The organism is Vibrio sp., assembly GCF_050299255.1.
In the GTDB taxonomy this organism is placed as follows: Bacteria; Pseudomonadota; Gammaproteobacteria; order Enterobacterales; family Vibrionaceae; genus Vibrio.
The window spans coordinates 115,343-210,360 of the sequence record NZ_JBNKVP010000001.1 but is presented as its reverse complement, the minus strand read 5'-3'; the positions used below and the strand labels follow the sequence as shown (position 1 = coordinate 210,360).

At 52.7% G+C, this 95,018-nt stretch carries 82 protein-coding genes (1 of these 82 cut by a window edge); 43 read left to right on the top strand and 39 right to left on the bottom strand.

Going from position 1 to position 95,018, the window contains the following annotated elements; translation table 11 throughout:
* The 3 genes from dnaG to rpsU form a co-directional block, all read right to left on the bottom strand.
* The coding region (gene dnaG / locus ACQY6F_RS00895) for a DNA primase (protein WP_428771510.1) at positions 1 to 1,679 on the bottom strand (1,679 nt) is incomplete at its 3' end.
* Positions 1,680 to 1,771: 92 nt separating this feature from the next.
* Positions 1,772 to 2,215: a GatB/YqeY domain-containing protein gene (locus tag ACQY6F_RS00890; protein WP_428771508.1), complete on the bottom strand. Its 444-nt coding sequence runs from the start codon at positions 2,213 to 2,215 to the stop codon at positions 1,772 to 1,774.
* 27 nt (positions 2,216 to 2,242) lie between these two features.
* Positions 2,243 to 2,458, bottom strand: a complete 216-nt coding sequence (rpsU, locus tag ACQY6F_RS00885) for a 30S ribosomal protein S21 (protein ID WP_001145625.1) — start codon at positions 2,456 to 2,458, stop codon at positions 2,243 to 2,245.
* A gap of 226 nt (positions 2,459 to 2,684) precedes the next feature.
* Between rpsU and tsaD the strand changes: the two genes are divergently transcribed.
* Positions 2,685 to 3,701: a tRNA (adenosine(37)-N6)-threonylcarbamoyltransferase complex transferase subunit TsaD gene (gene tsaD / locus ACQY6F_RS00880; RefSeq protein ID WP_428771506.1), complete on the top strand. Its 1,017-nt coding sequence runs from the start codon at positions 2,685 to 2,687 to the stop codon at positions 3,699 to 3,701.
* A 72-nt stretch (positions 3,702 to 3,773) separates the two neighbouring features.
* Positions 3,774 to 4,610: an alpha/beta fold hydrolase gene (locus tag ACQY6F_RS00875; RefSeq protein ID WP_428771504.1), complete on the top strand. Its 837-nt coding sequence runs from the start codon at positions 3,774 to 3,776 to the stop codon at positions 4,608 to 4,610.
* 27 nt (positions 4,611 to 4,637) lie between these two features.
* Here the strand turns inward: ACQY6F_RS00875 and plsY are convergent, their stop codons facing one another.
* Entirely contained in the window at positions 4,638 to 5,240 is a 603-nt protein-coding gene (gene plsY, locus ACQY6F_RS00870) for a glycerol-3-phosphate 1-O-acyltransferase PlsY (RefSeq protein WP_428771502.1), read from the bottom strand.
* A 126-nt stretch (positions 5,241 to 5,366) separates the two neighbouring features.
* Here plsY and folB point away from each other — a divergent pair, with 126 nt between their 5' ends.
* From folB to rpoS, 11 genes are all read left to right on the top strand, one after another.
* Positions 5,367 to 5,720, top strand: coding sequence for a dihydroneopterin aldolase (gene folB, locus ACQY6F_RS00865; protein ID WP_428771500.1), 354 nt, complete (start codon positions 5,367 to 5,369; stop codon positions 5,718 to 5,720).
* Positions 5,717 to 6,223, top strand: a complete 507-nt coding sequence (gene folK / locus ACQY6F_RS00860) for a 2-amino-4-hydroxy-6-hydroxymethyldihydropteridine diphosphokinase (protein WP_428771498.1) — start codon at positions 5,717 to 5,719, stop codon at positions 6,221 to 6,223. The genes folB and folK (ACQY6F_RS00860) overlap by 4 nt, the downstream gene beginning before the upstream one ends.
* Entirely contained in the window at positions 6,220 to 7,023 is an 804-nt protein-coding gene (locus tag ACQY6F_RS00855; protein WP_428771496.1) for an undecaprenyl-diphosphate phosphatase, read from the top strand. Before folK (ACQY6F_RS00860) ends, ACQY6F_RS00855 begins: the two co-directional genes overlap by 4 nt.
* A 93-nt stretch (positions 7,024 to 7,116) precedes the next feature.
* The gene (gene ftsB, locus ACQY6F_RS00850) at positions 7,117 to 7,398 is read left to right on the top strand and encodes a cell division protein FtsB (protein ID WP_428771494.1); all 282 of its coding nucleotides are present in this window, start codon (positions 7,117 to 7,119) and stop codon (positions 7,396 to 7,398) included.
* Positions 7,399 to 8,118 carry a 2-C-methyl-D-erythritol 4-phosphate cytidylyltransferase gene (gene ispD / locus ACQY6F_RS00845; RefSeq protein WP_428771492.1) on the top strand — a complete coding sequence of 240 codons (720 nt, stop codon included), beginning with the start codon at positions 7,399 to 7,401 and terminating at the stop codon, positions 8,116 to 8,118.
* Complete coding sequence (gene ispF / locus ACQY6F_RS00840) at positions 8,115 to 8,597, top strand: 2-C-methyl-D-erythritol 2,4-cyclodiphosphate synthase (protein ID WP_428771490.1); 483 nt, start codon at positions 8,115 to 8,117, stop codon at positions 8,595 to 8,597. The genes ispD and ispF overlap by 4 nt, the downstream gene beginning before the upstream one ends.
* A gap of 21 nt (positions 8,598 to 8,618) precedes the next feature.
* On the top strand, positions 8,619 to 9,668 hold the full coding sequence (gene truD, locus ACQY6F_RS00835; protein ID WP_428771488.1) for a tRNA pseudouridine(13) synthase TruD: 1,050 nt from the start codon (positions 8,619 to 8,621) through the stop codon (positions 9,666 to 9,668).
* A complete protein-coding gene (surE, locus tag ACQY6F_RS00830; protein ID WP_428771486.1) occupies positions 9,661 to 10,428 on the top strand; it encodes a 5'/3'-nucleotidase SurE in 768 nt (255 codons plus the stop codon). The genes truD and surE overlap by 8 nt, the downstream gene beginning before the upstream one ends.
* Positions 10,421 to 11,047, top strand: coding sequence for a protein-L-isoaspartate(D-aspartate) O-methyltransferase (locus tag ACQY6F_RS00825; RefSeq protein ID WP_428771484.1), 627 nt, complete (start codon positions 10,421 to 10,423; stop codon positions 11,045 to 11,047). The genes surE and ACQY6F_RS00825 overlap by 8 nt, the downstream gene beginning before the upstream one ends.
* On the top strand, positions 11,048 to 11,986 hold the full coding sequence (locus ACQY6F_RS00820) for a peptidoglycan DD-metalloendopeptidase family protein (RefSeq protein WP_428771482.1): 939 nt from the start codon (positions 11,048 to 11,050) through the stop codon (positions 11,984 to 11,986).
* A 70-nt stretch (positions 11,987 to 12,056) separates the two neighbouring features.
* Positions 12,057 to 13,049: an RNA polymerase sigma factor RpoS gene (rpoS, locus tag ACQY6F_RS00815; RefSeq protein ID WP_428771480.1), complete on the top strand. Its 993-nt coding sequence runs from the start codon at positions 12,057 to 12,059 to the stop codon at positions 13,047 to 13,049.
* Between the two features lie 145 nt (positions 13,050 to 13,194).
* On the opposite strand, the gene ACQY6F_RS00810 is transcribed toward rpoS, so the two are convergent.
* Both ACQY6F_RS00810 and ACQY6F_RS00805 read right to left on the bottom strand, forming a co-directional pair.
* Entirely contained in the window at positions 13,195 to 14,466 is a 1,272-nt protein-coding gene (locus ACQY6F_RS00810) for an HlyC/CorC family transporter (RefSeq protein WP_428771478.1), read from the bottom strand.
* 123 nt (positions 14,467 to 14,589) lie between these two features.
* A complete protein-coding gene (locus ACQY6F_RS00805; RefSeq protein WP_428771476.1) occupies positions 14,590 to 15,384 on the bottom strand; it encodes a cytochrome C assembly family protein in 795 nt (264 codons plus the stop codon).
* Between the two features lie 180 nt (positions 15,385 to 15,564).
* On the opposite strand from ACQY6F_RS00805, the gene ffh reads away from it, so the two are divergent.
* The 5 genes from ffh to rplS all read left to right on the top strand — a co-directional run bounded on the left by ffh (position 15,565) and on the right by rplS (position 19,204).
* Positions 15,565 to 16,947 carry a signal recognition particle protein gene (gene ffh, locus ACQY6F_RS00800; RefSeq protein WP_428771474.1) on the top strand — a complete coding sequence of 461 codons (1,383 nt, stop codon included), beginning with the start codon at positions 15,565 to 15,567 and terminating at the stop codon, positions 16,945 to 16,947.
* Positions 16,948 to 17,204: 257 nt separating this feature from the next.
* The gene (rpsP, locus tag ACQY6F_RS00795) at positions 17,205 to 17,453 is read left to right on the top strand and encodes a 30S ribosomal protein S16 (RefSeq protein WP_428771472.1); all 249 of its coding nucleotides are present in this window, start codon (positions 17,205 to 17,207) and stop codon (positions 17,451 to 17,453) included.
* A 13-nt stretch (positions 17,454 to 17,466) separates the two neighbouring features.
* Entirely contained in the window at positions 17,467 to 18,021 is a 555-nt protein-coding gene (gene rimM / locus ACQY6F_RS00790) for a ribosome maturation factor RimM (RefSeq protein WP_428771470.1), read from the top strand.
* Positions 18,022 to 18,066: 45 nt separating this feature from the next.
* Positions 18,067 to 18,810 carry a tRNA (guanosine(37)-N1)-methyltransferase TrmD gene (gene trmD, locus ACQY6F_RS00785; RefSeq protein ID WP_428771524.1) on the top strand — a complete coding sequence of 248 codons (744 nt, stop codon included), beginning with the start codon at positions 18,067 to 18,069 and terminating at the stop codon, positions 18,808 to 18,810.
* Between the two features lie 40 nt (positions 18,811 to 18,850).
* Positions 18,851 to 19,204, top strand: a complete 354-nt coding sequence (rplS, locus tag ACQY6F_RS00780) for a 50S ribosomal protein L19 (protein WP_428771468.1) — start codon at positions 18,851 to 18,853, stop codon at positions 19,202 to 19,204.
* Between the two features lie 116 nt (positions 19,205 to 19,320).
* Here the strand turns inward: rplS and yacG are convergent, their stop codons facing one another.
* From yacG to nadC, 8 genes are all read right to left on the bottom strand, one after another.
* On the bottom strand, positions 19,321 to 19,521 hold the full coding sequence (gene yacG, locus ACQY6F_RS00775) for a DNA gyrase inhibitor YacG (protein WP_428771466.1): 201 nt from the start codon (positions 19,519 to 19,521) through the stop codon (positions 19,321 to 19,323).
* A gap of 92 nt (positions 19,522 to 19,613) precedes the next feature.
* Positions 19,614 to 20,354 (bottom strand): cell division protein ZapD, encoded by a 741-nt coding sequence (gene zapD, locus ACQY6F_RS00770; RefSeq protein WP_428771464.1) that lies wholly within the window; start codon positions 20,352 to 20,354, stop codon positions 19,614 to 19,616.
* Positions 20,355 to 20,388: 34 nt separating this feature from the next.
* Entirely contained in the window at positions 20,389 to 20,997 is a 609-nt protein-coding gene (gene coaE, locus ACQY6F_RS00765) for a dephospho-CoA kinase (protein WP_428771462.1), read from the bottom strand.
* A 26-nt stretch (positions 20,998 to 21,023) separates the two neighbouring features.
* Entirely contained in the window at positions 21,024 to 21,884 is an 861-nt protein-coding gene (locus ACQY6F_RS00760; RefSeq protein WP_428771460.1) for a prepilin peptidase, read from the bottom strand.
* A gap of 60 nt (positions 21,885 to 21,944) precedes the next feature.
* Entirely contained in the window at positions 21,945 to 23,180 is a 1,236-nt protein-coding gene (locus ACQY6F_RS00755) for a type II secretion system F family protein (RefSeq protein ID WP_428771458.1), read from the bottom strand.
* Positions 23,177 to 24,862 carry a type IV-A pilus assembly ATPase PilB gene (gene pilB, locus ACQY6F_RS00750; protein ID WP_428771456.1) on the bottom strand — a complete coding sequence of 562 codons (1,686 nt, stop codon included), beginning with the start codon at positions 24,860 to 24,862 and terminating at the stop codon, positions 23,177 to 23,179. The genes ACQY6F_RS00755 and pilB overlap by 4 nt, the downstream gene beginning before the upstream one ends.
* Positions 24,862 to 25,281 carry a type IV pilin protein gene (locus ACQY6F_RS00745; protein ID WP_428771454.1) on the bottom strand — a complete coding sequence of 140 codons (420 nt, stop codon included), beginning with the start codon at positions 25,279 to 25,281 and terminating at the stop codon, positions 24,862 to 24,864. The genes pilB and ACQY6F_RS00745 overlap by 1 nt, the downstream gene beginning before the upstream one ends.
* A 194-nt stretch (positions 25,282 to 25,475) precedes the next feature.
* Positions 25,476 to 26,366: a carboxylating nicotinate-nucleotide diphosphorylase gene (nadC, locus tag ACQY6F_RS00740; protein WP_428771452.1), complete on the bottom strand. Its 891-nt coding sequence runs from the start codon at positions 26,364 to 26,366 to the stop codon at positions 25,476 to 25,478.
* A 133-nt stretch (positions 26,367 to 26,499) separates the two neighbouring features.
* Between nadC and ampD the strand changes: the two genes are divergently transcribed.
* Complete coding sequence (gene ampD, locus ACQY6F_RS00735; protein ID WP_428771450.1) at positions 26,500 to 27,045, top strand: 1,6-anhydro-N-acetylmuramyl-L-alanine amidase AmpD; 546 nt, start codon at positions 26,500 to 26,502, stop codon at positions 27,043 to 27,045.
* Positions 27,046 to 27,067: 22 nt separating this feature from the next.
* Here ampD and fldB read toward each other — a convergent pair whose 3' ends face one another.
* Complete coding sequence (fldB, locus tag ACQY6F_RS00730) at positions 27,068 to 27,586, bottom strand: flavodoxin FldB (RefSeq protein WP_428771448.1); 519 nt, start codon at positions 27,584 to 27,586, stop codon at positions 27,068 to 27,070.
* 165 nt (positions 27,587 to 27,751) lie between these two features.
* On the opposite strand from fldB, the gene xerD reads away from it, so the two are divergent.
* The 7 genes from xerD (at position 27,752) to lpdA (ending at position 38,726) form a co-directional block, all read left to right on the top strand.
* Entirely contained in the window at positions 27,752 to 28,651 is a 900-nt protein-coding gene (gene xerD / locus ACQY6F_RS00725; RefSeq protein WP_428771522.1) for a site-specific tyrosine recombinase XerD, read from the top strand.
* Positions 28,652 to 28,668: 17 nt separating this feature from the next.
* A complete protein-coding gene (locus ACQY6F_RS00720) occupies positions 28,669 to 29,451 on the top strand; it encodes a thioredoxin fold domain-containing protein (protein ID WP_428771446.1) in 783 nt (260 codons plus the stop codon).
* A 45-nt stretch (positions 29,452 to 29,496) separates the two neighbouring features.
* Positions 29,497 to 31,236 carry a single-stranded-DNA-specific exonuclease RecJ gene (recJ, locus tag ACQY6F_RS00715; protein ID WP_428771444.1) on the top strand — a complete coding sequence of 580 codons (1,740 nt, stop codon included), beginning with the start codon at positions 29,497 to 29,499 and terminating at the stop codon, positions 31,234 to 31,236.
* Positions 31,237 to 31,635: 399 nt separating this feature from the next.
* Entirely contained in the window at positions 31,636 to 32,403 is a 768-nt protein-coding gene (pdhR, locus tag ACQY6F_RS00710) for a pyruvate dehydrogenase complex transcriptional repressor PdhR (RefSeq protein WP_428771442.1), read from the top strand.
* A gap of 49 nt (positions 32,404 to 32,452) precedes the next feature.
* Positions 32,453 to 35,116 (top strand): pyruvate dehydrogenase (acetyl-transferring), homodimeric type, encoded by a 2,664-nt coding sequence (aceE, locus tag ACQY6F_RS00705; RefSeq protein WP_428771440.1) that lies wholly within the window; start codon positions 32,453 to 32,455, stop codon positions 35,114 to 35,116.
* Between the two features lie 19 nt (positions 35,117 to 35,135).
* Entirely contained in the window at positions 35,136 to 37,034 is a 1,899-nt protein-coding gene (gene aceF / locus ACQY6F_RS00700; RefSeq protein ID WP_428771438.1) for a pyruvate dehydrogenase complex dihydrolipoyllysine-residue acetyltransferase, read from the top strand.
* Positions 37,035 to 37,298: 264 nt separating this feature from the next.
* Positions 37,299 to 38,726: a dihydrolipoyl dehydrogenase gene (gene lpdA / locus ACQY6F_RS00695; RefSeq protein ID WP_428771437.1), complete on the top strand. Its 1,428-nt coding sequence runs from the start codon at positions 37,299 to 37,301 to the stop codon at positions 38,724 to 38,726.
* Positions 38,727 to 38,849: 123 nt separating this feature from the next.
* Here lpdA and ACQY6F_RS00690 read toward each other — a convergent pair whose 3' ends face one another.
* Positions 38,850 to 39,476, bottom strand: coding sequence for a LuxR/HapR/OpaR family quorum-sensing transcriptional regulator (locus tag ACQY6F_RS00690; RefSeq protein WP_428771435.1), 627 nt, complete (start codon positions 39,474 to 39,476; stop codon positions 38,850 to 38,852).
* Between the two features lie 300 nt (positions 39,477 to 39,776).
* Between ACQY6F_RS00690 and hpt the strand changes: the two genes are divergently transcribed.
* The gene (hpt, locus tag ACQY6F_RS00685) at positions 39,777 to 40,307 is read left to right on the top strand and encodes a hypoxanthine phosphoribosyltransferase (protein WP_428771433.1); all 531 of its coding nucleotides are present in this window, start codon (positions 39,777 to 39,779) and stop codon (positions 40,305 to 40,307) included.
* A 63-nt stretch (positions 40,308 to 40,370) separates the two neighbouring features.
* Here hpt and can read toward each other — a convergent pair whose 3' ends face one another.
* Positions 40,371 to 41,027 carry a carbonate dehydratase gene (can, locus tag ACQY6F_RS00680; protein ID WP_428771431.1) on the bottom strand — a complete coding sequence of 219 codons (657 nt, stop codon included), beginning with the start codon at positions 41,025 to 41,027 and terminating at the stop codon, positions 40,371 to 40,373.
* Positions 41,028 to 41,315: 288 nt separating this feature from the next.
* Between can and ACQY6F_RS00675 the strand changes: the two genes are divergently transcribed.
* Both ACQY6F_RS00675 and ACQY6F_RS00670 read left to right on the top strand, forming a co-directional pair.
* A complete protein-coding gene (locus ACQY6F_RS00675; RefSeq protein WP_428771429.1) occupies positions 41,316 to 42,236 on the top strand; it encodes an ABC transporter ATP-binding protein in 921 nt (306 codons plus the stop codon).
* Positions 42,237 to 42,241: 5 nt separating this feature from the next.
* Entirely contained in the window at positions 42,242 to 43,012 is a 771-nt protein-coding gene (locus ACQY6F_RS00670; protein WP_428771427.1) for an ABC transporter permease, read from the top strand.
* 88 nt (positions 43,013 to 43,100) lie between these two features.
* Here the strand turns inward: ACQY6F_RS00670 and panC are convergent, their stop codons facing one another.
* The 7 genes from panC to sfsA all read right to left on the bottom strand — a co-directional run bounded on the left by panC (position 43,101) and on the right by sfsA (position 49,058).
* Positions 43,101 to 43,997 (bottom strand): pantoate--beta-alanine ligase, encoded by an 897-nt coding sequence (panC, locus tag ACQY6F_RS00665; RefSeq protein ID WP_428771425.1) that lies wholly within the window; start codon positions 43,995 to 43,997, stop codon positions 43,101 to 43,103.
* 10 nt (positions 43,998 to 44,007) lie between these two features.
* On the bottom strand, positions 44,008 to 44,802 hold the full coding sequence (gene panB / locus ACQY6F_RS00660) for a 3-methyl-2-oxobutanoate hydroxymethyltransferase (RefSeq protein ID WP_428771423.1): 795 nt from the start codon (positions 44,800 to 44,802) through the stop codon (positions 44,008 to 44,010).
* Positions 44,803 to 44,827: 25 nt separating this feature from the next.
* Positions 44,828 to 45,310 (bottom strand): 2-amino-4-hydroxy-6-hydroxymethyldihydropteridine diphosphokinase, encoded by a 483-nt coding sequence (gene folK / locus ACQY6F_RS00655; protein ID WP_428771421.1) that lies wholly within the window; start codon positions 45,308 to 45,310, stop codon positions 44,828 to 44,830.
* Complete coding sequence (pcnB, locus tag ACQY6F_RS00650) at positions 45,307 to 46,668, bottom strand: polynucleotide adenylyltransferase PcnB (protein ID WP_428771419.1); 1,362 nt, start codon at positions 46,666 to 46,668, stop codon at positions 45,307 to 45,309. The genes folK (ACQY6F_RS00655) and pcnB overlap by 4 nt, the downstream gene beginning before the upstream one ends.
* 81 nt (positions 46,669 to 46,749) lie before the next feature.
* A complete protein-coding gene (gene gluQRS / locus ACQY6F_RS00645; protein WP_428771417.1) occupies positions 46,750 to 47,640 on the bottom strand; it encodes a tRNA glutamyl-Q(34) synthetase GluQRS in 891 nt (296 codons plus the stop codon).
* A 119-nt stretch (positions 47,641 to 47,759) separates the two neighbouring features.
* Positions 47,760 to 48,206, bottom strand: coding sequence for an RNA polymerase-binding protein DksA (gene dksA, locus ACQY6F_RS00640; protein ID WP_428771415.1), 447 nt, complete (start codon positions 48,204 to 48,206; stop codon positions 47,760 to 47,762).
* Positions 48,207 to 48,338: 132 nt separating this feature from the next.
* A complete protein-coding gene (gene sfsA, locus ACQY6F_RS00635; RefSeq protein WP_428771520.1) occupies positions 48,339 to 49,058 on the bottom strand; it encodes a DNA/RNA nuclease SfsA in 720 nt (239 codons plus the stop codon).
* 54 nt (positions 49,059 to 49,112) lie between these two features.
* On the opposite strand from sfsA, the gene hrpB reads away from it, so the two are divergent.
* The 10 genes from hrpB to ACQY6F_RS00585 all read left to right on the top strand — a co-directional run bounded on the left by hrpB (position 49,113) and on the right by ACQY6F_RS00585 (position 65,444).
* Positions 49,113 to 51,578 (top strand): ATP-dependent helicase HrpB, encoded by a 2,466-nt coding sequence (gene hrpB, locus ACQY6F_RS00630; RefSeq protein WP_428771413.1) that lies wholly within the window; start codon positions 49,113 to 49,115, stop codon positions 51,576 to 51,578.
* Positions 51,575 to 53,941, top strand: coding sequence for a penicillin-binding protein 1B (mrcB, locus tag ACQY6F_RS00625; RefSeq protein ID WP_428771411.1), 2,367 nt, complete (start codon positions 51,575 to 51,577; stop codon positions 53,939 to 53,941). The genes hrpB and mrcB overlap by 4 nt, the downstream gene beginning before the upstream one ends.
* A gap of 36 nt (positions 53,942 to 53,977) precedes the next feature.
* Complete coding sequence (locus tag ACQY6F_RS00620) at positions 53,978 to 56,269, top strand: patatin-like phospholipase family protein (RefSeq protein ID WP_428771518.1); 2,292 nt, start codon at positions 53,978 to 53,980, stop codon at positions 56,267 to 56,269.
* Between the two features lie 244 nt (positions 56,270 to 56,513).
* Positions 56,514 to 59,111 carry a bifunctional aconitate hydratase 2/2-methylisocitrate dehydratase gene (acnB, locus tag ACQY6F_RS00615; RefSeq protein ID WP_428771409.1) on the top strand — a complete coding sequence of 866 codons (2,598 nt, stop codon included), beginning with the start codon at positions 56,514 to 56,516 and terminating at the stop codon, positions 59,109 to 59,111.
* 142 nt (positions 59,112 to 59,253) lie between these two features.
* Positions 59,254 to 59,622, top strand: a complete 369-nt coding sequence (locus ACQY6F_RS00610) for a YacL family protein (RefSeq protein WP_428771407.1) — start codon at positions 59,254 to 59,256, stop codon at positions 59,620 to 59,622.
* 209 nt (positions 59,623 to 59,831) lie between these two features.
* Complete coding sequence (locus ACQY6F_RS00605; protein WP_428771405.1) at positions 59,832 to 60,170, top strand: P-II family nitrogen regulator; 339 nt, start codon at positions 59,832 to 59,834, stop codon at positions 60,168 to 60,170.
* A gap of 26 nt (positions 60,171 to 60,196) precedes the next feature.
* Complete coding sequence (locus ACQY6F_RS00600; RefSeq protein ID WP_428771403.1) at positions 60,197 to 61,426, top strand: ammonium transporter; 1,230 nt, start codon at positions 60,197 to 60,199, stop codon at positions 61,424 to 61,426.
* A 217-nt stretch (positions 61,427 to 61,643) separates the two neighbouring features.
* Positions 61,644 to 62,657, top strand: a complete 1,014-nt coding sequence (locus ACQY6F_RS00595; protein ID WP_428771401.1) for a Fe(3+) ABC transporter substrate-binding protein — start codon at positions 61,644 to 61,646, stop codon at positions 62,655 to 62,657.
* Between the two features lie 124 nt (positions 62,658 to 62,781).
* Positions 62,782 to 64,407, top strand: a complete 1,626-nt coding sequence (locus ACQY6F_RS00590; RefSeq protein WP_428771399.1) for an ABC transporter permease — start codon at positions 62,782 to 62,784, stop codon at positions 64,405 to 64,407.
* Positions 64,407 to 65,444 (top strand): ABC transporter ATP-binding protein, encoded by a 1,038-nt coding sequence (locus tag ACQY6F_RS00585; RefSeq protein WP_428771397.1) that lies wholly within the window; start codon positions 64,407 to 64,409, stop codon positions 65,442 to 65,444. Before ACQY6F_RS00590 ends, ACQY6F_RS00585 begins: the two co-directional genes overlap by 1 nt.
* Before the next feature lie 78 nt (positions 65,445 to 65,522).
* Here the strand turns inward: ACQY6F_RS00585 and ACQY6F_RS00580 are convergent, their stop codons facing one another.
* From ACQY6F_RS00580 to hemL, 14 genes are all read right to left on the bottom strand, one after another.
* Positions 65,523 to 66,935: a phosphoglucomutase/phosphomannomutase family protein gene (locus ACQY6F_RS00580; RefSeq protein WP_428771395.1), complete on the bottom strand. Its 1,413-nt coding sequence runs from the start codon at positions 66,933 to 66,935 to the stop codon at positions 65,523 to 65,525.
* Between the two features lie 43 nt (positions 66,936 to 66,978).
* Entirely contained in the window at positions 66,979 to 69,384 is a 2,406-nt protein-coding gene (locus ACQY6F_RS00575) for a GH36-type glycosyl hydrolase domain-containing protein (protein ID WP_428771393.1), read from the bottom strand.
* 74 nt (positions 69,385 to 69,458) lie between these two features.
* The gene (locus ACQY6F_RS00570) at positions 69,459 to 71,387 is read right to left on the bottom strand and encodes a beta-N-acetylhexosaminidase (protein ID WP_428771391.1); all 1,929 of its coding nucleotides are present in this window, start codon (positions 71,385 to 71,387) and stop codon (positions 69,459 to 69,461) included.
* 10 nt (positions 71,388 to 71,397) lie between these two features.
* Positions 71,398 to 72,273 carry a BadF/BadG/BcrA/BcrD ATPase family protein gene (locus ACQY6F_RS00565; RefSeq protein WP_428771389.1) on the bottom strand — a complete coding sequence of 292 codons (876 nt, stop codon included), beginning with the start codon at positions 72,271 to 72,273 and terminating at the stop codon, positions 71,398 to 71,400.
* Complete coding sequence (locus tag ACQY6F_RS00560) at positions 72,270 to 73,991, bottom strand: glycoside hydrolase family 9 protein (RefSeq protein ID WP_428771387.1); 1,722 nt, start codon at positions 73,989 to 73,991, stop codon at positions 72,270 to 72,272. The genes ACQY6F_RS00565 and ACQY6F_RS00560 overlap by 4 nt, the downstream gene beginning before the upstream one ends.
* A gap of 61 nt (positions 73,992 to 74,052) precedes the next feature.
* Positions 74,053 to 75,048 carry an ABC transporter ATP-binding protein gene (locus ACQY6F_RS00555; RefSeq protein ID WP_428771385.1) on the bottom strand — a complete coding sequence of 332 codons (996 nt, stop codon included), beginning with the start codon at positions 75,046 to 75,048 and terminating at the stop codon, positions 74,053 to 74,055.
* A gap of 31 nt (positions 75,049 to 75,079) precedes the next feature.
* Positions 75,080 to 76,063: an ABC transporter ATP-binding protein gene (locus tag ACQY6F_RS00550; RefSeq protein ID WP_428771383.1), complete on the bottom strand. Its 984-nt coding sequence runs from the start codon at positions 76,061 to 76,063 to the stop codon at positions 75,080 to 75,082.
* A 2-nt stretch (positions 76,064 to 76,065) separates the two neighbouring features.
* Complete coding sequence (locus ACQY6F_RS00545) at positions 76,066 to 77,091, bottom strand: ABC transporter permease (RefSeq protein ID WP_428771381.1); 1,026 nt, start codon at positions 77,089 to 77,091, stop codon at positions 76,066 to 76,068.
* A 2-nt stretch (positions 77,092 to 77,093) separates the two neighbouring features.
* Positions 77,094 to 78,083, bottom strand: coding sequence for an ABC transporter permease (locus tag ACQY6F_RS00540; RefSeq protein ID WP_428771379.1), 990 nt, complete (start codon positions 78,081 to 78,083; stop codon positions 77,094 to 77,096).
* Between the two features lie 171 nt (positions 78,084 to 78,254).
* Positions 78,255 to 79,925: an ABC transporter substrate-binding protein gene (locus ACQY6F_RS00535; RefSeq protein WP_428771377.1), complete on the bottom strand. Its 1,671-nt coding sequence runs from the start codon at positions 79,923 to 79,925 to the stop codon at positions 78,255 to 78,257.
* Between the two features lie 793 nt (positions 79,926 to 80,718).
* A complete protein-coding gene (locus tag ACQY6F_RS00530; RefSeq protein WP_428771375.1) occupies positions 80,719 to 84,102 on the bottom strand; it encodes a response regulator in 3,384 nt (1,127 codons plus the stop codon).
* A gap of 193 nt (positions 84,103 to 84,295) precedes the next feature.
* Entirely contained in the window at positions 84,296 to 85,321 is a 1,026-nt protein-coding gene (gene rsmC / locus ACQY6F_RS00525; RefSeq protein WP_428771373.1) for a 16S rRNA (guanine(1207)-N(2))-methyltransferase RsmC, read from the bottom strand.
* 75 nt (positions 85,322 to 85,396) lie between these two features.
* Positions 85,397 to 86,482 carry an AI-2E family transporter gene (locus ACQY6F_RS00520; protein WP_428771371.1) on the bottom strand — a complete coding sequence of 362 codons (1,086 nt, stop codon included), beginning with the start codon at positions 86,480 to 86,482 and terminating at the stop codon, positions 85,397 to 85,399.
* Positions 86,483 to 86,674: 192 nt separating this feature from the next.
* Positions 86,675 to 87,964 (bottom strand): glutamate-1-semialdehyde 2,1-aminomutase, encoded by a 1,290-nt coding sequence (gene hemL / locus ACQY6F_RS00515; RefSeq protein ID WP_428771369.1) that lies wholly within the window; start codon positions 87,962 to 87,964, stop codon positions 86,675 to 86,677.
* Between the two features lie 280 nt (positions 87,965 to 88,244).
* Here hemL and erpA point away from each other — a divergent pair, with 280 nt between their 5' ends.
* From erpA to ACQY6F_RS00500, 3 genes are all read left to right on the top strand, one after another.
* Positions 88,245 to 88,586: an iron-sulfur cluster insertion protein ErpA gene (erpA, locus tag ACQY6F_RS00510; protein WP_428771367.1), complete on the top strand. Its 342-nt coding sequence runs from the start codon at positions 88,245 to 88,247 to the stop codon at positions 88,584 to 88,586.
* An 89-nt stretch (positions 88,587 to 88,675) separates the two neighbouring features.
* Positions 88,676 to 89,770 carry an efflux RND transporter periplasmic adaptor subunit gene (locus ACQY6F_RS00505; protein ID WP_428771365.1) on the top strand — a complete coding sequence of 365 codons (1,095 nt, stop codon included), beginning with the start codon at positions 88,676 to 88,678 and terminating at the stop codon, positions 89,768 to 89,770.
* A gap of 9 nt (positions 89,771 to 89,779) precedes the next feature.
* Positions 89,780 to 92,977 carry an efflux RND transporter permease subunit gene (locus ACQY6F_RS00500; RefSeq protein WP_428771363.1) on the top strand — a complete coding sequence of 1,066 codons (3,198 nt, stop codon included), beginning with the start codon at positions 89,780 to 89,782 and terminating at the stop codon, positions 92,975 to 92,977.
* 114 nt (positions 92,978 to 93,091) lie between these two features.
* Here ACQY6F_RS00500 and ACQY6F_RS00495 read toward each other — a convergent pair whose 3' ends face one another.
* A complete protein-coding gene (locus ACQY6F_RS00495; protein WP_428771361.1) occupies positions 93,092 to 94,387 on the bottom strand; it encodes a peptidoglycan DD-metalloendopeptidase family protein in 1,296 nt (431 codons plus the stop codon).
* Positions 94,388 to 94,516: 129 nt separating this feature from the next.
* Here ACQY6F_RS00495 and tyrS point away from each other — a divergent pair, with 129 nt between their 5' ends.
* Positions 94,517 to 95,018: the start of a tyrosine--tRNA ligase gene (gene tyrS, locus ACQY6F_RS00490; protein ID WP_428771359.1), read on the top strand. The gene runs 686 nt beyond the window's last position; 502 of the gene's 1,188 nt are visible here — the first part of the coding sequence; its start codon is at positions 94,517 to 94,519; the stop codon falls past the right edge of the window.

The following is a 95,018-nucleotide window of genomic DNA, read 5'->3' as shown; positions in this document are numbered from 1 at the left end:
TGCAGGTTTTCAATTTGTTTTTCGACGCACTGGGCAATTATTTTATCCAGCGAGTCCAGAAATATATCTTCTTGATTCGCCTCATCAAGTGGGATATCCCAGCTGGCAAGGCGAGACATTAGGGTCTCATGTTTACTGTGTCGCCAGTGTTCCAGGCACTGGCCAGTGTTGATATGGGGATTGTTCTTACAATAATCAAGGACTTCCACCAATAAACTTAAGCCAGGTATTTCCAGCCCCTGAACGCTGGAAAGATCCGGTACCATTTCAGCATAGCTCGGATTCTGGATAAGCAAAGCAATTACTTCCCGCATCGGGGTGCGTTTTAGCTCGCGATGTGGCTGTGGCCGAGGGCTGGCTGAGGCGGTTCTGCGCTTCAGCTCGTGACCCATGAACCCGGTGAGTTTGTTCAGCTGTTCGTCCAGTTCCACCTGCATCCCGCTGTTGGGGATCTTGTCGATCAGTTCGCCGGCTAAGGTTCTTAAGGTCGATTTGCCCTCAATGGTCCCCAGGTTGATATTGTGGGTTTCAATCAGGTTGTGAAACAGGTAGCTCGACAGCGGTTTGGCGTCGGCAACCTGTTGCTCAAACGCCTCTTTGCCATGTTGGCGGATGTAGCTGTCCGGGTCTTCACTATTGGGTAAAAACAGAAATTTCAGGGTGTTTCCGGTTTTTAGGTATTCCAGCGCGTTTTCCAGCGCCCGCCAGGCCGCTTCTTTACCGGCCCGGTCACCGTCATAGCAGCAGATTACCGTACTGGTTTGGCGAAACAACTGCTGAATATGTTCACCTGTGGTTGACGTCCCCAGCGAGGCGACAGAGTAGTCGATACCGTACTGCGCCAGTGCCACCACGTCCATATAGCCTTCGGTGACCAGAATTTGCGGCGGCTCGCGGTAGGCCTGCAGGACTTCATACAGGCCATACAGCTCTTTGCCTTTATGGAAGATCGGGGTTTCCGGTGAGTTGAGGTATTTCGGCGTACCATCGCCCAGCACCCGGCCACCAAAGCCAATCACTCTGCCACGGCGATCGCGGATTGGAAACATGATCCGGCCGCGAAAACGGTCGTAGCGGTTGCCTTTGTCATTGCTGACCAGCATACCGGCAGCAGTGAGCATCTCTTCTGCTTGCTTATTGTGGGCAAAGTTACTGCGGACACTGTCCCAGGCGTCCGGTACAAAACCGATGCCAAATTTTTGCACGATCTCGCCTGACAGGCCGCGGCCTTTCAGGTAATCGACAGCGGGTTTTCCTGCCGCCAGACGCAGCTGATCGCGATAGAACTGACTGATGCTGGACATCAGATCGTACAGCGAGCGTTTTTGTTCGTTGTTGGCACGCGGTGCGTTGCTGGAGGAATGACTGCCCTGGCGCTGTTCACGAGGTACGTCCAGACCGAGTGAGGAGGCCAGCTCTTCAATCGCTTCAGGAAATTCCAGCCGTTCATACTCCATCATAAAATCGATGGCGTTGCCGTGGGCACCACAACCGAAACAGTGATAGAACTGTTTTTCCTGACTTACGCTAAAAGAAGGGGTCTTTTCGTTATGGAAAGGGCAGCAGGCACCGTAGTTTTTGCCTTGTTTCTTAAGTTTTACCCGTGCGTCAACGATATCGACGATATCGAGTCGAGCTAATAGATCATCGATGAAGCTACGAGGGATTATTCCAGCCATAAAACCTAACAAAGAAAACAAACATCAGCCAGATACGAACAAGCCGTGCATTCCAAAGGATAGCACGGCTTGCTGCAATTTTTGCGGGTAATTTAAGCCAGCTTAGCGCGAACTAAACCACTTACTTTACCCATATCTGCACGCCCTTGGATTTGCGGCTTTAACAGCCCCATTACCTTACCCATGTCCTGCATGCCTGCGGCACCGGAATCAACAATTGCAGCTTCAATCAGTGCAGTTACTTCTTCGTCGGTGAGCGGCTGAGGCATAAAATCCTCCAGCACGGCAATTTCGGCAGTTTCGGCATCAGCCAGATCTTGACGACCGGCAGATTCATACTGGGCGACAGAGTCGCGACGCTGCTTAACCATTTTTGTCAGTACAGCAAGGATATCGTCGTCGTTCAGAGTGATCCGCTCGTCGACTTCGCGTTGCTTGATGGCTGACAGGGCTAAACGTATAGTGCCAAGGCGCAGTTTGTCCTTGGCTTTCATCGCTAATTTTTGCTCTTCTTTGAGTTGTTCAATCAGAGCCATAACTATATTCCGTGTGGAAACTAGTTATTAGTACAGGCGAACGCGACGTGCGTTTTCGCGAGCTAGCTTCTTAGCGTGACGCTTTTGAGCTGCTGCTTTAGCGCGTTTGCGAACGGTAGTTGGTTTTTCATAGTGCTCACGACGACGCACTTCAGAAAGGATACCTGCTTTTTCGCAAGAGCGCTTGAAACGACGCAGTGCTACGTCGAACGGTTCGTTTTCACGTACTTTAACTACTGGCATATGCCTTTCACCTCAGGGGTTATTCGTTAATGCTGGTATTTCAAAACCGAACTCTTTGTTTGGCTAATACCCAGCTTGATCAAAAATGGTGCGGAATTTTAATCCGATCACATTGCCTTTGTAAAGGCTTTTATCGCCTAATACCTGTACAAAGTTTGTTTGCAATCGTCAGGCGCGGTAAGATTGCGCCAATTTTCTCATATTGGCAAATTCTGCAGAAATCATTATGCGCATTATCGGCATCGAAACCTCCTGTGATGAAACAGGAATCGCAATCTATGATGACCAACAAGGCTTGTTGGCGCATCAACTATATAGTCAGGTAAAATTGCACGCCGATTACGGCGGGGTGGTACCTGAACTGGCGTCCCGCGACCATGTGAAAAAGACCATTCCACTAATTAAGGCGGCGATGGCTGAAGCGAATTTAACCCCCCAGGATATCGACGGCATTGCTTATACCGCCGGCCCGGGTTTGGTTGGGGCGCTGCTGGTTGGCGCGACTATCGGCCGAAGCCTGGCTTACGCCTGGAATATCCCTGCGGTGCCGGTGCATCATATGGAAGGCCATTTGCTGGCGCCTATGCTGGAAGATAACCCACCGCCGTTCCCGTTTGTGGCGGTGCTGGTTTCCGGTGGCCATTCGATGATGGTGGAAGTGAAAGGGATTGGCGAATACCGGATCCTGGGTGAATCGATTGATGATGCCGCCGGCGAAGCATTTGATAAAACAGCTAAATTAATGGGGCTGGATTACCCAGGCGGCCCGCTATTGTCGAAACTGGCCGAAAAAGGCACTCCGGGGCGGTTTAAGTTCCCGCGGCCGATGACCGACCGACCAGGGCTGGACATGAGTTTTTCCGGCTTGAAAACTTTTACCGCTAACACTATCCACGCCAATGGTGACGATGAGCAGACCCGGGCGGATATCGCCTATGCATTTGAAGAAGCGGTGTGCGAAACGCTGGCGATCAAATGTCGCCGCGCTCTGGAACAAACCGGCATGAAGCGGATTGTTATCGCCGGTGGTGTGAGCGCCAACCGACGTTTGCGTGCTGAGCTGACTAAGCTGGCAGATAAAGTCGGCGGCGAAGTTTACTATCCGCGCACGGAATTCTGTACCGATAACGGCGCCATGATCGCCTATGCCGGGATGCAGCGGTTGAAAAACGGTGAAGTGGCGGATCTTTCGGTTCAGGCGACTCCGCGTTGGCCAATTGATCAGCTTGAACCAATCCAGTAATCCACCAGGCCGCAGTTTCTGCGGCCTTCTTTATAGTACCGCCGCAAAGGTGGCAGATAGGAAACAGATTTAATGGAAGCGAATACTAACCAATTTAGCATTGATGGCCGCAGCATGAGCTATCTGGATGTCGGCACCGGCCCGGTCATTCTGTTTGGCCACAGCTATCTGTGGGACTGCGAAATGTGGCGGCCACAAATTGAAGTCTTAAGCCGCCACTATCGCTGCATCGTACCGGATTTCTGGGCACATGGCCGCTCTGAAGCCATGCCGGAACAGACCCGAACGCTGAAAGATTATGCTGGGCAGATGCTGGCGCTGATGGATCACCTGGCCGTGGAGCGCTTTGCGCTGGTCGGGCTATCGGTTGGCGGCATGTGGGGCTGCGAACTGGTTTCGCTGGCGCCGCAGCGGGTGACGTCACTGGTGCTGATGGATACCTTTGTCGGTCTGGAACCAGAAGTAAACAACGCTAAGTATTTTGCCATGCTGGAAACCATCGCCATGGCGCGGCTGGTGCCTACGCCTATCATCGAAGCGGTGACGCCGCTGTTTTTTGCCAAGTCCACCCTGGCAGAAGACTCTGAGCTGGTGCGTGGCTTTACCGCTAAGCTGGCACAGGTCAAAGATCAACAGGCAGTGGAGCTGGCCCGCATCGGCCGGATGATATTTGGCCGCCGGGATCAGATGGAAGAAGTGGAACGTTTTGCGTTGCCGACCTTAATTGCTGTTGGCCAGCAGGATATGGCGCGTCCGGTGCTGGAATCTTACCTGATGCATGATGCGATCACTGGCAGCCAACTGGTGCAGATTGCCGATGCCGGCCACATCTCCAACCTGGAGCAACCGGAGCGAGTTACCCAATTGCTGGCCGATTTTCTGGCACAGTACCATCCGCTCCAGGCGTGAGAAGAGCAACCTGAATCATGCCGGCTGTTAATCCTGATGAGCTTTTTTCGCCCCGACTTTAGGTTCGCTGCCGTCAAACAGGCGGCGAATGTTCTGATGGTGGCGAAAAATTATCAGGCAGCAAAGCATTCCTACCGGTAAGGTGTACTGAGGTTTGATCATCCAGGTATAAAACGGCGCCAGCAGGACCGTTACTATCGCAGCCAGTGATGAATAGCGGAACACCACTACGACCGCAAGCCAGGTGGCCATGATAAGACCAGTTAAATCCCAGCCGATCGGCGCAATGGCCCCCAGTGCAGTTGCAACGCCTTTACCGCCTTTAAAGTGGAAGAACAGCGGGTACATATGGCCGAGACAGGCGGCGATACCGATCAAACCCAGTATGATGGCATCGATTCCCAACCAGTAGCCGGTCCAGACCGGCAGCGTGCCTTTCAGCATGTCGCACAGCAATACGGAAGCCGCGGCTTTCTTGCCTCCGATGCGTAACACGTTGGTTGCCCCAGGATTATGAGACCCTACAGAGCGGGGATCAGGCAGCCTGAGTAACCGACAGATCAACACTGCACTGGAGATCGAGCCCAGTAAATAGGCAGAGATGATCATGATAAGCGCAAGTGGTGACATAGGACTCTGACTCGTGGTTAATAGGTGCCGAATAAGCAAGTAATTGATATCATAACCCGCTTAGTTTGAATATTAAGAGTTTTTGCCCGGTTTGGGTATCCGACCTGTGAAGGATAGTGAATCACCATGGATAAAGTCTTTATTGAACAATTAGAAGTGATCACCACAATTGGGGTGTATGACTGGGAACAGCAGATCAAACAAAAGCTGCTGCTGGATATCGAAATGGCCCATGACAATCGCCCGGCAGGTAAAAGTGACGATGTCGCCGATGCGCTCGATTACTCTCAGGTGAGTCAGGCTATTCTGGACCATGTGCAAAACGGCCGTTTTTTGTTGGTTGAACGGGTGGCCGAAGAGTGTGCGGAATTGATCATCAACCAGTTCAATGTTCCCTGGGTGCGGATACGCCTGACCAAGCCACGTGCTGTGACTCAGGCTCAAGGAGTCGGCGTGATCATCGAGCGGGGCACGCTATGATCACCACCTATATAGGTGTGGGATCAAATATCGACCGGCGCAAGCACGTTGAAGCCGCGGTTGCCGAACTCAGTGCACTGGGCACAGTGCGCCTGTCGACCATCTATCAGTGTGAAAGTGTCGGCTTTGCCGGACAGCCGTTTTATAACCTGGTGGTAGAGCTGTGCACTGAGCTGGCCATGGAAGAGCTGCATTCAACCTTGCGCGACATCGAATTGCGCTGGGGGCGGGCGGCAGATGCGCGTAAGTTTCAGGATCGCACCCTGGATCTGGATTTGATCCTCTATGGCGAGCAGACCAACCCACAAGCTCCGCAGCTGCCGAGACCGGATATTTATAAATACGCTTTCGTCATCCAGCCTCTGTTTGAGTTATGCCCGCAGCTGGTGGTGCCCGGCGATGGCCGTACCATCCAAGAAATAAAAACTGGCTTTTCCCAGCCAGAGCCACTTGAACCCGTACCTCTCTGGTTCGATGTGTCCCATGCAGTGAGATTACCATGAGTTATTTTGAAGCCTTTTTCCTGGCCTTGATCCAGGGACTGACCGAGTTTTTGCCTATTTCCAGTTCTGCCCACTTAATCCTGCCTTCCGCGATTCTCGGTTGGGAAGATCAGGGGCTGGCGTTTGATGTGGCCGTACATGTGGGCACGCTGGCGGCGGTGGTGCTCTATTTCCGCACTGAAGTTGTCACCCTGCTGCGGGCATTTGTTGCCTCTATTTTTTCCGGTGACCGCAGTAAAGAAGCCAAGCTGGCCTGGATGATCGCGTTGGCGACAGTTCCTGCCTGTCTGTTCGGCTTGTTTATGAAAGATATCATCGAACTTTACCTGCGCAGCGCCTGGGTGATTGCCGCCACAACTATTCTGTTTGGCCTGTTGCTCTGGTATGTCGACCGTACCGCCGTTCAGCGCCAGGATGAGTATCACACTGGCACCAAGCAAGCGCTGTTTATCGGTATTGCCCAGGCCCTGGCGATGATTCCCGGTACTTCACGTTCGGGCGCCACCATTACCGCCGCCCTGTATCTTGGCTTCCATCGCCAGGCGGCAGCACGCTTTTCGTTTCTGATGTCGATCCCGATTATCCTGCTGGCAGGGGGGTATCTTGGTATGAAACTGGTAGTCAGCGGTGAGCCGATCCACATCGGTTTCCTGTTGACCGGCATCCTGACCTCTTTTGTCAGCGCCTACATCTGTATTCATTACTTTCTGAAACTGATCAGCCGAATGGGAATGACACCGTTTGTGATCTATCGTCTGTTGCTCGGTGTCGGTTTGATTGTCCTTATGCTGACCCGTTAATTCGGCGTAAGTCCTTCAGCAGTGCCCTCGCGAGCTTTGCGAGGGTGTGATATATATGTTTTTTGGCGTTTTCCCAAATTCGAGATGTGAATAATGCGAATTTTTGCACTGACACTCATCCTATTGTTTGGCTGGCTGCAATACTCGCTTTGGCTGGGCAAAAACGGAGTCACGGACCTGATGGCGGTTGAGGCCGAGATCGAAGTCCAGCAGCAAGTGAATCAGAATCTGACCCAGCGAAACAGTGAGATGTTTGCGGAAATTGACGATTTACGTCAGGGCTTGGATGCTATCGAAGAGCGGGCCCGGCATGAGCTGGGGCTGGTGAAAGAAGGGGAAACCTTTTATCGCCTGATAGAAGAGGATTCCAAATAAATGCAACAGGCTTCTATTGTCGCCGTAGTACCGGCTGCCGGTGTTGGCAGCCGTATGCGTGCTGATCGGCCAAAACAGTACCTCACCATCGCCGGTCAAACGGTACTGGAGCACACCCTGCAACGCTTACTTAGCCATCCGGTGATTGATCGGGTGGTGGTCGCGGTAAGCAAAGACGACCCTTATTACACCAACTTGGCTATGGCCAGCGATGCCAGAGTAAGCTGGGTAGCCGGAGGCAAAGAGCGGGCGGATTCGGTACTGGCCGCATTGCAATATGTCCAGCAGCATCAACTGGCGGAGTGGGTCATGGTGCATGATGCCGCCCGGCCCTGCGTTCGTCTGGCCGATATCGACCGCTTAATCGCAGCGGCACTGACGCATCCGGTAGGCGGTATCCTTGCTACGCCGGTCCGTGACACCATGAAAAGGGCGAATAGCAATGGTGATATCGAGCATACGGTGGAGCGCGCGGCCCTGTGGCATGCGCTGACGCCGCAAATGTTCCCGACCGCTTTACTCAGCGCCGCATTAGCGGATGCCCTGCAGCAGGGGGCTGTGATTACCGATGAAGCCTCTGCGCTGGAGTGGCGCGGCATGACCCCGGCACTGGTTCAAGGCCAGGCAGACAACATTAAAATAACCCAACCGGAAGATCTGGCGCTGGCGGCTTTTTATCTTAGCAACACAGATTCTGGCGTCGAAAAGGAGCAAGTATGATACGGATTGGCCACGGTTTTGACGTACACAAGTTTGGCGGAGAAGGGCCAGTGATTATTGGCGGTGTCGCCATACCTTACGAGCAGGGGCTGATTGCTCATTCCGATGGCGATGTGGCGCTGCACGCCCTGTCTGATGCATTACTGGGAGCGATTGCTGCCGGTGATATTGGTCGCCATTTCCCTGACACCGATGACAAGTGGAAGGGGGCAGACAGCCGGATGCTGCTGCGTGATGTTTACCGCCGGGTCAAATCTGCCGGTTACCAGTTGGGGAATGCGGACATCACCATTATTGCCCAGGCACCGAAAATGGCTCCTTACATCGAGGCGATGTGTGCCTGCATTGCTGAAGATCTGGAAACGGATCTGGCTAACATCAATGTGAAAGCCACCACGACTGAGCGACTCGGCTTTACGGGCCGAAAAGAAGGCATTGCGACTGAAGCCGTCGTACTATTGAACAAGGTAAGTGCGTAACGCACGCAAACAGGAAAAAATATGTCTGATATTCTCTCTTCGCTGGCTTATTTGCACGGCAAGCCGGCTGCCAGTGCCATTTTAAAAGCTCAGGTGGATCATTTTCAGGTAACAGAAAAGCTGGGTTTTGATTTCACCGGTCAGGGTGAACACCTGATGGTTCATATTCGCAAGAAGGGAGAAAACACCGCCTTTGTGGCCAATGAGCTGGCCAAAGCCTGTGGAGTGAAATCCAAAGATGTCAGCTGGGCTGGCCTGAAAGATCGCCACGCGGTAACTGAGCAGTGGCTGAGTATCCATTTACCCAAAGGGGACAATCCGGATTTTAGCCAGTTTCTGGCTCAGTACCCCCAGGTCGAGATCCTGGCGCAGGATCGGCACAATAAAAAACTGCGGCCGGGGGATCTGGTCGGCAATGATTTTGTCATTATCTTGAGCCAGGTGTCTGATCCTGATGAGGTGTTAGCGCGACTGGAAAAAATCGTCCACGCCGGTGTGCCGAACTATTTTGGTGCGCAGCGCTTTGGCCGCGAGGGCAACAATGTGTCAGAAGCCCGCCGCTGGGGACGCGATAACGTGCGCACACGTAATCAGAACAAACGCAGCCTGTATCTGTCTGCCGCCCGTTCCTGGATCTTCAATCAGATAGTTTCCGAGCGAATAGAAAAGGGCTGGTTTGGTCAGTTTGTCAGCGGCGATATCGCGCTGCAACACGATCAGCCACAGCTGGTGGAAGCGCAACAGCTGGCCGACTGGAATCAGCAACTGGCTCAGGGGGAAGCGGCAATTTCGGCGGCAATGGCGGGTGATAACGCCTTACCGACCCATGATCAAGCCCTGGCGCTGGAGCAGCCAAAGCTGGACGCGGAGCCAGATCTGATGGCGCTTATCCGTGGCAACCGCATGCGCCACGATCGTCGCCGAATCGATCTGCAGCCACAGGGATTAAGCTGGCAGCAGCAGGGTGACCAGATTATGGTGAAGTTTGCATTGCCGGCGGGTTGTTTTGCCACCTCAGTGATCCGTGAACTGGTGCAGGCCGAAGAAATGGAGCGAATCTACAGTGAGTAATAAACCGCTTAATATTTTGATCAGTAATGACGATGGTGTCCATGCGGTCGGTATCCGCACTATGGCCAATGTGCTGCAGGATATCGCCAATGTCACTATCGTCGCGCCGGATCGCAATCGTTCCGGTGCCTCGAATTCATTGACACTGGAGCAGCCACTGCGGGTCAACCAGATAGAGCCGCAGATCTATTCAGTACAGGGCACCCCAACCGATTGTGTCCACTTTGCCCTCAATGAACTGATGAAAAACGATCTGCCTGACCTGGTGCTGTCCGGTATCAACCACGGTGCCAACCTGGGTGACGATGTGCTCTATTCCGGAACGGTAGCCGCTGCCATGGAAGGGCATTTTCTCGGTGTCCAGGCGATGGCGTTTTCACTCAATGGTAAACAGCATTTTGATACTGCTGCAGCCATTTGTCGTCAATTGGTTGAGCAGCACCTTCGCCGGCCAGTTCCAACTAACCGATTGTTAAATATAAATATCCCAGATGTAAGCCAGCAACAGCTAGCCGGGATTCAGGTCACCCGATTGGGTGCTCGCCATCACGCTGAAGATATGATTCGGCAGAAAGACCCGCGCGGGCATGATATATATTGGTTAGGCCCTCCGGGCCGTGAGCAGGATGCGGGCGAGGGAACAGATTTTTGTGCTATCGAGCAGGGATATGTTTCTATCACACCATTGCAGGTTGATCTGACCGCACACGAGTCGATCATTACTATGGACCATTGGTTAAAGGACAAACAAGATGGCTAACCCTCAGGCAGACAGGTTAGTTCACTATCTGCAGGCAAGTGGTATTCAGGATCGAGCGGTTTTAGAAGCGATTCGCAGTTTACCGAGGGAGCGATTTGTTTCCCAGGCAATGATGCATCAGGCCTACGATAATAACGCGCTGCCAATCGGCCTGGGACAGACTATCTCCCAGCCTTATATCGTCGCTAAAATGACAGAAATGCTGGAACTGAAACATGACAGCAAAGTGTTGGAAGTGGGAACCGGCTCCGGGTATCAGACCGCGATCCTGGCTCAACTGGTTGATCACGTCTATTCGATCGAACGGATCAAGTCGTTGCAGTGGGAAGCGAAGCGGCGTCTGAAGCAGCTCGATATTTACAATATTTCCACTAAACATGGCGATGGATGGCAAGGATGGGCGGCTAAAGCCCCCTTTGATGCGATTATTGTCACCGCGGCGGCACAAAACCTACCGCCAGCCCTGCTGGAGCAGTTAAACGACGGTGGAATTATGGTCATCCCGGTCGGAGAAGAAGTACAACAATTGCTTAAAGTGACACGAAGAGGGGAACAGTTTGATACAGAGGTTGTCGAATTGGTTCGATTTGTACCTTTAATTGCCGGTGATTTAGCCTGAATGTTGGCAAACGGAATCAGAACTTTACTGCTGTTTATCCTGTCGTCCGTCCTTCTGCAAGGATGTGCGGCGCATCGTCCTGCGCCGGTGTCCAGCCTGAATAAAGATTACGGTTCCGTAGAGCGTGGTAGCTACCGCGGCAGTTTCTATCAGGTCGAAAAAGGCGATACCCTCTATTTTATCGCCTATATCGCCGACAAAGATGTCAAAGAGATCATCGCTTACAACAATCTCAAACCCCCTTACACCATTTACCCCGGCCAGAAACTCAACCTGTGGCGGCGTACTTATGTTGCTCCCTCTTACGGCGGTACAGGCGCCGGACCAGCGACGACTGTTTCCAAGCCGGCAAGCAGCACTGCCGGGGCTGTTCTGGCCGCCTCAACTCCCGCTACAGTGAGCAAAAGCTCTAGTCAAGGAATTAGCGCAAAAAAACCGCCAAATACTACTAAAGCAGTACGTAAAGATCCGGTAAAGAAGGTTGATCAAAGCAAATCAAAGGAGTATGTTGGGTCTAAAGGTAAACAAAATGTTAATACTGCTGTTAACGTTTCTTCACCTTCAAAAAGCAATATAACCAAGTGGATATGGCCGACCAAAGGGAGAGTAATTAAAAATTTCTCTGCAGGAGACCAAGGCAATAAGGGCATCGACATCGCAGGACAGCGGGGTCAGTCGATTGTCTCTACTGCGGGAGGCACCGTAGTTTATTCGGGTAATGCGCTTAGAGGGTACGGCAACTTGGTTATTATCAAGCACAACGATAATTACTTGAGTGCATATGCTCACAACGAACGGTTGTTAGTTAATGAAGGTCAGAGTGTCAAAGCGGGCCAAAAGATTGCCACTATGGGCAGTTCAGGTGCCAACAGTGTTCGCCTTCACTTTGAAATTCGCTATCAAGGTAAGTCAGTCAATCCAAAACGCTACTTACCATAAAAGGACCAGAGACGGTTATTAGCGACATTTAAAGCAGTAATGTCTTGCTAGCTCGCCAGGGGGAGGCACTATGAGTATCAGCAACACAGCAACTAAAATCCGTGAGTACAATTTGGCCGGTAAGCAAGCTACGGAAGAGCTTGATTCCAGCAATGAGTTACTCAATTCGAACGACACATCTGCCGATGATGTCCGGGAAGAGTTTGAAGTTTCAAACAAAAGCCTGGATGCGACCCAGCTTTACCTGGGAGAAATTGGCTTCTCTCCACTCCTGACTGCAGAAGAAGAAGTTCTGTATGCCCGCCGTGCACTGCGCGGTGACGAAGCGGCACGCCAGCGAATGATCGAAAGTAACTTGCGCTTGGTTGTCAAAATTTCAAGGCGTTACAGCAACCGAGGCCTGGCCCTGCTCGATTTGATCGAAGAAGGTAACCTGGGTTTGATCCGCGCGGTCGAAAAGTTTGACCCAGAACGCGGCTTCCGCTTCTCTACATATGCCACCTGGTGGATCCGACAGACCATTGAACGGGCTCTGATGAATCAAACCCGCACTATTCGTCTGCCTATTCACGTGGTGAAAGAACTCAATATCTACCTGCGTACGGCGCGCGAGTTGTCGCAAAAACTCGACCACGAGCCTACGGCAGAAGAGATCGCCACTCAGCTGGACAAACCGGTTGATGATGTCAGCAAAATGCTGCGCCTGAATGAACGGGTCAGCTCCGTTGATACGCCGATTGGCGGTGAAGGCGAAAAAGCGCTGCTGGATATCATTCCGGATATCAACAACTCAGATCCTGAAGTCTCGACCCAGGACGACGACATCCGCAGTTCCCTGATCCACTGGCTGGATGAGCTGAATCCAAAACAGAAAGAAGTTTTGGCGCGTCGATTCGGCTTGCTGGGTTATGAACCATCCACGCTCGAAGAAGTCGGCCGCGAGATCAATCTGACTCGCGAACGGGTACGGCAAATTCAGGTTGAGGGTCTGCGTCGACTGAGAGAAATCCTGCTGAAACAGGGGCTGAATATGGAAAACCTTTTCAGCGTCGACGACGATTAATCAACTGATTTAAAAGTAAAGCCCTGACATCTGTCAGGGCTTTTTTTGTTGGCTGCGAGTAGTGATGGCGAACTCGCGCATGGTGTTTACAGCCGCGGCAGACGCTCATTGCTCACGGTATGGTGAGCCGCGCCGCGCGGCTACGCTACTTTTTTACTTTGCGCGGGAAGACTCTCACCAGCTTGATGCGATTTTCTTCAAACTCGACGATTTCCATCGGATGGCCAGAAATGCGCAGGCTGAGGTGGCTTTCCGGAATATCTTCCAGGTGTTCCAGAATCAGACCGTTCAGTGTGCGAGGGCCGTCAGTGGGCAGTTTCCACTTCAGCCCTTTGTTGATATCACGGATATTGGCGCTGCCTTCAATAAGAAAACTGCCGTCCATCTGAGGGGTGATTTCATCGGACAGACTTGGCGCAATCGAGGTGGTGAACTCACCGACGATCTCTTCCAGAATGTCCTCCAGGGTGATCAGGCCGTTGATGTCACCATATTCATCCACAATCAGGCCAATGCGCTGTTTATTGCGCTGAAACTTGAGCAGCTGAACATTGAGTGGCGTCGATTCCGGAATAAAGTAGACCTCGTCTGCGGCGCGCAGCAGGGTCTCTTTATTGAACTCATTCTTCTCCAGCATCAGCCGGTACGCTTCCCGCAATCGCAGCATTCCTACGACTTCATCGATTTGATCTCGATACAGGACGATACGACCGTGCGGAGAGTGGGTCAGCTGACGGACGATGGATTTCCAGTCGTCATTGATGTCGATACCGGTAATCTCATTGCGCGGCACCATAATGTCATTGACGGTGACATGCTCCAGATCCAATATCGAGATCAGCATATCCTGGTGGCGACGTGGGATCAGTCCACCGGCTTCGTTAACCACAGTACGCAGTTCTTCCGAGCTAAGGTGGTGATCGCCGCCATTATCGGTGCTGACGCCCAGTAAGCGGATAAAGCCATTGGTGATAAAGTTGATCATCACTACCAACGGTGACAGCAGCTTCATCAGAAAACCCAGCAGCACGCTGGTGGCGTAGGAGACTCGCTCCGGGTACAGTGCCGCCAGGGTTTTGGGCGTGACTTCGGCAAACACCAGGATCACCATGGTTAAGGCTCCGGTTGCGATGGCCACACCAATATCACCATACAGGCGCATACCCAGAATTGTCGCGATAGCGGAAGCGAGGATATTAACCAGGTTGTTACCGATAAGAATAAGGCCAATCAGGCGGTCAGGACGACTGAGTAATTTTTCGACCCGTTTAGCACCTTTGTGACCACTGTTGGCCAGATGCTTCAAGCGGTAGCGGTTCAGCGCCATTAAGCCGGTTTCTGAACCTGAAAAATATCCTGAAATAACAATAAGACACGCGAGTAGCGCAAATAAGATACCCGTTGATATGTCGTCCAAAATGTAGTGATTCCTTGTGTAGTTCTGGTTAATTTATGACCGATGAAAGTAGTGATGTCAATTGGCAACTAAGACGCATGTGACTTGCAGTACCAAGCTCCTGGTTGCCAATGTAGAGTTGCATTAGTGCAATATGATCTCGCGAACAAAGCGGCTGCCGAAATAAGCCAGAGTTAATAGCGAGGCACCGGCGACGGCAAACCAGGTGACTTTACGTCCGCGCCAGCCCTGTCTGTAGTGGCCCCAAAGCAGCACGGAAAATACGATCCAGGCGATAAAGGAGAGGATCGCTTTGTGTGCTTTGCCTTCGGCAAACATGTCGCCTACAAATACAAAGCCGGTCAATAGCGTCCCGGTCAGTAACAGGGTGCCGATCAGAATAATTTTGAACAGTTGTCGTTCGACCATCAGCAGCGGCGGTAGATTCGGGTTAATCGCAGTGGCTTTCTTGGCTTTCAGCTTGTAATCGAGCCAGGCAAGCTGCAGTGCATATAAGGCGCCGATAGAGAGAGTTGCGTAAGCAAACAGTGCCAGTGAAATATGGATCAATAGCTTAGGATCGTTTTCCAGGTGGGTAATGAAATGGCTGGGCAGAAAAGCCGCCGCAAGCAGGTTCAGGGCGGCAAACCCGTAGACCACTGGCAACAGGAACCAAATCCGGGTTTTGACCATCGCAATGCTGAGTACCAGCGAAATAATAAAGCTAATCAGTGAGGCAACGTTCAGGATGCTCAGGTTTTGGCCACTACCTGAAAAGATCAAATCGCTCAGCAACCAGCCGTGGATGCCGAGCGCCAGAATTGCACTAACCAGTACTGTTTTGGCTCGAATACCGGTCTGATGAACCAGGCCGGGAACGATGGTGGCTATAGCCAGGACGTAAAAGAGTGCTGAAGCTATCGCGATAAAGTTATCCATTTATCTCACATATATGGTCTGTTATTAGGGGAATTATACCTTGCATCAAGCGCTTGGGCTATGTTCAATTCCACAGCAATTGTTACAGATGACTGCAAATATGCATCGGGCAGTGTCAAGCTAGCGGTGGCTAAGGTATACTCACAACAATTTATCGCCGATTTATGCGAAGAGAAAAAGATGTTTGAGAATTTAACCGACCGATTATCCCGTACGCTGAAGAACATCAGCGGCAAAGGTCGTCTGACCGAAGATAATATTAAAGAGACCCTACGTGAAGTCCGGATGGCGCTGTTGGAAGCCGATGTCGCCTTGCCGGTCGTGCGAGATTTTATCAAGCGTGTAAAAGAAGGCGCTGTAGGGGTTGAAGTTTCTAAATCGCTGACGCCAGGCCAGGAGTTCATCAAGATCGTCCAGTCTGAACTGGAAGCGGTGATGGGTGAATCCAACGAAGCGCTAAACCTGGCAGCTCAGCCGCCGGCCGTCGTGCTGATGGCGGGCCTGCAAGGTGCTGGTAAAACCACCAGTGTCGGTAAGCTGGCCAAGTTGCTGACAGAGCGGGATAAGAAGAAAGTCCTGGTTGTTTCCGCCGACGTTTACCGCCCTGCGGCGATCAAACAGCTGGAAACCTTAGCCGGCGATGTTGGCGTTGATTTCTTCCCGTCTTCTCCGGATCAGAAACCGGTGGATATCGCCAATGGCGCGATCGATCACGCCAAGAAGAAATTCTACGACGTGCTGCTGGTGGATACCGCCGGTCGACTGGCCATCGACGAATCTATGATGGCCGAGATTCAACAACTGCACAGTGCGATCAACCCTGTTGAAACCCTGTTTGTCGTTGATGCCATGACAGGTCAGGACGCAGCAAATACCGCCAAAGCGTTTGGTGATGCGCTGCCGCTGACCGGTGTAATCCTGACCAAAGTCGATGGTGATGCCCGTGGTGGTGCGGCGCTGTCGGTGCGTCATGTTACCGGCAAGCCGATCAAATTCCTCGGTGTGGGCGAAAAAACCGACGCGTTAGAACCGTTCCATCCGGATCGCGTCGCGTCGCGCATTCTAGGCATGGGCGACGTGCTGTCGCTGATCGAAGATCTGCAGCGTAACGTTGACCAGGACAAAGCCGAGAAACTGGCGAAGAAATTCAAAGAGAAAAAAGGTTTCGATCTGGAAGACTTCCGCGAACAGCTGGGTCAGATGCAGAACATGGGCGGCATGATGGGCATGATGGACAAGCTGCCTGGCATGTCACAACTGCCGGACAACGTCAAAGACAAAGTCGATGACAAGATGTTCAAGCAGATGGAAGCGATTATCAGCTCAATGACGATGAAAGAGCGCCTGCGCCCGGAAATCATCAAAGGCTCACGTAAAAAACGGATTGCTGCCGGTTCTGGTACCCAGGTACAGGACGTTAACCGTCTGCTGAAACAGTTCACTCAGATGCAGAAGATGATGAAAAAAATGCAGAAGGGTGGCATGAAAGGCATGATGCGCAACATGCAGGGCATGATGGGCGGCATGGGCGGCGGTGGCGGTTTTAATCCGTTTGGCCGCTAGTTAGCCCGGTAAGGCGGGCGCGTTCACACTCGTGATTTACGCTAACCCGCTTACCAACTGGAGAAATTTCGTTTCTGTTAATTTCATCACGGTAAATTTAATCGAAATAGAGTGGCTAAAAAGTAGCTAAACCCCTTGCAATGCGATGGAATAAGAGTAAAATTCCGGAGCTTTATTTTGGCACGAGACCCCAGACTGTTTAGTGAATAAATGGTTATTGGGGTTAATTTTATTTTTGAGAAAGCAAAGAGGACGACATGGTAACCATTCGTTTGGCACGTCACGGCGCTAAAAAGCGTCCATTTTATCAAATCGTAGTAGCGGACAGCCGCAACGCTGCAACTGGCCGTTTCATCGAGAAAGTAGGTTTCTTTAACCCTACTGCTCAAGGTCAGGAAGAAGGTCTGCGTCTGGATCTGGACCGTGTTAACCACTGGGTTAGCCAAGGTGCAGCTCTGTCTGACCGTGTAGCTAAGCTAGTTAAAGACGCTCAAAAAGCGGCTTAATTTAAACTAGTTAATGTCGATGAAAGGTGAAGAAACAGTGAGCAAGCAAGACGAAAAAGTTGTTGTTGGTAAGTTCGGTGGAACTTACGGCATTCGTGGCTGGCTGAAAGTTTTTTCCTATACAGACAACGCTGAAAGCCTGTTTGATTACAGCCCCTGGTTTGTAAACCAGAAGGGCGAGTGGGTTGAGTACAAAGTCGAAAGCTGGAAGCGCCATAACAAAGGTATGGTGGTGAAGCTGGAAGGTCTGGATATCCGCGAAGACGCGCATCTGTTGACCAACTTTGAAATTGCTATCGACCCGGCCGTCCTGCCAGAATTGTCAGAAGATGAATTCTACTGGCGCGAATTGTTTGGAATGCAAGTTGTAACCGACAAAGGTTATGACCTGGGTGTCGTGACCGACATGCTGGAGACAGGTTCCAACGATGTTTTGGTAGTGAAAGCCAATCTGAAAGATGCTTTTGGCCAAAAGGAACGATTAATTCCGTTCCTTGAAGAGCAAGTGATCAAACATATTGATCGCGAAGCTCGACGGATCGAAGTTGACTGGGATCCTGGATTTTAACTCCAAGTAACGGAGCGTTTGAGCTTGGCACTTACAACCAACGCTATGTGGGTCGGCGTAATTAGCCTGTTTCCCGAAATGTTCCGCAGTGTTACTGACTTTGGAGTAACAGGTCAAGCGGTTAAAAAAGGTCTCTTATCGGTTGAGACATGGAATCCTCGTGATTTCACTCATGATAAGCATCGAACAGTCGATGACCGACCTTACGGTGGTGGTCCTGGTATGTTGATGATGGTGCAGCCTTTGCGCGATGCCATTCACGCAGCCAAACAAGCCTCACCGGGTAAGACGAAAGTCATCTATCTCTCTCCTCAGGGTCGTAAACTCGACCAACGTGGAGTGGAAGAGCTGGCAACCAATCAGAATTTATTGCTGATTTGTGGCCGATATGAAGGGATAGATGAACGCATCATTGAATCTGAAGTTGACGAAGAATGGTCAATTGGAGATTTCGTGATGACGGGGGGAGAAATCCCGGCCATGACGTTAATTGATTCCGTATCGCGGTTTATCCCCGGGGTACTGGGTGACTTTGCGTCAGCAGAAGAAGACTCTTTTGCCAATGGCCTGTTGGATTGTCCTCACTATACTCGTCCTGAAGAGTTAGATGGAAAGCAGGTACCTGCGGTACTGAAATCCGGTAACCATCAGGATATTCGTCGCTGGCGATTAAAACAGTCGCTGGGCCGTACTTGGCTAAGAAGACCAGAGCTCCTGGAAAACCTAGCTCTGACTGACGAACAGGAACAATTACTTGCTGAATACATTAAAGAATTTCAGTCCAAGTAACCTAATTTATTGATATCAGTTTATTCTAGGAATTTTAAAAATGAGTAATATCATCAAAGCTCTTGAGCAAGAGCAAATGAAACAAGACCTGCCTAAATTTGCACCAGGTGACACTGTTGTTGTTCAAGTTAAGGTAAAAGAAGGTGAGCGTGAGCGTCTACAGGCTTTTGAAGGCGTTGTAATCGCAGTACGTAACCGTGGTCTGCACTCTGCTTTCACTGTACGTAAAATCTCTAACGGTGAAGGTGTTGAGCGTACGTTCCAAACACACTCTCCAATCGTTGATAGCATCGAAGTTAAACGCCGCGGTGCAGTACGTCGTGCCAAACTGTACTACCTACGTGAGCGTTCAGGTAAGTCTGCTCGTATCAAAGAGAAACTTGCTAAAAAGTAATGCTATAACTAGCGTTCTCATATTAAAAAGCGGAGCCAGTGAGCTCCGCTTTTTTTTTTGCTTTCTTTGTGAGCCAATGTCAGTAACAGTGGCTTAGACAAAGTGTCTGCTGGTGACTAATAGTTGTCTTCCGACCAGCCATCGCTGTCAGACATGTCTGGGGCGCCCGGAATGCTGTTCTCCTCATCGGCCCATTCACCAAAATCGATCATTTGGCATTTTTTGCTGCAGAAAGGGCGGTAAAGGCTCTGCTCATTCCAGACCACGTCGCTACCGCATTGCGGGCACTTAACTAGGGTCACTTTTTTATCGGACATGGGAAATTCCTGATTAACACACGTTGACCAATCATATCATATCGGCTTGGGCGTTAGGCATCGAGCTGGCTAATCCCGGGTTAGCCTGAAAACTAGCTGCACACCGCCAGTTCAAACTGGACATCTTCCGTGCAGGCCTGGCCGGTTTCGAAACAGATATACTTGATAGCAAAACGGTTCTTGTGACCGGAAATCATCGGATAGACACCGTATTCGAGCGGGATGTTTAAGCGCAGAATATTGGCACCTTCCGCATCGCTCTGGTAAAAGCCGGCAGTGGCTAATTTGGGTTGGAAGCGACCGGTTTCCCGGGCCAGCTGTAACCAGAGCTCTAATGCATCCGCTAACGGGAACAGGGAACTCATCCACTGATTGGCATCGTGAATTTTGCGCTCATTGTCGAGATGCAGCCAGTGATGCAGGGCTGGCAGGTCAAAGCAGCAGGCCCCGCCGGGTAAGTTAAAGCGCTGGCGAATTGCGGACAGGAAACGGTCTTCTTTTAGCGACTGGCCAAAGCGTTCTGCGCCCATCAGATTGGCGTGCACATTATCTATGTCGGCCAGCACTTTCTGTAACATTTGCTGATCGACACCGCTGACATTCAGCCAGTTTCGGTAAGTTAAGCGCTGTTTCTCGATGTCTTTCGCCAGTTCGCTTTTCAGCTGGATCTGATCGAATATTTCCAGCAGATCAAACAGAGAACGGAAAAACAGCAAGTGATGCGATGGGTCAGCAAATATTGCCGAGTTCTTGAGTTGATCGAGCAAGGCTTCAATCCGCAGGTAAATGCGGGTTTTCTCATTCAGCGGGTGTTCAAAGTGATGAGTGGTCATGTTGCTCTGGCTTTACTGATTACTGTTATTATTCTCACCCATTTGTCTGGCAAATAGCTAGGTACTTTTGATGTAATTCTGTGATTTGAGGCAAAAGTTTCTGGTTTTCTGTATCATTTTTAATCACATCGTCGGCAATGGCTAAACGTTGTTCACGCGACGCCTGGGATGCCAGAATCGCCTCAATCTGCTCGGCAGGTACTTGATCACGCTGACAGGCACGCTGGATCTGGGTCTGTTGGTCGACATCAACCACCAGTACCCGGTCCGCCAAAGACTGTAACTGATTTTCAACCAGTAAAGGGACTACCAACAACGCATAGGGAGAGCTCACCTGCTGCAGTTGGTCCTGCATTTCCCGGCGAATCATAGGGTGGAGCAGTGCGTTCAGCCACTGCTTTTGTTCCGGGTCTGAAAACACCAGTTGTCGCAAACGCGCGCGATCCAGCTGACCGTCAGCGAGTAGAATATCACTGCCAAAATGGTCACGGATGGCGGATAGCCCGGCACTGCCCGGCGCAACAACCTGACGCGCGACGACATCTGCATCGACGATATCGATGGCAAAATGCTGGTGAAACAGGTTGGCTACCGTGGTTTTGCCGCTGGCAATGCCGCCAGTCAGACCGATTACGAGTGTCATAGCGATTTCCTATCCCTTGTTGTTATTTATATTGTGCCAAGATACCAGTCCAGCATTGCCGGCCCCCAAATCAGGCTTATCCAGCCAGCAATGGCCAGATACGGGCCGAACGGGAAAGCGGCATCAATTCCTTGTTTCTGTAACCTGAGCTGAATCAGGCCAAATACCAGCCCCACCATCGATGAAAACAGAATGATCATCGGCAGATATTGCCAGCCGAGCCAGGCCCCCAGAGCGGCGAGCAACTTGAAATCGCCGTAACCCATACCTTCTTTGCCGGTCAGCAATTTGAAGCCCCAGTAAATACTCCATAGGAACAGGTAGCCGGCGATAGCACCATATACAGCTTCATGCAGTGATACAGGACCAATACCGGTAGCAGCCAGCATAATACCGGCCCAAAGTAAGGGCAGTGTCAGCTGATCCGGCAGTAACATGGTGTCCAGGTCAATAAAAGTGGCGGCAATCAAGGTGAAAGTGAAGGCTAATAAACACAAACTGTAGAAGCTGTAGCCAAACTTGATTACTACGACGGCGCACATTACGCCAGACAGCAGCTCTACCAGCGGATAGCGGATACTGATCGGCTGCTGGCAGTGATAGCAGCGTCCGCGCAGCATCAGCCAGCTAATCAGAGGGATATTATCGTACCAGCGTAACTGGCTGTGACAATGAGGGCAGCGAGAACGAGGCACGCTGATATTGAATTGCCCCTCGGGCGGCTCAATATGGTATTCAGGAAAACTTTCGGCACACTCCTGACGCCACGAACGCTCCATCATGATCGGTAGCCGATGGATGACGACGTTGAGAAAACTGCCGATGATCAGGCCGAATACACCGGCAAAACTGGCCAACAGCCAGGGGTGGTACTGCAATGCGTCCATATTTTACTCAATTGTGGCTTGAGGGAGTGCGAATGACTTTAAAAAAGTCGATGACTGATATTAACCTAACACACTCATTAAGTTAAAGATCGGCAGGTACATCGCGACAACTAATCCCCCCACCATGCCACCAAGCAGCACAATGATTATAGGTTCAATCATTTGGCCTAACTGTTCAACGGTACGATCAACTTCGGCTTCGTAAACATTGGCGATCTTATCCAGCATATCATCCAGCTTCCCGGACTCTTCTCCTATCATCATCATCTGGGTCAGCATATCGGGAAACGCGTCTGTCTGTTTTAGCGACAGCGACAAAGGCATACCGGCAGAAATATCCTGATAGGCGGCTTCCAGTGCTCGCTGGAAATAGAGGTTACCCACCGCCGATGTGGTATTGCGCAAGCTGTTTAAAATAGGGATACCCGCTTTACAACTGGTGGCCAGGCAGCGGCTGTATCTGGCCAGTGCCGCTTTGGTCTGGATTTGGCCGAATACCGGAATTTTAAGGCTCATTCGGGATACTGCCAATTGCATACGTGGAGAGTGGCCCCATAGCCAACGCAGTAACAAGGCGCTGAATACGCTAGTGCCGAGCAGCGTCAATGACCAATCTTGTAGCCAGTGCGATAGGTTGATCACCTGACGGGTAAACCAGGGCAGGTCCGCTCCAAAACCGCGAAACATGGATTCAAACTCCGGTATCACCCAGGTCAGCAGGATGTAGCTCACCGTTACAGCCACCAGTATGACCGAGGAGGGATAGATAAGCGCTTTAACCACTTTGGCTTTGATGGCGGCGCTTTTTTCCCGGTAGTGGGCTAACTGTTGCAGGGTCTCCGCCAGATTACCGGCCTGTTCTCCGGCCGACAGTAAATCGCAGTAGAGACTGTCAAACCAGTTCTGATGGGGACGAAATGAATCAGCGATCGGCACGCCGGCTTCAAGTGTGCGGCCCACTTCATACAGCAATGAGTGCATTTCTGCTTTGGCTTGGTTGGACCTGAGCAGCTTAATTGCCGGTAGCAAAGCTACGCCACTGCCAAGCAGAGTTGCGAGTTGTCGGGTAAACTGGGTAATGTCTTTAGCGCTGATGCTATGCAACAGCCGGGAGAAGATCGAAACTGCCTTTGGTTTAAGCTTTTTAACCTGGATGTGCTGTTTGGTCAGTTGCTCACGTACTTCCCGCTCACTGCGGGCCAGCTGTTGACCACGCACCGATTTACCACTGCGGCTGGTCCCCTGCCAATAGAAGCGTTTCAAGCGGATTTTACGCCGGGTTTGGTTTGATGTCATAGGCTGATTACCCGTTGCAGTTCCGCCAGGCTGGTCAACCCTTGCTGCAGTTTTTCCACCCCGGCCTGGTGTAAGCTCTGCATACCTTGCTGCATCGCGGTGGTGTGGATTTGCTGGCTGGAGGCACCGGACAAGATAGATTCCGCCAGTACCTGATTAAGTGACATCATCTCATACAAACCGGTGCGGCCGGCGTAGCCCTGATTACAGTGTGGACAGCCACTTGTGTTGGCCTGATAGATGGTTGACTGAGGCGACAGACCTAAGCTCTTGCACAGGCTTTCATTGAGTGGATGTGGCCGTTTGCAGTCGCACAGTTTGCGTACCAACCGCTGGGCAATAATCAGCGACAGCGACGCCGCCAGGTTGTAGCGGGCAATGCCCATGTTGGCCAGACGGATAATGGTATCGGCCGCGGAGTTAGTATGCAGTGTCGAGAGCACCAAGTGACCGGTCTGCGCCGCTTTAACCGCAATCTCCGCGGTTTCCAGATCGCGGATTTCACCGACCATCACCACATCCGGATCCTGGCGCAGAAAAGCCCGCAGCGCTTCGGCAAAGCCAAAGCCGATCTGCGGCGATACCTGAACCTGATTAACGCCATTAAGGCGGATTTCCACCGGGTCTTCCGCTGTGGCGATGTTAACGGCGGCCGTATTGAGTTGGCGCAAGCCACTGTAGAGCGAGACGGTCTTGCCGCTACCGGTGGGGCCGGTAAACAGGATCAGACCCTGAGGTTTATTGAGTGCGTGCAGGTAGCGTTTCTGTTGTTTGGCAGAGAAGCCAAGCTGGCTCAAATCCAGCGGCGTGGAGTCGCTGTCGAGTAAGCGCAGCACGATTTTTTCACCCCACAAGGTCGGTAAGGTAGACACCCGCATATCGGCTGAGAGGGTGTCATTAAGCTGGATTTTCAGTCGGCCATCTTGTGGCAAGCGCCGCTCGGCAATATCCAACTGAGCCAGAATTTTTAACCGCGCGGCCAGACGCCGGCTGAGCTGACTGGGAGGCTGGTGGGCTTCCAGCAGAATACCATCGCAGCGCAGCCGGATCCGGTATTCATGTTCAAAGGGCTCGAAATGAATATCGGACGCCCCTTTGCGGATCGCATCGAGCAACACTTGATTGATAAAGCGGCTGACCGGTGAGTCGTCCTGATATTGGTTGCTGGACTCTTGCAGCTCGTCGGCACTGATTTCAACCAGATCCGACAATTGATCCTGGTGGATATCGCGTACTGAGTTATCAGCGCTCTGCAGCGCCCGGCCATACAAGCGCCGTAATGCCGCTTGTAGCTGGTCTGACTCGGCGACCCTGAGCTCGATTTGTCGCCCGCTGGCAAAACGAAATTCCGCTTCCAGCTCACTGTCGCCGGGGTCTGCCACCGCCAGCAGCAGGCTGTTGTCATCGAGCCGCAGTGGCAACGCCTGGTGGCGCTGCAGCAGCTCACGCTGGCCGAGTTGCTTACATACGGCCGGGTAGTCAAACTGGTCGATCTGTACCCGTGGCACACAATAAAGCTGGCTGATCATCTCAGCCAGCTCACCGGCAGTAAACAGTCCCAGCGCCAAGATTACCTCGGCGCTGCTTTGCGGCTGCTGTTGCTGCCGTGCTAATAGCTGCTGTTGCTGAGCCGCTGTAATTCTCTCTGCCTGAGCCAGCAACTGCAGCAGATCACTAGGCATTAAGCGCAGGGATCTATTGAACTAGTGGTACTTGCTGCAGATACAAACTGACATTCCCAGCCAGAAGGACTTCGCTCATAGGATATTTTAGAACCGCTAAATACACTGCTGGAAACAAATGAAAACATAATAGTATCGTCTGCAGATATTGATAACGTGCCATATTTATTGGCATCACTATTGATACCAAGAGCGCTGCTTACCGCGGTATTTGCAGCGATTGTACCGTTTTCCTGGTAGTACAATTCAGCTGGAGTGATAATCGCCTTTAAAGTTGCTATTGCTGCTGTGGCCTGGCTTTTGGCGACATAGTCCTTATAGGCCGGAATCGCGATAGCAGACAGTATGCCAATAATGGCGACCACTATCATCAGTTCAATCAGGGTAAAGCCTCGGGCGGCGGAACGGGATGCAGACATAGATTTCTCCGGTAATAAAAATGTAATGTTTCCGGCAGAGTAAAAGTCGTTTAAGGGTGAACCAATGACAGGGTGTCGGGCTACCGAGTGGTAGAAAGAAAAGTCATGCTTGATTGCAGTAGGGTGCAGAAATGCTTCGAGCCAGCGCACAGCGCCGGCTCGAAGGCAGTATAGCTTGAGGTTATTGCCCCGGTTTAATCGCGAAAGCGCATCGACAAGTCCATGGCGCGGACATGTTTAGTCAGTGCACCGACTGAGATGTAATCGACACCGGTTTCAGCACACTGACGCAGCGTATCCAGGGTGATGTTGCCGGAGTTTTCCAGCGCAGCGCGTCCGGCGTTAATCGCGACCGCTTCACGCATCATCTCCAAGCTGAAGTTATCCAGCATAATAATATCGGCACCGGCATCGATCGCCTGCTGCAGCTCTTGCAGGCTCTCGGTTTCCACTTCCACCGGTTTACCCGGATTCAGCTGTTTGGCAGTCTCGATGGCCTGACGAATCCCACCACAGGCGATGATATGATTTTCTTTAATCAGGTAAGCGTCAAACACGCCAATACGGTGGTTGTAACCGCCGCCGCAGGCTACCGCATACTTGAGTGCACTGCGCAGTCCCGGCACAGTCTTACGGGTATCGAGCAGTTTGCAGTTGGTTCCTTCCAGTTTGGCGGCGTAACGGGCCGTTTCTGTCGCGCAGCCGGAAAGGGTCTGGATAAAGTTCATTGCATTTCGCTCACCGGTCAGCAGGATGCGTGACGGGCCGGATAAGGTACACAGTATCTGATTGGCGGTGACGTGATCGCCGTCTTGCACCTGCCAGTCGATGGTCACTTGACCACCGAGCTGACGAAACACTTCGTCTGCCCAGGCGCGGCCACAGAACACGCCGTCTTCACGGGTTATCAGAGTGGCGACATTGGTGGCATCCGCCGGGATCAGGCTGGCGGTAATGTCGGCGGCTGGATCCAGGGTTCCGCCCAGATCTTCGCGCAGAGTGTCGGCCACCATGCGGCGGATCTCTTCAGGAAGCTGTTGGCGTAAATAATCGAGACGTTGTTGGCTGTTGTGTGTGTCTTTCATCGCTAATCCAGATAACCGTGTTGAACCGACCGGCATAATACGCTGACTGCCGGTGAAATTCAGCCTTTATTCTCGCAATTCTGTGGCGAATAGATAAAATTTGCCTAACAGAAAAGCGATAGCAGGCAAACCGATGATTGATGATAAAGGCTGGTACAACGGCGCCCGTCGGGTGGAATCCCCCTATTACGATTTGAGGCCAGAGGGTGAAACCATTTCGCTGCTGGTGGTGCACAACATCAGCTTGCCACCGGGGCAGTTTGGCGGCAATTATATCGAACAGTTTTTTACCGGTCAGTTGAATGCTGATGAACATCCATTTTTTGCCGTGATCGCCAATATGAAAGTGTCGGCCCACTGCCTGATCCGCCGCGATGGTGAAGTGGTGCAGTTTGTGCCGTTTAACGCCAGAGCCTGGCATGCCGGAGCGTCCAGTTTTGCGGGCAGAGCGCGCTGCAACGACTATTCGCTTGGCATTGAGCTGGAAGGGAACGATTTTGTCGCCTATACCGACGCCCAGTATCAGGCGCTGGCGCAGTTAACCCGCCAATTGATGCAGCACTACCCGGCAATTACTCCGCCAAGAATCACCGGACATCAATATATTGCACCGCTGCGTAAATCGGATCCCGGGCTGGTGTTTGACTGGCGTTACTTTCGTAGCCTGATCGCTGACTGAGTCATCCTCTGGCTGAATTCGCTCAGAGGGCGTCGTGGTACTGTTGCAGAACTTGTTCAAGCCAGCTTTCGATGCGCTCATCACTGAGCTCGTACTGGGAATCCTCATCCAGCGCCAGGCCGACAAACTGACTACCGTCTTCGGTCAGTGCCTTAGAGGCATCAAACTGATAACCCTGGTTCGGCCAGTAACCAATGATATTGGCGCCGCGTTGTTTAACCTGATCATGCAGCAAGCCCATCGCATCCAGATACCATTCGCCGTAGCCTTCCTGATCACCCAGACCAAACAGGGCCACGTATTTGCCCTGCAGCGACAGTGAACCTATGCTGTCCCAGATCGCCAGCCAGTCTTCCTGGATCTCACCAAAATCCCAGGTTGAAATGCCAAGGATCAGAAGATCGTAATCTGCCATCAGGCTGAGCGGTGATTCTTTGACATTGTGCAGATCAACCAGATCCGCGCCGAGAATAGCCTGCATTTTTTCGGCCGTCATTTCGGTGTAGCAAGTGGTGGAGCCATAGAATAAGCCGATCTTCATAAGGATTTACTTCGCTAATTGGAACTAGGGATGAGGATTTTAACCATAAACTGGCCAGCTTTGCAGCGAATATCCTGATGAATCGGTAAAAACACTAGTAATAGGCTGATCGCTGCCGTAAATTGAACAAAATTTCTCACTGAGGTTAGGTTCCCTGTGTCTAACATGTTGTCACCCGACCACGGTTTGGTTGAGCAATTTCTGGATGCCATGTGGATGGAACGTGGTCTGTCGGAAAATACTCTGGCATCTTATCGTAATGATCTGAATAAGTTGCTGGGCTGGATGCAGCCGCAGCAGTTCAGACTGGATTTTATCAGCGCCGGTGGCCTGCAGGATTATCAGGCCTGGTTGCTGGATCAAGGCTATAAGCAGACATCGCGGGCGCGGATGCTGTCGGCGATCCGCCGCCTGTTCCAGTACCTGCATCGGGAGAAAGTACGCGCAGATGATCCCAGTGCGTTACTGATCAGCCCCAAACTGCCACAGCGTTTGCCGAAAGATCTCTCAGAACAGCAGGTCGAGGCGCTGCTGGATGCACCGGATGTCTCAGATGCAATGCAGCTGCGTGATAAGGCCATGCTAGAATTACTGTATGCGACCGGATTACGGGTGACTGAGCTGGTCAGTCTGACGATGGAAAATCTCAGCCTGCGACAGGGGGTGGTGCGGGTTACCGGTAAAGGTGGAAAAGAGCGATTGGTTCCAATGGGAGAAAATGCCGTTGATTGGATTGAAACTTTTTTCCAGCAGGGGCGGTCTGAGCTACTAGGAGATAAAAGTTCTGATGTGGTATTTCCCAGTAAGCGTGCTCGGCAAATGACCCGGCAGACTTTCTGGCATCGGATCAAGCACTATGCCGCACTGGCGGGTATCGACAGTGAGCTGCTGTCACCTCACGTGCTGCGCCATGCATTTGCTACCCATCTGCTCAATTATGGTGCCGACCTTAGAGTGGTACAGATGTTGTTAGGCCATAGTGACTTATCCACCACGCAAATTTATACTCATGTCGCGACCGAGAGGTTAAAACAAATTCATAGCGAGCACCATCCCAGGGCTTGAAAATAAAGGTGATTTTAATGCGTGTATTACGCCGTTTTCCGTTACTGCTGTTGCCATTTTTTGTTTCAGCATGCTATGCAGAATCCACCCCTGATGTTGCACAAAACAGTCAGGAGCAGGCGAAAGCTGCTATAACCATCGATCAGGCTGCATTTGAGCAGCGCTTTGCTCCATTGGGGCTGACCATCACTGAGATTGTGCCGTCGGATATCGACGGTCTGGTGGAAGTACGTACTTCTGGTGGCGTGTTGTTCGCCTCTCCGGACGGCGATTTCTTTATTGCGGGTACCCTGTATAGCATCGATGCCGATGGCCGTTACGAAGATGTGCTGGCTAAGCGTCAGGCTCCGATCAATGCCGAGAAAGTGGCGGCTCGTTCAGAGGATATGATTGAATTTAAGGCAGAGAACGAAAAATATGCCGTGACTGTCTTTACCGATATCACCTGCGGCTATTGTGTTCGCCTGCATAGCCAGATGGAAGAATACAATCAGCTGGGTATTACCGTTCGTTACCTGGCTTACCCTCGCCAAGGGCCAACCGGACCGGTAGCCGAGCAAATGGCGGCGATCTGGTGTGCTGATGACCGGGCCAAGGCGCTAGGCCTGGCCAAGGCTAAGCGGGAAATTCCGGAGAAAAACGGCAAGTTTGCCCAGTGCCAGCAAGTGATCCAGGATGATTACAACCTCGGCCGCGAGCTGGGCATCAGCGGCACGCCTGCGATCGTGATGCCAAACGGTGAAATGTTAGGTGGCTACCTGCCACCGGCTGAATTGCTGAAACAACTACAACGAATCTAATACTTTATTACGGGCCTCAAATCGAGGCCCGATTTATCCGGGCTTATGATAGAAATTCAACGTCGACCGGAAGCCGATGTATCCCTGCTTCCCGAATCCATTCATCCCATTCTGAAACGAATTTATATTAATCGTGGTGTGCAATCGCTGGCGCAGCTGGAAAAATCGGCACGGGCAATGCACTCCTATCAGCAGCTCGGCGGCATTGATGCTGCGGTCGCTATGCTGTTTGAGGCGATTCGTCATAATCGGCGCATCATCGTCGTCGGAGATTTTGATGCCGATGGCGCGACCAGCTCTGCGTTGTCGGTGTTGGCTCTGCGGATGTTAGGCAGTGGTAACGTCGATTACCTGGTGCCGAACCGGTTTGAAGATGGCTATGGCCTCAGTCCGGAAGTGGTGGATCAGGCGCTGCAGGTTGGCGCAGAACTGATCATGACCGTCGACAACGGCGTCTCTTCGATTGAAGGGGTGCGCTACGCCAAACAGCACGGGCTGAAAGTCCTGGTTACCGACCACCACCTGCCGGGTAACCAACTGCCGGATGCCGATGCTATGGTCAACCCCAACCTGGCAGACTGTCCTTTTCCTTCCAAAGCGTTAGCCGGAGTTGGCGTGGCCTTCTATCTGATGATGGCGCTGTGCGTAAAAATGCGCCAGTCCGGTTGGTTTGCCGAGCAGGGCATGGCGGAACCCAAACTGATGGAGCTGATCGATCTGGTGGCGCTTGGCACGGTGGCAGACGTAGTGCCGCTGGATGAAAACAACCGGATTCTGGTCCATCAGGGACTGCAGCGGATCCGTGCCGGCAAAGCCCGGCCTGGTATCCAGGCCCTGATTGAAATCGCTAAGCGCGATGCCCGCCGCCTGGTGGCGGCTGATTTTGGCTTTGCGCTCGGGCCAAGAATCAATGCTGCCGGACGACTGGACGATATGTCGTTTGGGGTTGAGCTGCTGATGTGCAATAACATCCATGCCGCGCGGCGAATGGCCAGTGAACTTGATGGCTTGAACCAGACCAGGAAAGAGATCGAAGAGGGCATGAAGCAGGAAGCGATGGCAATCTGTGAGCGGCTGCAGTTGGGGCAGGACAGCGAGTTGCCTTTTGGCCTGGCACTGTTTCAGCGCGACTGGCATCAGGGCGTGATCGGCATTCTGGCCTCACGAATTAAAGATAAGTTCCACCGGCCGGTAGTCGCTTTTGCCGATGGCGGTGATGGTCTGATCAAAGGGTCCTGCCGCTCCGTGGCCGGGCTGCATATGCGCGATGCGCTGGATAGAATCGACACCCAGAATCCCGGCTTGATCCTCAAATTTGGCGGCCACGCGATGGCGGCGGGGCTGACGATCAAAGAAGCCGATTTTTCCACCTTCGCCGGTTTATTTGACCAGGTGGTCAAACAGGAGTTGGACTCGTCCGCGTTGAAAGGCGTTATCTTATCTGACGGTGAACTATTGCCTGAAGAATATTCCATGCATATTGCAGAATTGCTGCGTGCGGGTGGCCCTTGGGGACAGGCCTTCCCAGAACCGGTATTTGATGGTGAGTTTAAACTGTTGCACCAGAAGCTGGTGGGTGAAAAACACCTCAAGTTGATGTTGGAACCGCTGTATAAAGGCCATCCCACCAACATTATGCTCGACGGCATTGCATTTAATGTCGACCTGCGCCGCTGGCCGGATGCATCAGTTAAGACGGTACGCCTGGCTTATCGACTCGATATTAATGAGTTTCGTGGCAATCAGTCGCTGCAACTGATGGTCGAACATCTGGAAGCCAAATAAGTAATTTTTTACCAGAGTGGATTGGTGCGGCTAATCCACTCACTTCCCTTTTCCTCCCTACGGACTTAGTTTTGGCGAGCCAAATACGTGCCGTACTTCACACTTTTAATCTTCTGAAATTAATTTTTTGAAACGTTGGTTTATTTATTTTTGCAGCTAAAATCTGCGAACCTGCGACTTTCTGGCGCAAAAATTCCCCGTCTGTAATGTTAATGTAATTGGTCTGACCAATAATTTTGTTGTTTCAATACAGAATTGTTAAGCCAGTGTTGAGCTGTGCCCCCTTCTATGATGTAGGTCAATTTTCAGCTAGACATCGGTGTTTTAATTGTGTTAATTTCTCCGGCAACAAAAAATTGGTATTACCATTTACCTGCAAGAGTAAAAGAACAATAAAGTATGGCTTACCAACGGATTCGACAGCCCAAACTCTCCGATGTGATAGAACAAGAGCTGGAACGCTTGATCGTGGAAGGAACCCTTTCCCCGGGTCAGCAGTTGCCACCAGAACGAGAACTGGCCAAGCAGTTTGATGTATCGCGCCCTTCAGTTCGCGAAGCAATTCAGCGTCTGGAGGCCAAGCGTTTGCTTACCCGTCGTCAGGGCGGTGGCACGTTTGTCAGTGAAACTATCTGGAAGAGTTTTTCCGATCCACTCCTAAATTTATTGTCCAGCCACTCTGAAACTCAGCTCGATCTGCTCGAGTCGCGTCATGCGATGGAGGGGATAGCTGCGTATTTTGCAGCCGTGCGTGGTACCGAAGAAGATTTTGCCCGTATTCAGGCTTGCCTGGCACAGATTAGTGAACAGGAAAAGAGCAAGAATGTGGAAGCGGAAGCTGCTGCGGTAATGCAATTTCTGATTGCCCTGACCGAAGCGGCGCACAATGTGGTGATACTGCATATTGTCCGCAGTCTGGCGCCGTTACTGGAACAGAATGTCCTGCAGAATCTCAAGCTGCTACACCGCCGCGAAGAAGTGGTGGAGAAAGTGAGCAAACATCGAGCCAATATCGTGGATGCCATCGTATCGGGTCAGCCTGAAAAGGCGCGCGAAATGTGTCATTCTCATTTGGCTTATATCGAAGAAACTTTGTTGGATTTGACTCGGGAAGAGACTCGTCGTGAGCGCTCCCTGCGTCGAATGCAGCGAGGCAATGAATCCTAACGAACATTGCTTGTTTAATTAGATCCAACTAACAGAAGGATAGATCGCCATGTCCGATATGAAGCATGACGTAGACGCACTTGAAACTCAAGAATGGCTGCAAGCCCTTGAGTCAGTTGTACGTGAAGAAGGTGTAGAACGAGCTCAGTTCCTGCTAGAGCAAGTTCTGGACAAAGCACGTCTGGACGGTGTAGACATGCCAACTGGAATCACCACCAACTACATCAATACGATTCCTGCCGACCAAGAGCCTGCTTACCCGGGTGACACGACGTTAGAGCGTCGTATCCGCTCCATCATTCGCTGGAACGCCATCATGATCGTATTGCGCGCTTCGAAGAAAGACCTGGAGCTGGGTGGCCACATGGCGTCTTTCCAGTCATCTGCCGCGTTCTACGAAACATGTTTCAACCATTTCTTCCGTGCTCCGAATGAAAAAGACGGCGGCGACCTGGTTTACTACCAAGGTCACATCTCTCCGGGTATCTACGCCCGTGCTTTCGTTGAAGGCCGTCTGACCGAAGAGCAGTTGGATAACTTCCGTCAGGAAGTCGACGGTAAAGGTATTCCGTCATACCCACACCCTAAACTGATGCCTGAATTCTGGCAGTTCCCGACCGTATCTATGGGGCTGGGGCCAATCTCCGCAATCTATCAAGCTCGTTTCCTGAAATACCTGGACGGCCGTGGCATGAAAGACACCGCCGATCAGCGCGTGTACGCATTCCTGGGTGACGGTGAGATGGATGAGCCGGAATCACGTGGCGCAATCTCTTTTGCTGCGCGTGAGAAGCTGGACAACCTGTGCTTCCTGATCAACTGTAACCTGCAGCGTCTGGACGGCCCGGTAATGGGTAACGGCAAGATCATCCAGGAACTGGAAGGCCTGTTTAAAGGCGCCGGCTGGAACGTGGTTAAAGTTATTTGGGGTAACAACTGGGATTCTCTGCTGGCCAAAGATACGACCGGTAAACTGCTGCAACTGATGAACGAAACCATCGACGGCGATTACCAGACCTTCAAAGCAAAAGATGGTGCTTACGTACGCGAGCACTTCTTTGGTAAATACCCAGAAACGGCAGCGCTGGTTGCTGACATGACTGACGACGAGATCTTCGCCCTGAAACGCGGTGGTCACGAGTCTTCTAAACTGTACGCGGCATTCAACAACGCGCAGGAAACAAAAGGCCGTCCGACCGTCATTCTGGCGAAAACCGTTAAAGGTTACGGTATGGGTGATGCGGCTCAAGGCCGAAACATCGCTCACCAGGTTAAGAAAATGGACATGACCCACGTTCGTGCCATGCGTAACCGCCTGGGTCTGCAAGACCTGTTGTCAGACGAAGATGTGAATAGCCTGCCTTACCTGAAACTGGAAGAAGGTTCTAAAGAGTACGAATACCTGCACGCTCGTCGTAAAGCTCTGCACGGTTATACTCCACAGCGTCTGCCAAAATTCACTCAGGAATTTGTTGTTCCTGAACTGGACGAGTTCAAACCGCTGCTGGAAGAGCAGAAGCGCGATATCTCTTCAACCATGGCTTACGTACGTGCGCTGAACATTCTGCTGAAAGACAAAAACATCGGTAAGAACATCGTGCCTATCATCGCCGATGAAGCGCGTACCTTCGGTATGGAAGGTCTGTTCCGTCAGATCGGTATCTACAACCCGCACGGCCAGACTTACACCCCTGAAGACCGTGGCGTCGTGTCTTACTACAAAGAAGACACTGCAGGCCAGGTATTGCAGGAAGGTATCAACGAGCTGGGTGCTATGTCATCTTGGGTAGCCGCGGCAACGTCCTACAGCACCAACAACCTGCCGATGATTCCGTTCTACATCTACTACTCTATGTTCGGTTTCCAACGTGTCGGCGACATGGCATGGATGGCGGGTGACCAACAGGCGCGCGGCTTCCTGCTGGGCGCGACCGCAGGTCGTACTACGTTGAACGGTGAAGGTCTGCAGCACGAAGATGGTCATTCTCATGTTATGGCCGGTACGGTACCGAACTGTATCTCTTACGATCCGACTTTCGCATACGAAGTAGCGGTCATCATGCAAGACGGTATCCGTCGCATGTACGGTCCTGACCAAGAGAACGTGTTCTACTACATGACTCTGATGAACGAAAACTACGCCATGCCAGCGATGCCAGAAGGCGCTGAAGAAGGTATCCGCAAGGGTATCTACAAGCTGGAAAGCTACGCCGGTGACAAAGGTAAGGTTCAGCTGATGAGCTCAGGTACTATCATGAACGAAGTACGTAAAGCCGCTCAAATCCTGAGTGACGACTACGGCATTTCGTCTGACGTATTCTCAGTAACGTCATTCAACGAAGTGACTCGCGACGGTCAGGCAGCAGAGCGTTTCAACATGCTGCATCCAGAAGCAGAAGCTCAAGTACCTTACATCGCACAAGTAATGGGCAGCGAGCCAGCTATCGCCGCAACCGACTACATGAAGAACTATGCAGAGCAGGTACGTGCGTTTATTCCTGCTGAGTCTTATAAAGTTCTTGGTACTGACGGCTTTGGCCGCTCAGACAGCCGTGAAAACCTACGCCGTCACTTCGAAGTGAACGCAGGTTACGTCGTTGTGGCCGCGTTAACTGAACTCGCGAAACGTGGTGAGGTTGAGAAATCTGTAATTGCTGAAGCAATTAAGAAATTCGACATCGACACTGAGAAAACTAACCCGCTATACGCTTAATTAAGAAGGTAGATAAGAAATGGCAATCGAAATTAATGTACCAGATATCGGTGCGGATGAGGTTGAAGTTACTGAGATTCTGGTAAGCGTTGGCGACAAAGTTGAAGAAGAACAGTCGCTGATCACCGTTGAAGGTGACAAAGCTTCTATGGAAGTACCGGCTTCTCAGGCGGGTATCGTTAAAGAAATCAAAGTAGCCGAAGGCGACAAGGTTTCTACCGGTTCTTTGATCATGATCTTCGAAGCGGCAGGCGCCCCTGAAGAAGCGGGCGCTGCAGCGCCTGCTCCTGCGGCAGAGGTGGCTCCAGCAGCGGCTCCTGCTCCAGCAGCGTCGGAACTGAAAGAAGTCCACGTACCGGATATCGGTGGTGATGAAGTTGAAGTCACTGAAATCATGGTTGCTATCGGCGACAGCATCGAAGAAGAACAATCGCTGATCACTGTTGAAGGCGACAAAGCGTCAATGGAAGTTCCAGCGCCATTCGCAGGTACTTTGAAAGAAATCAAAGTAGCCGCAGGCGATAAAGTATCGACTGGCTCTCTGATCATGGTATTTGAAACGGCCGGCGCTCCGGCCGCTCCTGCGGCAGTTGAAGCGCCTGCGGCCGCACCTGCCGCATCGGCAGCGAAAGAAGTGAACGTGCCAGATATCGGTGGCGACGAAGTAGAAGTGACTGAAATCATGGTAGCCGTTGGCGATACCGTGGAAGAAGAGCAATCGCTGATCACCGTTGAAGGCGACAAAGCGTCAATGGAAGTACCTGCACCATTTGCGGGTACGGTGAAAGAAATCAAGATTGCAGCTGGTGACAAAGTCTCTACTGGTTCGCTAATCATGGTATTTGAGGTGGCCGGTGCTCCGGTGGAAGCTGCAGCTCCAGCAGCGGCACCTGCTCAAGCAGCGGCACCTGCGGCGGCTCCAGCAGCCAAAGCTGAAGCTCCTGTGGCGGCACCTGCTGCCGGTGACTTCCAGGAAAACCACGAGTACGCCCATGCGTCTCCAGTGGTACGTCGCCTGGCGCGTGAGTTCGGCGTTAACCTGTCTAAGGTGAAAGGTACTGGGCGTAAGAGCCGTATCCTGAAAGAAGACGTACAGAACTACGTGAAAGAGGCGCTTAAGCGTCTTGAATCTGGCGCGGGCGCGGCAGCATCTGGCAAAGGTGACGGTGCCGCTCTGGGTCTGTTGCCATGGCCAAAAGTTGACTTCAGCAAGTTCGGTGAGACAGAAGTTCAACCGCTATCGCGTATTAAGAAGATTTCTGGCGCAAACCTACACCGTAACTGGGTAATGATCCCGCACGTTACTCAGTGGGATAACGCCGACATCACTGCGCTGGAAGCATTCCGTAAAGAGCAGAACGCGATTGAAGCGAAGAAAGACTCAGGCATGAAGATCACGCCACTGGTGTTCATCATGAAAGCGGCGGCGAAAGCACTTGAAGCGTTTCCTGCGTTTAACTCTTCTCTGTCAGAAGACGGTGAGAGCCTGATTCTGAAGAAATACGTCAACATCGGTATTGCGGTAGATACGCCAAACGGTCTGGTAGTTCCTGTCTTTAAAGACGTAAACAAGAAAGGTATCTACGAGCTGTCTGAAGAGCTAATGGTGGTTTCTAAGAAAGCTCGTGCCGGTAAACTGACTGCTGCGGATATGCAAGGTGGCTGTTTCACTATCTCCAGCCTGGGTGGTATTGGCGGTACAGCGTTTACACCAATCGTAAACGCCCCAGAAGTTGGTATTCTGGGTGTATCTAAGTCAGAGATGAAACCTGTATGGAACGGTAAAGAGTTTGAACCGCGTCTGCAGCTGCCTCTGTCACTGTCTTACGATCACCGCGTGATCGATGGTGCTGAAGGTGCACGCTTTATCACCTTCCTCAACGCTTGCCTGAGCGACATCCGTCGCCTGGTTCTGTAAGCTTGAGATAAACCTGTAGGGCGGCGTTGGCCGCCCTTATTTACAACGATTACACCGACAATTTGTCTGCTGATTAGTTAGGTTTTAACTGTTTTGCTAAACGAATTGTTGGCTGGCTCACAGGCTAAATGGATTTACTTTTCACACCATTAACATCTCTGTAAACTGTTGGCGGTCTGAAAATAATAGATTAAAACAAACCAAATTCATTTTAAGTTCTCACTCCACTCAGCCTGTTAGGGATAATGACTACAAGAGGTCAAAATGAGCAAAGAAATTAAAGCCCAGGTGGTAGTACTTGGTGCAGGTCCTGCTGGTTACTCCGCTGCTTTCCGTTGTGCAGATTTAGGTCTGGACACGGTTCTTATCGAGCGTTACAGCACTCTAGGTGGTGTTTGTCTTAACGTGGGTTGTATCCCATCTAAAGCCCTACTGCACGTAGCCAAAGTTATCGAAGAAGCCAAAGCTCTGGCAGATCACGGTATCGTATTTGGCGAACCACAAACCGACATCGATAAGATTCGTCTGTGGAAAGAAAAAGTTATCAACCAGTTGACTGGCGGTCTGGGCGGTATGGCCAAGATGCGTAAAGTTAACGTGGTAAACGGCTTCGGTAAATTTACCGGTCCAAACAGCATCGAAGTGGATGGCGAAGACGGTAAAACCACCGTTACTTTTGACAACGCTATCGTGGCGGCGGGCTCTCGTCCGATCAAACTACCTTTCATTCCTCATGAAGACCCACGCATCTGGGATTCAACTGATGCACTGGAACTGAAAGAAGTCCCAGGAAAACTGCTGATCATGGGCGGTGGTATCATCGGTCTGGAAATGGGTACAGTATACCACTCGCTGGGTTCGCAAATTGATGTGGTGGAAATGTTTGACCAGGTCATTCCTGCGGCGGACAAAGATATCGTCAAAGTGTACACCAAGCGAATCAAGAACAAGTTCAACTTAATGCTTGAAACCAAAGTGACAGCAGTAGAAGCCAAAGAAGACGGCATCTACGTGTCAATGGAAGGTAAGAAAGCACCGGCTGAAGCAGAACGCTATGACGCAGTACTTGTGGCAATTGGCCGGGTGCCAAACGGTCTGATGCTGGACGCTGAAAAAGCGGGTCTGGAAGTTGACGAGCGCGGCTTTATCAACGTCGATAAGCAGATGCGTACCAACGTACCGCACATCTTTGCCATCGGCGATATCGTCGGTCAGCCAATGCTGGCGCACAAAGGTGTGCATGAAGGTCACGTAGCCGCAGAAGTCATTGCCGGTAAGAAACACTACTTCGATCCTAAAGTCATTCCTTCTATCGCTTACACTGAGCCAGAAGTGGCTTGGGTTGGTAAGACTGAAAAAGAAGCGAAAGCAGAAGGCATCAGCTACGAAACCGCTACCTTCCCATGGGCAGCGTCTGGCCGTGCCATTGCGTCTGACTGCGCTGACGGTATGACTAAGCTGATCTTTGATAAAGAGACTCACCGTGTGATCGGTGGTGCGATTGTCGGTACCAACGGTGGCGAACTGCTGGGCGAAATCGGTCTGGCTATCGAGATGGGTTGTGATGCGGAAGATATCGCTCTGACTATCCATGCTCACCCAACTCTGCACGAGTCTGTTGGTCTGGCGGCAGAAGTGTTTGAAGGCACGATCACTGACCTGCCAAACGCCAAAGCGAAAAAGAAAAAGTAATTCGCGCCGTTAACGAGTAGCAAAATAAAAACCGCTGAAATTCAGCGGTTTTTTTATGTTTAGCATCGAGTCACAGCTAATCAGTTATCGGTGATTTAGGTGTGGGCGACTAGGTGTGGGCGACTAGCCGTGGGCGACCGAGTTATGCTTGTAGATACACAGCATGTCCAGGTAACTCTGCGTCAGGCTTTCCAGCTGGTCGGAATCATTCAGTCGGTTGGCCTGAACGAACAGCGAGTAGCAGATGCCGAGGAACAGGGTAGCCAGATGTTCAGGCTGGTGCTGGTTGCACACTTCTCCGCGAGCGATCGCTTTGGCGAACATGTTCTGCACCAACAGTTGATTGGTGCGGTTTGTGCTGACAAACAGCGGCCACACTTCATCACGGGTCGAGGCACTCCATTCAAACCAGACTTTCAACCAGTGACAGTCCTGCTGCACCAGTTGAATCATTTGCGACGTGATCTGATTCAGGTTCTGCTTGGCATGAACATCGAGGTCGATATTGTCAGTGAGAAAATTAGAGAACTGCCGTACCACGTAAGTCAGCACATCGTCCACTAGATCTTCCCTGGTTGGGAAATAGTTGAAGACGGTTGCCACTGATACCTGAGCAATTTCTGCGATATCCGCATGCCCACCTCTGCCGATTCCGCGACGAGCAAACACTTCCAGTGCGATTTCCATCAGTTGTTGTTTGCGTTTTTGCGGAGACAAGCGGGTGCGGGGGCGTTTAGCTATAGAGTCCATATAAGTAATCCTTGCCAAATGAGTTGTATATCTAACGTTGTGTTCTGATTGTTGTTTTATTCTTTATATAAAGCTTTATGAGTGTAATGGTGCATATTGGTGAGGTCAACGATTTATGGTCAATTTGTAGTCAGATTTGTTAATAAGCAAGCTGTGGCTCGCGTAATTGATTTCGGATTTTCGGGGGATATTGGTCAAAAAATTTCCCTATCACTGCTGGGATGTTAGTATACGCAGCGACAAACCAGTGCAGTGTGGCTCTCGATCGTCACCCTGCCCACACAACAGTTTGAGATTGGTATGAAACATACAGTAGAAGTGATGATTTCTGAGCAGGACGTTCAGGATCGAGTCCGAGAATTGGGCCAGCAAATTACCGAGTGCTATCAGGGAAGTGAAGATCTAGTGATGGTCGGCCTGCTCCGCGGTTCATTTGTCTTTATGGCAGACCTGGCCAGAGCAATCAGCCTGACTCACCAGGTCGATTTTATGACCGCCTCCAGCTACGGTAATACGATGGAGAGCTCCCGTGATGTGCGCATCCTGAAAGATCTGGATGACGATATCAAAGGCAAAGATGTATTACTGGTGGAAGATATTATCGATACCGGCAATACGCTGAATAAGGTCAAAGAGATCCTGTCTCTGCGCGAGCCAAAATCGATTCGTATCTGTACCTTGCTGGATAAACCGTCTCGTCGTGAAGTTGACGTCGAAGTGGATTGGATTGGATTCTCGATTCCAGATGAATTCGTTGTGGGTGTCGGAATCGACTATGCGCAGAAATATCGTCATCTGCCATACATAGGTAAAGTGGTACCGTTGGACTAACGGATTACACTGTTTGACGCTGATAAAAAAACACGCCCGCAGTTGCGGGCGTGTTTTTATTCGTTATTTATTGCCGGCATCCAGTATCTTAGCCATGGCCGCCTGGTAGTTGTCTTCCAGACTTTGTGGATCGGCACAGCGTACGCCGAGATCTTCCAGCTTGCCGTCGTTGATGCCGTAAACCACGCCGTGAATCTCGATTTCCTGGCCACGCTCCCAAGCATTTTGCATGATAGTCGAGTTACCCAGATTATAAACCTGTTCTGCCACGTTAATCTCACACAGCTTATCGGCCCACTGCTCCTGAGGCATCTGCTGCAGCCATTTACGGTGCTTGAGATAAAGATCGCGAATATGCAGCAGCCAGTTGTTGATCAGGCCCAGTTGCGGGTTTTCGATTGCCGCCTGAACACCACCACAGCCGTAATGGCCGCAGACAATGACGTGTTTCACTTTCAGCACATCGACGGCGTACTGAACTACTGATAAGCAGTTCAGGTCGGTGTGGATCACCTGGTTAGCCACATTTCGATGTACGAACAGCTCACCTGAGTACAGGCCGGTCAACCGCTCAGCGGGTACCCGGCTGTCTGAACAGCCTATCCACAGAAACTCCGGATTCTGGCCTTCGGATAATTTACTGAAATACTCTGGTCGTTCCGATTTGATTGAATCTGACCATTTAGAGTTGTTGTCAAAAAGTTGTTTAATTTCTGGCATAACACTTTCCTTGATGAACTTAGCAAACTATACACAAACTCATGTCTTGATTCTCGTAAAAAATGCCGCGATCTGAACTCATCTGACGTGTTTTAGGCGCAAAAATCATAAGGTTATTGCTTTTAACTTAACAAAGGTTATAAGTAAAAATCTCACCATGAAATGTTAGAATATTCAGCGCGATGAATCAGTTAAATTTATTTAATAAAACGCTAATATAGGGTTGAAAAATGGGCTTAACGTCGTCATCTGTATGCAGATATAACCGTAAAGAGTGAAGCAGAAGCTATGTATGCTTTAGAAATCGAACAACTGCGCAAAACCTATAGTGGTGGTTTTGAGGCATTGAAAGGCATCAGCCTGAAAGTGGAAAAAGGCGATTTTTATGCCTTGCTGGGCCCCAATGGCGCCGGTAAATCGACAACTATCGGGATTATTGCCTCCCTGGTGAACAAAACCTCCGGTAAAGTGACGGTATTTGGCCATGATATCGATCAGCAGCTGGAGCTGGCGAAACAGAATCTTGGCCTGGTGCCGCAGGAATTTAACTTCAATCAGTTTGAGACCGTGTTGCAGATCGTACTGCAGCAGGCCGGTTACTATGGCGTGCCGAGAGAGCTGGCGAAAGAAAGGGCGAAAAAGTATCTATCTCAACTCGATCTGTGGGAAAAACGCAACGAACGGGCGCGAAACCTGTCGGGTGGAATGAAACGGCGGCTGATGATTGCCCGCGCACTGATGCACGAGCCGCAACTGCTGATCCTCGACGAGCCGACCGCCGGTGTGGATATCGAACTGCGTCGTTCCATGTGGCATTTCCTGAAAGAGATCAACCAGAAGCAGGGCATCACTATTATTCTGACCACGCACTATTTAGAGGAAGCGGAGATGCTGTGCCGCAACATCGGTATCATCAACCATGGCGAGCTGATCGAGAACACCTCCATGAAGCAACTGCTCAGTAAACTGCACGTCGAGACCTTTATTCTCGATCTGGATACTGACCAGCCGGTCGAACCTCTGCAGGGCGTGAATGCTCAGCATGTGGTGAACGGTTCGCTGGAGATTGAGCTGGATAAGAGCCAAGGCCTGAACCATGTGTTCAAGCAACTGAGCGAGCGAGATATCAAGGTGATGTCAATGCGCAATAAAGCCAACCGGCTGGAAGAGCTGTTTGTCAGCATAGTGCAACAACAGACGAGGGGGTAAGCGCAATGTATCAAATCTACTGGACCGCATTTCGCAGCCTGCTGAGTAAAGAGATCCACCGTTTCACCCGTATCTGGGTGCAGACCCTGGTGCCGCCTGCGATCACTATGACCTTGTATTTCATCATTTTTGGTAGCCTGATCGGCTCAAGAATCGGTGAAATGAACGGCTTTAGCTACATGGAGTATATCGTTCCTGGCCTGATCATGATGTCGGTGATCACCAACTCCTACTCCAACGTTGCTTCGTCGTTTTTCAGTGCCAAGTTCCAGCGCAATATCGAAGAGTTGCTGGTGGCCCCGGTGCCTAACTACGTCATTATTATCGGCTTTGTAATGGGAGGCGTGACCCGAGGTTTGTTAGTGGGCTTTATCGTCACGCTGGTATCGCTGTTTTTCGTCGACCTGCAGGTGGAACACTGGGGCGTCATTATCGCGACCGTGTTTATGACCTCTGTGGTGTTCTCATTAGGTGGCCTGATCAATGCCGTGTTTGCCAAGACATTTGACGATATTTCGATTATTCCGACGTTTGTGCTGACCCCGCTCACCTATCTGGGGGGAGTATTTTACTCCATCAGCCTGCTGCCGCAGTTCTGGCAAGGGGTGTCAAAACTGAATCCGATCGTCTACATGGTTAACGCGTTCCGTTACGGATTTCTTGGTGTCTCGGATGTGGGGATTGTTACCTCGTTCAGCGTCCTGTGCGTCTTTGTCCTGGCCCTGTACGGCGTTGCCCACTATCTGGTGACCAGAGGTATCGGTTTACGCAGTTAAGCTCTATTAACGGCAAAAATAAAGGTCGACCTTGGTCGACCTTTATTGTTTGTCCGCTTACCCAGTAGTGGGGAGCCGAACCGTTTCGCTACTCGCTCTGCTCTGAGCCTGGCCCTTCCTCTTCACGGGCTTCGCTCTGCAGATCCACCACCTGGTTATCGATCAGGCGAGCCTTACCGAGAAACGCCGACATCAGAATAACGGCCTGTTTGCTGTCACTGGTAACCGGTTGCAGAGTCTGGGCGTCGCGAATAAAAATTTCGTCCGGATGCAAACCGGCAGCGCGCAGCTGATCACTGGCGTCTTCAACGATGGAGGCGTAATCCTCTCTGCCACCGCGAATTGCACTGCTGATCCAGCGCATGGTGCGGGCCAGCACCGGAGCACGCTGACGCTCATCCAGTGTCAGCAGGCCGTTACGCGAACTCATTGCCAGCCCGTCCATTTCTCTAACCGTGGCGACGCCGATGATAGTAATATCCATCGCCAGATCCGCCACCATTTGACGAATTACCGCCAGTTGCTGGAAGTCTTTTTCGCCAAAGCAGGCCACGTCCGGCTGCACCAGGTTAAACAGTTTGGTTACGATAGTCGCTACGCCGCGGAAATGCCCTGGACGCGAAGCGCCTTCCAAAATATGGGACAATCCGGGGACTTCAACAAAGCTTTGCCTTTCCAGACCATTCGGATACATGATCTCTGGAGTTGGTGTGAAAACCAGTGAGACATTTTCACCGCTGAGCTTAGCCAGGTCTTCTTCCAGCGTGCGGGGATAGTTGGCCAGATCGTCGGCGCGCTCGAATTGCATTGGGTTGACAAAAATGCTCACCACCACAACATCTGCGTGTTCCCGGGCCTGGCGTACTAGCGTCAGGTGTCCTTCGTGCAGATTACCCATAGTCGGGACTAACGCGATAGTGCGTCCTTCCCGGCGTAACTGCTTGATCTGTTCGCGAAGTGTGGTTACTTCATTTATGGTTTGCATGTGTGGTTCCTTATGCAATGGTGTGTGCCGCATCCGGGAAGGTCCCGTTGGCAACATCTTCCATGTATTTCGCTACCGCAGAGCGCATGTCTCCGGTTTCTGCCAGGAAGTTTTTCGAGAATTTTGGCATGTAGTTGGCTGAGATACCGAACATATCGTGCATTACCAGGATCTGGCCGTCAGTATCATTGCCGGCACCGATGCCGATCACTGGCACATCCAGCGCTTTGGTAATCCGTTTCGCCAGAGCCGCTGGCACGCACTCTAGCAGGACAATCTGGGCTCCGGCCTGCTGCAGCGCCAGAGCGTCTTCCACCATCTGGTCTGCCTGCTGTTGATCGCGTCCCTGAACTTTGTAGCCACCAAAGATATTGACTGACTGTGGGGTCAGGCCCAAGTGAGCACAGACTGGGACTGCACGCTCAGTGAGCATTTTCACCGTCTCGACCAGCCATTGACCACCTTCAATTTTTACCATATTGGCCCCGGCCCGCATGATAGCCGCCGCATTATGGCAGGCCTGCTCAGGAGTGGCATAGCTCATAAAAGGCATATCAGCCATCAGCAGGCAGTTTGGGCTACCGGCGCGGACACAGCGGGTATGGTAAGCGATTTCGTCGACGCTGACCGGCAAGGTGTCCGTTTGTCCCTGGAGTACCATGCCCAGCGAATCACCTACCAGCAGCAGCGGCATTTGCTGGCTTTCAAACAGCTGGGCAAAGCTTGCGTCGTATGCGGTCGAAGTGGCGAATTTACGTCCTTGCTGTTTCCAGCTCATCAGGTCGTTTATGGTAATTTTTTTCATCAGTTTTCCTTACTTGGGCTGGCAGTTATGGCCAAATACTGAGTCCGTTGCGCGGCACCTGGCGTAGCAACTGGTTGAGCTCAGTCCCGTCAGGGAGGGTTAAATCTGGTGCGATCTCGGCGAGCGGGTAGAGTACGAACTCCCGTTGCTTCATTCCGTAGTGTGGAATGGTCAACCGCTCGGTATCCATCACCTCATTGCCGTATAACAGGATGTCCAGGTCCAAGGTTCTTGGCCCCCAGCGCTCCTCTTTACGGACACGCCCCTGTTGTTGCTCGATGGTTTGAGTACAGTCGAGCAGCTCCAGCGGGGTTAATTCTGTTTTTATTGCGACGACGGCATTGATGTAGTCCGGCTGATCCTGAGGCCCCATCGGTGTACTGCTGTACAGCGATGAGCTTGCCAGCCAGGTCGATTTAGGCAGCGTCTTCAGCGCTTCGATGGCTTGTTTGGCTTGGGTCACCGGATCTGACAGGTTGCTGCCTACCGCGATATAGGCTGTGATCATGATTCGGCCCTGGCGCGCTTACTGCGGCTGCTGCGACGACGACCTGAGGGACGGCTGCTACCGCTGTCCAGATCGGCGGCCATCGCCTGGCGCATGTTGCGGCCCGCATTTTGGAAGGTTTGCCACCATTTGGCAAGCTGGGCGGTCTCGCCTCCTTCGATTTCTCCACGCATTTCCAGAAAATCGAAGCCGGCGCGGAATTTGTTCAGTTCCAGCAAGCGGAATGCCCGTTTACCGTTGCGACGTGACAGGCGCAGTTGAAGTTGCCAGATTTCACGAATGGTGGTGGTATGACGACGTGGGATGGCGATGCTGCGGACCTGTTGATCCAGAATTAAGTTGCTGGCTTCCATCACGGCGTCATAGTAACTCAACTTCCTCTGTGCCATTAACTGCTCGGCCATTTCGAGCAGCGGGTACCAGAGCATAGCGGCGAACATAAAGGCCGGGTTAACCCGCTTGCCGTCTTCAATTCTCAGATCGGTGGCATCCAGCACCAGGTCGATCATCTGCTCGGTTAACGACGAGTAGTCTTCAGTAAACTGCGCCGCAACTTGCGGGAACAGTTGCTGAAACAGGTTGTACTCGCGCATCAGGTGATAGGTGTCCAGTCCCTGTCCGGACTGCAGCATCTTCAGCGACTCTTCATAGAGTCGTGCTGGCGGGATATCACGCAGCAGGGGCGCCAGGTGTTCGATCGGATCGGCCGTGTCTTCTTCAATATCAAAGTCGAGTTTGCTGGCAAATCGAATTGCGCGCAGCATCCGAACCGGATCTTCCCGATAGCGGGTTTCCGGATCGCCGATTAGGCGAATCAGACGATCTTCCAGATCTTCCATACCGCCGGCATAGTCGTGAATGCTGTAATCCGCGATATTGTAATACATGGCGTTAATGGTGAAATCGCGCCGTTCGGCGTCTTCATCGACGGTGCCATAAACGTTGTCACGCAGCAGCATGCCTTCTTTGGACTGTTGTGATACGTTTTTACTCGGCTCCTGATGATGGCCGCGGAACGTGGCGACTTCGATAATATCGCGGCCAAACATGATATGAGCCAGCCGGAACCGGCGACCAATCAGCCGACAGTTTCGGAACAAGCTTTTAATCTGTTCCGGGGTCGCATTAGTGGCGATGTCAAAGTCTTTGGGGTGTTTACCCAGTAACAGATCGCGTACGCCACCGCCGACCAGGTACGCGTCAAAACCCGCCCCTTGCAGTCGGTAGAGAACTTTCAGCGCGTTGTCGCTGATCTGTTTACGAGAAATATTGTGTTGGTCGCGGGTGACGATATTCAGAGCCAGCTCTGGATAAATATGGTTCCCACAGGGTGTTTCGTCGTGTTTATTCATGTGCATCTGGCAAAATTTGTGTTAAGCCAATCCTGCTTATATTCGGTGAAGCCGCCATAAAGGTCGGATTTTGCGGCTAATGATAGCTCAGAGTCGACCATTTGAGAATCGAACTGTCATCGATGTCTGTTCCGGCAGCTGTTGCAAATGCCAATTTTGTACTGCCCAGGCCAGGATTTGGTCCAGTTCTCCCTGCTCGATATCACGCGGCAATTGAAAACCAAGGAACTGTAAAGCTTCCAACAATAGCGGTTTTGGGTCTTTAATATCAATCGGTTGGGCATGATTTTGCTTCGACAGTTTGTTGCCGCTGGCATCGGTTGCCAGTGGCAGGTGCAGGTAGCTCGGCGGATTGGCACCGAGTATCTGATACAGCGACAACTGGCGACCGGTCGGTTCGATCAGATCGGCACCGCGGACGATTTCAGTGACCCCCTGGCTGATGTCATCCAGCACCACCGCCAGATTATAGGCGTACAGGCCGTCACGGCGCTTAATAATGAAGTCTTCTTCGGCCAGTTGCGCTGGGATCATGATCTCGCCATGGCGGGCGTCGATAAACGAGTACACTGGCTGGTCGACTTTCAGTCTGACACTGCACTGCTGGCTATCTGTCAGTGCCAAGTTGCGACAGGTGCCCGGGTAGAAGCCCCCCGCGGCTTTGATCTGTTTGCGGGTACAGCGGCACAAATAGGCCTGACCTGAGCGTAGCCAGTTATCAAGCTGGTCCTGGTAGAGATGGTGACGCTGGCTCTGGTAGATCACCTCTTCGTCCCAGTAGAGATGGTAAGCCTCCAGCGCAGACAAGATCAGCTTATCGGCACCGGCCATTTCCCTTGGGGGATCCAAGTCTTCCATGCGCACCAGCCACAGGCCGTGCTGAGCCCGGGCCTGCAGGTAGCTGCCGAGAGCGGCGACCAGAGAACCGAAATGTAGCGGGCCAGAGGGGGAAGGGGCAAATCGCCCAACAGATTGCATCTTGATTACCTTGTTGTAGGCCATTGCTTATGACTGATGATAGCCGCGTGGGTTGAATCCAGGCAGTTCAACGCAAAAAGGGAGCCTAGCAGCTCCCTTTGTCGATAAACACAGTGCGATTAGCCTTGCATTTGCTTTTCTTTGATCTCAGCGAGTGTTTTACAATCGATACACAGGTCTGCGGTAGGACGAGCCTCCAGACGACGAATACCGATCTCAACACCGCACGATTCACAGAAACCAAACTCGTCATCTTCGATTTTGTTTAGTGTCTTTTCAATCTTCTTGATCAGGCGACGCTCACGATCACGGTTGCGTAGCTCAAGACTGAACTCTTCCTCTTGCGAAGCGCGGTCTACCGGATCAGGAAAGTTCGCCGCTTCGTCCTGCATGTGGTGTACAGTGCGTTCGACTTCTTCCCTGAGCTGGTTGCGCCAAGCTTCTAAAATCTTTCTAAAGTGAGCCAACTGATCAGGTGACATGTACTCTTCACCTGCTTTTTCCTGGTATGGCTCAACACCGGCAATGGCTAGGATGCCTAGCGTTTTTTTCTTTGATTCTGGCATACAGCATCTCCTACTAACACCTAGTCAACTGCTTGAGCAGTCAAATTGAGGCGGGTATCTATAGCAAAAAGAACATGGGGAGGCAACGACAGAATAATAATTGTATTGTCATTGTGAAGACGGCATCATTTTTCACCGATTACGGATAAATTCGATACACGACTCGAGCTTGATTTCTCGTTCTGAAAGTGAGGCTTTATAGCACAGCACTTCCACTCCTTGTTCTAGCGCTTCCAGTAATAGTTGTGAATATTTGGCATCTATATGGTGTGCCGGGGAAACTTTTTCAATTCCACTGTGCAAAACAGTGAACAAAAGTACCGCTCTGCAGCCGTTGCTTGCCATTTCTGTGAGCTCACGCAGGTGTTTCTGGCCTCGGGTTGTTACGGCGTCCGGAAAGCAGCCCTGACCAGTTTTATCGTCTGCCAGCAGGGTCACGCTCTTTACTTCAATATAGCAGTCTGGCCGTGTTTCGCCCTGCAGTAATATGTCTATGCGACTATTTTCCAAACCGTATTTAACTTCGGTACGCAGTTGTTGGTAGCCGCTCAACTCTTTGATGATCCCCGACTGGATCGCCTCCACTGCCAGCGTGTTGGCCCGGGCGGTATTAACGCAGATGCGGTGGCCTGCCGCCGTTTCGGTCAGCTCCCAACTGTGCGGGTATTTACGTTTCGGGTTGTCGGACTGTGAGTACCAGACCCGACTACCGGGCTCGGCACAGCCGGTCATCGCGCCAGTATTGGCGCAGTGGATAGTCAGCTCCTGGCCCGATTCGCTGACGATATCGGCCAGGAAGCGTTTGTAGCGAAGCTTGAGCTGGCCGGATTGCAATGGTGGATTGAAATGCATTTTTACTGTTTTTATGTACAATGGTGCCACCATTACAGCATAAGGTTTGCCCTTTTGTCACAATTGCCCATTCAAGCCGTGATGCCAGAGCTGCTGGACGCCGTTGCGTGTTCAGGTCAAGTTATTCTCAAAGCCGCCCCGGGGGCGGGTAAATCAACCTGTTTTCCCCTTCATTTGCTGCAGGCTGACAGTGTCAGCGGCAAAATCATCATGCTGCAGCCGCGCCGTCTGGCGGCAAGAAACATTGCCCGCTACCTGGCGCAGCAGTTGGGTGAGCCGGTGGGGCAGCAAGTGGGTTATCGGGTGCGTGGCGACAGCAAAGTCAGCGCCGCGACCCGGCTGGAGGTGGTAACCGAAGGTATCCTGACCCGGATGCTGCAGGCCGACCCGGAACTGAGCGGGGTGGCGATGCTGATTTTTGATGAATTCCATGAACGCAGCCTGCATGCCGATACTGCTCTGGCTCTGAGTCTTGAGGTGCAGGAAGCGCTGCGCGATGATCTGAAACTGGTGGTCATGTCCGCCACGCTAGACCAGCAGGCGCTGCAACAGCTGTTGCCTGATGCCCGTTATATTGAATCTCATGGCCGCAGTTTCCCGGTTGAGGTTCGTTACCAGTCGCCCGCGCAGCAAGACAGCCTGGAGCGCCACTGCGTGCGGGTGATTCATCAGTTACTGGCCAGTGAATCTGGCTCCATGCTGGTATTTTTGCCCGGCGCCGGCGCGATTCACCGCGTGGCGCAGGCACTGGATGAGCTGGCGGGTGAGGTACAGGTATATCCTCTGTATGGCCAGCTCAGTTTTGCAGACCAGCAGCGGGCCATTGCGCCAGCGGCACCAGGCGAGCGTAAAGTGGTATTGGCTACCAACCTGGCGGAAACCTCGTTGACCATCGAAGGGATTCGCCTGGTGGTCGATAGCGGTTACGAGCGGGTAGCCCGCTTTGAGCCGAAAACCGGCCTGACCAAACTGCAGCAGGTGCGGATAGCCAGGTCTTCGGCAGAGCAGCGAACCGGACGTGCCGGCCGACTGGAAGCGGGGATCTGTGTCCGGCTGTACAGCGAAAGCCAATACCGGCAACAGCCGGAAGTCCCTGCTGCGGAAATTCTTCACAGCGATCTGGCGCCACTGGCACTGGAACTGGCGTTCTGGGGCTGTCAGCAGCCCGATGAACTGCGTTGGCTGGATCTGCCGCCCAAGCCCACTTTGAATCAGGGGCAACAACTGCTGCAGCAACTGCAATTGCTGGATGACAAACTGGCGTTAACCGGCTGGGGCAGGCAGGCGCATCAACTGGCTCTGGAGCCTCGGTTGGCCGCCATGTTGCTGCTATGCGCCCAGCTAGGCAGTAAGTTGGTCAATACAGCAATTGCCGCCGCCTGTCTGATGGAAGAGCCGGAAAAACAGGTCAGCGATTTGAGCCACAGTCTGCATCACTGGCAGAGCGGCCGACACAGCAAGCGGGCCAACCTCAACAACCGGGCCAAACAGCTGGCCGGCAAACTGAAGATTGGTTTTGATTTGCAGCAGGCTGAACCGGCAAAGCTGGCGACCGTGCTGAGCCTGGCTTATCCGGATCGCGTTGCCCAGCGGCGCAGTCAGCAGGGACATCAGTATCGGCTGGCCACCGGTCACGGTGGCGAACTGGATCGCGACGACCCGTTAAATCATGCCGAGTACCTGGTAGCGTTAGATTTAGTCCGTTCCGGCCAGTCGAGCAGTCGGATAAATCTTGCTGTGGCGCTGGAGATAGAACCGTTACAACAGAGTTGCCCGCAGCTGTTTGAAGTTCAGGAGTGGGTAGACTGGGATGACAAACGGGGCAGTTTGATCGCTGAGCGCCGCACTTGTCTGGGGCAGCTGTTAATAGCAGCCCAGCCGCTGCCGGCGCCCGGCGCGGAAAAAATGACGCAAGCTTTACTCAATTTTGTTCGTCGTCAGGGGCTCGGCGCATTAAACTGGAGCGACAGTGCCTCTGAGCTGTTAACCCGTATCCGGTGCGGCAGTGAATGGCTACCAGAGCATGACTGGCCAGCGATGGATGAAGCCAGCCTGCTGGCCGAACTGGACGACTGGTTGGCGCCCTATATGACCGGGGTGAAAAACCTCAAGCAGTTGCAGGGGATCGACCTGGTGCAAGCGCTGAACGCGCGACTCGGTTGGCCGCTCAACCAGCAGATTGATAGCTGGTTGCCGAAAGAGTACCCGCTACCGACCGGACGAGGAGCCCGGATCCGCTACCAGCAGGGGGCGGATCCAGTGTTATCGGTAAGGATGCAGGAAGTTTTTGGTGAAAAGCAGTCACCTGTAATCGCTGAAGGCAGGAAGAACATAGTGCTGGAACTGCTCTCGCCGGCCCAGCGGCCGCTGCAGATCACCAGCGATTTAGCCGGATTCTGGCGCGGTGCTTACCTGCAGGTACAGAAAGAGATGAAAGGCCGCTATCCGAAGCATGTCTGGCCCGATGATCCGGCCAATCACATCGCAACCAGCAAAACCAAACGACAGTTGAAATCATGACCCGCAAGAAAACCACAGCAAACTCTCGCCCGGCAGCCAAAACACGCCGAACCCGCACTAAGACAACTGGTGGGGGTAAAAAGCCGCGTCGCAATGCCCAGTCAGGCTGGCTGAAAAAAATCTGGCAAGTGGGCTGGAAGGTTGCGCTGGCCGGAGTGACGGTGTTGTTGTTTACCGGTATTTACCTCGACAGCAAGGTGACAGAGAAATTTGAAGGGCAGTTATTTGAACTGCCTACCATTGTGTATGGTCGTATTTTAACTCTGTCGCCGGGAGATGAGATCACCCTGGCTGAGCTGCGCAAAGAGCTGGACGTACTCAACTACCGGAAAGTGCGCCAGCCGCGTTACCCTGGTGAGTATTCCTCGTCTAAAACCAAGATTGAGCTGATCCGCAGGCCGTTTGAATTTGCCGACGGCCCGGAGCCGGATCGTCATGTGATGCTCCATTTCAATGATTCTGGCCTGAGCAAGATCCAGTCTCTGGAACAGTCTGGGCAGCTCGGTTACCTGCGTATTGAACCCAAATTGCTCGGTATGCTGGAAAAAGATCAACGCGAACAACGACTGTTTTTACGTCGCGACCAGTTCCCGGAAGTGATGGTTGATGCGCTGCTGGTGACCGAAGATCGCCAGTTCTACCAGCACGATGGTGTTTCGCCACTGGCGATCGCCCGGGCCATGGTGGCGAACCTACGCGCCGGACGTACCGTACAGGGGGGCAGTACGCTGACCCAACAGCTGGCGAAAAATATCTTTCTCTCCAGTGAGCGTACCCTGTGGCGAAAACTGCAGGAAGCCTATATGGCGCTGATTATCGACTATCGCTATAGCAAAGATCGGATTCTGGAAGCGTATCTGAACGAAGTCTATTTGGGCCAGAGCGGCGGTGAAGCGATTCACGGCTTTGGCCTGGCGTCACGGCTCTATTTTGGTCAGCCGATCCAGGAGCTGAGAATTGATCAGCTGGCCCTGCTGGTGGGGATGGTGAAAGGGCCGTCTTACTATAACCCGGTTCGCTATCCTGAGCGGGCCCAGACCCGTCGCGATCTGGTTCTGAAACTGCTGATGGATCAGGGTATGCTGACCGCAGACCAATTTGAGCAGGCCGCCAGCCGGCCGCTGGATATTCAGGATGATCCGCGTATCGCCAGCCGTCAGCCGGCCTATTTCCAGCAACTGAACATTGAGTTAGAAAAGCAGTTAGGTGATCATTTCCAGACCGGAGCCGGTTTGCGCGTATTCACGTCACTTGACCCGGTCTCACAAGCCGAACTGGAAAAAGCGATCAGCAGTAAGATGCCGGCGCTGAGCAAAGTGGCGGGCGACCAGCTGGAAGCGGCTGCGGTGGCGGTGGATCGCCACAGCGGTGAGATCCGCGCTATGGTCGGTGGTAAACGCGCCGGTTACGATGGTTTCAACCGGGCACTTAATGCCAGCCGTCAGATAGGGTCACTGGCAAAACCGGCCGTCTACCTGACCGCACTACAGCAACCGGATCAATATTCGCTGGCCACCACGTTGCATGATGAGCCGATCACGCTTAAGGATAGCCAGGGTAATCTCTGGTCACCGCGCAATTACGACCGCAAGTTCCGCGGCGATGTGCCGCTCTATCAGGCATTGGCTCACTCTCTGAACGTACCAACCGTGCAACTGGGTATGGATCTGGGCATTGATGCGGTGATGAACACGCTGCAGCGGCTCGGTGTCAGCCATGATGAAATCAAACCTGTACCGTCGATGTTTCTCGGTTCCTTTACCCTTACGCCGGTTCAGGTAGCGCAGATGTATCAGACCCTGACCAATTCCGGTAAGAAAGCCACCCTGACGGCTCTGCGCTCGGTGCAGGATCTGGAAGGTGAAGTACTGTATCAGTCGATGCCGAAAGTGAGTCAGGCGGTGGATCAGCAGGCAGCCTGGCTGACCACCTACGCGATGAAAAAAAGCGTCGCGGAAGGGACCGGACGTTATCTGGCCGGACAGTTTGGCTGGGCCGCGTTAGCGGGAAAAACCGGTACCAGTAACGATACCCGTGACAGTTGGTTTGTCGGTGTCGATGGCCGGGAAGTGACCACTATCTGGGTCGGGCGCGATGATAATGCTTCGACCAAACTGACCGGCTCCAGCGGGGCGCTGCGTATCTACGCCGAATATTTACGCCACCGGATTCCACAGATGCTCACCCTGCCCTGGCCAGAAGGGATCAGCACTCTGGGCTTTAGGCCTACCCGTCAGGGTGGATTGCAACTTGAATGTAGAAATAACAATAAGTTGCCAGTTTGGGATCGGAATGGCATGTTAAAGCAACAGTGTGATAAAAATAGCCCGACCGAATGGTTGAAGCAGATATTTTCCTGGTAGCAGGTAACCGCAATACAAGGACGCAGGCAGGTGACGATGAAAGGCTCCATCTTATGGTTGGTACTGTTAACTACAACGCTCTTTACCACTGCCTTGCGGGCGGAAACGCTCGATAGTTCCACCTTAATCAGCCAGGAAAAGCGGCCGCGCGTGGCGGTGGTTTTAGCCGGCGGCGGCGCTAAAGGGGCCGCTCATATCGGCGTGCTCAAGGCGCTGGAAGAGTTGCGGGTTCCGGTGGATTACCTGACCGGGACCAGTATGGGCGCCTGGGTAGGCGGCCTGTACGCCAGTGGCTTGAGTGCCGACGAAATAGAGAGCTTTATCTATTCGGTAGACTGGAATACAGGCTATCGGGATCGGGTAGACCGCAGCGAACGGCGCACCCGCGACAAAGAGTATGAAGATCGCTACCAGCTGACCACTGACCTCGGGCTGAAATGGGGCGAAGTGCGGACCAAAAGTGGTGTGGTTCAGGGGCAGGGAATGCTGAAGATCCTGCGCGAAACCTCAGGCAACCTGCCTCGCCTGGCTACTTTTGACCAATTGGTGATCCCGTTTCGGGCCGTCGCGACAGACATCATCGAATTAGAGCCTGTGGTGCTGGAAAATGGCTATCTGGTTGATGCCATGATGGCCAGTATGTCGGTACCCGGCGCGCTGCCACCTTACGATTTGAACGGTCAGCTGCTGGTGGACGGCGGCGTGACCAACAATATGCCAGTCGATGTCGCCCGGGAGATGGGCGCCGAACGGGTGATCGCGGTTGATATCAGCAGCGATTACAACCAGGCCGACGACTTTACCACCCTGTTTACCGTCGCCGACCAACTGTCTAATTTTCTGGTCCGCAGTACCACCCAGCGTCAGACTGAGCTGCTCGGTGACGGTGATATCCTGCTGCAACCGGATGTCGGCGATATGCAGACCACAGAGTTTGATCGCATGGCCCACGCCTACCAAGTCGGCTACCAGCAGGCGATGAGACAACGCGAGCAACTGGAATCATTCAGCCTCTCTGCCGCAGAGTATCAGCGTTACGTTGAACAGAAGCAGCAGGCCCGACGCCAGCTTATCAGTGGTGAGCAGTTGCTGATCGATCAGATTGTGATCAACAACAACAGCCATTACAGCGACGATTTGCTACTCAACCGGCTCGACCTGAAAGCCGGTCAGCAATACAGCACCCAGGAGCTGGAAAAGCGGGTGCGTGATTTGTATGCACTGGATCGTTTTGAACTGATCACCTATCGCTTTTCCCAGTCTGAGGGGAAAAACCTGCTGCTGGTCGATGTCGACGAAAAATCCTGGGGACCGAATTATGTCAACTTCCGTTTTTTCCTCGAAGACGATTTCAATAGCGAAAGTCAGTACTCGCTGGGCTTGTCGAGTAACTTTACCGATCTGAACTCCCAGGGCGCCGAACTGCAGATCAATCTGGAGATGGGTACCGATAAACGGATGGAAGCGGAACTCTATTCACCGTTTTTTTCCAGTCAGACTCTGTTTACCACCCTGAGCGGTCATTACAGCGATGAGAAACGTATTGTGCCGGCGGATCCAGGCTCAGTTACCTCGTCCGATTATTTTCCAGTGAATTACCGTGAATGGCGCGGTGAATGGGCCGTTGGATTACAGAGAAACCTCTGGAGTGAGCTGAGATTTGGACTGCGTTTTACCCGTGGAGATGGACGTTTTAGTACCTTACCTTCGCTGGGCGACATCGAGTATGACCGCAAAGCTGTATTTGGCCGCTATCGCATCGATACCTTGGACAGCTTCAGCCTGCCGACCAAAGGTAACTACCTTAACCTGCAATATCTGGTGTCAGAGGATAACCGGGTGATTCATGAGGATGAGGGGGACCAGGAAGAGAGCGATACCGCCCATGAAATCAGCGCCAAGCTGATTGGCGCACGTAGCTACCAAAGACATACTTTGGTCGCAAACGTTGATCTCGGTATTGTCGAGAGCAAAAATTCCAGCGTGCCGATTGACCCGCGTGAGTTGGGTGGCTTTCTTCATTTGTCCGGGATCCCACGCAACAGTCTGATCGGCAGCAACAAATTCTTTTCCAGTCTGGTATATCGCTACCGCTGGTTTGATAATGATTTTGGCTTATTTACCTCACCAGTCTATCTCGGGGCGTCGGTAGAATATGGTGGAGTGTGGTCAAAAAATGACCTCAGCTTGTCGCGGGCACCGCTGTACTATGCAGGGTCTGTGTTTGCCGGGGTTGATTCGCCTATTGGGCCGATCATGTTTGGTTACGGCCGGACAGAACATCATTTAGACTCGTTTTACTTAATCGTCGGTACGACCTACAAGTAGCAGTTATGCATTTCAACTGACTAAAAATTATAAAACTTTAGTCTTAAGTTGCTATGTTGGTCAAAATGAACAGATTTTAATTTTAAGTTAAATTTGCTATTCTGCGTCCCACAGTTTGGCCTCTCTGGCGCTGTTTCTCAGTCAAAAATTGATGAAACTAATGGCAATGGAGAGCCAAGTTTCCATGGATGTTCACTCCTATTTCTATAAAAAACTGGAGGAACCGCAATGAGAGGAAAAAGTCGTGCTTGAAGCCTATCGTAAACACGTCGCAGAGCGTGCCGCTGAAGGAGTTGTCCCAAAACCGCTTGATGCAGAGCAGGTTGCCGGACTTGTCGAAGTTCTGAAAAATCCCCCACAAGGTGAAGAAGAATTTATTCTGGATCTGCTGGAAAATCGTATTCCACCGGGTGTAGATGAAGCCGCGTATGTCAAAGCGGGTTTTCTGACTGCAGTGGCTAAAGGTGAGGTGACTTCACCGCTGGTGAGCCGTGAAAAAGCGGCCGAGTTACTGGGTACTATGCAGGGCGGTTACAACATTGAGCCGCTGGTTGACCTACTAGACGACCAAGATTTGGCACCAATTGCTGAAAAAGCGCTGTCGCATACCTTGCTGATGTTTGATGCTTTCTATGACGTAGAAGAAAAAGCCAAGGCAGGCAATGCTTCTGCACAGAAAGTACTGCAATCCTGGGCTGATGCTGAGTGGTTCCTGTCTAAACCTCAGTTGGCGGAAAAAGTCACTCTGACCGTGTTTAAAGTGACTGGCGAAACCAACACCGATGACCTGTCACCGGCACCTGATGCCTGGTCTCGTCCTGATATCCCAGTGCATGCGCTGGCGATGCTGAAAAACGAACGTGATGGTATTAATCCTGACCAAGCCGGTCAAATCGGTCCGATCAAACAGATCGAAGAGCTGAAAGAAAAAGGCCACCAACTGGTGTATGTCGGTGATGTGGTTGGTACCGGTTCATCTCGTAAATCTGCAACCAACTCAGTGCTTTGGTTTATGGGTGATGACATCCCATTCGTACCAAACAAACGCGCGGGTGGTTTTGTACTTGGCGGTAAGATCGCCCCTATCTTCTTCAACACCATGGAAGATGCCGGCGCGCTGCCGATTGAAGTCGATGTCAACAAACTGAATATGGGCGACGTCATCGACGTGTACCCGCACGAAGGCAAAGTTTGTAACCATGAAACCGGTGAAGTACTGGCTGAGTTCAAACTGAAAACCGACGTACTGCTCGATGAAGTCCGTGCTGGCGGTCGTATCCCGCTGATCATCGGCCGTGGTCTGACAGACAAAGCTCGTCAGTCTCTGGGTCTGGAGCCTAGCGAGATCTTCCGTAAACCTGGCGCAGTCGCCGACTCTGGCAAAGGCTACTCACTGGCCCAGAAAATGGTCGGTAAAGCGTGTGGCGTAGAGGGTATTCGTCCAGGAACTTATTGTGAGCCTAAGATGACCACTGTCGGTTCGCAGGATACTACCGGTCCTATGACCCGTGATGAACTGAAAGACCTGGCCTGTCTAGGCTTCTCTGCAGATTTGGTCATGCAGTCTTTCTGTCATACTTCTGCTTATCCAAAACCGGTTGACGTGAACACACACCATACCCTGCCTGATTTCATCATGAATCGCGGCGGTGTGTCGCTGCGCCCTGGCGATGGTGTTATTCACTCGTGGTTAAACCGTATGCTGCTACCTGATACTGTCGGTACCGGTGGTGACTCTCATACTCGTTTCCCTCTGGGTATCTCATTCCCTGCGGGCTCCGGTCTGGTCGCGTTTGCCGCGGCAACCGGCGTGATGCCTCTGGATATGCCAGAGTCGATCCTGGTGCGTTTCAAAGGCGACATGCAGCCAGGTATCACCCTGCGTGATCTGGTCCATGCGATTCCTTACTACGCGATCAAACAAGGTCTGCTGACGGTAGAGAAAGCGGGTAAGATCAATGAGTTCTCTGGTCGTATTCTGGAGATCGAAGGGGTAGAGCATCTGACGGTTGAGCAGGCATTTGAGCTGTCTGACGCATCGGCTGAACGTTCAGCTGCCGGTTGTACCGTGAAACTGTCGCAAGAGTCGATCGAAGAGTACCTCAACTCCAACATCGTGATGCTGAAATGGATGATCTCTGAAGGTTACGGTGACCGTCGTACCATCGAGCGTCGTATTGCTGCGATGCAGGAGTGGTTGGCGAAACCTGAACTGATGGAAGCCGACAAGGATGCGGAATACGCGCACGTGATCGAAATCGATCTGGCTGAAATCAATGAGCCAATTCTGTGTGCACCAAACGATCCAGACGATGCACGTCTGCTGTCTGACGTACAGGGTACTGCAATCGACGAAGTCTTTATCGGTTCTTGTATGACCAACATTGGTCACTTCCGTGCCGCTGGTAAGCTGCTAGAGAAGTTCAACGGTCAACTGGATACCCGTCTGTGGGTGGCTCCACCGACTAAGATGGACCGTGACCAACTGACTGAGGAAGGTTACTACGGCATCTATGGCCGTGCCGGTGTGCGCATTGAAACTCCGGGATGTTCACTGTGTATGGGTAACCAGGCGCGTGTGGCTGACAAGGCTACCGTGATGTCTACCTCTACCCGTAACTTCCCGAACCGTCTGGGTACAGGTGCCAATGTCTACCTGTCTTCCGCTGAGCTGGCGGCTGTGGGCGCTATTCTGGGTAAGATTCCAACCAAAGAAGAATACCTGGCGTACATGGATCAGATTGATGCAACGGCGGCGGATACATACCGTTACCTGAACTTCCATCGTATGGATCAGTACACCAAGAAAGCGGATACCGTGATTTTCCAAGAGCCAGCGTAATTACGCGGCATTGAAAAAATTGCAACCAAGCCACCTTCGGGTGGCTTTTTTTCGCTTAGTGCCTGGCTGGGAGAGACACTGGCATTTTGCGGGCGGCACTTTATACTGGCAGCCGATTTATAGCTGAGGCAACGAGGAAGCGATGGAGTTTGAGTTTATTCGCATCAGTCTGACCGGGGAGTTCCGGGTTAAATGCAGTATGGGCCATGAAGTGGTAGCGCGATGGCTGGAAGAGGAGATCGCGTTGGATACAGCCAAACTGGATAGGCTTGAGGCGATGATCGCGGCGGCTAAATCGGTGCTGGCAAGCTCGCAGCAACTGCTGGGTACAGAGTACTCGATGCAAATTAATGCGGATGAAGTTTTGGTGCAGGCCAATGCCATGGCGCTGGACAGTGAAGAGTCATTGGAAGAGGACTGGCAACTGTATGATAGTGAAAGTATCGCCAGCTGTGGCCTGGAAGATTTCCAGGCTCTGATCAGCCAGTGGCGGGAGTTTGTTAATCGCTAGCTGGTGAAGTTTTTGTGCCACAGTGCACTGCAATGGGGAAATAAAACCCTGTTGCTTTAAAATTGTGAGTGTAGCGCACCGAAATGGTGCGCTTTTTTTGTGCTAGTGGAACTAATTATCAGTTAAATCTATTAAAATCAACAAGTTAAATAATTGGCACGTTGTTTGGATTACAAGGAGAAAAGGACGAAAGCTTCAGAGAGGAAACGATGAAACTGATTAACGCCATTATCAAACCATTTAAATTAGACGACGTGCGTGAAGCACTGGCTGACGTAGGCATTGAGGGGATGACTGTCTCCGAGGTGAAAGGCTTTGGTCGTCAGAAAGGTCATACCGAGCTGTACCGCGGCGCTGAGTACCAGGTGGATTTTCTGCCCAAAGTAAAACTGGAAATCGCCACTCAGGCAGAGAACGTTGACCGGGTGATTGATGCCATCACCAAAGCAGCTCAAACCGGCAAAATCGGTGACGGCAAAATTTTTGTTTACGACCTCAGCCAGGCGGTGCGTATCCGTACCGGCGAAATGGACGCTGAAGCACTGTAACAGATTTAAAGGACTGGAGATTTATCATGGAATTAGCAACAACAGTAACAGAGTTACGTTACGCACTAGACACCTTTTTCTTTCTCATTTCGGGTGCGTTGGTTATGTGGATGGCAGCCGGGTTTGCCATGCTGGAAGCCGGCCTGGTACGTTCTAAGAACACCACCGAAATACTGACTAAAAACTTCTGCCTGTACGCGATTGCCTGCACCATGTACCTGATCGTGGGTTACAACATCATGTATGTCGATAATGGTGAAGGCGGCTGGTTACCTTCAATCGGTTCGCTGATTGGGTCACAGGGTGAAGGTGCAGACCACTCACTGGAATCAGATTTCTTCTTCCAGGTAGTGTTTGTTGCAACAGCAATGTCGGTAGTATCCGGTGCCGTTGCTGAGCGAATGAAACTATGGTCGTTCCTGATCTTCTCAATGATCCTGACGGCGTTCATCTACCCGATGGAAGGCTACTGGACTTGGGGCGGCGGCTTCCTGTCAGAAGCAGGCTTCAGCGACTTTGCCGGTTCAGGTATTGTGCACATGGCTGGTGCAGCGGCGGCATTGGCTGGCGTACTGCTACTGGGTGCCCGTAAAGGCAAATACGGCAAAAACGGTGAAATCCATCCTATTCCAGGTTCAAACATGCCATTGGCAACTTTGGGTACCTTTATCCTGTGGTTCGGTTGGTTCGGCTTTAACGGCGGCTCACAGCTGATGGTATCTGACTTTGAAAACGCCACTGCGGTTGGTCAAATCTTCCTTAACACCAACGCTGCTGCGGCGGCTGGTTCTATCGCCGCTCTGTTGGTGTGTAAAACCACTTGGGGTAAAGCGGACCTGACTATGATTCTGAACGGTGCGCTGGCGGGTCTGGTTGCCATCACGGCAGATCCTCTGTCACCTTCACCACTGTACTCAGTGTCTATCGGTGCGGTTGCGGGTGCGCTGGTTGTCTTCAGCATCATTGGCCTGGATAAACTGAAAATCGATGATCCAGTCGGTGCTATCTCAGTTCACGGCGTGTGTGGTTTCTTCGGCCTGATGGTTGTGCCTCTGAGCAACGGTGATGCGTCATTCGGTGCGCAGTTACTGGGTGCGGCTGTTATCTTTGCCTGGGTATTTATTGCCAGCCTGGTAGTCTGGGGCGTACTGAAAGCGACTATGGGTATCCGGGTCAGCGAAGAAGAAGAGCTGGAAGGTATGGATATGCATGATTGTGGTGTTGGTGCTTACCCAGAGTTTGTTACCGCTAAATAATCAAACTGTAAATCAGAGATTGGGCCTGCTCATTTGAGCAGGCCTTTTTATTTGCGGAGCATTTATTGGTCGCCGATAAAGTAGGCTGGCGCACACAAACGTCAGCAGCCTGGCGGTCGCAAAGATTTTTTTGCTTTAGATCATTGTTTTTGAATTAAGGATGAATATAATAACGCAACTGATAAACGTTATCATTTAACATTTAAGGATTAAATCGATGAAGAAGCTGCTTACCGTTTCAGCTCTGGCTTGTGCTGCAATAGCTCCTACCGCAATGGCTGCTGATGAAGTTAATGTTTACTCTTACCGTCAACCTTTCCTGGTTGAACCTATGTTTAACGAGTTCACTAAACAAACTGGTATTAAAGTAAACGTAAAATTTGCCAAAGAAGGTATTGCTGAAAAGCTGGTACAGGAAGGTGAATACAGCCCTGCAGACGTTATTCTTACTGTTGATATTAGTCGACTGGCGGAACTGACCGACAAAGGTCTGGTCCAGCCGGTAGACAGTGCGGTGATTGAAGCTAACGTACCTGCCCAATACCAGGATGAAGAGAATGAGTGGTTTGCACTGACCACCCGTACTCGCTCGGTATACTCTTCTCGTGATCGTGTCGGTAAACTGGGCGCTGACTTTACCTATGCGGATCTGGCTAAGCCTGATTTCAAAGGCAAAATCTGTACCCGTGCCGGTAAGCACCCATATAACGTATCGCTGGTTGCCTCTATGATCGCTCATCACGGTGAAGCTGAGACCAAGCAGTGGCTGGAAGGGGTAAAAGCAAACTTGGCACGTAAGCCACAAGGTAACGACCGCGCGCAGGTGAAAGCGATCAAAGAAGGCTTGTGCGATGTGTCTTTGGGTAACAGCTACTATTTGGGCAAAATGGTTAACGATAAGAACCAGAAAGCCTGGGCAGATGCAGTATATATCAACTTCCCGAACCAGAATGCGGAAGGCACTCACGTGAACATTTCAGGTATGGCGATGGCTAAATACGCGCCTAACCGTGACAATGCCGTTAAGCTGATGGAATTTCTGACTGAAGACAAAGCGCAACAAATGTACGCAGAAGTGAACTTTGAATATCCTGTGAAAGAAGGTGTGAAACGTTCTGAACTGGTTGCTTCATGGGGCGACTTCAAAGCTGATACCATCAAACTGGACCAGATTGCTGCTAATCACGCCGCCGCGATTCGTCTGTTAGATGAAGTCAAATTTGACCTTTAATCGAGAGTAGGGGTATAACTATACCCCTATTTTTAAAACGGAATATGGAACCGATTCTGAGCCGACATTACCTGAGTCATCGCGATAGTATCGATGTTTCATACAGCCTTGTTGTAACCGGGCGATGAACGAAAAAAATTTATTATGGAAAACCAGTAGCGGGAGTCTGACTCTGCTGCTGGTTTTGCCTATTCTGGCGATCTTCTATACCGCGATTGGCGAGACCGACGACATATTTTCCCACCTGATGTCGACCGTCATGCCTACCTATACCTACAACACCATAGTGATGGCGCTGGGGGTGATGCTGCTGTCGCTGCTGTTTGGGGTACCCAGTGCCTGGCTAATGGCCATGTGTAAGCTGCCCGGAGAGCGGGTACTGCAGTGGGCACTGGTGCTACCACTGGCGATGCCAGGGTATATCGTCGGTTACATCTATACCGACTGGTTTGATTTCGCCGGTCCTATCCAGTTGTTGTTGCGCCAGCTCACCGGTTGGGGCCCGGGAGATTACTGGTTTCCGGATATCCGCACCCTGACCGGCGCGATAATTGTCCTGGCGCTGGTGCTGTACCCTTATGTTTACCTGTTGTGTCGCGCGGCTTTTATGGAACAGAACGTCTCCCTGTTGCAATCGGCCCGGATCCTCAAATGTTCACCATGGGAAAGCTTCCGGCGCATTTCATTACCTCTGGTCAGGCCGTCCATGGCGGTGGGCCTGTCGCTGGTCGCCATGGAGACGATCGGTGATTTCGGCACCATGCATTATTTTGCCGTCAGCACCCTGACCACTGCGGTCTACGATACCTGGCTGGGGATGTCGAGCCTGACGGCGGCAGCCAAGATCTCAGCGATTATGCTGGTGATCATCGTGCTGCTACTCTCCAGTGAACGCTACAGCCGCCGTAAGCAGAAACTGTTTCAGGCCCAGTTCAGCAGCCGGGAAGATTTTGGCTACCAACTGAGCGGCTGGAAAAAGTGGCTGGCGGTCGGCTGGTGCTGGGGGTTAGTCGCGGTAGCATTTCTGCTGCCTTTACTGCAGCTGTGCAGTTATGCCATAGATTATTTTGCCAGAAGCTGGACAGCGGAATTTCAGGCCTATGCGCTCAACAGCCTGAAAGTGTCAATCTCAGCGGCGTTTATCGGTGTGCTGGTGGCGCTGGTGGTCAACTTCCATAACCGGATCAATCCAGGCCGGCAAAGCCTGACTATGATGCGCTTATCGTCAATGGGTTATGCGGTCCCGGGAACGGTACTGGCGATTGGGGTGATGGTCTGTGTGTTGTCACTGGATCACTGGGCCAATGATCTCGCCAAAGCGATGGACTGGGGCCGGCCGGGATTACTCTTCTCCGGTTCCATGTTCGGCATTATCGCCGCCTTGGTGGTCCGCTTCGCCGCTGTGGCGATTGGTAGCGTCGAAAGCAGCCTGAGCAAGATCTCCCCATCGCTGGATATGGCCTCGCGCACTATGGGCTGTAACCGCAATCAGATGCTAAGACGGATACATTTGCCGTTGGTGCGCCGCGGTGCGCTAATTGCGGCGTTACTGGTATTTATCGAATCAATGAAAGAGTTGAACGCGTCGCTGTTGCTACGGCCGTTTAACTTTGAAACCCTTGCCACCTATGTTTACAACTTCGCCTCGGATGAGCAACTTGAACTGGCCGCCCTGCCTGCGGTTCTGTTGGTTCTGGTCGGCCTGGTCCCTTTGGTGGTGGTTAACCGATCTCTGGAGCAAACACACTGATGAGCAGTGCACTGTCGATTGAAAACCTGACTTGCAAATACGACGATGAGACCACGGTACTGCAGTCGTTATCGCTGGATGTTGAGCAAGGCGAGATCGTCTGTCTGCTTGGCGCCAGTGGCTGCGGTAAGACCACCTTATTAAAAGCCATCGCCGGCCTGCTGCCGCTCAGTTCGGGATCAATGCGTCTCAATGGTAACGTGATTGATGACGGTCAGCTGTGGTTGCCGCCTGAGCAGCGTAATATCGGCATGATCTTTCAGGACTATGCGCTATTTCCTCACCTGACGGTGGCCGAGAACGTCGGTTTTGGCTTGCGCGACTGGCCCGCCAGCGAGCGTCAAAATAAAGTACGCGAGATGCTGCATCTGGTGCACTTGGAATCTTTTGCCGAGCGTTACCCGCATCAGTTGTCCGGCGGACAGCAGCAACGGGTGGCAATTGCCCGTTCTCTGGCCTACAAGCCTGACTTACTGTTATTGGATGAGCCCTTTTCCAATATTGATACTCAGGTCCGCCATGAACTGATCGCTGAAATTCGCAAGCTGTTCAAAGCCCAGGGCGTGACGGCGATCTTTGTTACCCACAGTCGCGAAGAGGCGTTTGCCTTTGCCGACAAGATGGCGGTGATGAACCACGGTATCATCGAGCAGTACGGTTCAGCCGGTGAGTTGTACTATCAGCCCACCAGTAAATTTGTTGCCGATTTCCTCGGTGGCGGCAGCTATCTGGCCGCGAAGCGGCTGTCGGAATACGACTACGCGACCGCGCTGGGCACGGTCGAAGCCAAAGCACAGCAGGAGATCAGCGTGCAGCAGCAGTGTTCGCTGCTAGTTCGACCGCAGCAGTTGATCTTACGCGCCAGTGAGCAGAGCCCAGTCAGAGTGATCGAACAGCAGTTTATGGGCGATCATTGTCGCTACGTGATTGAGCTGGCAGGAGAACTGCTTATCGCCACCGCCAGCGAACCGCTGGCGATCGGCCAGCAAGTGACGGTAGAAGTCGAGTCTCAGGGCGTGTTGGCGTTTGCCGACTGAAGATAAAAAAAGCCCGGCAGATATACCGGGCAAAAAGTCCACTAGGCAGTGGCACAGCAAGCATTCAGTGTTTCACCGCTACAGCGCCAGAAAGTCTTTCACCTGTTGCAGAACATGTTCGGCGCGGGTTTGGTCTTCCATTTCGCAGAAGATACGCAGTAAAGGCTCGGTACCGGAGAAGCGGGCGATGACCCAGCCGCCGTTCTGGAAATAAACTTTTGCCCCATCCTCGTAACTGACTTTCTCTATCGGCAGATCGAAGTCGGGCAGCTGACGGTCACGGTAAATCTTGTCATACAGCGCCTGTTTCTGGCTGGCCTTAAAGCTGAAGTCGCCCTCGGCGGTGTAGGCATAGCCGTATTTGGCATAGATTTCATCCAGCATCTCTGACAGTTTTTTGCCGGTAACCGAAATCATCTCCACCAGCAGGCTGGAGGCAAATACGCCATCCTTACCCTTAATGTGACCGCGAATGGTCAGACCGCCGGAACTCTCGCCACCGATCAGCGAGTCGTCGGCTTCCATCTGCGAGCTGATATGTTTAAAGCCGACCGGGACTTCAAAACTTTTCTCACCGTGGTCTGCGGCAATCTTGTCCAGCAAATGGGTGGTGGCGATGTTTCTTACCACCGAGCCTTGCCAGCCCTTGTATTCCAGCAAGTAGTAATAAAGCAGGATCAGCACTTCATTGGGGTGAATAAAGTTGCCTTTCTCGTCGATGATGCCCAGTCGATCCGCATCACCGTCAGTGCCGATACCGATATCGTAATGCTCCGCCGCGACTAAGTGCTTAAGCCGATACAGTGTCGCCGCACTGGGGGAGGGCATCAGACCGCCGAAGTCGGGGTTTTTGCCGTCATTGATCACGTCGACGTCACAGCGACCATTGATCAGCACCGTTTGCAGCGCATTTTTGGCCACGCCGAACATGGGATCGACCAGTACCCGCAAGTTAGCCCGTTTGATGGCGTCAATGTCGATAAAGTCGATAATCGAGTCGACAAATTCGTTCATCGGATTGATCGGCTCGATTTGTCGCTCATTTACCGCCTGTTCAAATTCCACCGAACGTACATCGTCTGCAGTTAAGCTGGCGATCTGCTGTTCGATTTTGGCGGTGATCACTTCGTCGGCGTCACGACCACCTGCAATAAACACTTTTATGCCATTGTAGTCGGCCGGGTTGTGCGATGCGGTAATGCAGGCTGAATAGGCGCAGCCCATCTGTTTGGCCTTGAACATTACCACCGGGGTCGGGACAAACTTGTCGATAAAACTGACTTTGATGCCGTTAGCTGCCACCACTTCAGCAAACCATCGCCCGGCTTTGTCGGACAGGAAGCGGCGGTCATAGCCGATGACAAAACCGCGCTCGGCAGCCTGCTCCTGATTGATAATATTCGCCAGCGCCTGGGCAACCAGGCGGACGTTATCCTTGGTGAACTCTTCGCCGATAAACGCGCGCCAGCCACCGGTTCCAAATTTAATCATGTTGCAATCCTTTTATCGGGCACCCCATTGATGCCCGTTTGACTTAGCCAAGCACCACCACGACCTGATTGGTCGAGCCTGCCGGTTGGGCAGTGATCTCGCCGTTAACCGGCTGACCATTCAGGGTGACAGACTGCACGCCTTTGCTGACGCCATTCGGGTTTTCCACGCTGATTTGGTAAGTCGCACCGCGCCACTGGCGGCTGACGCTGAATCCCGGCCAGTCGCGGGGAATACACGGGTCGATAGTCAGCCCTGAATATCCGCTGCGCACGCCGAGAATAAAGTTGGTCACCGCAAAATAGGCCCAGCCAGAGGTGCCGGTCAGCCAGGGGTGATTGGCACGGCCATGGTCCTGATGGTCGCGGCCCATAATGAACTGGACATAGGAGTAGGGCTCGGCGATACGGGTTTCAATGATGTCATTCTGGTTATACGGGTTAAGGGCATCGTAGAACTTCATTGCCCGGTCTCCCCGGCCCAGCTTGGCTTCGGCAACCCAGGCCCAGGGGTTAGGGTGGGAGAAGATGGCGCCGTTCTCTTTTACGCCCTGGTAGACCCGGGTGACAAAGCCGATGTCATCGTTGGGGGTAGTGAATGATGGCGCATTCAGATGCAGGCCGTAGTCGGAATAAAGGTGCTCATCCACCGCGTCCATTGCCTGCGTGCCGCGCTCCTGGCTAGCCAACCCGGATAATACCGCCAGGGTGTTGGATTCCAGGTGAATCTTACCTTCAGTCTGTTGCGCGGTACCGATTTTGTCGCCGTTTTTGGTCAGTCCGCGAATGTACCAGCCGCCCTCGTCGTCCCACAGATGGGCTTCACAGGCTTCACGCACATTGGCGGCCATTTCGGTGTATTTCGCCACGTCCTGGTCACGACCAAGGTATTTGGCCAGGTCGATAAACTCCTGCAGCGCCCAGAAATGCAGGAAGGAGACCATGGCCGATTCACCGCCGCCTAAGTTAAGGCAGTCGTTCCAGTCAGCCCGCAGGCCTTTACAGATGCCGGTCTGACCGATGTGCTGGGCAGAAAAGTCCAGCGCGGCCTGCATATGCTGGTAGACGGTCGCGTCGCCGCCATCGGCGTAGGGCACCAACTCGTCAAACAGTGAGACCTCGCCGGTTTCCATCACATATTTGCAGATGGTCGGCACCAGCCAGAGGTGGTCGTCGGAACAGGTATCTTTGATGCCATGGATTTTGTCTTCATCAGACGGGGTCGGGACCACAGTCGGCGACTTGGACGGCGCCACATCTTCTTTATCGGGATCAAACCAGTCCGGATCAAACAGGTGCAGGCCATAGCCGGCTTTTACCTGACCGCGCAGCAGGTCGATGATGCGCTTGCGGGTCATGGCCGGGTTGGCGTGTGGAACGGAGATGGCATCCTGGGCGGTATCACGATAGCCGAGCCCGGTGCGGCCGCCGACTTCGATAAACGAGGCAAAGCGCGACCAGACCACACAGGTTTCGGCCTGGTACAGGGTCCAGGTATTGATCATGGTATCCAGGCCCGGGTTGGGCGAATTGACCTGAAACTTGCCGCAGCGTTCTTCCCAGTGGGCCTTGATAGCGGCAAACGCGGCGTCGACTTCGGCTAGGTTCTGGTATTTGGCGCGCAATTTAGCGCCGTTACCTTTGCCGAGGCCAAGAATGTAAACAAAGCGCACTTCTTCACCCGGCTGGAGGACAAACTGTTTGTGCAGCGAGCCGCAGTGGTTGTAACAGGTTTGGGCGCTGTTGGCACAGCGGCCGCTTTCCAGTGCGATCGGGTTGGACTCGTCGCGGTAGTGGCCGAGGAAACTGTCGCGCTGACCGTCGTAAGAGTCCGGGTCAAAGCTTGAGGCCAGATAATAGAATCCTTCATGCTCGTCGGTGTTGTAATACAGGTCGTACTCGATCACGCCATCCTGATAGCGGGTGCCGGCGGAATAGAGTGACATCTGGTGGTTCTGGTTGTCCGACTGGATGTGGCTGAAGGAAAACTCAACGAAGGAAAAGGCGCTGATGGTGCGCACACGGTCAGAATCATTGCGGATCACCACATCCCACAGCTCGGCATCTTCCCCTTTTGGCACAAACAGGGTTTTGCGTGCGCTGATGCCCTGGTATTCACACTTGAAGATCGAATAAGAGAGGCCGTGGCGAACCTCATAGCTTGCTTCGTCCAGGCTTTTCGCTACCGGTTGCCAGGAAATGGACCAGTAGTCACCGTTGTCATCGTCACGCAGATAGACGTAGTGGCCCGGGCGGTCAAAGCTGGCGTTAGGGCGGAACTTGGTCACCCGATTGTATTCTGGTGAGTTGTAGAACGAATAGCCGCCGGCATTCTGCGAGATCACGGTACAGAATTTTTCGGTGCCCAGATAGTTGGTCCAGGGCGCTGGCACGTCCGGCCGGGTAATGACGTATTCACGATTGTCGTTATCGAAATAGCCGTATTTCATGGTGGTTTCCTTATCGAAATGCTGCGGTTAGCTGCAGCGTATCTAATGCGTATTCAAATTCTGTTGTCCGGCAGTCACGGCCGACCGTCGGTTTTCCATGGTGGACAATAGTCGATGCCCTGTTTATCCAGTAAAGGGAGATGGCTTTTCAGCCGCGCTAAATAGTCCTGCCAGTCGCGCTGCGGTTTTTCCGTCCAGCACGCCTCGGCCAGCGCCGTCAGCCGTGGATAGATCATGTAGTCCATCCGCGGCTGATCGGTGACGATCTCGCACCACAGCGCGCACTGAATACCCAAGATCCGGCGCCGGGACGGATCGTTGTCGGCCAGGTCAGCCAGCGGCTCATAGCCATAGGCCTGCTGCAGCGGGATCACGCCCGCCCAGTCCACGCCCGGCTCTTCCGGGGCATAGTTCTGTGCCATATCCAGGTAGGTAAACTGTCCCGGCTGTAAGATGACATCGAACCCCTGTTTGGCACATTGCAATGCCGCCTGCTCACTGAGCCAGGAGTAAATCACCGTATCGCGGCTGACCTTATTGCCGTGCTGGGCCTCTTCCCAGCCAACCATGCGCTTGCCCAGCGCCGCCAGCTTCTGCTCGGCGTGACGCAGCAGATGACCCTGCAACTCTTTGGCGTTTTGCAGCCCTTGCTGATCCATCAACTGACGACAGGACGGGCTGTCTATCCAGACGCCTTCCGGCACTTCATCGGCACCGATATGAATCCATGGCGAAGGGAACAGTTCGGCGACCTCTTCCAGTACCCGATCAATAAACTGATAGGTACCAGGCAGTGCGGGGGAGAGTACGTTGTCGGTATAATTCTGCACGCTGCGATAATGAGATTGGTCGCCCGGGTCGGCCAATAGCTCCGGCAGAGCTTTAATCGCGGCGCGGCAGTGGCCGGGGATATCGATTTCCGGGATCACGCGAATCGCCCGCTGCTCGGCAAATTCAATCACTTCACGGATTTCTTGCTGGCTGTAGTAGCCGCCATAGCGCTGATTGAGGTGGCTGAACTGCGGCTGTAAGAGCTCTCCCGGTCCGCGCCAGGCCCCCTGTTCTGTCAGTTCTGGGTAGGCTTTAATTTCGATTCGCCAGCCTTCATCATCGGTCAGATGCCAGTGGAAAGTATTAAATTTGTAGTGGGCCAGTTGATTGATCAGGCGTTTGATCTGCTCCACCGGTTGAAAATGGCGCACGCTGTCAAGCATCATGCCTCGGTAACCAAAGCGCGGCTGATCCTTGATGGTCAGGTAAGGCACTGAATATCCCTGGCCAGCCGATTGGGAACGGATCAACTGGATCAGGCTGGCACTGGCGTGAACAAAGCCACTGTGAGAACTGGCGCTGATCAGAACACCTTCAGCAGACACCTCTAACTGATAGCCGCCGGGGTCCAATACCGGGTGGCTGCGAAAACGAATGTCGCTCTGGCCGATGGCGCTGAATTCCATGCCATACAAGGCGTTCAGCTCTTGTTTTAACCACAGCGCCGCCGATTCACCCTGCGCGCAGCCTAAAGTGATCTGGCTGCGACGATGAAAGTGGAACTCGCCATTACCGAACTGGATCTGATTCGGTTTGGGGATCAGTGCGCAGTCACTGGCTGCGATGCTTGGTAGCTGGCTGCGCTGACGGTAGGGTGAAGCCAGCGCGATGGCACTCAGACTGACGTCAAAACGCGGCTGGCCGTTGAGATCGCAAATCTGGGCCTGTTTAAAGCCATCGGAGTAAAATCGCAGTGGCGCAGTCTTGATGCTGAATTCACAATAATAGTGTTGATTGGCGGCCAGGCTGGTCATCTCAGGTCGCAAGGTACACAGACTGCCGACCTGGTGGAGTTCACCGTCGCTGACGCTGTCGGGCTGGATAAAGCGGTCGCAGATAAACTGTAAACTCCAGTCAGTTAATCGCTGATCGGTTAAGTTGTGCAGCGTTAAGCTGAAGCGGCACTCGGCTTTGTTTTCTGCCACCACAGCCAGGTCTAATCGGTATAGCATCGGTTGGTCCTCAATAAAGATTGTGCTCGGGCTTACCGGCAAACAGCAATGCCCCTTCCATAGCATCGGCCTGGGCCGGGACTATCCAGGGCAGAATCGAGTCAGATAACCAGGGCTGAATTCGCTCGGCAATGCCACCCATCAGGCTGATACGCCGGGCTCCGCGCTGATACAGTGCCTGCAAAAACATTTCGATGTCGGCAGCCGTCTGCTTGAGCAGGGCGATCGCCAGCGGGTCCCCTTCACTGGCAAACTGAAATATTGCCGGTGAAAACTGGCCGTAGTCCCGTGGGAGTGCCTGTTTTGACCAACTGACAATGTGGTCGATTTGCTGGTCGAAATGGTGCATAACGTGGCTGGTCAGAGGGGTAGTGGCTGCAATGTCGTCGTAGGCCAGAATGACTTGCTGAATCAGCCGCAATCCCATCATGGCGCCGCTGCCCTGGTCGGAAATCGGGAATTCCCGCCCGCCAACCATCTGTTGCTGGCCTTGTGAAATCAGCAATCCGCATGAACCGGTACCGGCGATCATGATCGCGCCATCATCACCCCTGTGTGCGCCCAGGCAGGCGCCGTAGGCGTCGGTATTAAGGGTCACGGAATGAAACGGGTGTTGTTGCGCCATCATCTGCTGCCAGGCGGAGCGCTGTTCTGCTCCTGCCAAGGCCAATCCGACATCCATCTGCGCCAGAGCCGGGTCTGCCAGACCAGCATTACGGGCCGCCTGGCGCACGGTCTCGATCACTGTGGCCATGGCTTGTTCGACGCCGAGCAGAATATTGGCGCGGCCCCGTTTGGCTTCTCCAAGCCATTGACCATCGCGGTGACGAATCCGGGCGCGACAGGAGGTACCGCCGCCGTCGACCCCGACCAGATATAAACTCATCGTCTTTCCTCCGAAGGATTATGGGAAGCGTGTTGGCCCTGCAGCAAAATAGCCAACAGGTACCAGCCGCCGTGCGGGATCCACTGCTCACCCCAGCGCCAGTTTTGCAGCATGTCGTCACTGTGCGGCTCTGGGTTGAAGGCGATGTCGCGCTGGTTATCAAATCCGGCGGTGATGCCGTTGCAAATGCCGCCTTTGGCGTTAAAAAAGCCCAGCTCGGGCAGATAATCCGGGTTGTTGCGGCCGTGACCATCCAGCATGCAGATATCAAACGGGTTCAGCCCGACTATCCAGTTGAGGCAATTCTGGGCGTAGCCAGCCATGTCGGTCTGCTGCTGATCGGTCAGGTAGGGCTGGGCGCTGTAGGCCATGCAGGCCAGCGAGGCCAACCGGGCATTTTCACCCTGCCACCAGTAGCCGGATTCGTTGTGATGAGGAATAAAAAAGCTGTCCTGCTTGGGGCCGTCAACGGGCTTAACGTATTGGCGCGGGTAACCGAACGGATTGACATCCCGGCTGGTTACCTGCAGTTCAAACTGGCAGCTCTGCCTCAACGCGGTGATGGCCCGTTGGCGCTTGGCCGGTTCAGTTTCAATCGCCAGGTACTGGCACAGTGCTAAACCTGGCAGGCCAGCTTCGGCGGCGTGATAATAGGGGCGGCTGCCACTGTCGTTGGCGGACCAGTAATGGGCGAAGTTGTCGTCGCTGCGCTGGCGGGCGATCAGCCGCTCGGCCCAGTCGCGGCTTTGAATCAGCCAGTGCAGATCCTGGCTGGTCTGATAAAGCGCCACTGCCGCCAGCAGGGCGCAGTACTCGTCGATGATGTTTGGCTGGCCATCGTCCAGATAGCGGTGATTGTGCTCCAGCAGATGGTGATAACCCAATACGGCTGCCTGAAAATAGCGCTCTGCAGTGTCGTGGTTGAGCTGCTGGCAACCGGCGGCTTTGGCCAGCGCTGCAATGGCGATCCCTCCGCCCTGGCGGAACCCGGCCTGGAAATCAGCCGAGCGTTTCCCCTGCTGGGTGGCGTAGCTGCATATCTGACGCTGATCCAGCTGTTTTGACCAGCCATCAAAAACCGTCGTGTAGAAGTAACCGCTGGGATGCTGCATCCGCAGCAAAAACTCTACGCCATACAGGGCTTCTTCCTGCAAGCGTTGTTGGGTGAACGGTGCCAGCAAGTGAGCGCTTTGTTCCAGGCCATACAGCATATTCCACACCACCATAGGGATTTGCTGCGGATTAAGAAAGTTGGCATAGGAGAGGTGACTGAGGTACTTGCTGACGTCACCGGAGGCGTCATACCAGCCACCATGCACGTCGACCCGTTGCGATTGTTCAAACAGCGGCACGCAGCGATCCTGGCGATCGAACTCACCACTGCAGCGCTGGGATTTAAAGTAGTGCAACAGATCCGACAGGGTTTTCTGCAGCAACAGTCGCTCGGCGACGGTAAAACAGGCCGAGCGGGTGTCGCCAAATTGCAAATAGTATTGCCCTGGCTGACTCAGTGAAGAAAAATCGATCCGATAGAACTCCCCCTGATGCCACTGGTCGACCCGGCCGTGCGCTTCTATCGCCAGCCTGGCAACCGGCTGGTGGTCAGTGGCTGACACCAGTTCGGCGTGGGTGTGGGGCAGGTAGGCTCGTTGAGTCACCAGTACCGCCTGTTTAGGGCCGGCCAACTCATAGCCTATGTGGTTAATCAAAATCTGCATTCAGGTCTCCGCAGAAAATATCGGCTCAATGTCAGGTCCGGCGCTCGCCGGACCGGGTGGATCACGCTTCGTGCAGGTAACAGCGCACGAAGTGGTTGTCAGATAACTGGGTCACCGGCGGCAGCTCTTCCCGGCACCGCTCGCTGGCCTGGGTACAGCGGCCGGCAAACGGACAGCCAACCGATTCCGGCGTCCAGAGCGGGATGTCGCCTTTATTGCCTTTCAGCGGGGTGTGAATCGATTTGCTCGGATCCGGTACCGCAGACACCAGCAACTGGGTATACGGATGCTGCGGGTCGTGAATGATCTGCTCGGTGTCACCCCATTCCACCATGTGGCCGACATACATCACGGCCAGATCCTCGGCGATATAACGGGCGGTGGCGATATCGTGAGTGATGTACAGCAGTGACATCTGCTGTTCAAATTTCATCTCTTCCATCAGGTTAAGCACCCCGGCCCGGATCGAGACGTCGAGCATCGAGGTCGGTTCATCCGCCAGCACCACTTCAGCACCGACGGCGATGTTACGGGCCAGGTTAACCCGCTGACGCTGTCCGCCGGACAACTGGTGCGGAAACTTGGCCGCGGTTTCTTTGGGCGGGATCAGGCCAACCTGCTCCAGCAGGTCGTATACCCGCTCCTGGAGCTCTTTTTTGTTACCCGGTGTGACCTTTTTATGGATCAACAGCGGCCGGGCAATATGGTGGAAGATATTGTGGGTCGGATTGAGGGAACCAAACGGATCCTGCCACACCATCTGCACGCCTTCGCGGTAGTACATCAGGTCCGATTTGGAGCTGATAGTTTCAATGTCGCGGCCTTTGTATTCGATCACCCCTTCGGTTGGCGAATACATTTTGGCGATCATTTTTGCGGTGGTGGATTTACCCGAGCCGGACTCGCCCACCACGGACAATCCGCGGCTTTTATACATCTTGAATGACACGTCGTTGATTGCACGCATCATAGGTTGTTTCAGTGCGTTACTGTTGATCGGGAAGTCTTTGACCAGGTTTTTGCCTTCCACCAGTAATTCGCCGTAATTTTTGCTCATCATGTTCTCCAGAATTTGCTGCTCGCGTGGCTTATAACTTGGCGTGGGCTATTGGCTCGCCATACAGGTGACAATTGGAAAAGCGGCCAGGCTCAATCTGGCGTAGCTGGGTTCCGACGCGGGTACAGGTTTCATGTACCCGGTCACAGCGGGCCTGGAAGCGGCACCCCTGTGGAATTTCCAACAGGTTGAGCGGGTTACCCGGAATACCGGTCAGCTTGGTTTTCGGCCCGGTCAACGGTGGGAAGGAGCTGCCCAATCCCCGGGTGTACGGGTGGTACGGGTGCTGCAAAATTTGTTTCGACGGCGCGACTTCAATCAGTTCACCCGAATACATGATGCCAATGCGATCGGAGAATTCGACCATCAGCGACAAGTCATGGGTAATAAACAGAATTGAGAAACCAAACTCTTCTTTCAGGGCATAGATTTTCTGCAGGATCTCCCGTTGCACCACCACATCCAGTGCGGTGGTCGGTTCATCCATGATGATCATTTTCGGATTCAGCGCCAGAGCGATAGCGATCACCAGTCGCTGACGCATACCGCCCGAAAACTGGTGCGGATAGTCGTGCAGCCGGCTTGGGTGAATATCGACGATCTCCAGTAGTCCTTCCGCGCGACGACGGGCCTGCTCACGGCTCATGTTGGTGTGGCGCATGATGACGTCGCAGAACTGTTCTTCCATGGTCAATACCGGGTTGAGGGCGTTCATCGCACTCTGGAACACCATCGACATCTCACTCCAGCGAAACGACTGCATGCGGTCATCGCTGTATTTAAGGATATCTTCGCCATTGAACAGCACCTCACCACCGGTAATAAACGCCGGCGGCTTATGCAGGCGCATCAGTGAAAAGGCGACGGTGGATTTGCCACAGCCGGACTCACCGGCCAAGCCGAACACTTCTCCCGGGGCAATGTCGAAGCTGACATTGTTACAGGCGCGCACGTCACCGGCGTCGGTAATGTAGTCAACGCAAAGGTTGCGGATTGAAATCAGTGGGGCAGTCATAATTACTTGTCTCCGCTTGATAAGGCTGGTTGTGGTGCGGCATCAGGAAGACGCGCTTCTTGATCTTGCTTGGCGAGTTTTTTCCAACGTTTCATTCCCTTATGAGAACGCAGTTGCGGGTTGGCTATTTCGTCGACGGCAAAGTTGAGCAGAGCCAGACCGGTCACCAGGATGGTCAGGGCAATACATGGAGCCAGCAGTTCCCACCAAGCGCCAACCAGCATCGACGAGGAGGTCTGCACGTTGTAGAGCATGATGCCCCAACTGACGGTGTTCGGGTCGCCCAGACCAAGGAAGGACAAGGTAGCTTCCATCATGATGGCGTACATCACCGAGCCGATGAAGCTGGCACCCACGATAGAAATCAGGTTTGGCAGGATTTCGACAAAAATGATCCGCCAGGAAGATTCGCCCAGCACTTCGGCCGCTTTGACGAACTCTTTTTCTCTTAGCGCCAGGGTTTGCGAGCGAATCACCCGCGCGCCCCAGGCCCAGGACATCATGCCGATCACCAGGGTAATGGTCAGCGGACCGGCCTCACCGATAAAGGCGGCCACCACAAACAGCAGCGGATATTGCGGAATCACCAGCATGATGTTCATCGCTGCAGTGAGGATGTCGTCGACCCGGCCGCCAAAGTAACCGGCTGATACGCCGATCACTGTGGCCAGCAGGCAGACGGTAATGCCGGCACCAAAGCCAACTGCCAGCGAAACACGGGCGCCGTGGGCGATTTGCGACCAGACATCCCGTCCCATGCGGGTTGTGCCCAGTACGTGGTCGGCTTTTTTCGACATCAACAGGGTACGACGGTCATCGGCCAGGTTTTCGGCGACCCAACCATCTGGATTCGCTTGCGCCTGAGTGACCACGAACGACGGATACTCATGTGGATTACCGGTGCGTTTGTCCGGAGCGTGTTTACTCAGCAGCGGCGCAAACAGGGCGATCAGAGTAAAAATCAGCAGGATAATGACCCCGGTCAGCGCCATAGGATTACGCCAGATCAGTTTAAAGAAATCTTTCATGATTATTTCCCTCCCTTGCGTAGGCGAGGATCGAGTACGACATACAACATGTCGGCGACAAGGTTAAAGAACAGCATAAACAGGGTCATGATCAGTAGCTGACCTTGCAGCACCTGATAGTCACGGGCGTTGATGGCGTTAAACAGTACCGTACCGAGACCCGGATAGTTAAAGATGATTTCGATGATCAGCTGACCACCGATGGCCATACCCAACGACATGGACAGAGCGGTGACGCTAGGCAGCAGCGCGTTACGGGCCGCGTAGTTGAATACCACCCGGTTTTCGCTCAAACCTTTGCCTTTGGCCATAGTGATGTAGTCTTCCGCCAGCAGGTTGATCATGTTGTTACGCATATTGACCAGGAAGCCGCCGATCTGGACGATAGAGGCACAGACCAGAGGCAATACGGCGTGGTAAGCCACGTCTTTGATAAATTGCCAGTCGGTCCAGTCCGGCACAGTACCGGCGGTATAGGCGTAGCCGGTCGGGAACCATTTCAGGCCGATGGCAAAGGTAAACAGGGCGATCATGGCAATAACCACCTGAGGTACCGCCTGCAGAATCAACATGCCAGGAGTGACAAAGGCGTCGTATTTGCTACCGCGTTTCCAGGCGGCAAAAATACCCAGAATCGAACCGATCGAGAAGGAGAGCACGACCGCGGTGCCTGCCAGGAACAGTGACCAGCCGAATGCGCTGCCCAGCAGGTCGTTAACGCTGAGCGGATAGAATTTAATCGAGGTACCCAACTCCCAACTGAGGATACTTTGCATGTACGTTAAGTACTGCTGGAAAATGTTCTGGTCTTCGACAAAACCAAGCAGTTGTTTCATTGCTTCAATGCGTTCCGGCGTAACCTGAGCGGTGGCATTGGCAAACATCATGGTTACCGGGTCGCCCGGCATCGCGCGTGGAATAATAAAATTTAAAGTCGCTGCTACCAGCAGTGCGACAAAATAGAACGACAATCGTCTTAAAAAATAACCCATAACTCACACCTTACTCGCCCAGATATTTCCTGTTTCTGGTTTCAGGTCGCTTGCAGCGAAAGTACTAAATTGAGTGCGAACAATCCCCTGACGACGGGCGCCATATCTTGAATAACAACAAGAAGGGGAGAGTGTGCGGCGCACGGAGTGTGCGCCGCGTGAAGTGAATGCTTACTTAACTGGTTTCAGGTCCAGAACATGTAGCAGACGCTCAGGGATGCCAGCCCAGATATTTGGACGGCCCTTAGGATTTTCTTCGTTCCACCAACCGGTGAAGCGCTTGGTGTTGTACTGGTACATGTAAGCACCTGACATTACCGGGATGGTCACCTGGTCTGCGGCGATGATCTTCTGAATACCGTGAGCGATTTCCATCTGCTCATTCTTATCAGCGGTTTTGTAGAAGCTATCTAGCAGGTTATCCAGCTTGTCATTCTTGTAGAAGTGCATCGCGAAGCGAGGCATACCTTCACCGCCCTGCAGGGCAGAGTTGTATGCACTGTTCCAGTAAAGATGCGGGTCAGCACCGTGGAAGTAGTTGGTGTAGGCGACATCATAGCTACCTTCCAGCATTGCCTGGTTGTACACGGCAAATTCAGGTGTACGCGCTTTGGCTTTGATGCCCACTTCAGCGAGCTGTTCAACCGCCAGTTGTACCGTGTTGTTAAAGTCGGTCCAGCCGTTCGGTGATTGGATCAGCAGCTCAAAAGGCTTGCCAGATGGCGTGTCGACAAAGCCGTCTTTGTTAACGTCTTTGAAGCCCGCTTTCGCCAGCAGTTGCTTCGCGCCTTCAACATTGTAGGTGTTGTAACCTTTGTACTTGTTGTGGGTCGCTTCATCAGACCAGGCTTCAAATGCGTAGCCCAGGCCAGATGCGAAGTCATTCACGGTACCGCCGCCGTAGAACGCGATGTCGATGATAGTCTGACGATCCAGTGCCATAGAGAACGCGCGACGGAAATCAACGTTGGTCAGCGCTTCGTTTTTCGCTGAATCCGGGTTTTTGAAGTTCACCACAAACGCCTGAGTACCTGATGGCGGGTACCAGTACTGATGGCTAGGACTCGCTGCAGCGTAGGTACGGTCAATGTCAGGAACGAATGAAGACGTCCAGTCCAGTTCAGAGTTAACGATTTTACCCAGCAGCTGGTCGTTGTTGGCGATTTGCGGCACGCGCAGACAGTCTACTTCCAGGTTGTCGTTATCCCAGTAGTTCGGGTTGCGGCACTGAATGTAAAGTTGTGGAGTAAAGGTGTCGATTTCGGTGAACGGTCCGGTACCAACCGGGTTTTCATTGGTGAAAGTCGTTGGATCGTCAACTTTGCTCCAAACGTGCTGCGCGACGATTGGCACCAGTGAGATTTCATACGGCACGTTTGAGTTGGCTTCGCTCAGACGGAAACGAACCTGGTAGTCGTTCAGCTTTTCAACACTGGTAACCCACTTGTTGATACCGCGCTGGTCAAGTTCAGGTTTATCTTTCAGTAACTGGTATGAGAACACTATGTCGTTGGCGTCAAACGCCTCACCATCTGACCATTTTACGCCTTTACGAACGTCAAAAGTGACGCTCATCAGATCGTCTGACATGCGGAAGCTTTCGGCCAGGCGCATGACTGGCGTGTTGCCGTGCATTTCATTGAATACGACCAGCGGTTCGTAAATGAAGTCTGTGGTGGTACGCAGGTTGGTTGCCAGGTACGGGTTGAAGTTACGTACCATAGTCGGGTAGAAATCAGGTACTACTGTTAGCTCACTACGTGCTGCTGCTGGAGCCGCGACACTGGTCACTGCCGCTACTACGGCTAGCGATAGAGCTGTTTTTTTAATATTGGCAAGCATAGCTGTTCCTTACTAATTGCTTTCATTTCACTTGTGGATATGAATGTCATCAATTGATAAACACTCTCTAAGACCTACCTCAATAATGCCAACCTAGCCGGAGGGACTAAGTCGATTGAGTGGCCTGTAGGCCTTAGGCAAGGGTAAGAAAACACCCGAAACAGAAAATTATCAATTTCCCATCCCGTTAAAAACGTCAAAACCGGTGACAACTCCGTAAAAAACGTAAAAAACCATCAGTTAAGTGAATGCTTTATCAATAATATTCGTTATTGATGAAATACCTATCGGCACGATCTATTATCTATATGTAAGTACTTACTATCTTTTGTGTTTATTTGTTTGTTGGGGTTTTTATCGAATTCTAAATTGAGCGATCCGGATCACTAGCAGCCGGGCAGGGTTGTTTTTTGATAAAAATAAAAACTGACGGATTGTTGTGATTATAATCGCAAACTGAATTAATTCTGTCATAAAAGCCGCTGTGGAACACAGAATAACGTTTTATTCGGCCTGCCTGAGGAGGATTGACCGCGGCTATGATGAGGTTGTTTTTTGAGGTCAAATAAGTGTGTTAACCATGTCCTACTGGCAGAAACATGCTGCCGTATTGAATGAGCTAAGGGTTGCCTGTACGTCTGGTTACAGCGTACTTTTTGATGTCCTGGGCGTAACGGCCACCCTTGGTTTGACAGGCTGCAACTGAGGCTGGACGCTGAAAGGGAAAGTGTGGCTAAAAAAGTACCCGCTTTAAGCGGGTACGGCTGAGGGAATGGATTGCGTCGTAGGACGTTTAGCTGGTTAACAGGTGTTGCAGCTGGTCGCGCAGCGTTTCGATATGACTGCGCTCCGGGCTCTGTTCATTGCAGTGGTCGAGAATGTAGTCCAGGCTGCTTAGAACGGTTCGCCAGCGCGGCGTTTTCGGCAGGGTTTCCACCCGCAGGTATTTATCCAGCGTGCGGGTTTGCAGCGTGCTGCGGTCTAGGTAAACCCGCCACAGCCCGCTGTTTTCGGCAAAATCAAATTTGGTTTGACCGGTGACCCTTTCCCAGTACTGCAAGGCGTTGGTCATGGCGTCAACCAGTACCTCGCGCATCATATCCTGCTTGGATTTGCTGTTACCCGAGACTTTATCGGCCAGGCGGGTAAACTCCCCCCCCAGCTCTTTCAGCTGTTGCAGCTTGGCTCGATCCCCTTCAAATGCATAGCTCGACAGGGCTTCGATCGCAGTTTCCAGTTCATTGATTCGGCTGACATTGGCACCACCACCAACATTAAAGATATACAGGGTTTTCATGCCGGATTCAGGCGGCATGGTCAGCACATCGCTCGGCACAGATTGACGAATATTATCAATAAATACATCGATGTTGCCGCAATAGTGCGGCTGGTTGATATTGAGGTATTTAGGGGCGATCAGTTCATCGGCCGCCGAACGTTTCAGCTGTTCCTGATTGCGTTTAAACAGTCTCGCTGCCGCTTCATTGCTATAGCGAATCTTATTATCCTCGTGCAGGCAGATGATCGCTTCCGGGGCGGAGTCTAACTGCTCCAGCAATCGACCCTGGGTTTCGAGTAAGCTGGCTTCCACCCGGGCGCGCTGCTTCAGCTCCTGCTGCAACAGCTGGTTTTCCTGTCGGCGCAGTTCAGCCTTGCTGGCGGTCAGATGGGCCTGGATACGGGCTGCCAGTTCCTGCTTGTTAAACGGTTTCGACAGATAATCATTGGCACCTGCATCAAAGCCGCGGATACGGTCCTCCGGCTGATTGAGGGCGGTTAACATGATGATCGGCAGCGTAGCGAGATCAAAGCGCTGACGTAACTGCTCACATACCTGATAGCCGCTCATGCCCGGCATCATGACGTCGAGCAGCAGCAACTGGGGCGGTTCCTGCTCGATCATGGTTAGCGTTTCCGGGCCGTCTTTGGCGGTACGCACCCGGTAACCTTCCATGCGCAGGAAGCAGTCGAGCACGCGCAGGTTAACCGGCTCATCATCTGCCACCAGCAGCAACGGACCGTCGGGGTTTTCCGGCAGATCATCCGGTTCAGGTAGATCGACCAGGCTGAGGTCCGGCACTTCAAAGTGATGACTGTTACTGTGGCGGGCCTTGGTTATCTGTTTTTCGCTGGCCAGTGGCAGGGTAAAGCTGAAAGTGGTTCCGACCAGCGGTTGGCTACTGACATACAGCGACCCCTGCATCAGTTCAATCAGCTGACGGCTGATGGAAAGCCCCAGCCCCGCGCCCTGGCGATATCGGCTGGCGTCGTTGCCGGCCTGGATCAGCGGCTCGAAAATGTGTTCTAACTGTTCCGCGGGAATGCCCTGGCCGGTATCGACCACCTGGACCCGAATCATGTCGTCGACCTGCTGCGCAGAGATGACGATCTTGCCTTCACTGGTGTATTTGATTGCATTACCGACCAGGTTGTACAGCACCTGCTCCAGGCGCTGGGGATCGGCGGCGACCCAGATCTTCTGCTCGGCGATCTGATTGATGATCCGCAGCGGCTTACCACCGAGCAGATGGGCCGACAGTTCGAGCACCAATCCGGTCGCGGCGGATAAGTCTACAGCTTGTGGATGGATGTCGAGGTTACCGTAGCGCATTTTGTGGTAGTCGAGCAGATCGTCCACCAGATTGGCCAGTCGCTGGCCGCTGTTAATAATAATGTCGAGCTGGTACTTGTGCTCTACGCTGATCGGGCCATTGGCGCCGGACACCAGTGCCTGGGCGATGCCGACCATGCCGTGCAGCGGCGTGCGCAGCTCATGGGAGGTGGTGGCGAGGAATTCGTCTTTCAGCTTGTTGGCCAGTTGCAGCTCTTCATTCTGCTTACGGATCAGCTGCAGGTTGTTTTCCAGCTCACCGTTTTGCTGTTTAATCAGGTTGATTTTTTCTCTGATCGAGCGCTGCATACGTTCAAAACTGACCGCCAGCCGGCCGATTTCATCCTTGCGTTCGGTATTGATCACCGTTTCGTCCAGGTCGCCGGCAGAGACTTTCTCGGCGGCCCAGGTCAGTTTCAGTAGTGGGGCGGTGATAAAGTTGGACAGGTAGTGAGAGGCGATAAATACCAGCACAATCGCGATTAACATCGCGACAATAAAAATGGTCTGCAGTTGATTCACCCGGGCAAACGCTTGTTTTTCTGGTAGTTCCACTACTAACGCCCAGTCAATTCCCTCGACGCTGATCGGCGTATAAGCGGCGATGATCTTTTCACCGACCGTATTGATATAGGTGCCTACCGAAGCGACGCCATTCAGCGCCTGATCGATGACTGCGATGCTTTTGTCTATCTCTTGCTGGTCGTAGGCCAGAGTGCGCGACAGGTAGTCGTCGCCGACCAGGATCGAACGCAGTGGCTCCTTATTGTTATCGGCAACCAGCTTGCTGATGCCATTGTTCGGTAACCGGAACAGGGCGTAGCTATGCAGGTAGCCCTGCTGGATGATCGGGGCGCCCAGCCAGGCGACCACTTTGCCGTTTTCCTGCTGGAAGTCGGACAGGATCACCGGGGTATAGTCTTCATTGCCCTGTTGCTGGTTTTCCATTAACTGGGTCAGGGTTTGAAAGGTCTGGCCCAGGTTGGAGTTGCGGTACTGACCGCTGACCAGGTTGGTGCCAAAATTGTCGTGCTTATAGATCGAGTAAGTGACATTGCCCTGCCGGTCGACCAGCAGAATATCGTCAAAATCGGATCGTTTCAGCAGTTCCTGATAAGCCCAGTGGTAGCGTTTATGCAGCAGCCGATAGCGCTCGGTACCATTAAATACGCTGGATTCCGGTAACACGGAGGTCTGAATTTTATCGCCGCTGCCTAAGAGGTAGCGTTGCTGGGCATTCTGCCGCGCCTGTTCGATATCTTCTCCCAGGTTACGAAACGCATTCACCAGGCCGTAAAATCGCCCGCCGCTGGCAAAGGCCAGTTCTGAACGGACGAACCCCAGTACTTCTGACTTCTTGGCATACAGGTAATCCGTCACCTGCTGCTGCTTACTGTCGCGTAACGAGGTCAGGTGAGAGGTACTCTGTTCCTGCAGATCTTTACTGTGCGAATGGAGAAAAAACAGGGCGATGATGGTGACTGGCGTGATGCTCAATACTAAAAACGCCAGCATCAGAGTATTTTGCAGGCGTTTGAAGCGTTGTTTGCGACGAATGCTGAACATAACCGTGGTATGGCTTTCCGTGGTCAGGCAGGCATCCTGGGATGCCTCAGTTAAACAGGATAACGATTTTGAACACCACGTTACTTAGTTTTTTCTCTTTGACAAGTAAGTCAGATATAAAGCGTGCAGGAAGGCGCAATTTTAGCCTCTCAGCGCCATGGTTGGCGGCAAAATACCGCGGTAGTTGCGCTGATTAGCGATTCTTCGCGTGATATATAGCGAACTTGTTGGTCTTATTTAGCGTCTCGCAATTAGAAAAGGCCTGTTCGATGATCGGCGGATATTTGAGAAAACTGTTGGCGACGATAAACAGCTGCCCCTTCGGTGCCAAAAAGCGTGGAGCATCCGCCAGCAGGGTTTCGGTGGCGCTGTAACTGGTTTCGAGGCCGGAATGAAACGGCGGATTGCTGACAATCGCCTGATAGTCGTCAGCGGTATCGGAATAGACATCGGAAGCGAATACTGTGCCGGATAAACCGTTGGCCGCCAATGTCTGTTGGCTGGATGCGACGGCCAGGGCGCTGATATCGCACATCTGCAGCTCTATGTCGGGGTTCAGTTTCGCCATCACCGCACCCAGTACACCGGCTCCACAGCCAAAATCAAGGACTTTACCGCTCAGTGGTGGCAGGCTGTCCAGCAACAACTGGCTGCCGAGGTCGAACTCGCCGTGGCTGAACACGCCCGGCAGGCTTTTCACTTCTATCTGATGCTCGCCGTACTGGACTTGGTAGCGCTTGAACCACTGCTCCAGCACGAACGGCTGTGGCACCTGGCTGCATTCGCCCCAGTAAAATGAACAACGACGTGCAGAGTCGTATTTATTAATCCTGCCGTAGGGTTGAAACATCTTCTCAATGCTCTTAACCCCTGAGCGGTTTTCTCCCACTACCACCACTTCACAGCCGGGACCGAGTCTGGCCAGCAGCATCGCCAGCAGGTATTCCGCTTCGGCTTTTGCTTTGGGCCAGTAAAGCAGCAGCATATCGGCCTGGGTTTCTGCCGTGAACTCGGCGCCAAAATAGCATTGCAACTTGCTGTTGCCGGTCAGGCGGCGGGCGTAGCCATAGTGGGTGGTAAATATCGAGACCGATGCGGCGTGTTCGGTCAGCTCCAGCGGCAGCAGATCTTCCACTTCTCCGGCCACCAGGACATGTTTTCCGGCGAAATAGTCGAACTGTCGCTGAGTGATTTGACTGGGGGCGGTATAGGCTGACATGCTGAACTCACATTTGTAAAAGAGAGGATTCTCGCACAATCCTCTCCCGGCTTGAAGCGCCTTGTGACACTAAGGTTATCTTTTATCCTGACGGTCCAGAAAGCCCTGGAATTCTTCTTCGTAGATATGAAATAGCACCATGGTAATGGCAAAGATTAACGGCCCGTAGATCAGGCCGATCAGGCCAAACAGGTGGATCCCGCCCAACAGCGAGAAGAAGATCATCAGGGTATTCATACCGGCTCCCCCCTGCATCAGCAGCGGTCGCAGTAGGTTGTCTATCGAGCCGACTACCGCAATACTCCAGATGGCGAGAAAGGTCGCCCAGCCAGTTTCACCGGTGAGCAGCAGATAACCGGCGGCCGGAATCCATATCAGCGCGGTACCGACCACCGGGATAAAGGACGCAAATCCCATCATGGTGCCCCAGAACAGGCCTGGGAAACCGGCCAGCCACATTCCCAGCCCGCCGGCGGCACCTTGCGCAATGGCGGTCAGAAATGAACCCATCACCGCAGATTTCGACACCTGCTCGATCTCGTCCAGCAACTTGTCTTCCTGACTGCGGGATAGAGGCAGTATGTGCCTAATGGCGGCAATGATGCTCTCGTGGTCGCGCAGCAGGAAAAACAGCACAAACAACATCAGGAAAAAGTTAACCAAAAAGCTGGTGGCATCGCCGAGGATCTTGGCGCTGATACCCACCAGGTTACTGCCGAGCGACGTGGCCAGCTGAGCCAGTTTCTTGGCGATATCCTGCGGGGCGACATCCTCAAATGGCAGATAACTGTTGACCAGTGACAGCGCTTTTACCACCCAGGGGTGCTCGAACAGCGTCTGAATACCGCCATTGGTAACCCAGTGATACAGGTCTTGGGCAAAGGAGGAGCCTTGCTGGACGATGGCACCAAACACAAACAGCAGCGGAATGACGATAATAAACGTCAGCACAACACATGACAGTAATGCTGAGACGTTGGGCGATTTAGGTAGCCGGCTGTCAAACCAGTTGTGAATCGGGAACATCAACAGTGAAATGATAAACGCCATCACGATGGAGTTGATATAGGGTTCGAGCAACAAGTAGCAGGCAAGACCTGCCGCCAGCAGAGCGATGATCAGTATCCAGTGGCTGGAGGTAATTTTGATGTTGTCGGGCACGCTTTCAATCCGGGTGGTCGAAGAATTGAATTAATAATGGCGCCAAAATTCTTGTAAATCAATCAACAACGGTAGTTTGTCCACCAAGCTGACCGATTGGACAGATGGTAAGCCTGACCATGGTTACAGGCGAATGGCAACAAAAAAGGCTGCCGAAGCAGCCTTTGCAAAGTTAGCAACAGGGGAAGTCTGTTACTCGCTTGCCAGAGTGGCAAAACAGCGGTCTGCCGCTTCCAGGGTCGCTTCGATCTCTTTTGGTCCGTGCGCCAGAGAAGTAAAGCTGGCTTCAAACGCCGACGGTGCCAGGTAGATGCCGTGGTCCAGCATCAGGTGGAAGAAGCGCTTGAAGCGTTCTACGTCGCATTTCGCCACATCTTCGTAGCAAGTAACGCGCTCCTGGTCGGTAAAGAAGAAGCCAAACATGCCGCCCACCTGGTGGACAACCAGTGGAATACCGTGTTTAGCTGCCAGCTCTTTAAAGCCGTCGGCCAGTTGTTTGGTTTTTGCCGCCAGACGCTCTTCATTGCCAGCTTCTCTCAGCACGCTCAGACAGGCGTAACCAGCAGCCATGGCAACTGGGTTGCCCGACAGCGTACCCGCCTGATAGACAGGACCGGTCGGTGCGATGTACTGCATCACTTCTTTGCGGCCGCCGAATGCGCCAACTGGCATGCCGCCGCCGATGATTTTGCCTAAGGTCGTCAGGTCCGGTTTGATGTTGTAGTACGCTTGCGCACCGCCCAGAGCAACACGGAAACCAGTCATTACTTCATCAAAAATCAGCAGTGCGCCTTCTTGATCACAGATTTCACGCAGCCCTTCGTGGAAGCCTTCAACCGGTGGAATACAGTTCATGTTGCCCGCTACCGGCTCAACGATAATACAGGCAATCTCACCCGGGTTGGCGGCGAACAGCTCACGCACTGAATCCAGATCATTGAAAGTTGCGGTCAGCGTGTATTTAGCGAAATCAGCAGGTACGCCCGGAGAACTTGGCTGACCCAGAGTCAGGGCTCCGGAACCCGCTTTAACCAGCAGGCTGTCAGCGTGGCCGTGATAGCAGCCTTCAAACTTGATGATCTTGTCACGGCCGGTGAAGCCACGCGCCAGACGGATTGCGCTCATGGTCGCTTCTGTACCGGAGCTGACCATACGCACTTGTTCCATGGAAGGCACCAGTTCAGAAACCAGTTCGGCCATGGTGATTTCAGTTTCGGTTGGAGCGCCAAAGCTCAGGCCACGCTGCGCTGCCTTGATAACCGCATCGCGGATAACGGCATGGTTGTGACCCAGCACCATCGGCCCCCAGGAACCGACATAATCGATATACGCTTTGCCATCAGCATCAAAAATCAGCGGGCCGTCAGCTCGGTCGATGAAGACAGGTGAGCCACCTACGCCATTAAAGGCACGAACTGGCGAGTTAACACCACCTGGAATGGTTTGCTGCGCCTTTTGATAAAGCTCTGCTGATTTGGTCATTGAAATTCCCTCATTTTGATTGCTAGGACCAATTTGGCCAGCATTGTACCTATCAGAGAATCAACTAGAAATGCCAGACAGCACAGAATGGCATTTTCTTACCCCAAATGGAGGATAAATTTCAGCAAAAAGCGCTTATTGATGCTTTGGCTGTGGTGAATACTTGAACGCGCCAGTCAGGTATTAGATAATCAACGTCATAAATAAAGACAGCAAATTGTCCGGTTGCAACCTGAACCAGGGTCTGCCAGAGACAAGAATACTAATGAGAGAGGTCGTCGTGAGCGAAGTCAACGTACCATTAACTTTTTCAGATGCCGCAGCTACGCGGGTTCAAGCGCTGATCGCCGAAGAGGAAAATCCGGCGTTAAAATTGCGCGTCTACATCACAGGCGGCGGATGCAGCGGTTTCCAATACGGCTTTACGTTCGACGAAAACGTCAATGAGGGGGATACCACCATAGTCAACAGCGGTGTCACCCTGGTGGTTGACCCTATGAGCCTGCAATACCTGATCGGTGGTGTGGTCGATTACACTGAAGGTCTGGAAGGGGCGCGGTTCTTTGTCAATAATCCAAATGCAACAACAACTTGTGGCTGCGGAGCCTCATTTAGTGTCTGATTTAATATGACGAAATGCAGTTAGTATCACACTAACTGCAACCAATTACGTATTAGGATGTGACGTAATAAAATGCAAAAGGATTGCCCATGTTTAGATTCTCTCCTTTCGGAGCGCTCAGTCAGCGACCCTGGATAGTCTCCCTGCTATTAGTCATCATCCTGTCACTATGGCTAGGATTAGGGGCCCTCAAGGCTGAGGAAAGTGCCCCGCCCAATGCCAAACAGCCGGTGCCGCTGGCTAAAGTCTCCTATCAAACCTTCATTGCCCAGCCCACAGACCGAGTCATCACGCTTTACGGACGAACCAGTCCGGACAAACAGGCGCAGCTTGGTGCCGAAATCGCTGGGAAAATCATTACCTTGCGAGTAGAAAAAGGCCAAGCAGTGCAACAGGGCGACGTGATCGCCGAAATCGACCAGGCGGATCTGGCCATCCAGCTAGAGCGGGCCGTGGCGATGCGCAAAGTGAAAGAGAAAGAATTTAACGCCGCCCAGTCGTTAAAAAGTCGTGGTCTGCAAGGGGAAGTGGCGTTTGCCAACGCCCAGGCGGCGTTAGTCGAAGCGCGGGCCAGTGTCGCGACGGCCAGACAAGCGATAAGCAATACTCAGGTTAAAGCCCCCTTTGATGGTATTGTCGATCACCTGTTTATCGAACGGGGCGATTTTGTCGGGGTGGGCGACCCGGTAGCCAAACTGATCGACCTGAAAAAAATCGCCATCGATGCCGATGTCAGCGAGCGCCATATCCAGGAACTGCGCCTGGGGCAATCGGCGCAGGTCCGTTTTCTTGATGGAGCCAGCGAAACCGGCCGGTTGCGTTACATCTCGCGGGTCTCTTCACCGGCCACCAATACCTTCCCGATCGAAGTCGAAGTGGCGAACCCAGAGCAGCGGATACCCGCCGGGATCAGTACCGAAGTGGCGCTGAACCTGCAGCAACAGCTGGCGGTCAAAATCACGCCGTCGATGCTGGCGCTGGACGATGTCGGTAACCTTGGCGTTAAGACACTGCAAAAGGACCGGGTTCATTTTGTACCGATCCAGCTGGTGAAAGCAGAACAGGATGGCGTATGGCTGACTGGTCTGGGCGAAAAGGTGGACATCATTACCGTCGGTCAGGGCTTTGTCCGCGATGGTGACCAGGTGATTGCGATCAATCAAACCGCTGCACAGACCGAGTAGGGAGGCGTTATGTACGCATTAATCGACGCCGCATTGTCCCGTACTCGTACCATGATGACCTTGCTGGTGCTGATCCTGATCGCCGGCATCGGCACCTATCTGACCATTCCCAAAGAGTCCAGCCCGGACATCACCATTCCGATTATCTACGTGTCCGTCGGCCATCAGGGGATATCTCCGGCCGATGCCGAACGCCTGTTGGTCAGGCCGATCGAACATGAACTGCGCTCGATCGAAGGGGTGAAAGAGATGACCTCAACGGCGTCGGAAGGCCATGCGTCGGTGATGCTGGAGTTCAACGTCGGCACCGATCTCAATAAAGCGATGACCGATGTCCGCGAAGCGGTGGATCTGGCCAAAGCGAAACTGCCCCAGGACAGTGACGAACCCACCGTCAATGAAGTCACTCTCGCTTCGGCCGAGCCGGTGTTATCCGCGGTGCTGTATGGTACTGTGCCGGAGCGCACCGTGGTGCAGATCGCCCGTCAGCTGCGCGATAAACTGGAGAGCTACCGCCAGGTGCTGGAAGTGGATATCGCTGGCGACCGGGAAGATATCGTCGAAATCATCGTCGACCCGCTATTGATGGAAAGCTATGGCCTGGATCAGGCGGATATTTATAACCTGATCGCGCTGAATAACCGGGTGGTGGCGGCGGGATTCGTCGACACCGGCTATGGCCGTTTCTCGGTCAAAGTGCCTTCGGTGTTCGACTCGCTGAAAGACGTGCTGGATCTGCCGGTTAAAGTCGATGGTAAACAGGTGATCACATTCGGGGATGTCGCCACAGTCCGGCGCGCCTTTCGCGATCCGGAGAGTTTTGCCCGCCTGGAAGGGGAATCGGCAGTCGTGCTGGACATCAAAAAGCGCGCCGGTGAGAACATCATTGAAACCGTTGAACTGGTGAAAGCGGTACTGGAACAGGCCCAGCTGCGCGAAGACTGGCCCAACAACCTGCGGGTAAAATACACCCTGGATCAGTCGAAAGATGTCCGGATCATGCTCAACGACCTGCAGAATAACATTCTGTCAGCGATCATCCTGGTGGTGATCGTTATCATCGCGATCCTGGGAGTTCGCACCGCCCTATTGGTAGGGATTTCGATACCCGGATCGTTTCTGACCGGTCTGCTGGTGCTGTCAGTGTTTGGCCTGACGGTCAATATCGTGGTGCTGTTTTCATTGATCATGGCGGTCGGCATGTTGGTGGACGGCGCGATCGTGGTGACAGAATTTGCTGACCGGCGGATGCAGGAAGGCATGCCGCGTCGCCAGGCCTATCGGGATGCGGCTAAGCGCATGGCCTGGCCAATCACCGCTTCAACCGCCACTACTTTGGCGGCTTTTGCGCCGCTGCTGTTCTGGCCGGACATTACCGGCGAATTTATGAAGTTCCTGCCGCTGACCCTGATCGCGACCCTGACCGCTTCGCTGGTGATGGCGCTGCTGTTTGTACCGGTGCTGGGCGGGATCATCGGCCGGCCGCAGAATGTCAGCGCGCAGAACCGGGCTGAGATGGTAGCGCTGCACGAGGGCGATTTTTCCAAAGCAAAAGGCATTACCCGACTCTATTATCTGACGCTGTCTGTGGCGATTCGCCACCCGATTAAAATTTTCCTCAGTGCCGTTTTACTGGCGGTGGCGATCGGCACGGCTTACTTTAAAGCCGGGCTAGGGATGGAGTTTTTCCCGGAAGTGGATCCGCCGTTTTTCACCGTCAAAGTCCGCTCGTACGGTGACTTGTCGATTTACGAAAAAGATAGCCTGATGCGCGATATCGAGCAGGTGATGCTGGGGCATGAAGAGTTTGAAAGCGTCTATACCCGCACCGGCGGTGACGACCAGATCGGACAGATCCAAATTACCCCGGTCGACTGGCAGTACCGGCGTAAAGTCAAAACCATTATCGACGAACTTAAGCAGGCGACGGATAAATTTGCCGGGGTAGAGATCGAGTACAAGTTCCCTGAAGCCGGACCGCCGGTTGAACATGATCTGGTGATCGAAATGTCCTCGCGAGACAACAGTCAGCTCGATGCCGCCGCCAAGCAGGTACGGCACTGGGCGGATAATTATCCGGCCTTTGTCAATCTGAGCGATACCTCCAGTAAAGAGGGCATAGACTGGCAGATTGATATTCGCCGTGACGATGCATCCCGTTTTGCCGCCGATGCCACCTTAGTGGGGAATACGGTTCAGTTTGTCACTAACGGACTGAAAATTGGTGACTATCTGCCGGACGATTCCACCGAAGAGGTGGATATTCTGGTGCGCTACCCGGAAAACAAGCGTGATATCGGCCGTTTTGATGAACTGAGAGTCAAGACCGCTGCCGGTCTGGTACCGATCACCAACTTTGCCGATATTATCCCCAACCACAAGCAGGACACCATTCGCCGTATTGACGGCCAGCGGGTGACCAAAATTATGGCCGATATGGCGGAAGGGTATAACTTGGCACTGGAACTGCCTAAAGTGACCGAAGCGCTGAATGAACTGGGATTGCCGTTCGGGGTGGAGTTCCGCATTCGTGGCCAGAATGAAGAGCAAGAACACTCGTCGGCATTTTTGACCAAAGCGTTTGTGGTGGCTCTGGCGGTGATGGCACTGATCCTGATCACCCAGTTCAACAGCTTTTACCAGGCGTTTTTGATCTTAAGTGCGGTGCTGTTTTCTACCGTTGGTGTATTTGCCGGGCTGCTGATTTTCCAGAAACCGTTTGGCGTGATCATGTCCGGTATTGGCGTGATTGCTCTGGCGGGGATTGTGGTCAATAACAATATCGTTTTGATCGATACGTACAACCAGTTGTTAAGGCGCGGACTGGATAAGCGCGAAGCGATCCTGCGAACCGGGGTGCAGCGTTTGCGTCCGGTCATGCTGACCACCATCACCACTATATTAGGTTTGTTGCCTATGGTGCTGGAGATGAATATCGATCTGATCAATCAGCGGGTCGAGTTCGGGGCTCCGAGCACTCAGTGGTGGTCGCAACTGGCCACAGCGGTTGCCGGTGGGCTGGCGTTTGCCACTGTACTGACCCTGGTTTTGACCCCATGTCTGTTGATGTTAGGTAAAAGCCATCACCTGGAGCAGGAGAGCGAGCAAGCCACCGAAGAGAAGTCGTTGGCAGAAAATACTCATGCCACTGACGATAACCGACCTCAGCTCAGCGACAATTCAGCACCGGAAGCGAAAGCCAGCTGAATTAGCAATCACCCCCAGTGAATACGAATCAGCCCACCAAACGGTGGGCTGATGTATTTACGTGAGTGGAGCTCATGGGCCGCACCGCTGGGGCATTGCCTGGCGTGAGTCGGGCTAGTCCGCGCGGGCAAACAGCAGCTTGCCATAGCGATCCAGTTCACCCAGGCGCCGTTCTGCATTGGCAAGAAAAGTCTGTTTCGCTTTTCCAGTCAGTGACTTAGATTGCGGTAGTTTGACTGTGCGCGGGTTTTTGTGCACGCCATTGACCAGGAACTCATAATGCAGGTGAGGACCGGTAACACGACCGGTTCCGCCAAGCGTACCAATCACTTGCCCCTGCTTAACCCGCTGACCGGTTTTCACCGAGCGGCGTTTTAAGTGCAGGTACTTAGTGATGTAAGTGTTACTGTGACGAATAAACACATAGTTACCATTGTACTGGTTGTAGCTGGCCTGTTGTACGATACCGTCACCCGCGGCCCATATCGGCGTACCGACCGGGGCAGCATAATCCGTGCCGCGGTGTGGGCGTACTTTTCCTGTCACCGGATGTTTACGACGCGGATTGAAATTGGATGAGACGCGACGGAAATCCACCGGTGAACGCAGGAAGGCTTTTTTCATCGCACGGCCGTTCTGGTCATAGTAGTTGCCGCTGTGATCGTCGAGAATCGCCTTGAAAGTCTCGCCCTGGTTAGTAAATTCAGCGGCAATGATTTTTCCGCGGCCGATCACTTCGCCTTCGACCACCTGCTCCTGATAGAGCATCTTGAACTGGTCGCCCTGGCGAATATCAAGGGCAAAGTCGATATCCCAGCCAAAAATACCAGCCAGTTCCATGATCTGATTGGCAGTCAGTCCGGCTGAAATACCGGAATTCCAGAAGTTGGAGCTGATGGTCGCTTCGGCATAGTTGTATTGGTAATAGACCTCTTTGGCATCGACGCTATAACGGTAACTGTCGCCACTTTTGGTGATCAGTACCGTCTCATAAGCGTTGAGCGGACGGCGTAACTGAACTAACTCTTGATTGCTGTTGAAACCAAATTCCAGCACGTCACCAGGCCGGAGCCGAGTGAGCTGCTGCTCGATCTCTTTGCTGCTGGAGGTGAGCTGATACAGTAAACGGGAAGACAAACCGATACGCTGAAAAAGTACCGCAGCACTTTCACCATTGCCTATGGTATATCGTTTCCAGTCCAGTAACGCATCGTCTTCGATCGGTTGACTGACGCTCAATGCGGTTGGGTCAATAGCCAGTGGATAAAGGCGGCCCACTTGATAGTGGTTTTTTTCTTCTCTCAGGTCGTTTGGGTCGGGAAGAAAAAACAGCGCCACGACTATCAGGGCACTAAACAGAGCCATCAGTACTCGGTGAATCCATGGTAATCGTGCGAAAATAGCTAACATCTTGGAGTTCGTTACATAAATTAAAATAAAAATAGCGGACTGATTAGTCTAACTGGTTTCAAAAAGCATCGCTATTCAAGTAATATGTCCAACCATTATATTTTTGCCAATTTGCGGGAGTGAACAAGAATGGCGAGTATTGAAGCAGCACTGGCCGAGATCAAGCGTGGTGTTGAAGAACTGATCCCTGAAGAAGAACTGATCAAAAAGCTAGAAGAAGGCCGTCCACTGCGAATTAAGCTGGGCGCCGATCCAACCGCACCTGATATTCACCTTGGCCACACCGTCATTCTTAATAAGCTGCGTACCTTCCAGGCACTCGGTCACGACGTGACGTTCCTGATCGGTGACTTCACTGGGATGGTCGGCGATCCGACGGGCAAAAACAGCACTCGTCCACCTCTGACCCGTGAAGATGTGCTGCGCAATGCGGAAACCTATAAACAGCAGGTGTTCAAGATCCTTGACCCGGCTAAGACTAAGATCCAGTTTAACTCCGAGTGGCTGTCTGAGCTTGGCGCTGAAGGTATGATCCGTCTGGCGGCCAATCAGACCGTGGCCCGTATGCTGGAACGGGATGATTTTAAGAAGCGCTATGCAGGCGGTCAGCCGATTGCGATTCACGAATTTA

What these genes read in the sequence shown, in the direction of transcription:
- ACQY6F_RS00890 (WP_428771508.1), bottom strand. Translation starts at nt 2,215, where the DNA reads ATGGCTCTGATTGAACAACTCAAAGAAGAGCAAAAATTAGCGATGAAA.
- rpsU (WP_001145625.1), bottom strand. Translation starts at nt 2,458, where the DNA reads ATGCCAGTAGTTAAAGTACGTGAAAACGAACCGTTCGACGTAGCACTG.
- tsaD (WP_428771506.1), top strand. Translation starts at nt 2,685, where the DNA reads ATGCGCATTATCGGCATCGAAACCTCCTGTGATGAAACAGGAATCGCA.
- ACQY6F_RS00875 (WP_428771504.1), top strand. Translation starts at nt 3,774, where the DNA reads ATGGAAGCGAATACTAACCAATTTAGCATTGATGGCCGCAGCATGAGC.
- plsY (WP_428771502.1), bottom strand. Translation starts at nt 5,240, where the DNA reads ATGTCACCACTTGCGCTTATCATGATCATCTCTGCCTATTTACTGGGC.
- folB (WP_428771500.1), top strand. Translation starts at nt 5,367, where the DNA reads ATGGATAAAGTCTTTATTGAACAATTAGAAGTGATCACCACAATTGGG.
- folK (WP_428771498.1), top strand. Translation starts at nt 5,717, where the DNA reads ATGATCACCACCTATATAGGTGTGGGATCAAATATCGACCGGCGCAAG.
- ACQY6F_RS00855 (WP_428771496.1), top strand. Translation starts at nt 6,220, where the DNA reads ATGAGTTATTTTGAAGCCTTTTTCCTGGCCTTGATCCAGGGACTGACC.
- ftsB (WP_428771494.1), top strand. Translation starts at nt 7,117, where the DNA reads ATGCGAATTTTTGCACTGACACTCATCCTATTGTTTGGCTGGCTGCAA.
- ispD (WP_428771492.1), top strand. Translation starts at nt 7,399, where the DNA reads ATGCAACAGGCTTCTATTGTCGCCGTAGTACCGGCTGCCGGTGTTGGC.
- ispF (WP_428771490.1), top strand. Translation starts at nt 8,115, where the DNA reads ATGATACGGATTGGCCACGGTTTTGACGTACACAAGTTTGGCGGAGAA.
- truD (WP_428771488.1), top strand. Translation starts at nt 8,619, where the DNA reads ATGTCTGATATTCTCTCTTCGCTGGCTTATTTGCACGGCAAGCCGGCT.
- ACQY6F_RS00825 (WP_428771484.1), top strand. Translation starts at nt 10,421, where the DNA reads ATGGCTAACCCTCAGGCAGACAGGTTAGTTCACTATCTGCAGGCAAGT.
- ACQY6F_RS00820 (WP_428771482.1), top strand. Translation starts at nt 11,048, where the DNA reads ATGTTGGCAAACGGAATCAGAACTTTACTGCTGTTTATCCTGTCGTCC.
- rpoS (WP_428771480.1), top strand. Translation starts at nt 12,057, where the DNA reads ATGAGTATCAGCAACACAGCAACTAAAATCCGTGAGTACAATTTGGCC.
- ACQY6F_RS00805 (WP_428771476.1), bottom strand. Translation starts at nt 15,384, where the DNA reads ATGGATAACTTTATCGCGATAGCTTCAGCACTCTTTTACGTCCTGGCT.
- ffh (WP_428771474.1), top strand. Translation starts at nt 15,565, where the DNA reads ATGTTTGAGAATTTAACCGACCGATTATCCCGTACGCTGAAGAACATC.
- rpsP (WP_428771472.1), top strand. Translation starts at nt 17,205, where the DNA reads ATGGTAACCATTCGTTTGGCACGTCACGGCGCTAAAAAGCGTCCATTT.
- rimM (WP_428771470.1), top strand. Translation starts at nt 17,467, where the DNA reads ATGTCGATGAAAGGTGAAGAAACAGTGAGCAAGCAAGACGAAAAAGTT.
- trmD (WP_428771524.1), top strand. Translation starts at nt 18,067, where the DNA reads ATGTGGGTCGGCGTAATTAGCCTGTTTCCCGAAATGTTCCGCAGTGTT.
- rplS (WP_428771468.1), top strand. Translation starts at nt 18,851, where the DNA reads ATGAGTAATATCATCAAAGCTCTTGAGCAAGAGCAAATGAAACAAGAC.
- yacG (WP_428771466.1), bottom strand. Translation starts at nt 19,521, where the DNA reads ATGTCCGATAAAAAAGTGACCCTAGTTAAGTGCCCGCAATGCGGTAGC.
- zapD (WP_428771464.1), bottom strand. Translation starts at nt 20,354, where the DNA reads ATGACCACTCATCACTTTGAACACCCGCTGAATGAGAAAACCCGCATT.
- coaE (WP_428771462.1), bottom strand. Translation starts at nt 20,997, where the DNA reads ATGACACTCGTAATCGGTCTGACTGGCGGCATTGCCAGCGGCAAAACC.
- ACQY6F_RS00760 (WP_428771460.1), bottom strand. Translation starts at nt 21,884, where the DNA reads ATGGACGCATTGCAGTACCACCCCTGGCTGTTGGCCAGTTTTGCCGGT.
- ACQY6F_RS00755 (WP_428771458.1), bottom strand. Translation starts at nt 23,180, where the DNA reads ATGACATCAAACCAAACCCGGCGTAAAATCCGCTTGAAACGCTTCTAT.
- pilB (WP_428771456.1), bottom strand. Translation starts at nt 24,862, where the DNA reads ATGCCTAGTGATCTGCTGCAGTTGCTGGCTCAGGCAGAGAGAATTACA.
- ACQY6F_RS00745 (WP_428771454.1), bottom strand. Translation starts at nt 25,281, where the DNA reads ATGTCTGCATCCCGTTCCGCCGCCCGAGGCTTTACCCTGATTGAACTG.
- nadC (WP_428771452.1), bottom strand. Translation starts at nt 26,366, where the DNA reads ATGAAAGACACACACAACAGCCAACAACGTCTCGATTATTTACGCCAA.
- ampD (WP_428771450.1), top strand. Translation starts at nt 26,500, where the DNA reads ATGATTGATGATAAAGGCTGGTACAACGGCGCCCGTCGGGTGGAATCC.
- fldB (WP_428771448.1), bottom strand. Translation starts at nt 27,586, where the DNA reads ATGAAGATCGGCTTATTCTATGGCTCCACCACTTGCTACACCGAAATG.
- xerD (WP_428771522.1), top strand. Translation starts at nt 27,752, where the DNA reads ATGTTGTCACCCGACCACGGTTTGGTTGAGCAATTTCTGGATGCCATG.
- ACQY6F_RS00720 (WP_428771446.1), top strand. Translation starts at nt 28,669, where the DNA reads ATGCGTGTATTACGCCGTTTTCCGTTACTGCTGTTGCCATTTTTTGTT.
- recJ (WP_428771444.1), top strand. Translation starts at nt 29,497, where the DNA reads ATGATAGAAATTCAACGTCGACCGGAAGCCGATGTATCCCTGCTTCCC.
- pdhR (WP_428771442.1), top strand. Translation starts at nt 31,636, where the DNA reads ATGGCTTACCAACGGATTCGACAGCCCAAACTCTCCGATGTGATAGAA.
- aceE (WP_428771440.1), top strand. Translation starts at nt 32,453, where the DNA reads ATGTCCGATATGAAGCATGACGTAGACGCACTTGAAACTCAAGAATGG.
- aceF (WP_428771438.1), top strand. Translation starts at nt 35,136, where the DNA reads ATGGCAATCGAAATTAATGTACCAGATATCGGTGCGGATGAGGTTGAA.
- lpdA (WP_428771437.1), top strand. Translation starts at nt 37,299, where the DNA reads ATGAGCAAAGAAATTAAAGCCCAGGTGGTAGTACTTGGTGCAGGTCCT.
- ACQY6F_RS00690 (WP_428771435.1), bottom strand. Translation starts at nt 39,476, where the DNA reads ATGGACTCTATAGCTAAACGCCCCCGCACCCGCTTGTCTCCGCAAAAA.
- hpt (WP_428771433.1), top strand. Translation starts at nt 39,777, where the DNA reads ATGAAACATACAGTAGAAGTGATGATTTCTGAGCAGGACGTTCAGGAT.
- can (WP_428771431.1), bottom strand. Translation starts at nt 41,027, where the DNA reads ATGCCAGAAATTAAACAACTTTTTGACAACAACTCTAAATGGTCAGAT.
- ACQY6F_RS00675 (WP_428771429.1), top strand. Translation starts at nt 41,316, where the DNA reads ATGTATGCTTTAGAAATCGAACAACTGCGCAAAACCTATAGTGGTGGT.
- ACQY6F_RS00670 (WP_428771427.1), top strand. Translation starts at nt 42,242, where the DNA reads ATGTATCAAATCTACTGGACCGCATTTCGCAGCCTGCTGAGTAAAGAG.
- panC (WP_428771425.1), bottom strand. Translation starts at nt 43,997, where the DNA reads ATGCAAACCATAAATGAAGTAACCACACTTCGCGAACAGATCAAGCAG.
- panB (WP_428771423.1), bottom strand. Translation starts at nt 44,802, where the DNA reads ATGAAAAAAATTACCATAAACGACCTGATGAGCTGGAAACAGCAAGGA.
- folK (WP_428771421.1), bottom strand. Translation starts at nt 45,310, where the DNA reads ATGATCACAGCCTATATCGCGGTAGGCAGCAACCTGTCAGATCCGGTG.
- pcnB (WP_428771419.1), bottom strand. Translation starts at nt 46,668, where the DNA reads ATGCACATGAATAAACACGACGAAACACCCTGTGGGAACCATATTTAT.
- gluQRS (WP_428771417.1), bottom strand. Translation starts at nt 47,640, where the DNA reads ATGCAATCTGTTGGGCGATTTGCCCCTTCCCCCTCTGGCCCGCTACAT.
- dksA (WP_428771415.1), bottom strand. Translation starts at nt 48,206, where the DNA reads ATGCCAGAATCAAAGAAAAAAACGCTAGGCATCCTAGCCATTGCCGGT.
- sfsA (WP_428771520.1), bottom strand. Translation starts at nt 49,058, where the DNA reads ATGCATTTCAATCCACCATTGCAATCCGGCCAGCTCAAGCTTCGCTAC.
- mrcB (WP_428771411.1), top strand. Translation starts at nt 51,575, where the DNA reads ATGACCCGCAAGAAAACCACAGCAAACTCTCGCCCGGCAGCCAAAACA.
- ACQY6F_RS00620 (WP_428771518.1), top strand. Translation starts at nt 53,978, where the DNA reads ATGAAAGGCTCCATCTTATGGTTGGTACTGTTAACTACAACGCTCTTT.
- ACQY6F_RS00610 (WP_428771407.1), top strand. Translation starts at nt 59,254, where the DNA reads ATGGAGTTTGAGTTTATTCGCATCAGTCTGACCGGGGAGTTCCGGGTT.
- ACQY6F_RS00605 (WP_428771405.1), top strand. Translation starts at nt 59,832, where the DNA reads ATGAAACTGATTAACGCCATTATCAAACCATTTAAATTAGACGACGTG.
- ACQY6F_RS00600 (WP_428771403.1), top strand. Translation starts at nt 60,197, where the DNA reads ATGGAATTAGCAACAACAGTAACAGAGTTACGTTACGCACTAGACACC.
- ACQY6F_RS00595 (WP_428771401.1), top strand. Translation starts at nt 61,644, where the DNA reads ATGAAGAAGCTGCTTACCGTTTCAGCTCTGGCTTGTGCTGCAATAGCT.
- ACQY6F_RS00590 (WP_428771399.1), top strand. Translation starts at nt 62,782, where the DNA reads ATGAACGAAAAAAATTTATTATGGAAAACCAGTAGCGGGAGTCTGACT.
- ACQY6F_RS00585 (WP_428771397.1), top strand. Translation starts at nt 64,407, where the DNA reads ATGAGCAGTGCACTGTCGATTGAAAACCTGACTTGCAAATACGACGAT.
- ACQY6F_RS00580 (WP_428771395.1), bottom strand. Translation starts at nt 66,935, where the DNA reads ATGATTAAATTTGGAACCGGTGGCTGGCGCGCGTTTATCGGCGAAGAG.
- ACQY6F_RS00575 (WP_428771393.1), bottom strand. Translation starts at nt 69,384, where the DNA reads ATGAAATACGGCTATTTCGATAACGACAATCGTGAATACGTCATTACC.
- ACQY6F_RS00570 (WP_428771391.1), bottom strand. Translation starts at nt 71,387, where the DNA reads ATGCTATACCGATTAGACCTGGCTGTGGTGGCAGAAAACAAAGCCGAG.
- ACQY6F_RS00565 (WP_428771389.1), bottom strand. Translation starts at nt 72,273, where the DNA reads ATGAGTTTATATCTGGTCGGGGTCGACGGCGGCGGTACCTCCTGTCGC.
- ACQY6F_RS00560 (WP_428771387.1), bottom strand. Translation starts at nt 73,991, where the DNA reads ATGCAGATTTTGATTAACCACATAGGCTATGAGTTGGCCGGCCCTAAA.
- ACQY6F_RS00555 (WP_428771385.1), bottom strand. Translation starts at nt 75,048, where the DNA reads ATGAGCAAAAATTACGGCGAATTACTGGTGGAAGGCAAAAACCTGGTC.
- ACQY6F_RS00550 (WP_428771383.1), bottom strand. Translation starts at nt 76,063, where the DNA reads ATGACTGCCCCACTGATTTCAATCCGCAACCTTTGCGTTGACTACATT.
- ACQY6F_RS00545 (WP_428771381.1), bottom strand. Translation starts at nt 77,091, where the DNA reads ATGAAAGATTTCTTTAAACTGATCTGGCGTAATCCTATGGCGCTGACC.
- ACQY6F_RS00540 (WP_428771379.1), bottom strand. Translation starts at nt 78,083, where the DNA reads ATGGGTTATTTTTTAAGACGATTGTCGTTCTATTTTGTCGCACTGCTG.
- ACQY6F_RS00535 (WP_428771377.1), bottom strand. Translation starts at nt 79,925, where the DNA reads ATGCTTGCCAATATTAAAAAAACAGCTCTATCGCTAGCCGTAGTAGCG.
- ACQY6F_RS00530 (WP_428771375.1), bottom strand. Translation starts at nt 84,102, where the DNA reads ATGTTCAGCATTCGTCGCAAACAACGCTTCAAACGCCTGCAAAATACT.
- rsmC (WP_428771373.1), bottom strand. Translation starts at nt 85,321, where the DNA reads ATGTCAGCCTATACCGCCCCCAGTCAAATCACTCAGCGACAGTTCGAC.
- hemL (WP_428771369.1), bottom strand. Translation starts at nt 87,964, where the DNA reads ATGACCAAATCAGCAGAGCTTTATCAAAAGGCGCAGCAAACCATTCCA.
- ACQY6F_RS00505 (WP_428771365.1), top strand. Translation starts at nt 88,676, where the DNA reads ATGTTTAGATTCTCTCCTTTCGGAGCGCTCAGTCAGCGACCCTGGATA.
- ACQY6F_RS00500 (WP_428771363.1), top strand. Translation starts at nt 89,780, where the DNA reads ATGTACGCATTAATCGACGCCGCATTGTCCCGTACTCGTACCATGATG.
- ACQY6F_RS00495 (WP_428771361.1), bottom strand. Translation starts at nt 94,387, where the DNA reads ATGTTAGCTATTTTCGCACGATTACCATGGATTCACCGAGTACTGATG.